We start from the raw sequence: 115343 nt of genomic DNA, 5'->3' as shown, positions 1-115343 counted from the left end.
CCTGACCGCGCAGCATCCGCTGTCCAAGGCCCATGACGAGATGCTGTTCATCATCCAGCACCAGACATCCGAGCTGTGGATGAAACTGGCGCTGCACGAGATGAACGCCGCGCGCGAGGCCATCGCGGCGGGCAACCTGCAACCCGCCTTCAAGATGCTGACCCGAGTGGCGCGGATCATGGAGCAGCTCAACTCGGCATGGGACGTACTGCGCACCATGACTCCGAGCGAATATACCGAGTTTCGCGAGAGCCTTGGCGAAAGCAGCGGCTTTCAGTCCTATCAATACCGGATGATCGAATTCATAGCCGGAAACCGCAACATGGCGATGTTGCGCCCACATGAACACCGCGAGGAACTGATTGCCCCCTTGCGAACCGAGATCGCGCGCCCCTCGCTTTATGACGAGGTGCTGACACGGCTGCGGGTGGCGGGTTTCGATATTCCCGAACGCGAACGGCTGGACCGGCCCCATCGACCCGACCCGGCTGCCCGCGCCGCATGGGCTGCCGTCTATCGCGATCCGGCGCAGTGGTGGGAACTGTATGAACTGGCCGAAAAACTGGTCGATTTCGAGGATTACTTCCGCCGCTGGCGCTTCAATCACGTCACGACGGTAGAGCGCATCATCGGCTTCAAGCGCGGCTCGGGCGGCACCTCGGGTGTGAACTACCTGCGCAAGATGCTCGACGTCGTTCTGTTCCCCGATCTGTGGGAGTTGCGGACCGAATTGTAGAGGTCTTTGGCGACGCGGAATATGCCTCGATGGCCGATTCCGCGCATTTGACAGTGGAGCTTGGCTGAAACAAATGGCGCTTTGCAGGTTCGGTTGACACAAGTCCCCCGCCGGTGATCCCTGGAATGGGTCCATGCCAATCGGATCTTCCGGCAGGATATGCTTGCAAAGCGAGCATTTCGAAAAAACCGGAAGATTTCGAAAGACATATCGGGACAAATCCGCAAGCATGTTGCTGCCCGTGATTGCCCGCATGGATGGTGCCGGGTTATGAAAAGAGAAATTGACCGGAGGGACAAATTTGACCGAGGCCGCAGTGTTCCGGGCAGAAGGGATCGGCAAAAGCTACCCCGGCGTGCGCGCCAATGACGACCTGTCCTTCGCGGTGGCGCGGGGCGAAATTCACGCGTTGCTGGGAGAGAACGGGGCAGGAAAATCCACGCTGGTCAAGATGATATATGGGCTTGTACGCCCCGATGACGGGCAAATGTTCCTGAATGACCGGCCCCATGCCCCCACCGATCCGCGTGCCGCCCGCAATGCGGGTGTTGCGATGGTGTTCCAGCATTTCTCGCTGTTTGATGCCCTGAGCGTGGCGGAAAATATCGCGCTCGGGATGGAAAACCCTCCTCCTCGGCGCGAACTGAAAGCCCGGATCACCCGTGTCAGCCAGGAATATGGTCTGCCGCTTGATCCATCGCGTCGCGTCACCACCCTCTCGGCCGGAGAACGGCAACGAGTCGAGATCATCCGCTGCCTGCTACAGGATCCCCACCTCCTGATCATGGACGAACCAACCAGCGTGTTGACCCCGCAAGAGGCAGAGCTTCTGTTCTCGACCCTGCGCAAACTGGCGGACAAGGGCACATCGATCCTCTATATCAGCCACAAGCTGGAGGAAATCCGCAGTCATTGCGACCGGGCCACCATCCTGCGCAATGGCAAGGTCGTGGCAAGCTGCGATCCCCGTACCCACTCTGCCCGGGAACTCGCCGCGATGATGGTTGGCGGCGAGATGCGGTTGATCGACCGAAGCGGGCGGCAGGTGGGCAAGGAATTGCTGCAGGTCTCAGGATTGTCTCTGCCCGCCGTGAGTGCCGAAGGCACGTCACTGAAGAATGTCTCGCTTTCCCTGAAGGCAGGGGAAATCCTGGGGATCGGCGGCGTAGCGGGCAATGGACAGGAAGAATTGCTGGCAGCCCTGTCCGGAGAGCATCCGAGCGCACCCGGCGCGATCATTTTCGAAGGTCGCAGCATGGGCGCGCTCGGCCCGCAGCAACGGCGGGCGGCGGGGCTTCTGGCGGCGCCGGAGGATCGGTTGGGGCATGCCGCTGTCCCCGATTTCAGCCTGACCGAGAACATCCTGCTGACCGCAGGCCCGCGCAAGGGACTGGTCCGGCGCGGATTGATAGACCACGCAGCCGCGCGCGTCTTTACCGAGACGGTGATCCGCGCTTTCGATGTGCGGACCCCCGGCACTGACACCGCTGCCCGGGCACTGTCCGGTGGCAATCTGCAGAAATTCGTGATCGGGCGAGAGGTCATGCAAGCTCCTCGCGTGCTGGTCGTGAACCAGCCGACATGGGGCGTCGATGCCGGGGCCGCCACTGCGGTCCGGCAATCGCTGCTGGACCTGGCGCGAGACGGCGCGGGAGTCATCGTCATCAGCCAGGACCTGGATGAGCTCATGGAACTTTCCGACCGCTTCTGCGCCCTGAACGAAGGGCGCCTGTCCGAACCGCGCATGACCGCTTCACTCAGCCTCGACGAGATCGGGCTGATGCTGGGTGGCGCGCATGGCATGGAGGATGCGCAGATATGATGCGGCTGGTCCCACGCGACGAAATCTCTGCGGGCTGGCAGATCGCAACTCCGCTGCTGGCCGTGCTGGCGACCATGATCGCGGGAGGGATCCTGTTCACGGTGATGGGCTATGACCCGGTCGCGGCGATCCGCACGATCTTTTGGGATCCGTTATTCGGATCGGCGGCCTCCTATTCGCGCCCGCAACTTCTGGTCAAAGCCGCGCCGCTGATCCTGATCGCCTCGGGACTGGCCATGGGGTTCCGCGCCGGTATCTGGAATATCGGTGCCGAGGGGCAATATATCATCGGCGGCATCACCGGCGCAGCGGTGGCGCTGGTCGCCTATCCCGCCGAGGGGATGTGGATCTTCCCGGCGATGGTGCTGGCCGGGGCCTTGGGCGGGTGGGCCTGGGGCATGGTTCCCGCAATGCTGCGCAACTGGTTCGGTGCATCCGAGATCCTGGTGTCGCTGATGCTGGTCTATGTCGCACAGAAGGTGGCCGCCTGGATGGCCTTTGGCCCGATGAAGAACCCCGAGGGTTTCGGCTTTCCCGGCTCTCGCAACCTGCAGCAATATCCGGCCGCCTCCAACCCCGAGCTGATCGCCGGAACCGGCGCGCATTGGGGCGTCGTCGCGGCTGCCGCAGCGGTGCTGGTCACATGGTTCCTTATCAGCCGCCACATTCGCGGCTTTCATATCCGCGCGGCCGGCCTTGCCCCCCGCGCGGCGCGTTTCGCGGGTGTCCGCCCCGAAACACTGGTCGCCTTCTGCCTTGGCTTGTCGGGCGCCTGTGCCGGGATGGCCGGGCTGTTCGAAGTATCCGGTCCCGCCGGTCAGATCACCGACAGTTTCGGTTCGGGCTACGGTTTCACCGCGATCATCGTGGCCTTTCTCGGCCGCTTGCATCCAGTCGGCATCCTGCTGGCGGGCCTGCTGCTGGCGCTGACCTATATCGGGGGCGAATTGGCGCAGCTTACCTTGCAACTGCCGGCGGCGACGGTGCAGGTGTTCCAGGGAATGCTGCTGTTCTTCCTGCTCGGCTTCGACTTGCTGACTCGTTTCCGTCTCCAGCGGGGTATCGCCGCATGATCGATCCGCTATCCATTTTCCTGCTGCTCCTGTCGGCCTCGACTCCGATCCTGTTCGCCGCCCTGGGCGAGCTGATCACCGAGCGCGCGGGCGTGCTGAATCTCGGGGTCGAAGGGATGATGATCGTCGGGGCCCTGGCCGGGTTCGCCGCGGCCCATGCAACCGGCAACCCGTTTATCGGATTCGCAGTGGCCGCGCTCGCCGGGGCCGCCGTCTCGATGAGTTTCGCGATGTTGACGCAATTCCTGCTGGCCAACCAGGTGGCTTCGGGCCTGGCGCTAACCCTGTTCGGATTAGGCTTGGCCGCGCTGTTCGGCAAGCCGCTGGAAGGGATCAAGGCCCCCGCGATGTCCCCCGGACCGCTGAACATCAACTGGATCGTCTGGTTGGGCGTCGCGATGGTCCCGGTGATCTGGTGGTTCCTGAACCGGTCCCGAGCCGGCCTGATCCTGCGCGGAGTGGGCGAGAACCACGACGCGGCCTATGCCCTCGGCTACCCGGTGCGCCTGGTGCGGATCACGGCAATCGGGTTCGGCGGCGCGATGGCGGGTGTCGGCGGGGCCTTTCTCTCGATCGCCATCGTGCTGCAATGGACCGAGGGCATGACCGCGGGCGCGGGCTGGATCGCGCTGGCCATCGTGGTGTTTTCCAACTGGACCGCATTCGGCGTTCTCGCCGGAGCCTGGCTGTTCGGCGGCGTTACCGTGCTGCAGCTGCGATTGCAGGCGGCGGGCGTATCCGTCCCGGTGCAGTTTCTGTCGATGGCGCCATATCTTGCCACGATCCTCGTGCTCGTGCTGATATCGGCCAAGCAAAAATACAGCAGACGGGCAGGCCGCGCCGCGCCTGGATCGCTCGGAAAGAATTTTCATGCGCTGCGTTAAGGCGTGGCGGAAAACCAGCAGGAGAGTAAACATGAACCGTAGAAAACTGATGGCAACCTTTGCCGTGATCCCGGCAATCGGACTCGCCACCCCGGTATTCGCGCAGGACGAGCCGCTGAAGGTCGGCTTCATCTATGTCGGTCCGGTGGGCGATGGCGGCTGGACCTATCAGCATGACCTGGGCCGCCAGGCAATCGAGGAGGAATTCGGCGACAAGGTCGAAACGACCTTCATCGAAAGCGTGCCCGAAGGTGCCGACGCCGAACGTGCGCTCAGCCAGTTGGCGCTGGCGGGCAACGAGTTGATCTTTGCGACCAGCTTCGGATTCATGGATCCGGTGATCAATGTCGCCGCCAAGTTCCCGGATGTGAAATTCGAACACGCCACCGGCTACAAGCGCGCCGAGAATGTCGCCACCTATGACGCCCGCTTCTACGAGGGCCGCGCCGTGATGGGGACTATCGCGGGCCGAATGACCGAGTCGAACAAGATCGGCTATATCGGCTCTTTCCCCATCCCCGAGGTGATCCAGGGGATCAACAGCAGCTACATCCATGCCCGCAAGGTGAACCCCGATGTCGAGATGAAGGTGGTCTGGGCCTATAGCTGGTTCGATCCCGCGAAAGAGGCCGATGCCGCGTCGGCCCTGATTTCCGAGGGCGTGGACGTGATCCTGCAGCATACGGACTCGACCGCGCCTCTGGCGAAGGCCCAGGAGGCCGGTGCAATCGGCTTTGGTCAGGCCAGCGACATGTCGAACTTCAAACCTTCGCCCCGCGTGTCATCGATCATCGACAACTGGGCACCGTATTATATCGAGCGTGTCGGCCAGGTTCTCGACGGCACCTGGGAATCCAAGGCCACATGGGCGGGGATCGCCGGTGGCGAAGTCGAGATCGGCGAAATCACCGAAGCCGTTCCCGCCGAGGTGAAGGAAGAGGCGCTGGCACTGAAAGACAAGATCGCGTCGGGAGAGTACCACCCTTTCACGGGCCCGCTGAACAAGCAGGACGGCAGCGAATGGCTGGCCGAGGGGCAGGTCGCGACGGATGAGGAATTGTCAGGCATGAACTTCTTCGTCGAAGGGATCACCGCCAAGATTCCGGAATAGGTGAACCGAACAAGAAAGCCAGACAGGCCGGGTGATCCCCCGGCCTGTCGGAAAGCATTCCTCATCCGTTTCCGACAGTCAGCCCTGCTGGATCGGCAGTTCAGCCGCGGCCATGTGGCGCGGTCCAGTCGATCACCGGGTTGACCGGAATGATCCGGTTCGGATTTATCGTGTCATGACTATAATGGTAGTGCCGCACGATATGATCGAAATTCACCGTCCCGGCAATTCCCGCCACCTGGTATAGTTCTCGCGTCCAGCCCCAGAGATTGGGATATTCCCGCAACCACGCCCGATTGCATTTGAAATGCGTGTGATAGACCGGATCGAAGCGGACCAGGGTGGTGAACAGACGCCAATCGGCCTCTGTCAGCCGGTCGCCGGTCAGGTAGCGGCGCGTGCTCAGGATATCCTCCAGCCAGTCGAGGCTGTCGAATAGCGGCACGACAGCCTCATCATAGGCTTTCTGACTAGTAGCGAAACCGGCCTTGTAAACGCCGTTATTCACCGTGTCATAAATACGCTCGTTCAATGCGTCGATCTCGGGGCGCAGATCGGCGGGGTAGTAATCATCCGTGTTTCCGGTCAACCCGTCGAATGCCGAGTTGAACATGCGGATGATCTCGGCGCTTTCATTGCTGACGATCGTGCCGCGCTGCTTGTCCCACAGCACCGGAACGGTCACGCGCCCCGAGGCCTTGGGATCGGCACGCAGATAGATGTCGCGCAGGAAACGCGTGTTGAACAGATCGTCGCCTGTCGCGCCCGGAAAGTCGGTGCGGAACTCCCATCCGTCTGACAGCATGTCCGGATGAACGACGGAAACGCCGATATGGGGCGCCAGCCCCTTGAGCTCGCGAAAGATTAACGTCCGGTGCGCCCAGGGACAGGCGAAGCTGACATAGAGGTGGTAGCGCCCGCTTTCCGCAGGAAATCCGCCCTCGCCCGAAGGTCCCTTTGCACCGTCAGCCGTAATCCAGTTGCGCCACGAGGTCGTGCTGCGTTCGAACCGCCCGCCCGTGCTTTTCGTATCGTACCAGACGTCATGCCAGACGCCGTCTACAAGCTGTCCCATCTGAAGCCTCTCCTGAATTTCGCCTTGGCCGGTGCCGGTTGCACGGGCCCTTCATGTCACGCATCGCAAGGACAATGCCCATTCGAGCCGTTCCGATCCAGACAAGGGGGCCGGAACTCCGCGTTCGCTTGTACCGAACACCAGAGGCGTTTGCTGCGGCAAGCAGGATAACGAGCCGAAACACGGCAGCCGGACTGACAACCCGGCAAGCTGCATGTCCCACCTAGATACAGCGCCCGCCATCGACCTCCATCGCGACCCCGGTAATCATCGATGCTTCGTCCGAGGCAAGGAAACAGGCGGCATTGCCCAGATCCTCGGGCGTCGAGAAACGGCCGATCGGGATCGTCGACAGGAATTTCGCCCGCATCTCGGGGGTGTCCTCGCCCATGAAGCTTTTCAGCAGGGGCGTTTCGCCCGCGACAGGGTTGAGCGCGTTCACGCGGATGCCGAAAGGCGCGAGTTCCACCGCCATGGCCTTGGTCGCGGTGATCAGCCAGCCCTTCGAGGCATTGTACCAGTTCAGGCGTGGGCGCGGAGAGACCCCCGCGGTCGAGGCGATATTGACGATTGCGCCCCGCCCTGCCTCTTTCATGATCGGCACGATTTCTCGCGACATCAGGTAGACCGATTTGCAATTGACCGACATCACCCGGTCGAAATCCTCTTCGCTGACATCCTCCATCAAGGTGGGCAGATGCGTCACCCCGGCATTGTTCACCACGATATCGATCCCACCCAGCCTTGCCCGCGTCTCTCGGGCCAACTCTGCCACGCTCCGGGAGTCGGCTACATCGGCGCGAACGGCCTGGCCACCGATCTCTTCGGCGATCCGCGCGGCAGCCTCGCCATTGATGTCGGCCACCATGACCCGCGCGCCCTCCGCCGCGAATTTGCGTGCGATACCCGCGCCAAAGCCCGAGCCGCCTCCGGTGACGATGGCCGTCTTGTCCTGCAATCTCATCTTTTCCTCCATCCTTTGCCGGCATGATCGCAGAGTGAGCCGCCGCCGCAAGCCACTTTACCCCACCAGATGCGCGGATTAACGTCCTGTCATGCTGCGTTATTCCTTCCGCCGGATATTGTCGTTGGGGCTGAGCCTGCTGGTCGCCTCGGCGGTGATCTTTTCGGTGGTCGAACTGGTGCCCGGAGACCCGGCAAGCTTCATGCTGGGAACCGGCGCGCAGCCCGAGACCATCGCCGCATTGCGCGAGCAGATGGGGTTGGACCAATCTCTGCCGCTTCGCTATGCGAACTGGCTGGGGGCGCTGCTGCAGGGCGATTTCGGGCAGAGCTTCACCTACAAGGCGCCCATTTCCGAACTGATCGGCGACCGGCTGCAAGTATCGCTGGCGCTGGCGGTTCTGGCCCTGCTCCTGGCGGCCTTCATCGCGCTGCCGGTGGGCATCTATGCCGCCGCACGCCGGGGCCGGGCCGGCGATGCGGCAGTGATGGGCGGCACGCAACTGGGGATCGCGCTACCGAATTTCTGGTTCGCGATGCTGCTGGTGCTGCTTTTCGCGGTCAAGCTGCAATGGCTGCCTGCTGGCGGCTTTCCCGGATGGTCCGATCCGCTGGCCGGGCTGAAGGCACTGATCCTGCCCGCCGTGGCGCTTGCCCTGCCGCAGGCCGCAATCCTTGCCCGGGTGCTGCGATCCGCGCTGATCGAGACACAGGGGCAGGATTATATCCGCACCGCCCGCGCCAAGGGGCTTACCGCCGGGCAAGTGCTGCGGCGGCATGCACTGCGCAACGCATTGATCCCCGTACTGACGATCATGGGCATGCAGTTTTCTTTTCTGCTGGCCGGAGCGATCATCATCGAGAATGTCTTCTACCTGCCGGGATTGGGGCGGCTGATCTTTCAGGCGATCAACCAGCGCGACCTGATCGTCGTGCAATCCGCCGTTCTCGTGCTGGTGGCGGCGGTCATCACCGTGACCTTCATCGTCGATCTCGCCTATGCCCTGGTCGATCCGCGATTGAGGCAACGATGAGGCCCGGCACGATCCTTGGCGCTCTGCTTGCCGGTCTGGCGGTGCTGGCGGCGGCGATCTCTTTCCTGTGGACGCCGTATGACGTGACGCAGATGGCCATCGCGGACAAGCTGATGCCGCCAAGTGCCGGGCATTGGCTGGGAACCGATCATTTCGGGCGGGACATCCTGTCGATGATCATGGTCGGTGCACGGGTGTCCATCGCCGTGGCGCTGGTCGCGGTCGGGATCGGCATGGGGTTGGGTGTGCCATTGGGACTAGTCGCGGCGGCGCGGCGCGGCAGTTGGCTGGAAGAGGCGATCATGCGGGGCAATGACCTGATCTTCGCCTTTCCCTCGCTGGTCATCGCGATCCTGATCACGGCGATTTTCGGGCCATCGGCGGTCAATGCAATCATCGCCATCGGCATCTTCAACATTCCCGTTTTCGCCCGCGTCACGAGGGGCGGAGCCCTGCCCTTGTGGACACTGGACTATATCCGCGCCGCCGAGGTTTCGGGCAAGGGGGCGGCGCTGATCAGCCTGCAGCATGTCCTGCCCAATATCGCCAACCTGCTGATCGTGCAGGGTACCATCCAGTTCAGTCTCGGCATCCTGGCCGAGGCCGGGTTGTCCTATGTCGGCCTTGGCGCGCAGCCGCCCACCCCAAGCTGGGGCCGGATGCTGGCCGAGGCGCAGACCATGGTGACACTGGCCCCGCATGTCGCGATCATTCCCGGATTGTGCATCCTGCTGACGGTGCTGGGGCTGAACCTGTTGGGCGATGGGCTGCGCGATGCCCTGGACCCGCGGCTGAAAGTGATGCGATGATCGAGGCGCGCAAGCTCTCCGTTTCGATCAAAGGCACCGCGATCCTGCAAAAGGTCGATCTGCGGCTCACCCCCGGCACGATCACCGGGTTGGTCGGGGAATCCGGCAGCGGCAAGTCCATTACATCGCTTGCAATCATGGGGCTGTTGCCGCGCGGGGCGAGGGCGTCGGGTCAGATCATGCTGGATGGGCAGGACCTGCTGTCCACGCCCGAGGCGCAGATGTGCAAGATCCGTGGAAACCGTATCGGAATGATTTTCCAGGAACCGATGACCGCCTTGAATCCGCTGATGAATATCGGCGATCAAGTGGCCGAGGTGCTGCGCATCCATCATCGTATGGACCGGGGGGCGGCGCTGGCCCGTGCGCGGGAAAAACTGGACCGGGTCGGCCTGCCAGAGCCGCGCTTTCCCTTGACCCTCTTTCCGCATGAACTGTCGGGCGGGCAACGCCAGCGGGTCGCCATCGCGCTGGCCATCGCCGAGCGTCCCGACCTGCTGATCGCGGATGAACCGACCACCGCGCTGGACGTGACCACGCAGGCGCAAATCCTTGATTTGCTGGCAGGTCTGGTACGTGACGAAGGCATGGCGATGCTGCTGATTACCCATGACCTTGCCGTCGTCGCGGGTATCGCCGACCGGGTGGCGGTGATGAAGGCGGGCGAGATTGTCGAGGAAGGCCCGACCGAGGCATTGTTCCGCAGGCAGGCGCATCCCTATACGCGCGAACTTTTCGCAGCCTCGCGCCATGTTCCGGCCGGCGGAGGCTCTACGGACGAGCAGGAGCCTCTGCTGCAGGTCGATAGCGCGGTTCGGGAATATCGCCTGCCGGGGAACGCGGGTATCTTGCGGGCGGTGGATGGGGTCAGCCTGACGATCGGGTGCGGTGAAAGCGTCGGGCTGGTGGGCGAATCCGGTTGCGGGAAATCCACTCTGACACGGGCAATTCTGGGGCTCGATCCGCTGCAGGGAGGAAAAATTCGCGTTTCCGGGCAAGAGGTTACGGCAGGCCGTTCGATGCCGCGAGAATTGCGCGCCAAGGCGCAGGTGGTCTTTCAGGACCCGTTCGGCAGCTTCAATCCGCGCTGGCGGGTCGAGCGGCTGGTGGCCGAGCCATTCCATCTGACAGGCCGCCCGAACGACTGGCGCAGCCGTGTCAGTGCGGCGCTGGAAGAGGTCGGCCTGTCAGCCACGGACAGCCGCAAATATATCCATGAGTTCTCGGGCGGGCAGCGTCAGCGGATCGCCATTGCCCGCGCGCTGATCATTCGACCCGAACTCATCGTCTTGGATGAGGCGGTCAGTGCGCTGGATGTCCGTGTCCGGTCGCAAGTGCTTGATTTGCTGGCTGATCTAAGGCGCAGCCACGGGCTTTCCTATCTCTTCATCAGCCATGACCTGTCGGTCGTGCGGGGCGTGGCCGACCGGGTTCTGGTGATGGAGAAGGGCCGGATCGTCGAGGACGGTCCCGCCAAACGGATCATCGAGGCGCCCAGCCATCCCTATACGCAAAGCCTGATCAAGGCGATGCCGCGCATCCCCGAGGATTGGGTCGCCGCCTGAGGGTTTTCACCCTGACCGGCGAGCGTTGCGGCAGGAGCGCGCGTTGCTTTGCGCAACAGCGCCGATCATGAGAGCCTCCGGCCCAGCAATTGCTGGGTTTTCGCCTGTGACATCCGTACACCGGACGTGCACAACCTGTACACAGGGTGTGCACAGCCTTTGCAAGAATGCGTCGCCGACCACCATTCTCGGCATCACGCAACCGTTTTACCGCAAAGTCCCGTGCAGATTGAACCATCGAAGCGCAACGAGAGCGGCCAGAGAGCGCCCTTCTCTCTTCATCCGTTCCGGCGGATGGCATCGCAGACAGAGCCAGGTTCGGTTGCGACGCCTCATCAACCGAAACACCCTTGCCAAAGCAGATGATAGAGCAGAGATTGCGCCGTGGAATCCCGGTCCGGAGATATCGGGCAGGTTTAATCGGGGCGTTTTTCGAATGACCTATTGCGTCGGTCTGAAACTCGATGCCGGGCTTGTGCTGTTGTCGGATACGCGCACGAATGCCGGCCTCGACAATATCGCCAGCTACCGCAAGATGTTCTTTTTCGAGCAACCGGAAGAGCGCGTGATCGCGATCATGACCGCCGGCTCGCTGTCGCTGACCCAGACCACGCTTGCGCGGCTGGAAGAAGCCACCGAGGACGAGGCGGCGGATGAGACGAGTTCGGTCCTGAAAGCGCCGTCGATGCTGCGTGTCGCCTCTATCATCGGGGATACGCTGGCGCGCACGCGGCGCGAGATCGTCGAACAGCACCGCGAACTCAGCCAGAGGGCCTCGGCAAGCATGATCGTCGCCGGCCAACGCAAGGGCGGGGACATGCGCATGTTCCTGATCTACCCGGAGGGCAATTTCATCGAGGCGACCGAGGACACGCCCTTCCTGCAGATCGGCGAGCATAAATACGGCAAACCGATCCTCGACCGGGTCGTCCGGCCCGAGACCAGCCTTGCCGATGCGCAAAAGGCGGTGCTCCTGTCCATGGACTCGACCCTGCGGTCGAACCTGTCGGTCGGCATGCCGCTGGATCTGGCGGTGATCGAAAAGGACGCTTGCACCATTTCGATGAAACGCCGAATCGAAGAGGGCGATCCCGATTTCATGCATATGAGCGCCGCATGGTCCGCCGCCCTGCGCGACAGCTTTGCGAAAGTCTCTCTCTGACGCCAGGACGAAGAACTGCCGCTTGCGGGCCATGACGCGCGGCGCTAGCCTCTGCCGATGCGCAGCCCCCTTGCCCGTTTCATCGCAGCCTCCGGCCTTACCAATCTGGGGGACGGGATCGCGCTGGTCGCATGGGCATGGCTGGCCACGCAACTGACCCGCGACCCGCTGCTGATCGCGTTGGTGCCTGTCGCGCTCAAGGCGCCGTGGTTCGTGTTCTCACTGCCTGCGGGACTGCTTATCGACCGGATTGACCGGCGCCGGGCAATCCTTGCCGCCGATATGATCCGTGTCGTCGCCTATGTCAGCGCCGCCATCGCCATCTGGATAGCGCTGCCCTTCGATCCGCCGCCCCTGCGCGGCACCGATCAGCCGGTCGTCTTCACCCTGATCGCGATCTGCGCCATCACCGTCGGCGCGGCCGAGGTCCTGCGCGACAATGCCGCCCAGACCATCCTGCCCTCGCTGATCCCCGAGGAAGGGCTGGAGCGCGCGAATGGCCGGTTATGGTCGGTCGAGATGGTGATGAACCTTTTCGTCGGCACGGCGCTGGCAGGGGTTCTGATCGGCGTTTCGCTGGCATTGCCCTTCGCCGTCAACGCCGCCGCGATGGCGCTTGCCGTGGGTCTCGTTTTTTGCCTGCATGGCGATTTCCGCGCCGATATCTCGGGAGAACCCATGCAAGACCGCAACTGGCGCGTTGAGCTGCGTGAAGGCCTCGCCTTTCTGCTGAGCCAGCCGATCCTGCGGGGGCTGGCCCTTTTGACCGGTTTCTTCAATTTCGCCTTCGAGGCGATGATGGTCACGCTGGTCCTGATCGTGCAGGAGAGGCTGCAGCTTGGTCCACTGGCCCTTTCTGCGATCATGGCGTCTGGCGCGGTCGGTGGGGTTGCGGCAGGGCTGGTCAATGACCGCATCGTGACCCGCTTTGGCCGGGGGCGCGTCCTGCAAGCGGCGATGATCTCGACCTTTGCCTTTCCGCTGACGGTGCTGCTGTCAAGCAGCGGTTACGGCGCTTTGGCCGTGATTTGCGCAGGGTTTCTTATCAGCGAGTTCGGTGGCATCTTGTGGAACACGGTTTCGGTCTCGTACCGGCAACGGCACATTCCACGCAGATTACTGGGCCGGGTGAATTCGGCCTACCGGCTGTTCGCCATCGGCATGGCCCCCTTCGGGATGTTGGTCGCGGGCCTTCTGACCCGCAGCTTTAGTGACCTGTTCGGGCGGGAATTCGCGTTGACGGTTCCCTTCTGGCTGGCCATAGCAACCTTCGCGACGATCACTCTGACCTATTGGCGTTTCCTAGGCCGGTCTTTTGAAAGCCGTTGAGGCCCCCGGTGCGGCGCGCTAAGCAGGTCGGACGTAGTCAGGGGGGAACCAGTATGGTCGATAAGAACCGCAGCAAGTCACGCATCACGCCCGAAGAGGCGCTGGCCTATCACATGGAGCCGCGTCCGGGGAAATTCGACATCATCGCCTCGACCCCGATGACAACGCAGCGTGACCTGTCGCTGGCTTATTCTCCTGGTGTCGCGGTGCCGGTGCAGGCCATCGCGGACCGGCCCGAGACGGCCTATGATTATACCAACAAGGGCAACATGGTCGCGGTCGTCTCGAACGGCACTGCCATCCTGGGGCTTGGCAATCTGGGCGCGCTGGCCTCGAAGCCGGTGATGGAGGGCAAGTCGGTGCTGTTCAAGCGCTTTGCCGATGTCAACGCCATCGATATCGAGCTGGACAGCGAGGACCCGGAAGAGATCATCAGTGCCGTCCGGCTGATGGGGCCGGCCTTCGGCGGGATCAACCTTGAGGATATCAAGGCGCCGGAATGTTTCATCATCGAGCAGCGCCTGAAAGAAGCGATGGATATCCCGGTCTTCCATGACGATCAGCACGGGACCGCCGTGATCTGTGCGGCCGGGCTGATCAACGCTCTGGAGCTGACCGGCAAGAAGATCGAGGATGTGAAGATCGTGCTCAATGGCGCGGGGGCGGCGGGGATCGCATGTCTGGAGCTGTTGAAGTCGATGGGTGCGGGGCATGACAACTGTATCATGTGCGACACCAAGGGCGTGATCTACCAGGGCCGGACCGAGGGCATGAACCAGTGGAAATCGGCCCATGCGGTGGTGACCGAGGCGCGTAGCCTGGAAGAGGTGATGAAGGGCGCCGACGTGTTCCTTGGCGTGTCCGTCAAGGGGGCGGTGACGCAGGAGATGGTGCAATCCATGGCCGACAATCCGGTCATCTTCGCCATGGCAAATCCCGATCCGGAGATCACCCCCGAGGATGCCCATGCCGTGCGCGCCGATGCGATCGTGGCCACGGGGCGCAGCGATTACCCCAACCAGGTCAACAATGTGCTGGGCTTCCCCTATCTGTTCAGGGGCGCGCTGGACATTCATGCCCGCGCCATCAATGACGAGATGAAGATCGCCTGCGCCCGCGCCCTGGCCGGGCTGGCGCGCGAGGATGTGCCCGACGAGGTGGCCGCCGCCTATGGCCGCAAGCTGCAATTCGGCCGCGACTATATCATTCCCACCCCATTCGATCCCCGGTTGATCCATGTCGTGCCTCCGGCAGTGGCCAGGGCCGGGATGGATACCGGGGTCGCCCGTCGCCCGATCATCGACATGGAGGGCTATATCCAGTCGCTGAAGGCGCGGATGGATCCGACCGCGGCGATCCTGCAGGGAATGCACGCCCGCGCGCGTAATTCTCAGGCCCGGATGATCTTTGCCGAGGGCGACGATCCGCGCGTGTTGCGCGCCGCCGTGGCATGGCAGCGTGGCGGCATGGGGCAGGCGCTGGTCGTGGGCCGCGAGAATGACGTCAAGGAAAAGCTGGAGGCGGCGGGGCTTGCCGATGCCGTCCGCGAGATCACGGTGGTCAATGCCGCCAATACCCGCCATCTCGAGGCTTATCACGATTTCCTCTATGCCCGGCTTCAGCGCAAGGGCATGGACCGGGAGGACACCAACCGGCTGGCCAATCGCGACCGGCATGTCTTTGCCGCCTTGATGCTCGCGCATGGGCATGGCGACGGGCTGGTAACGGGGGCGACACGCAAGAGCGCGCATGTGCTGGACCAGATGGGGCAGGTCTTCGATCTGCGTCCGCAAGACGGGGCTGTCGGGATCACCGCCATCTTGCACAAGGGGCGGATCGTATTGATTGGCGACACGCTGGTGCATGAATGGCCCGAGGCCGAGGACCTGGCCGATATCGCCACGCGCGGCGCGGTCGTGGCGCGGGGATTGGGGCTGGAGCCGCGTGTCGCCTTCCTGTCATTCTCGAATTTCGGCTATCCGGTCAGCGAGCGCGCCACCAAGATGGCGGAGGCACCGATGGTGCTGGATGCGCGCAAGGTGGATTTCGAATATGAGGGCGAGATGACGGTGGATGTCGCCCTGAACCCGGAATCGGCGGCGCGCTATCCCTTCAGCCGCCTGACCGGCCCCGCCAATGTCATGGTGATGCCCGCAAGGCATTCGGCCTCGATCTCGGTCAAGCTGATGCAGGAGATGGCCGGTGCAACGGTGATCGGACCGATCCTGACGGGGGTTCCGCAGCCTATCCAGATTTGCTCGACCACTTCGACGGTGAACGACATCCTGAACATGGCCGCGATATCGGCAGGTGGCTTGGGAACGGTGAAATAGGCCGCGTCAGACGGTCCAGCGCGGGCCTGACATGGGAAAGGCAGGGTCACCCCTGCCTTTCCCTGCTTCCAAATGGCTCAAAGCGTCTCGAGCTTCGGCGGCGGACCGACCTTCACGCGGCCGACATCCTCCTTGGAAAGTGCCTTCATCAACGAGAACATCATGATGAACACGAGGATGAAGACCGGCAAGCCGATCACGGTGATGACCTGCTGCAGCGCGTCCAGGCCCGCCTGCCCCGCCAGCACGATCAACATCATCGCCAACACGCCTTCAGACACACCCCAGAAGACCCGCTGACGAACCGGCCCCGGATCCTCCTCTCCGGTGCAGAGCATGTCCACCACCAGCGAGGCCGAGTCAGACGATGTCGCGAAGAAAATCGCTACGATCAGGATCGCGATGCCGTTGATCAGCTTGGTCGCCGGGAACTGCTCGAAGAAGACGAACATGGCCGTGGCGACATTTTCCTGCACCGCGGAAACGATCCCGCCGCCAGTACCGTCGCCACCGATCCCCGCGATCTGCATCGCCGACCAGCCGAAGATAGAGAACCAGACCAGCGTGAAGAGTGATGGTGCGAACATCACCCCCAGGACGAATTCACGGATCGTCCGCCCGCGCGAGATGCGGGCCACGAAGATGCCGACGAATGGTGACCAGGTCACTGTCCAGGCCCAGTAGAACACGGTCCAGCTTCCCTGCCAGCCCCACCCCCCGTCTTCGCGGGTATATTGCGCCAAGGTGTCATTCCAGAATGACATCGGGAATATGTTGCTGAGATAGATGCCCAGGGTCTCGACGATGCTGCGCAGCAGGAACACGGTCGATCCGGCGAAAAGCACGAAGAGCATCAGGCCGACCGCCATCAGGATATTGATATTGGACAGCAGCTTAACGCCCGCATCCAGACCGGCCACGATCGAACTGACGGCAACGGCGGTCAGCAGCACGATGATGATGACCTTCGTGCCGACATTATCGTCAAAGCCGAACAGCTCGCTGAGGCCGGCACTGATCTGGTTGGTGCCGAGACCAATCGAGACCGCCACACCGAACAGCGTGCCGACGATCGCGAAGATGTCGAGGGTCTTGCCGATCGGCCCGTAGATCCTGTCCTTGATCAGCGGATAGAAGGCCGAACTGAATCGCACGGGCAGTTTGTGCCGATAAATGAAATAGGCGAAGGCCAGCCCCGGCAAAGTAAAGATGGACCATGTATGCAGACCAAGGTGATAGAGGGCGAATCCCATGGCATCGGTGGATGCCTCGACCGAGAATGGTTGCACCTCTCCATGCGGTGGCTGAGAAAAGTGATAGATCGGCTCGGCCACGCCCCAGAACATCAGCACGGTGCCGACCCCCCCGGCAAACAACATGGCAAACCATGATGCATTGCCGTAGGTTGGTCGTTCATCCTCTCCGCCAAGACGGATCGAGCCGTAGCGGCCCAGAGCGACCCATAGCAAGAATACGACCCATGTGGTCACACCAAAGATGAAGAACCAACCCAGATTGGTCACGACCCAGGTCCGGGCGGCGCCGAAAAAGGCCCCGATCGGTTCCTTGGCGACGAGCAGGGCCAGAAGAAATGCAACCATGATCCCTGCAGACCAGAAAAATATGGTCACATCCGTCCTGAGCCCCAATCTTTTTGCTAAACTTTCCATAAAAATCCTCCCGAAATAATCTGGCTCCGCCGATCAAGTTGTGCAGATATTCCTGCCCGCCTCCCCAACGGCCTGATATGTGCGGCCTTAAAAATGCAGTTTCTTCAAAATGATCCCCGCATCCGACGAGCACCTCTGCCAGCATATGACCGACAACAGCCCTACTGACCGTATCGTCTAGGCTGCACGCTATGCCAGATCAAAACAAGATAATTTTTCTTTACTATATCAATAATTTACTAGTCAGCTCGCTCCTGTGTCCCGGCATTCCCGCCGGATGTCACATGGTATATGCCGTGCCGGTTCAAGATAGGCGCCGGGCAATGATAATGGTCATGACAAGTGGTTCACCCTGCTTGCCGCACCGCCCGCCATCTGCGATAGAAGACCCGATCCCATCCCGATCAGAGGCAGCCCATGACATTCCGCGCCCGTCATCTTCTGGGCATAGACCACCTCGCACCGTCCGAAATTTCCACCCTGCTGGACCTGGCCGAGGAATATGTCGCCCTGAACCAGCGCACGGTGAAACATTCCGACGCGTTGGCGGGGATGACCCAGATCAACATGTTCTTCGAGAATTCAACCCGCACGCAGGCCAGTTTCGAGCTCGCGGGAAAGCGGCTCGGAGCCGATGTGATGAACATGGCCATGGCGCATTCCAGCGTGAAGAAAGGCGAGACGCTGATCGACACGGCGCTGACGCTGAATGCCATGCATCCCGATCTGCTGGTCGTGCGCCATGGTCATTCCGGCGCGGTGAACCTTCTGGCAGAAAAGGTGAATTGCGCTGTCATCAATGCCGGCGACGGGCGGCACGAGCATCCCACACAGGCATTGCTGGACGCGCTGACCATCCGCCGCGCCAAGGGCAGACTGCAACGGCTGACCGTCGCCATCTGCGGCGACATCGCCCATAGCCGGGTGGCGCGCTCCAACCTGATCCTCCTGGGCAAGATGGAAAACCGCATCCGCCTGATCGGACCTTCGACGCTGATGCCCTCGGGCGTGGAAGAAATGGGGGTCGAGCTTTACGAGGACATGCGCGAGGGGTTGAAGGGTGCCGATGTCGTCATGATGCTACGCCTTCAGCGCGAGCGCATGGATGGCGGCTTCATCCCCTCCGAGCGGGAATATTACCATCGTTGGGGGCTGGATCCCGAAAAGCTGGCTCTGGCCGCCGATGATGCCATTGTCATGCATCCCGGTCCGATGAATCGCGGTGTCGAGATCGATGGCACCATCGCCGACGATATCAACCGCAGCGTCATCCAGGATCAGGTCGAGATGGGCGTGGCCGTGCGCATGGCGGCGCTTGATCTGCTAGCACGGAACTTGCGCGCCGAACGGGGACGCGCGGCGGCGGGAGTGACAGTATGAGCGCGGATATGACGACCCTCTTCACCAATGCCCGCCTGATCGACCCCGAGGCGCAGACCGACGCCCCGGGCAGCCTCTTGGTCAGGGATGGCCGGATCGAGGGGATCGGCGCCCCCGATGAGCCTGCCCCCGAAGGCGCAACCGTGATCGACTGCCGAGGCAGCGCGCTAGCCCCCGGACTGGTCGATTGGGGCGTCAAGATCGGCGAGCCGGGAGAGAGGCACAAGGAAAGCTTCCGCAGCGCCGGCCTCGCGGCGGCGGCAGGTGGCGTGACCACCCTGATTGCCCGACCCGACACATTGCCGCCCATCGACACACCGGAATCGTTGGAGTTCGTGACCCGGCGCGCCTTGGACGCGCCCGTGAACATCCTTCACATGGCCGCGCTGACCAAGGGCCGCGAAGGCCGCGAGATGGTCGAGCTTGGGTTTCTCACCGATCTTGGTGCCGTTGCTTTCAGCGACGGCGTCCGCGTCGTCACCGACACCAAGCTGCTGTCGCGCTGCATGACCTATGCAAGGGGCACGGGCGCACTGATCGTCGGACATCCGCAGGAGGCGGGACTGTCGAAAGGCGCGGCGGCGACCAGCGGAAAATTCTCCTCGCTCTACGGCATTCCATCGGTGTCACCCATGGCAGAGGTCATGGGACTGGACCGTGATCTTTCACTGGTCGCCATGACCCGATGCCGCTGGCATGCGGACCAGATCACCACCGCACGCGCCCTGCCCGCGCTGACCCGCGCACGCGATGCAGGGCTGGACGTGACGGCGGGGATCTCGATCCATCATCTGACATTGAACGAATATGACGTGGGGGATTACCGCACGTTCTTTCGCTTCACCCCTCCGCTACGCTCCGAGGATGATCGGCAGGCAATGGTGCAGGCGGTGGCGGATGGAAGCATTGATGTGATCGCCAGTTTTCACACCCCGCAGGACGAGGAATCCAAGCGCCTGCCCTTCGAAGCTGCCGCGCCGGGCGCAGTGGGGTTGCAGACCCTGCTGCCTGCGGCGATGCGGCTTTATCACCAGGGCGGGCTGTCATTGCCGCAGCTTTGGCGAGCCCTGACGCTGAACCCGGCCCGCAGGCTAGGGCTGGAAGCAGGGCGGCTCACCAACCGCGCCCCCGCCGACCTGGTCCTGTTCGATCCGGACGCCCCCTTTGTTCTCGACCGTTTCAAACTGCTTTCGAAATCCAAGAACACTCCATTCGACGGCGCCCGGATGGAGGGACGCGTGCTCGGCACATGGGTCGGCGGCAAGCGCGTATTCGGAGGCGAGACATGAGCCTGATCCTGTGGACGGTTCTTGGTTATCTGATTGGCTCCATCCCCTTCGGAATGGTCATTGCCCGCGTGATGGGATTGGGCGATCTGCGTCAGATCGGCTCGGGCAATATCGGGGCGACAAATGTCTTGCGCACGGGCAACAAGCCCGCCGCATTGGCGACTCTGCTGCTGGATTCCGGCAAGGGAGCCATCGCCGTTCTTCTGGCGCGCTACTTCGCCGGAGACGTCGCGGCCATGTTGGCGGGCGGGGCGGCCTTTCTGGGCCATTGCTTCCCGGTCTGGCTTGGCTTCAGGGGCGGCAAGGGCGTCGCCACCTTTCTTGGCACATTGATCGCATTGCACTGGCCCCTGGGGCTGGGTGCCTGCGCCATCTGGCTTCTGACCGCGATCATCAGCCGCATCAGCAGCCTTTCGGCATTGATGGCCGCCGCCTTTGCGCCGGTGTTGGCATGGGCCATGGGGCGGAGCGATCTGATCCTCGTCTGCCTGTTCATCGCAGCGCTGATCTTTATCCGTCATAAGACCAATATCACCCGGCTGCTGGACGGATCGGAACCCCGGATCGGCAAAAGGTAACGTTCAGCGCGTCGCGACCAGGCGCTTGCCCTCTGGGCGGGTGGGGCGTTGAGGTGCGGAAATTGTTTCGGGTTCCGGCTCCTCCGGCGCCTCGCGCATCGGGCTTGGCGTGAAGGGCCGCGCAGGTGTGGACCCGGCAACCGGGGCAGCCAGACCATCCCGACTTGCCATCTGCTGCAAGGCATTCGCCCCACGCCGCGCCGAGGCGGCGATGGACATCAGCGCAAGGCACGCCCCTGCCAGCAGTATCAACGCCACGGCCCCGACCAGCCCGGCATAGATCGGCAGCGGCGGCACGCCCTCGGCCTGACGGACAAGCGTGACCACCGCCGTAACCAGGGCCACCAGCCCGATCACGAATACCACGCCCACCAATCGTTGAACCCAGCCCATCAGATCCGCCCGCATCTCACCCTCGGTCACATATCCGCTTTCCTTCGGGTGCCACCAGAGACCGCTCTTTTCAAGCGGGCAAGGCGATGCGGGCGGTCACCTTGTCGTGCGTTGTCTGACAGGCCCAGCCCACAGAGATCAGGAGCGGGCGTTCAACTGCTCGATCGCCTCGGCGGTACGGCGGGTGTTATTGTAGATCCCCAGCCCCAGGTAGACCATGCCCCCCATCAGGACCAGGTAGATCGCACCAGCGACCCAGACCATCAGGCCCTGCAGGAAACCGCCCTGGGCGCTGAACATAGCGACGAGGCCCGATATCACCACCGCAACCGCCCCAATGACGATCACCACATTGATGATCCGCTCCATCCACAGAATGAAAAAGTCACGCATCCAATATTCTCCATAAATTCTCACGATAGCGTGAGGCTCTCATGGCAAATACCGGAGCGCAAGTTCAGTAGGAATATTCGGCATAGATTTTCGACAGATCGCCGTGCCAATCACCTTTGTATTTGTCCAGCAACTCATCGGCGGGCACCTTACCGGTATCGATGCTTTCCCTGAGGGCATTCAGGAAATGCGTCTCGTCCGGAACCAATCCGCCCGCACCCTCGCGGCGACGATTCTTCAACCCCTGCTCGGCGATGGCCAGCACTTCGCGTGCCAGGTCATGCATGCGGATGCCGCCCGCCTCTCCGGCCAGGGCATGTTTGCCCGCCGCACGCCGCAGCCCCTCGCGGGTCTCGTGATCCCAGCCCTTCACCAGGTCCCATGCCGCGTCCAGCGCCTCCTGATCATAAGTCAACCCGACCCATAGCGCGGGCAAGGCACACAGCCTGCGCCACGGGCCACCATCGGCACCGCGCATCTCGATGAATTTCTTGAGCCGCGCCTCGGGGAATACCGTGGTCAGGTGATCGGCCCAGTCCGACAGGGTCGGGATCTCGCCCGGCAATGCCGGAAGCTTGCCCTGCAGGAAGTCGCGGAAACTTTGGCCGAGCGCGTCGACATAGCGCCCGTCGCGATAGACGAAATACATCGGCACATCGAGGACGTAATCCACCCAGGCATCATATCCGAAACCATCTTCGAAGACGAAGGGCAGCATCCCGGTCCGCGCATCGTCCAGATTCTGCCAGATATGCGCGCGCCAGCTTTTCATGCCATTGGGCTTGCCGTCGAGGAAGGGCGAATTGGCGAAAAGAGCATTTGCCACCGGCTGCAGCGACAACGCCACGCGCAGTTTCTGCACCATGTCGGGTTCGGAGGCGAAATCCAGGTTCACCTGCACGGTGCAGGTGCGATACATCATCTGCTTGCCCAGGGTGCCGACGCGATCCATGTAATCGGTCATCAGCCGATAGCGTCCCTTGGGCATCATCGGCATCTGATCCTGCGTCCAGATCGGCGCGGCGCCCAGGCCAATGAAGCCCGCGCCGATCTCGTCGGCAACGGTCTTCACTTCGGCCAGATGCTGGTTCACCTCGTCGCAGGTCTGGTGGATGGTCTCCAGCGGCGCGCCGGAAAGTTCGAGTTGGCCGCCGGGTTCAAGGCTGACATTGGCCCCGTCGCGTTCCAGCCCGATGATGTTGCCCTGCTCCTCGACCGGGCTCCAGCCGAACCGCTCCTGCAGGCCGGTCAACATCGCCTTGATCGAACAATCGCCCTCATAGGGAAGCGGCAGCTGCTTGTCCTTGCAATAGCCGAATTTCTCGTGCTCGGTGCCGATCCGCCACGCATCGCGGGGCTTCTCTCCGTCGGCAAGATAAGCCGCCAGTTGATCGCGGCTTTCGATCGGGCCTCCGCCCTGTTGGGGAATAGACATGGGAACGGGGCCTTTCCAAGGTTACCGGTCGGTCACAGGTGGCAACAGGCGGAGCCCAAGTCAACCCGCCTTGAACCGGTTACGACCCCGATCAGAGCGGTTTCACGGCATCCCACGATAACCGGGGAGCGTCGCTTCGTCACCGGGACATTGGCATGAAGAAGAAGAGGTGAGTGGAGCACGGCTGATATTCCGGCAATGAGAGCCTTATCTATCCGATCTCCGCCAGACGGGACGAACTGCATCGTCTTGCTCCGCGACATGCGCCAATGCTGCAGAGAGCGCGCCCATATCCAACCCTGGCAGCGCCGTAAAGGCATGTGCGAGCCCATCGGCGCCCGCCGCATCGACCGGCACCAGCAGCGCCTCGCCACTGGCAGCCCGCAATCGCCAATGCCCGCGTCCACCAAGGCGCAGCAACCGGATCTCGGTCACATCGCGCAGGGCGATCTCGCCTCCCAAAGCCGTCGCACCGTAATACCGGATGATCCCTTCATCGATCTCGACCACGCCCGGCGCACTGATACGGCGGCGAAAGGGCATCCGCCGCCAAGCACCGATCAGCAATGCTGCACCGACCAGAACGGCCAGCGCACCGATCAGCGCAAAGAACCAGCCACCGCGCAGGATCAGCCAGAGACCGGCCAACGACACGCCCGCCGCGATCAACGTTTCGGCCCAACGCGACAGCCATCTGCGCAATTCAGAGCGGATCATGAGTGGCAGCCATGGACAGGTATTTGAACAAAGAAGAAGATCACCACCGCGTCAGGGCCTCTTCATCGCTGGTTTTGGCCTCGACCCATTTTCCGCTGCCATCGTGGGCAATCTCGCGCTTCCAGAAAGGCGCGCGGGATTTCAGCCAATCCATCAAGTAATCGGCGGCATCGAATGCCGCGCGACGGTGACGGGCGGCTGTGGCGACCATCATGATCTGCTCGCCTACGGCAAGGTGACCGTGACGATGGATGATCCGCCAGTCGGTGAGATCAAAGCGCCGGGCGGCCTCTTGCCCGTAATCGTTCAGGGCGCGCTCGGTCATGCCGGGGTAATGCTCTATCTCCAGCGCGGTCATCCGACCATTGTCGTCGCGTACAACGCCCGAGAAGGTAACGATGGCACCGGCGCCCTCGCCAAAGCCGCGCATCTCTGCGGCCAGATCGAATGGAGCGGTCTGGACGCGGGCGGTCATGGCTCATCCTCCGGTCATGGGCGGGAAGAAGGCCACCTCGCGGCTTCCCGCCAGCGGTGTGTCTAGCTCGGCCAGTTGCTGGTCGACGGCGCAACGCACCGCCGACATGTCGGCAAAGGCCGCGGCATGCCATTCGTCACATGCGGCAAGTTCGGCCACCAGATCGCGGATGGTGGCGGCGTCGGTCTCGACCCGCTCGCGGGGCTGGCCGATGCGTTCGCGCAACCAGGCGAAATACAGGATATCAAGCGTCATCTTTCGGCTCCCGCAGATAGGGTAGCGCCTTGACGAAATATTCCCAACCGGTCCAGCCCGTCAGCACCGCCGCCATCCAGATCAGCAGCAATCCAAGCTGAGAGGCCAGATCGGACCAGCTGTCGGACCATGGCAACTCCCCCTCGCCGACCAATGGCGGGCGGCCGGTTTCGACATAGGCAAGCCCCGTGCCGAGGAACAATACGGCAATCGCGACCATCTGGAATGTGGTTTTCCATTTCGCCAGCCTGGTAACCTGCAAAAGCTTGGCATTAGCCCCCAGGAATTCGCGCAGCCCCGAAACGAAGACCTCGCGGAACAAGATCACCGCCGCAGGCAGGATCAACCACGGGTTCATCCCTGAATAGCCGGTGATAACCACGATGGCGATCACCACCATTGCCTTGTCGGCGATCGGGTCCATCGCGGCACCGAACCGGCTTTCCTGCTGCCAGGCACGCGCCAGGTAGCCATCGAACCAGTCGGTGATGGCCGCCAGCAGGAACAGCGCCAGCGCCGCCCAATCCGCCCAGGGCCGATGGAAATACAGGAACATCAGCGGCACGGCGGGTGCCGCGATCAGCCGAAGCAGGGTCAGGATATTCGGGACGGTCCAATGCATGCCGGCAAGCTAGTCTTTGCCGGCGCGCTTGGAAAGAGGCACCTTCGTCGCGATGACAGCAAAATGACAACGGAACGCGCCACGGGAATCATGGTTGGCGCAGGGCCATGAGCGAAGCCTCCGGATCAGGAGGCACCGTTCGGTTCTTCGGGATAAAGCTGGTAATCGCGATCACCGATGGTCAGTTTGACCGCCTTGATACGGTTCTCGCCGAAATGATGCGTACGGCGACCGACGACAGAAACCGGATCGCCCGGGATCGCCGGTGCATCTTCCAAACCTGACTCACGGTTGCGGCTATGGCAGCCCAGTTCAATGGTCCAATTGACGCCATCGCTGGCGCGAACTTGCAGCGTCGGGTCGCTGCCCAAGATATTGATATCGGTGATCGTGGCATCCAGCCGGGTCAGGTCATCCTCGAAATCCGACCAGCGATCACTCGAGAGCGCGTCGTCGGGCGCAAACAGGCGCGTGGGGGTGGTACTGATGCCGAAGCATGGAATATGGGGCATGGCAGCCTCCTTCTGCGATACGGGTGAGCAGAGGGAAACCTTAGCGCGATTCTGGCCCATCAAAGCGGTAATATTCCACCTAGATTTCCGCCGCCCCGGACAATGCAAGACTTTACTTGCAAGAATGCCGGAAAGTTGAACGAAAGCAGGCCGCCAAAGCGGCTGGCAAGAACCCGCCTATCCCTCAGCCCTTGGCATGGAAATGATCATAGACTTTCTGCGCCAATGCCGCCGAGATCCCCTCGACAGCCTGCAAATCCGGCAATCCTGCCCGGCTGACCGCCTTGGCGCTACCGAAATGGGCCAGCAAAGCGCGCTTGCGGGCCGCGCCCACACCAGCGATCTCGTCCAGCGGGTTGGCCATCACCGATTTGGCCCGCCGCGCCCGATGCGTGCCGATCGCCCATCGATGCGCCTCGTCGCGCAGCCTTTGGATGAAATACAGCACCGGATCATTCATGCGCAGCGCAAAGGGACGCCTGCCGGGGCGGTGAAACTCCTCCTTGCCGTGATCGCGGTCAACGCCCTTGGCAACACCAATGATGGGAACGTCATCGACGCCCAATTCGATCAGGATGCTTTCAACCGCCGAGACCTGCCCCGCACCGCCATCGATCAGCAACAGATCGGGCCATGCCTCGGTCTGCCGGTCGGGATCTTCCTTCAGCAGGCGCTGGAACCGACGGGTCAGAACCTCTTTCATCATACCGAAATCATCGCCGGGCGTGATCTCGGTCCCCTTGATGTTGAACTTGCGATACTGGCTTTTGACATAACCTTCCGGTCCGGCGACGATCATGCCCCCCACGGCATTGCTGCCCTGGATATGGCTGTTGTCATAGACCTCGATCCGCTTCGGAGCAGCAGGCAGGTCGAACGCCTCGGCAGTCCCCTCGAGTAGTTTCTGCTGTGCCGCACTTTCCGACATGCGGCGAGCGAGGCTTTCGCGGGCGTTGCGCAGGGCATTTGTCACCAGCTCGAATTTCTCGCCCCGCTGCGGCACCAGAACCTCTACCTTGCGGTTCGCACGCCCGCCCAGAACCTCGGCGGTCAGCTCCGGGTCCTCTGGCGGGTGAGACAGCAGGATCATTCGGGGCGGCGGCTTGTCGTCATAGAACTGCATCAGGAAGGCCTGCATCACCTCGTCCGGCGATTCAGCCCCCCCGAGACGCGGATAGAAGTCGCGATTCCCCCAGCTTTGATTGCCGCGGATGAAAAACACCTGCACGCAGGCCTGCCCGCTTTCCATATGCAACGCAATGATATCGGCCTCGGCCACCCCGCGCGGGTTGATGGCCTGTACCGATTGCACTGCTGTCAGCGCCTTGATCCGATCACGCAGCGCGGCGGCGCGTTCATATTCCATCGCCTCGGCAGCCTCGGCCATCTCTCGGGCCAGCGTCGCCTGGATATCGGTGGATTTGCCCTGCAGGAACCGCTCGGCATCCGAGACCAGTCCGGCATACTCCCTTTCCGAGATCCGACCAACGCAAGGAGCGCTACAGCGCTTGATCTGATAGAGCAAACAGGGGCGGGTTCGGGACTCGAATACTGCATCCGTGCAGTTGCGCAGCAGGAAGACCCGCTGCAACTGGTTCAGGGTCCGGTTCACTGCCCCCGCGCTGGCAAAGGGGCCGTAATAATCGCCCTTCTCCGATTTGGCGCCGCGATGCTTCTTGATTTGCGGAAAGGCATGCGACTTGGCGACCAGGATATTCGGGAAAGACTTGTCGTCGCGCAGCAGCACGTTGTAGCGCGGCTTGAGCTGCTTGATCAGGTTCTGCTCCAGCAGCAGCGCCTCTGTCTCGGTCCGCGTGGTCAGGAACATCATCGAGCAGGTTTCGCGGATCATCCGCGCGATCCGTGCCGAATGCCCTGAGTTCCGCGCGTAATTCGACACCCGCGCCCGCAGATCGCGCGCCTTGCCGACATAGAGCACCGCCCCTTGCGCATCCAGCATCCGGTAAACCCCGGGGCTGCGCTCGAGCGTGCGAAGGTAATCATGGATCAGCGCGTGGCCGGTCTTTTGGTTCATGACATCAGATTGGTGATTCCCGCTTCGGGCTGCAAGTTCCCGCGAGCGAATGCAAGTATTAAGCTTTCCACGGAATCTGTGGATAACTCTGTGGAGGGGCTGTTAGGGAGCAAGGCTTTGTCCTGCAATTGTTACGGTTTTGTTACCGTGCCTAAAAGTTAAGCAATTATTAAGGTCACTGAAAACAAACGGTTTTTTACCTTAGCTCGCCAAGAGGCTGAAAAAGCGGCAAGAATCCGAAATCGATGTGAACGGGATTTTTCACGGTGGACAAGACGCAGCGTCAAGCACCCTCTGACGGTTAACCCCGGCCCTGGATATCCGGTGTCTGCCAGCCCAGATGCTGGCCCCCATCGACACAGATCAATTGCCCGGTAACCGCCTTGGCATCCAGGAAATATGTCAGCGCATCAGTCACATCTCCGGGATTCGCCCCGCGTTGCAGTATCGTCGCGGCGCGCTGTGCAGCGAAATGCTCTTCGCTCTGGCGTGCCCCGATCATGGTGGGGCCGGGCCCGATCGCATTCACCCTTATCTCCGGCGCGAGCGCCTGTGCAGCGGTGCGGGTCAGAGCCCACAGCCCCGCCTTTGCCAGCGAATAGGTCATGAATTCCGGCGTTGGCTTCAGCACCCGCTGATCGACCATATTGACCACCAGGCCGCGCGCGACGGGCTCGCCCCCTTCATCGGCCCCGACGGGGGCGGCCTGCGCAGCAAAAGCCTGTATCAACTGGAACGGCGCCCGCAGATTCGACCCGATATGACGGTCCCAACTCGCCATCGTGGCGCTGTGGATATTATCGTAGTCGAAGATCGAGGCATTGTTCACGAGCACCGCCAGACGGCCCATCCGCTCGACCACTTGGGGAATCAGCGCGGCGGTAGTACCCTCGTCCAGCAGATCGGCCTGAAAGGCCTGTGCCGACACCCCCAAGGCACGAACGTCGGCCGCAGTCTCTTCAGCCTCATCGGCAGAGCGATCGTAATGAATTGCAACATCATGACCACGCCCGGCCAAGCAGAGCGCCATCGCACGCCCCAAACGCCTCGCTCCTCCGGTCACCAGCGCAACGCTCATAGCAACACCCAGACATAAGCCGCGTAGGCGGCCAGAAACGCCGCTCCGACCGGCCGCGTCATCGGGATGCCGCGAAACAGGAACGGCGCGATCAGCAGCGAACTGCCCAGCATCACCCACAGGTCAAGCTGCAACATCTGCGGCGGAACCGGCAATGGCGCGACGACAGAGGTGATACCAAGAATGGCCAGAATATTGAAGATGTTCGAGCCGACCACATTGCCAAGCGCCAGATCCGCCCGACCACGCACCGCCGAAGCGACCGAAGCCGCCATCTCCGGCAGCGACGTGCCAATGGCGACCAGCGTCAGCCCGATCACCGCCTCGCTTATCCCCATCAGCCGGGCAATATCGCTTGCACCGACGACGAGCAGATGCGCGCCCACCGGAAGGGCGACCAGCCCACCGATCAGCCAGATCGCGATCTGTCGGCCCGTCGCGCCCGGCTCGGCCCCTTCGATCTGCTCCGGCCGTTCGATCTTGGCGCCCGAAATCTGCCGCCATAGCACCATCGCCAGCGCGGCCAGCAGCACGAAGCCCTCGATCCGCCCGATCTCGCCAGTGAAAGCCAGCGCGATCACCAGCGCAGAGGCCGCGATCATCATTATCCAGCTTTCGCGCAGGTCATGCCCCTTCGTGACAATTCCCGAAACCACGGCAGAGGCGCCCAGGATGATCAGCACATTCGCGATATTCGAACCAACGGCATTGCCGAGCGCAATATCTGTCGACCCCCTCAGCGCCGCCGAGAGCGAAACCAGCAGTTCGGGCGCAGAGGTGCCGAACGCCACCACCGTCAACCCGACAACGATCGGTGCCACACCCAATCTCAGTGACAGGTTCACCGCCCCTTTGACCAGTAGATCGCCACCCAAAACCAACAGCAGCAACCCGGCAAGCACCAGCAACAGATCAACGATCACGTCTGTTTATCCCCAACAATTTCAACAGGAATTTACGAAAGCCCGGGCCGCTGACCAAGGCCAGGATCACCATGACCAGCAGAAAGACGATAACCAAGCGAACACTCATCCCCTTGCACCGAAGCTGGCGAAGGCCGCACGTTCCTCTGCTGCATCCAGGACCGCGTCGGCGGACAACCCGAGACGGCGGAACAGGGGCCGACGCGGACTGTGGACCGAGAATTTGACCTTCTCTCCGTAAAGCGCCTTCATTCTCGGCACCAGATGGCCAATGCCGTCCGCCAACCCGATCTCGACAGCCTCACGCCCCGCCCAAAACTCGCCGGTGAACAGGTCGCGCCCCTCAGGCAGACGATTGCCGCGGCGGGCAGTGACATGCGCCTTGAACGCGGCATGGATAGGCTCCAGAACATTGCGCAACCGTTCCACATCCTCGGGGTTCTCGGGCCGGAACGGGTCCAGCGTCGATTTCGAGCGGCCGGCGGTATGCACGCGCCGCTCTACGCCCCACCGTCCGATCAATTCGTGAAAACCGAAACCCGACGAAATCACCCCGATCGAGCCCAGAATGGAACTGTCATCCGCCCAGATGTCATCCGCGGCGCAGGCCAGCCAATAGCCACCCGAGGCCGCTACATCCTCGACGAAAGCATGCACGGGAATCCCAGTCTCATCCGCCAACCGCCGAATCCGTGCGGCAATAAGCGAGGACTGCACCGGTGATCCCCCGGGTGAGTTGATCGCCAGGGCGACAGCGGCGGGTTTACCCCGACGGAAGGCCCGTTCTATCAGTGGCGCAAGTGACGCATCGTTCAGCCCGCCGCCACGCCCGGCCATGCCGATCGCACCTTGCATTCGAAGGACTGATACACGCGGCCCACGGTTCAGAAATCTGCTGAGAAATGGAATATACATGCCGCCTCACATAGGCGTGCCTCGCGCTTCCGGCAAGGCGCGATCACCGTCTTTCGTCAAAGCGATATCTGTTATTCGGATCGGCGCTCCAGTCCGAAGCTGGAATACCATGGCAGCCATGCTTTGAGGTGCATAGGTGGTATTCAAAAGCCAGTTTCATCCGACATAGACGCTGACCTCATCCCGTCCACCATGAAAATCGGAACGTAGTCGGCACCACTTGTTTCTCCGTCATCACACAGTTGTCACAGAACCAGATTACGCCATCATTGAAAAAGGGGCCATATGGCCCCTTTTCATTTTGTACCAATGCGTCAGGGACGATCAGCTTAGAAACTGCAGATACAGAACATAAAGGCTGATGATGCCCAGCCCGATTGTCCCAATCCACGCCCAGGCAAACAACAGTTTGGATGGCAAGAATTCCGCGTCGTCCTTGGTGAAGTTGTCCTTCACGGCCTTGATGTTCAACCAGTAGATCACCGGCGAGAACAGCAAGGCGAGGACCGAAGCGATCTGCACCACGAAAATTGGGCGCGGCAGCCCGTAAATGATCGCTGCACCCGCAACCACCCACAGGACCTGAAAGCCGCGATACAGCAGCTTGCGCACGCGAGGCTCGTCCCAGGTCGTCTTCAGGCGAACGCAGCATTCCTCGAAAACCCGTGCCTGACCATCAAAATAGGTAAACACGGTAGAGAACAATGCCGCGACACCACCACCGATGATGATCGGGAAGATCCATGCGCCGAAAGTTTCGGTGTACATGAACGCGATGGTCGTACCCATCTCGGCTTTCTCCGGCACGATTCCCTTGGGAAACAGCACGACGGCACCGACAATGAGGAACGCGATACCGGTCAGCATAGAGATCACATAGCTGATGTTCATGTCGCGCTTGAACAGCGTGAAGTAGTTGCGCATGTAATTCGGCGCGAGGTTGACCTTGTAACCTTGGCGCTCCAGCTCGCGCACCTTCACCATGCCCGATTTCTTGTCGACCGCCCAATTGGATTGCATGGCCGAAACCTCCACAGTGGTCGGGAAGTAGCCGAACATCGCACCGAAAAGGAGCGCAGCGCCAATCGGCGGCAATGTCGGCAGCAACCGGCCCATATACTCTGAAGGTGTTGGCATCTGCAGCAGAAATGCGATCAGCGACGCACCGGCAAAGACGATGATCGCAATCTTGACGGCTCCTTCAAGGGCCGCATATTTCCCTGCCCAGAGAATGCCAACGGAAATAACAAGGACAGCCAGAGCCCAGATTTCCAAGGGCATGAATGGAAATGCCGCCCAAAGAAGGGCTGCGCATCCAAGCGCACGACCGGCAATTCCAAAGGTATTCACGAGCGATTGAAAGCCCAGGTACCAGAACGGCCAATTGCCGACCCGGCCATAGGCCTCCATTATGCTTTCGCCGCGAACCAATGTGTAACGGTGTGCGAATTCGAAAGCGCAGTATTTCATGAGATATGCGAATGGAATGATCCATAGCAGGGCATATTCGTATTGTGCCCCTGCTGTCGGCCCATGCATGATGTGACTTGCGCCGATACCCGTCATCGCTGCCGCGATACCAGGACCCATTGCCCTCCAGGTATCCATTGCGCCGGTTCCCGGCGCTTCCAGCGTTATGACCTTGCCTTTTCCAGTCAGTTCGGTCTCCTCTTCCCGAACCAACGGATTCGTCAGTTTGTCTGTGTCCACGTCTGATGCTGTACTCACGGCATCCCTCCCCCGTTTGATGTTTCCTGCAACTGGCCATTGACCCGCTTGCAGGCCGACTCGTTCATCACCTCTTGTCTTCTAGTGAACCTACGTGGTATAACGTATTACCAATTTCTCATACATGCAACAACATTGAACAACTGCTGATATCGACGGCAAAATTCGTCTGATCTGAAATTGGACAAAGTCGGGAATGCGACATTTCTGACTGCATCAGCCCCAGACATCCAGCCCCCTTTTGGCTCTCTTCGAATCATCCATGACGGCCAGTCACGGACGACAAGGTTTGACTCGCCTGCTTTTCTGGCATTATATATTCCACAACTTCCAGCGCGATCATGCAAGCGCTCCATTTCCAGACCAGGGAGGAATAATGAAAATCTGCATCTATGGCGCAGGTGCCATCGGCGGTTATATGGCGGTGATGTTGAAGCGTGGCGGCGCTGATGTCTCGCTCATTGCCCGTGGGCCGCATCTCCAGGCAATTAAGGATCATGGCCTCACCGTGCGAATCGACGGCGAGGAAATCGTTGAACATATGACCGCCAGCGATGATCCGGCGGCAATTGGGCCCCAAGACTACGTGATCGTGGCGCTCAAGGCGCATCAGGCGTGGGAGACCGCAAGCGCACTCTCTCCGCTATTGCATGATAAAACAGCAGTGGTGACAGCGCAGAATGGTCTTCCGTGGTGGTATTTTCACGGCCTCGACCCGGCTTATGCCGATCTGCGCCTGCAAAGTGTCGATCCGGGTAATCGTCAATGGAACGCGATCGGACCGGAGCGGGTTATCGGCTGCACCGTGTATCCCGCGGCGGAGATCGTCGAGCCCGGGGTCATCCAGCACATCTATGGCAATCAGTTCGGTTTGGGCGAACCTGATCGCAGTAACAGCGAGCGTGTCACGAATCTGGCTTCAGCACTCGAAGCTGGTGGACTGAAAGCACGCCTCTATGACGACATTCGCGACGATATCTGGCTCAAGCTGTGGGGTAATCTCTGTTTTAATCCCATCTCCGCGCTGACCGGTGCAACGCTCGATGTCGTAGCGACGGAGCCGGGCACCCGCGCGCTTGCCCGCGGAATGATGCTGGAGGCGCAGGAAGTAGCCGAACATTTTGGCGCCAGCTTCCGCGTAGACGTGGATCGCCGCATCAACGGCGCAGCCAAAGTGGGCGCACATCGCACATCCATGCTTCAAGACGCCTCGCGCGGTAGGCCGATCGAACTGGATGCGCTGTTGACCTCGGTTCAGGAGATGGGGCGTCTCGCCAATTTCGAGACGCCGTTCATCGACAGCGTGCTGGCCCTGGCTCAACAGATGGGGCGCGTGAAAGGGATCTATCCCACGTTCCCGGACGGCGAAGCAGAACAGAGCCAGCTCGCATCCTGAAACTTCATCCGATCCGAAAACCGGATCGGATTCTCAACAAGCGGGCATCAATAGCCTGAGAAATGGCACGCTTTGTCGCGCGGCCATTGCGTTTCAACATGCGCAACCGGCCAAAACGCCAACATAAGAATATAAGGAGGAGACAATGGCAAAATGGGTATGCTTCGAGGATGATGGACATGAACGGATCGGCCTGCTGGAGGGGGAAACCATCATCGTCCATACCGGCGATCTGCTTGACAGCCCGGCACCAACAGATATCAGGTGCTCGCTGAACGAGGTTCGGCTTTTGCCGCCATGCCGCCCGTCGAAGGTCATCGCGCTGTGGAATAATTTCCGTCAGCTGGCCGCAAAGTTGGACGTGCCTGAACCGGATGAGCCCCTCTATCTGCTCAAGGCCGTCTCCAGTGTCACCTCACCGGGGGCCACGATCAGCCGTCCACCGGCTTATGGCGGCAAGGTTGTCTATGAAGGCGAGCTGGGCATTGTTATTGGCCGCCCTCTCAGCAACGCATCCGAGACAGAGGCTGCCGCCGGAATTTTCGGCTATACCTGCGTCAATGACATCACAGCCGCCGAGATCATCGGCCGTGACAAGACATTCGCACAATGGGCGCGTGCCAAAAGTTTCGACGGTTTCGGTCCATTCGGCCCGGTGATCGCCACCGACCTCGATCCCGCAGGGCTACATGTCCGCACAGAGCTAAACGGGGCGGAGCGTCAAAACTACCCGCTCGACGATATGATCTTTCCGCCCGCACGCCTGATCAGCGCCCTGTCACAGGACATGACCCTGCTTCCAGGCGACCTGATCTGCTGCGGCACATCACTTGGCGTCGGCTCCATCAAGGAGGCGAGCAATTCCGTTTCGGTCACGATAGACGGAATTGGAACGCTTTCGAACAAGTTCATCCAATAAACGCGCTGTTACCGAGTTCCGATCCGCAGATTGTGCGGGTCGGAATATCCCGCTCACATGAGGACAGTCGGCGTGATTCAGACCGCGCCGATTTCCAGCACGATCTTGCCGATATGCGCGTTGGATTCCATCAATTCATGCGCTCGGGACGCCTCGGCAAGCGGGAAGCGCGCATGGATCAATGGCAGGCATTCCGCCTTTTCCAGCAAAGGCCACACCCGATCCTCCAACTGAGACGCGATCCCGGCCTTAACTTCGACCGATTGGGCTCGCAGGGTTGATCCGGTATGCGTCAGCCGCTTCATCATAAGCCGCATGAAATCCACATCGCCGCGCGATCCCTGCAGAAACGCGATGCTGACAATCCGTCCGCCAACGGCAGCCGCCTGGTAATTCTTTTGCAAATAGGGACCACCCACGATGTCGAGGATGACATCCGCACCCCGTCCTGCTGTGGCCTCCTTGATGGCTGAGACCCAGTCTTCGTCACGATAGTTGATCGCGATATCCGCCCCCAGTTCCCTGCAGGCGGCGCATTTCTCATCCGATCCCGCAGTAACCGCGACCGTGGCCCCGAACGCCTTGGCGAGCATCGTCGCCGTCGTTCCGATCCCGGAAGCGCCTCCATGCAGCAGCAATGTCTCTCCTGGCTGCAACCCCGCACGATCGAAGACATTGTGCCAGACGGTAAAGAAGGTTTCCGGTATTGCGGCAGCCTGCACATCCGATACGCCTGCAGGTATCGGCAGAGTGTTGGTGCCATCGACCAGAACGTATTCCGCATAACCGCCGCCGGGCGTCAGTGCGCAAACCGCATCCCCTGGCTTCCACCGCGTGACCCCGGCACCGACAGCCGCCACCCTGCCCGCGACCTCGAGCCCTAGAATATCCGACGCGCCCTTTGGAGGCGGATAGGCTCCGGAACGTTGCAGGACATCTGGCCGGTTCACCCCGGCAGCCGAGACCCGGATCAGGATTTCACCATCGCCGGGACTTGGGACCGGTCGCTGTTCGGGCTTCAGGACTTCGGGACCGCCCGGAGCAGAAATACCGAGTGCGGTCATGCTTTCAGGAAAATCCATTCCGCAGGCTCTCCATAGGTTGATTGCAGACCTATTCGGCATGACACGCCCAGATTACCGAGCGGCTGCGTCAGTCGAACAGGCCTTCGCTGTGTTTCTCGACGTAATCGGCCAAGCCAAGCGTATGGTCGCGGCAAAGTTTCTCCGCCCGCTCGGTATCACGCTTCTCCAGTGCATCGATAATTGCCAGATGGTCATTGATGGACTGCTTCGCGCGATCATGACGGCCGATCGTCATCTTGCGGATACCACGCACATGCAGAACGATATCCTCGATCATTTCCCGGAGGGTCGGCGATCCGGTCATCTGGATCAGCGTCTGGTGAAACAGCAGGTTGGCCTCGGAATATTCGCTCAGATAATCCTCCGGCGCATGGCCGTCGTGGAATTTCTCAAAAATTTTCCGCAAGCGACCAATGTCGCGGTTATTCGCATTCTGGGTAATCAACCGTGCGGCCATACTTTCCAAGGCCGCCCAAATCTGGATCATCTCGATCACTTCACGCTTGGTCTTGCGCAAAACGATGATCCCGCGCCGCGGAACGGATTTCACGAAACCCTGCTGCTCCAGCATGGCCAGTGCCTCGCGGATCGGAGTGCGACTGACGCCCAAGCGTTCGGCCAGCTGACGTTCGTCAAGCCAGGTATCCTCGGACACGCCGTAGATATCCATTCCGGTGATCGCCTGCTTCAACATCGCGTAGATCCGCGTCTTGAAATTCGGCTCCGCCGCGAAGGGCTCCAAGACAAGGTCCGGCCCTGTCTTGTCGGATACCGGCCAACGTGTCTGCGATTTAGAACTCACAACTGTCTCCTCCAGCGAACGGGTGGAATGTATAATAACATATCTCAACTGGAACAGATCACTAGATAATGCAAGGGTTCCAGGCAGCCAGAAGCGGCTGCAGCGGGCAATCTGCCCATCACTGCAGCCACACGTCCCCCGGGCAGATTGAACCCGTCTCGAAGGACTTATTCCGCAGCGGCGACCTGCGCGTCCTCGGGCTGTCCGTTAAGCAGTTCCACCAAGGTCTCGCCGATACGCGCCGGGGTGGGTGAAACCCGGATTCCCGCCGCCCGCATCGCCGCGATCTTGTCCTCGGCCCCGCCCTTGCCGCCCGAGATGACGGCACCGGCATGACCCATCCGCCTCCCCGGAGGCGCGGTGCGTCCGGCAATGAACCCGACAGTGGGCTTGGAACGTCCACGCCTCGCCTCGTCGGCAAGGAACTGGGCGGCATCCTCTTCGGCCTGACCACCGATCTCGCCAATCATGACAATGGATTCCGTTGCAGGATCGGCCAGAAACATCTCGAGCACATCGATGAACTCGGTCCCTTTGATCGGGTCGCCCCCGATGCCGACCGCAGTTGTCTGCCCCAGTTCCTGCTGCGAGGTCTGGAATACCGCCTCATAGGTTAGCGTCCCGGAACGCGACACGATCCCGACCGAGCCCTTGCGGAAGATCGAGGCCGGCATGATGCCGATCTTGCATTCATCCGTAGTGATCAGCCCCGGGCAATTGGGCCCGACCAGGCGGGACTTGGAACCGGTCAGCGCGCGATTCACCCGCTGCATGTCGAGAACCGGAATGCCCTCGGTAATGCAGACGATCAACGGAATCTCGGCATGGATTGCTTCGCAAATGGCATCGGCGGCACCAAGCGGCGGCACATAGATGACCGTCGCGTCCGCATCCGTCGCCGAACGAGCCTCCATGACCGTGTCAAAAACCGGCAGGTCCAGATGCGTCGATCCGCCTTTTCCCGGAGCCACGCCCCCTACCATCTTGGTGCCGTATTCCAGAGCGGCCTTGGTGTGGAAAGTGGCAGTCTTGCCCGTCATGCCCTGACACAGGACACGCGTATCTTTATTGATGAGAATGGACATCAGTTGGACCCTCCGACCGCCTTGACGATCTTTTGTGCAGCGTCGTCGAGATCGTCCGCGGAAATGACGTTCAATCCCGATCCTTCGATGATCTTCTTGCCTTCAGCGACATTCGTACCCTCGAGGCGCACCACCAGAGGCACTTCAAGTCCGACCTCCTTGACTGCGGTTACAATCCCTTCAGCGATCACGTCGCAACGCATGATCCCACCGAAGATGTTGACAAGAATGCCTTTCACGTTCGGATCAGCGGTGATGATCTTGAACGCGGCAGCGACCTTCTCGGCGGTCGCACCGCCACCGACATCAAGGAAATTGGCCGGCGTTCCGCCATGATACTTGATGATATCCATGGTCCCCATGGCCAGACCAGCGCCGTTGACCATGCATCCAATATCACCGTCGAGCGCGATATAGGACAGATCATGACGGGAAGCCTCAATCTCCTTGGCATCCTCCTCGGTCTCGTCGCGCATCTCAGCAATGTCCGGATGCCGTGGCAGCGCATTGGAATCGAAGCCGATCTTGGCATCCAGGCAGCGCAGTTCCCCGTCGCCCGTCAGCACCAGCGGATTGATCTCCAGCATCTCCATGTCCCGGGCGGTAAAGGCGGCATAAAGCTTGCCGGCCAATTCCTGGGCCTGCTTGGCGAGATCACCGGTCAGACCCAATGCCTTCGCTACAGCACGTCCGTGATGCGGCATGAAGCCCGTCGCCGGATCAACCCCGAGTGTCAGGATCTTTTCTGGCGTTTCAGCTGCCACCGCCTCGATATCCATACCGCCTTCGGTCGACACCACGAAAGAGGTGAACCCGGTTGCTCGATCTACCAGCAGGGACAGGTAGAACTCCTTGTCGATCTCGGAACCCGCCTCGACATAGAGCCGGTTGACCTGCTTGCCATCCGGTCCAGTCTGTATCGTGACCAACGTATTGTTCAGCATCTGCGCAGCATGTTCGCCAACCTCGGCGGCAGACCTTGCAAGCCGCACGCCACCACCGGCATCCGCGCCAAGCTCCTTGAAGCTGCCTTTGCCGCGTCCACCGGCATGGATCTGCGCCTTGACGACAAAGACCGGACCAGGAAGTTTGTCAGCCGCATTCTTGGCAGCATCGGCATCCATCGCCGCAAACCCGTCGGGCACCGGCACGCCATAGGACCTCAGGACATCCTTGGCCTGATATTCATGAATGTTCATTGTGTAGTTATCCTCTTTAGGACTGCCAGATTCTCGAAACGGCCCGGCCCCGGCGCGAAGCCGGAACCGGATCAGTCAGAGAAATCAGAGCAAGCCCGCGCCGCGCGCCCATTTATACTTGGCGCCCAGCACCTCGACCGGGAGTTCCGTGGAATAGGCATAAGCGGGAATGCCATGCTGGTAGAGATATTCCGCGGCTTCCTCGACCTCCACATCGCCGGCAAGCGACGCGACCATCGGTTTTTCAATGCCCTTGGCGGCCATTTCCTCTTTCACTTCGACCATGAGCTTGGCAAAGACCATGGGCGGCGTGACGATGGTGTGCCAGTAGCCGAGGATCAGCGAATGGATGCGGTCATCCTCCATGCCCAGGCGGACGGTGTTCGCATAGGTCTCGGGCGGCTCGCCACCGGTGATATCAACCGGGTTCCCCGCAGCGCCGAAAGGCGGAATGAACTTGCGGAACGCCGCGTCCAGATCATCCGGCATCGACATCAGGTCCAAACCGTTATCGACGCAGGCATCTGACAGAAGCACGCCGGAACCACCGGCCCCCGTGATGATCACCACATTTTCGCCCTTCGGCGTCGGCATCACCGGAATGCCCCGGGCAAATTCCAGCAGCTGCTTCAGCGAGCGAGCACGGATCACGCCGGATTGCTTGAACACATCCTCGTAGATCTTGTCATTCCCGGCCAATGCACCGGTATGCGACGAGGCAGCCTTAGCTCCGGCCGAGGTACGCCCGGCTTTCAGCACGACCACCGGCTTGGTTTTCGAGACGCGCTTGGCCACCTCGGCGAAGGCGCGCCCGTCCTTAAGATCTTCGCAATGCTGAGCGATGATCTTGGTATTCTCGTCCTGTTCGAAGAAGGTCAGCAGATCGTCCTCGTCGATATCGGACTTGTTGCCCAAGCCGACAATCGCGGATACGCCCATCTTCGCCGAACGCGAGAAGCCGATGATCGCCATCCCGATTCCGCCGGACTGCGACGACAAGGCCGCCGAGCCCTTCACGTCGTAAGCGGTACAGAATGTCGCGCACAGATTGTCCGGGGTATAATAGAAGCCATAGATATTCGGCCCCATCATCCGGATATTGTACTTGCGCCCGATCTCGACGATCTCGTCCTGCAGCTCTGGGGCTCCCGCTTCGGCGAAACCGGAAGGGATCAGCACGGCACCGGGTATTCCCTTCTCGCCGCATTCCGTGAGGGCCCCTGCCACGAACTTGGCCGGGATCGCAAAGACAGCCGTGTCGATCTCGCCCGGCACGTCCTTGACACTTTTATAGGCCTTGTAGCCAAGGATATCGTCAGCCTTGGGATGGATCGGATAGATGTCGCCGTTATATCCTCCATCGATGAGGTTGCGCATCACCGAGTTGCCGATCTTGCCCTGCTCATTCGAGGCACCGATGACAGCAACTGCGCGCGGGCGCATCACCTTGTTCATCGCCGTGACAATTTCTTCCTGGCTTGGCCGGTGGCGTGGCGCAGGCTGATCATGATCCAGAACGATCCGTACATCGGCCGCAATGGCGCCATCCTTTGTCGCAAAGACCGGGTTCAGGTCCAGTTCCGATATTTCAGGGTGGTCGCTGATCAGTTGCGAGACCCGCACGAGCATGTCGGCAAGCGCCTCGCGATTGACGGGATCGCCGCCACGAACGCCCTTCAGCATTTCCGCCGCCTGGATGCCGTCAAGCATCGAAAGCGCTTCATCCTTGTCGACCGGCGCAAGACGGAAGGTGATATCCTTCAGGACCTCGACCAGAACACCGCCAAGGCCGAATGCGACCAGTTTGCCGAAGCTGCCATCTGTGACGGCACCGATGATGACTTCCTGTCCACCGGGCACCATCTGCTGCACCTGAACCCCGCTGATATCGGCATCGGCCTTATACTGCTTGGCGTTCGCCAAGATCGTGTCATAAGCCTTGCGGGCGTCCTCTGCCGATTCGACGCCGACGATCACCCCCCCGGCATCGGTCTTGTGCAGAATGTCCTGCGAAACAATCTTCATCACCACCGGGAAGCCCATACCAGAGGCTAGCTTGGCAGCCTCGTCTGCGCTTGTGGCCAGCCCCTCATCGGGGACAGCGATACCATAGGCATCGCACAACAGCTTGCCTTCGGGCGCAGTGAGCGCCGTACGGCCTTCGGATTTTACTGCTTCCAGCGTTTTCCGGACATTGGTCTTGTCGAGCATGATTCCCCTCTCTGACGGCCATTTCCTCTTCGAACCGCACGGGTCTGGTTGCCTGTGCTATTCGCCCTCTCTGGCATTATGAATGATGAATGCCAGTTAAGGGTGCTGTCAACCCCAAGTTTTCCCACTCGGAAACCAAAAGCATATCATCGATATATTTTATATATATTTATCAAAATATTATAGCGACAAAGCCCCGCCGAAGCGGTGTTCGATCAAGATGGTCAAATCCATGACTGATAGGCATCATGCCTCGATCCTGACTGTCAAAAAACAACAATACCGGAAAAGTTCGAGCCCCTAGCTCTACATGCCCGTCATCCAGACCAAGTGCGAAACCATAGGGAAAGCTATGCGTTTCATTCGCGTACAGGGCACGGTCACCGAAGGTAGCAGGTGCCAGAATTTTTATTCCTCGCCACTGCTCATATATGCGCCAAAAGCCATGCTGCAGGTGCAAAGGCGGTATGCAGGCTCTGGTATATCTAATTTCAGATAGACCACCTACATAGCCCTCACAAGCGAAAGATACATCGGCCAGATTACAAAGGAGAGATCAAATGACCTATATCACTTCCGGCACTTCCTCGACCCCGCAAAACTGGTTCAGCCAAGTCGGCAAGGCAGTCGCTGCCTTCATGCGCGACACTTCGGATCGCGGCCTGGCGGTGACCGAATCGCCGTGGCCCGCAAATGACCGCCACCAGGAAAAGTAATCTCGCGATCTGTTTCCAATGCCTCGAAAGGCCGCAGTATGGCGGCCTTTTTCCCGCCGGCACAGAAACGCGATGACGCCACTTCACATTGTCGGATAGTGGCGGCATCGCGATCTCACAATAGCGATACCGCCCGTATCAACCCCAACATCACACCGTCTCATCCGCACCATTCAACAAATTGACGGCAGCAAATAGCAAAGCATCCGTCCGGTTCTTCCCGACCAGCATAGTCATCGACCAGCTAGGCGTCAGACCGGCTGTCGGCATGACCACGGCGCAACCGTTCACCAGATTGACCAAGGACGTATTGCGCAGCATCGCTGCATTAAGCTGATCGAAATCCGCCTCGACCTCGGCAATATTTGGCGGAAGCTGCATCAATGCCGGTGTCAGTGCCGCGTCAAACCCATTCATCAGCTGTTCGAATACCGTCACGACCTCGGCGCGCTTTGCATAAGCCTCAGCAATCTGGTTCTCGGACAGCGTTTCAGCAAAGCGAATGCGCGCCAGAACACGCGGATCGCCGATCAGCTCCAGCTTTTCCAGATCCCCTAAATAAAGGCGCCGAGCCTCGACCGAGACAATGATCCGGTTCAAGCCGATCCCTTCACCGATCCCGCGCATATCAACACGCTCCAACCGATGACCTGCATTGCGAAGCCGAACTTCCTCGGCAGAGAAAAGTGCCTCCACTTCCGGCGATAAACCATCGGTAAACGCAGCTTCCGGTACCGCCAATCTCAGCGGGTGCGGAGCGGTTCCAGATAGATTGGTATCAGCCATTACCTCCAGCATCTGACGCAACAAGGCCGCATCGCATGCCATGGGCCCAGGAGTGTCATAACTTGGCGCAAGCGGATGTACCCCGGTCGAATCTACCAGATTCTGGCTAGGCTTGATCCCCCAAATCCCGTTCGCGGCCGCCGGTATACGAAGCGAGCCTCCGGTATCCGTGCCGATCGCCGCATCGGTCAGCCCCATCCCCACGGTCACACCTCCACCCGAACTGGAGCCTCCGGGGATGACACCACTCGCCAGAACGCTTGACGGCGTGCCGTGATGCGGGTTCAGCCCTACACCGGAATAGGCGAATTCCGACATCGAGGTTCGGCCGAACATCAGGGCTCCCGCCTTGCGCAGTCGGGCAACGGCAACCGCGTCGCGATCGGCGGCCCCGCGAGAGGCGAGCAGACGCGAGCCCGCCCCGGTGACCTGCCCTGCCTCATCGTAAAGATCCTTGACCGAGACCAGCTTTCCGAACAAGGGCATGTCTTCCCCCGCCTCTCGTCGTGCGATCAGCCCATCAGCCTCGGCCCGTATCCTCCCGGGCGTGAACTCGGTAAAGATCGCGCGGCGAGTGGCTTCGGGCAATGTCTCGACACGCGCAATGGCGGCCTCCACCTTGTTTCGGAAAATGGCAGTCATGCGACCTCCGGCAGGGTGATAGCCGTGTATTCATGAGCGATCTCGCGCCCAAGCAGGGTATCGATCATCCGCATCCGAAAGCGCGTGGCCGGGCGAACCCCACCCTTGGCCCCAAATGTTCCGCACATCATCGCCGCGCACCCATCCGTCGCCAGCGAATCAAGCCCAGCCCCCACGATCAGTTCTGCCAGCGGACGGATCGAGGCCAAAGTCCCCTGCTGATAGAGAACCCATTCGCCATCCTCTTCAATCCAGCTTTCGAGGCTGATCCGTTCCAGATCGTTGGCCACCTCGTCCCACGCCCACAGTTCCGCCGCACAGGGCTTGGCGCATACCTGCTTTGACAGCGCAACCGAATGCGCTTCAAGCGCCCGGTCCGTGTGGTCTGATCCAAGGCCGAGAAAACGTCGGTTCCCAAGCTGAACGATCATCGGCTCGACTTCGCCAGACGAATTGCCGCCCACGACTTCGACATGCGGGGCTGAGGTCAGCAGTGATGCGGAAACACGATAATAAAGGGGTGTATCGGACGGAGGCGCGACCCCCAGTGCCGCTAGTTCTTCGATATGATGGGTGATCGCGACCGCATCGCGACCGGTCCAGCCGGCAATGACCAGATGTGTCAGTTCGATATTCAGCGCAGCGCCGCCGACGTTAAAGTTCATTTGCATTCCTTTCACAGGATCGAAGGGAGCCAAAGGGCGAGGCCGGGTATTGCAATGAGGGCCGCGATCATCGCGATCATGACCAGAACATATGGAATGGCACCCATGATCACCTCGTTCATGGAGCCCGATTTGCGCGCACCTTGCACCACGAACAGGTTGAGCCCGACCGGCGGAGTAATGAGGGCCATCTCGATCAGCACGATCATCAGCACACCAAGCCAGATCTTGTCATAGCCCAAGCCGGCCATGATCGGCACAACGATGGGAATGGTCGCGACCATCAGCGAGAGCGTCTCGATGAAGAAGCCCAGTACCAGATACAAAACGATCACCAGCATCAACGTTCCGAAAGGTGACAGGCCCGAGCCTTCGATCATCTGGCTCAGTTGACGACCAAGACCGGCCGATGTCATGGCGAAATTCAGAAATGAAGCGCCCGCGACGACCAGCATGATCATTGCCGAGATGCGGACCGTGCCATGCATTGCCTCCGCGATGGCGCTACGCCCAAGGCCGTCACCCAGAAACACTGCAATCAGTGCCGCCATCATCACACCGATGGCTGCGGATTCCGTGGGCGTTGCCCAGCCCGCATAGATCGAGCCGATGACAACCGTGAAAAGGATGAGGATCGGCACGAGCTGAATCAGGCTGCGCAGCCTTTCGCCCCAACCGAAGCTGCGCGAGGCACCGCCAAGGGCGGGACGGATACTGCAGATCACCGCCGTCACCGCGACGAAAGCCAGCGCCATCAGCAAACCAGGCAACAGCCCGGCCGAAAACAATTTCGGGATCGAGGTTTCGGTCAGGAAACCATAGACGATCAGGTTGATCGAGGGCGGAATCAGGATGCCGAGCGTACCTCCTGCCGCGATCGCACCGGAAAACAGGCGCGGATCGTAACGCAGCTTTTCAGCTTGCGGCATGGCGACGGTGGCCACCGTGGCAGCGGTCGCCACCGACGAGCCCGACGTGGCGGAAAACATCGTCGCGGTGGCGATATTGGCATGGATCAGGCCACCGGGCAGCCACGACAGCCACTTGTCCAGCGCGGCATAGGTTCGCTCGGCCACGCCGCCTCGAACTAGGAGCTCACCCAAAAGGACGAATAGCGGGATGGCGATCAGTGTCGAAGACGCCGATGAAGACCAAACCACCTGACCCAGACCACGAAGCAGGGGAAAGGCCGAATAGAGTTCGCCAACACCGACCCCCAGAATGAACAGCACGATGCCGACCGGGATCGACAAGGCCATCAGGCCAAGAAGAGATGCCGCAATGGTCCAGATCATTTGTCCAACTCCGATCCGACACCCATTGAAGCGTCAAAGGCATCACGTTGACCACGAAGGAAATAAACCAGACCGATCACTGTCAGTGCGGTCGCGCTAAGGGCAAACCACAGCCACCCGCCAAACCAGATCCCCTGCGGTATCCACAATGGCGTTTCCAGCGCCGTATTCGCACGCGATCCCCGCTCGATCGTCTTTTGCAGCACCGGCCAGCAATACCAGGCGATCAGCAGCACGATCCCAGAGGTCACGATCATCGCGAAGATATCCATCAATGCCTGCCCCGGCCTCGGCAGTTTCTGCCGGATCACGTCGATGCGGACATGGGCGCGCTCGACCAGCCCGCAGGCAAGGCCCCAACTGGCGACCGCCGCCATGACATAGCCCGAGATCTCGTCCGAGCCTCCAAGTGATTCCCATCCGGACTTGCGCATCACAACGTCGGTAATGATGAACAGAACCGTAAGCACCAAGATGATACCGAGGATCAGGGCGATCAGGCGGTTGGCGCGCACAAGCGCGTCATGCAGCTTCACGATCATGGCGGCAGGCCTCTCTCTTGCGATCTATTGAGCGATCGATATTCCGACTGCCTGGCCGACAGAGTCGTTCCAACGAGCCGCCCATTCATCACCGGCGCGGCTAGCCCAATCAGGAAGAACTTCCTCGGCGAGGATCTTGCGAGCGGCCTCGACATCTTCCTCTGAAGGCTCGACCAAGGTCATCGTTGCGGGCTCACCGGACGGGCAGTCTCCATTGCCGGTCAGGCATGCGATATCATTCGCCAGCCCGCCCTGAGCGACTTCCCAAGCAGGAGCTTCCAGGCCCTCGACGACCGCTTTGCTCAGCATCTCCTGCTGTTCGGCAGACAAACTGTCGAAGCGATCCGCGTTCATCGCGATCACGACCGGGTCCCACCCCCCAAGCGGCAACGTCATCAGGTGATCCGAAACTTCCCACCAGCCAGCGGAATAGCCCGACCCTGCCCCGGTCACGGCGCAGTCGATCACGCTCCGCTCCAGTGAACCCGGAACCTCGGAGAAAGCGATATTGACGCCCTCGGCCCCCAAAGCCTCAAGGAATTTCGTGGTCATTCGGCCCGAGCCGCGCACCTTCTTGCCCTGCAGATCCGCCAGTGAGGACACTTCGCCCTTGCAGAAGACTACTTGCGGCGGATAGGGCGCGATGCCCAGGACCTGCGCGCCAAACCGGTCGCGCATGATGTCCTCGACCATCGGGCGGGCGGCGTCTACCATCGTTCTGGCCTCTTCCGCAGTGGTCGCGACCAACGGCACGTCCAACCCTTCCAGTTCCGGCGCATCTCCCACGGTATAATCCGCGACGGTGGCCCCGACATCGAAAACTCCGTCGCCCAGCATTCGGTAGACATCGGCTCCGGCGACACCCATCTGGTCAAAGCTGGTCAATTGCGCGGTGAACTCGCCCCCGGTCAACTCGGGCAATTTCTCGGTCCAGAACGGTGTTTCAAAGTCCTGATACAGCGGCAGATTGCTCCAGCTGCCAACGACTGCCAGTTCCTCGGCAAGGGCCGGGGTTGAAAGCGTCGTTCCCGCCATGAGGCAAATGAAAGTAAGTTTTTTCATGTTTCTCTCCTGTTGATTGCGTAGTGTTATTTCGCGAGATCGCCCGGCCCCATCAGAATACGATCCGCCCGCGCCGAGGGAATATCAGTGACCAGCATATGGCCGGGGGCGTGGGTAATCGCCAATGCTGGACGAGCAGCAGCGATGGCAGCCTGCGGAGTGACCCCGCAAGCCCAGAAAACCGGGATATCTCCAGGTGCGACAACCGGAACATCACCGTAGTCCGGACGCATGATGTCGGTAATCCCGATTTGCGCAGGATCACCCAGATGCACCGGTGCACCATGCGCCAACGCAAAGCGGTCGCAGATCCTGACCGCTTCGATCGCGGCGGCAGCAGACATCGGCCGCATGCTGACGACCAACGGCCCAGAGAAGCGCCCTGCAGGCCGGGTTGCGATACTGGTGCGATACATTGGCACATTTCGCCCGGCTTGCTGATGGCGCACCGGAATTCCGGCACTGCACAGGGCGTCCTCGAAACTGAACGAACAACCGAGCGCGAAGGAAACCATGTCGCTACGCCACAGCCCGGCAATGTCGGTTGGTTCCTCGTCGAGTTCACCGTCCCGCCAGACCCGATAGCGAGGTACATCATGTCGCAAATCGATCCCCCGGCCTAGCAACGGCAGCCCGGGATCTCCGGCCTCACCGACGGCCAACAAGGGGCATGGACGCGGATTCATCTGGCAAAAGCGCAGAAAATCGATGGCATCATCCGCTCCGAGAATCACCAGATTGGCTTGCAGCGCGTCGCCGCCCTGCCCCGCCGTCGGCCCATCGAACCGGCCGGCGCGAATTTCGGCGCGCAGGTGAACAGGATCGGACAGGACGATTTGCGGCGTGCTCATTGGCGGTTCCTTCAAATTGCATGTGCAAGAATCCGCAGTCGCGCCGATGAAATCAACAGTTCAATATTACCCAGTTATGATCTCTGAATTAGATCAGTATATGGCTGTTTCAACCGCAGCCCGAGCAACCTCACGCCCGATTTCGGCATTGCGCTCAGGCATGTAGCAAACCGCAAATTCCAGATCCGGCAACTGGGCATCAGGCAGGACCGCAATTTCCTCTAGCCCGGCATGCGGCCACGCCGCGACAATGTCATGGGGAATCGTCCCGATCCCGAAACCCTGCCCCACGAGATGCAGCACCGTAGCCAACGAGGCCGAACCATGTACGACCACGGCCTGCTTGCGCCCCGGGGATAACAGCTCGATCACCCGGCGGTGCGGGATGGTGCCCTTGGGAAAGGAAACGATGGGAAGCGCGGCCAGATCGTCGACACCGGCCGGGGAAGGCAGCGTGAAATGTGCCGGCGCCACATACCACCCCAGACCGACCGGAGGCAGCACCGTCAGGTTGATCCCGCATGGCGCCTGATCGCGCAGCATGATGACCACGTCCAGCCCGTCATTGGCAAGCTCCTGCCCCATCTGCCCCGAGGTATCGACCGAAATCTCGAAACGAAGCTGCGGATGCCGCGCGCGCAGGCTGGTCAGCATTCGCGGCAGGATGGTATGAGTCATCGTCTCGGCGACGCCGAGGCGGACGACGCCAGCCATCACACCCTGGGTCAATTCGTCGAGGATATGGTCGCGTTGGGCAACCAGAACCTCCGCCTCGTCACAGAGCCTCCGCCCTGCTGCGGTCAACCGGACTCCGCGCCCGTCACGCTCGAAAATCTTGATCTTCATCCGATCCTCGAGATGCCGCACCCGGCGGGAGATGGCCGATTGTGCGATCCCGGTTGCATCGGACGCCGCCCGAAATCCTCCCTGGCGCACGATGGCGCGGATCACCTCGATATCGCGAAAATCGAACATGTCACCCAATAGCAGGCAGGCCGCGCATCGCGTCAAGCGGATGATGTACCGATCAGGCCGCGGGCGGGACCTTGACTTCAGGCATCGCGCCAATCAACGCGCGGGCATATTCGGTTTCCGGCGCATCGAAGATCGCCGCACAATCCCCCTGCTCGACGAGTTCGCCGCGATAGATCAGCGCCAGCCGGTCGCAGAGATAGCGCACCACGCCAAGATCATGGCTGATGAAGAAATAGGTTAGTCCAAGCCTTTCCTGCAATTCACACAGCAAATTCAGCACCTGCGCCTGCACCGAGACATCCAGGGCCGAGGTCGGCTCGTCCAGCACCAGCAGGTCGGGTCCCGAGGCAAGCGCCCGCGCAATACAGATACGCTGGCGCTGTCCACCCGAGAACTCATGCGGATGGCGATAAAGATGCTGCGGACCCAGTCCAACCAGGGACAGAAGCTCGACGGCGCGCTCGGTCCGTTGGCGGCGGTCCAGGCCAAGCGTCTCGCGGTGGATCAGCATCGGTTCGGTGACGATGTCATGCACGGACATACGCGGATTCAGCGAGGCATAGGGGTCCTGGAACACGATCTGGATACGCGCGCGCAGCCGCCGCATCTCGGCCGTCGACAGCTGCCCCAGATCCCTGCCTTCGAACAGGATCCTGCCGGATGTCGGGCGCTCCAGTTGCAGGATCGAGCGGGTCAGCGTGGTCTTACCCGACCCGCTTTCACCGACCAGGCCAAAACTTTCCCCCCGCCTGACCGAAAGCGAAACATGTTTCAGGGCCCGGACCTCGTGCGAGCGGCCGAACATGCCGCGCTTGCCCGCATAGATTTTCGAAACATCGTCGATTTCCAGCATGATCTCAGACATGGGCGATCTCCAGCTCCTTGGCATGGATACAGGCGGCCGTGTGATCCCTGCCGACCCGCACCGGCGCGGGAACACCCTGCATGCAGGCTGTTGTGGCATGGCGGCAGCGTGGCGCGAAGCGACAACCGGGTGGAGGTGTGGTCAGGTTCGGAACCGACCCGGCAAGGCCTCGCAACATCCCGCGCTTGGTGTCCCGCGTCGGAATCGAGGCCATCAGAGCGCGGGTATAGGGATGCTCCGGCTGTTCGATCACCGCCGCGACCGGCCCGCTTTCGACGATATTGCCCGCATACATCACGGCAACATGGCTACAGGTTTCGGCCACCACGCCCAGGTTATGGGTGATCAGGATCACGCCCATGTCGTAATCGACGACGCATCCTTTCAGCAGTTTCAGGATCTGCGCCTGCACCGACACATCCAGCGCCGTGGTCGGCTCGTCCGCGATCAACAGGTCCGGGCGCCCGATCAGCGCCATGGCGATCAAGACGCGCTGCCTCATCCCGCCCGAGAACTGGTGCGGATAGCTGTCCAGGCGCATCCCGGCATCAGGAATGCCGACACGTTCCAACATGTCACCTGCCAACCTGCGGGCGGCGCGTTTCCGTTCCGATTTTCCCGCACCGGCCGGACAATCGAGGATGTCGGGCTTCCATCGTGCCGCCGCCAACGCGACATCGACGAGCTGATCCCCAATCCGAAAAGCGGGGTTCAGGTTGGTGGTCGGGTCCTGAAAGATCATGCCGATGCGATTGCCGCGCAGTTTCTGCACCTCGGGCCGGGGCAGTTTCAGCATATCGCGCCCCTCCAGCATGATCTCTCCGGCCATGTAGTCAGCGGGCGGCGATGGCAGAAGTTGCGAGATCGACAGCCCGGTCAGCGACTTGCCGCAGCCGCTTTCGCCGACCAGCCCCCAGATTTCGCCCCGGTTCACGGTCAGGTCGATGCCGTTCAGCACATGCGCCTTACCTTCATAGCTGGACATCGACAGATGCAGATCGCGGATCGACAGAAGTGGAGCAGTCATCTCAGCGCCTCGCTTTCGGATCGAGAATATCGCGCAGCCCGTCGCCGAGCAGATTGAAACCGAACACCGCAAAGAACATCGCCATGCCCGGTGCCATTGCCGTCCACCAGTAATCCGGCATGTAGGAACGCGAGACTGATAACAGCGTGCCCCATTCCGGCGTGGGCGGGCGGATGCCGATGCCGATAAAGCCCAGACCGGCGACCATCAGGATCGCGAAGCCCATATCCAGCGACATCTTGACGATGATCGGAGAAACGGTGTTAGGCAGGATATGCCGCAGCAGGATGCGCGACGGTTTGGCACCTATGGCACGGGCGGCGTTGACATAGGATTCCTCGCGCACGGCCAGGACCTCGCCCCGCACCAGTCTTGCATAACCTGGCCACCATGACAGCGATATGGCGATGATCATGTTGGTAAAGCCAGGACCGAGCGCCGCCGCCACCGCCATGGCAAGGATCAGTCCGGGAATGGTCAGCGTCAGGTCGGTCAGGCGCATCAGGACCTCATCGATCCAGCCCCCCGCGAAACCGGCGATGGCGCCGACCAGCGTACCGATGACTGTGCCGATCAGCACCACGCTCAGCCCGGCCAGCACTGATACCGTCGTACCCGCCATGACCAGCGACAGCACATCCTGCCCCAGCTCGTTGGTGCCGAAGGGATGCGCCCATGACGGCGGCTGGAAGCGGGCAGCGGTATCCACGCCACCGGCGATATGGTCAGGGAAAGGAGCAAGCAGCGTGCCGAAGGCGGTAAAGAATACGACCAGCGCCACCATCACCGCCCCCAGCATCGACAGCTTGCTTTGCCGGAACCGGAACAGCGCACGCTGCAGCTTGTCCTGCTTGGGCAGTTCCGGCTCGGTCGCGATATGTTCTGCGGTATCGGTCATGAGTAGCGGACCTTCGGATTGATGACGCCATAGAGCAGGTCGATGACGAGATTGGCAAAGACAAACAGCAGGCCGATCACCAGCGCCACACCGATCACCGGCATCATGTCCTGCGAGATGATCGCCTTGGTGGCGTAAAGGCCAAGACCGGGCCAGTCGAAGACCGTCTCGACAAGCACCGTGCCGCCAAGCAGCCAGCCGAAATAGAGCCCGATCACCGTCAACGTGGCGGAGACCGCGTTACGGGCGACATATTTGGTGATGATCTGGCGGCGGGGCAGGCCAAGCGCACGGGCCGTCATCACGTAATCCTGCTGCATTACCTCGATGGTCGAAGACCGCATCATCCGCATGATCGTGGCCAAGGGTGACAGCGACATGGCAATGGCGGGCATGGCCAGATGGCTCAGGGCGGTGGTGAAGGCCGTCCAGTCACCTGCGATCAGCGAGTCGATGGTCAGGAAACCGGTAACGCTGGGTGGCGGGATCACGATGATCGGCAGCCGCCCGCCCAGGGGCAGCCATGCCAGCCACATCGCGAAACACAGTTGCAGCAGCAGTCCGAGGAAGAAGCGGGGCATCGAGATCGCCCCGATGGCCGCCACCTGCGAAAGATAGTCGGGCCAGCGATTGCGCCAGACGGCAGTCACGAGGCCTAGCGGGATACCGATCAGCACCGCGATCGCCATGGCCGCAAAGACCAGTTCCAGCGTCGCGGGCAGATAGGCCGCAATATCTGCCGCGACTGGCCGCCGGGTCAGCAGCGAGGTGCCCAGGTCACCTTGCATCAACCCCGAAACATACTGACCATACTGAACCCAGATTGGCTGATCGAGGCCGAACTCGACGGCCAGCGCCTCGATCTCGGCCTGTGTCGCATTCGGGCCAGCCGCCAGCGACACGGGATCGCCCGGCAGGATACGTGCGATAGCGAACATGATGACCGTCAGCCCGATCAGGACCGGGATCAGCAGCAGGACGCGCCTGACGATAAATTGCAGCATGGTCCGTTTCCCTCCTTCGAAGACTGGCGGGCTGATCCTCGTGCCCGCCGGCCGATCGTATCAGCCGAGCGACAGTGGCCAGGCTTCGATGGCGTTCGAAGCGACCGGGGTGAACTGATAGTCCTGCACCGTTTCGCGCATGGCCAGCTTGCGCCGTTCCAGCACGCCAAAGATGTCGGGCGCATCCTCGACCAGCTTGCGCTGCAACTCTCCATAGATCTCCACCCGCTTCTCCGGATCGATCTCGGTCCGGGCGGTTTCGATCAGCGCGTCGGTATCCGGGTCGCTATAGACCGCGTTCTGCCAGTTTCCGTTGCGCGAGGAATGGTAGGCTGCATAGGCGATATTGTCGGTGTCACCGTAATTCGCCGTCTGGTAGACCGGGAACATGTCGGGGAAGGTCTCGGGCGAACGGCAGGCCGCGACCATGTCGGGCCAGTTCATCGGCACGATTTCAAGGTTGATATTCAGCTGCTTAAGGCTGTCCAGCATGATCAGCGCCCAACGCCGCTGTTGCTCGAGCCCCGAGACATGCATCATCTTCAGCGTGAAGCCACCTTCGGGCGTCTCGGTCTTAGCCATGTATTCCTTGGCCTTATCCAGATCCATCCGATAAACTTCAAGCTCGGGATCATGGCCAAGGATACCATGCGGCAGCGGCCCGATCATCAGATCGGCATAACCTGCCGCATCCAGGATGGCCTCGTAATTCGTGGCATAGGATATCGCCTTGCGCAGGTTCACATCAGCGCAGGGGCCGTTCTCGGTGTTCATCTTGATCGAGAAGGTCCGGTACTCCGGCTCGATCACCCGGACTAGGCCCGGTGCGCCTTCCAGCGAATCCATGTCCTCACTGGTCAGATCGACAGCGATATGCGCCTCGCCCCGCTCGATCATCAGGCGCTGAGTCGCGGTTTCACGCACGATCTGCCAGACCACACCATCGAGATTGCCACCGCCCGCCTGCCATGCCTCGGGCGCGCGGGCCAGGTGGTAAAGCGTGCCGATCTCGACCCGCGCCACGTTGAAGGGGCCCGATCCAGCGGTATTCGTCATCAGGTAGGTTTCGCCATCATTAGAGCCGAGATTTTCTTCGACCGCAGCCTTCTCGACGATGAAAATCCAGGGCAGAACCTGCAGGAACGGAGCATAGGGCGCGGTCAGCGAGAATTTCACCGTGGCCGGGTCGACGGCCGTCACGCCCTCTGGCGTCACGATATCGCGGATCATCCATGAATTGCCCTTGGCAAGCTTCAGCGACCGGCCAAAGGAATAGACCACGTCATCCGCCGTCACCGGATTTCCGCTGTGGAATTTTGCCGCCGGGTTCAGCTTGAAAGTAAACTCGGTGCCGTCCTCGTTGACCTCCCAGCTTTCGGCAAGACCGGGCTGCGGCTCGGGCGGATTGCCCGAGACCCGCACCAGCGGATCATAGACATTGCGCATGAAGAACGAGGCCGAATAGCCCGTCGCGGTATGCGGATCGAAATTCGGAATGTCCTGCCCGGAAGCGATAACAAGCACGCCACCACCCGCTTGGGCAAAGATCTTGCGTGGAAAGACCGTGCTGGCCAGACCGACGCCCGCCATGGTCAGAAGGCCGCGACGTGATAGGGAGAGAGAAGAGGAGCTGTTCATGGATCGTCTCCGTGCTGGATCATTTGTCATTCTGTTTCAACGGCGGCACAGCCTGCATGACCGTGCCACTTTTGGTCATGCGTCAAGCGGGCTGGCTTCGGCAGCCGCTGCTTCGGGGATGTGGCGGTAGTGGCGGCTGACATGCTCGGGCGTCACGAATCCCAAGGCCAAATCGCGCGAGATCAGCGCCGGGTCGCGTTCGACCGGATCGCCATAGCCCGAACCGCCCGCAAGCACGATCTCCACGATCTCGTCCGGTGACGACACCGACACCAGCTCACCCGCACCGCAATCACGCAGCAACCTGCCATCCGAGGACAACACCCGCCCGACCGCACCCATGCCGGGCAGACCACCGAACAAGCCGTCGATGGGGTTGTCCACGCCCTCGGGATAGACCGAGACGAGCGCCGACTGGCCATCGGCATCGCGCTTGCAGAAGCGGACGATCTGACCTAGTCCGCCGCGATGCCTGCCCGGACCGCCGCTGTCGGACAGCAACGATTTCTCCAGAACCAGCACCGGCACCCGGCTTTCCATCAGCTCGATCGAGGTATTTGCCGCCGAAGTCGGCCAGAGCAGGGCGGACTTGCCATCGCCCCGCTCGGACCCGCCCTGACCGCCGCCACAGAACAGCATGTCGGAATAGAACCGGCCATCCCTGTCCTGACCATAGATATTCGCTGCCACGCAAAGCCCGGTGAAGGATTGCACCTGATGGGGCGCGGCATCGGCAATGGCCCGGAAGATATTCGGCGCCAGATACCAGCCGGTGCGCGTGCGCAGGTTCACCGAGGCCGGATAGGTCGGGTTCAGGATCGAGCCTTCGGGCGCCGTCACGGTGAACGGCCGATAGCATCCCGCATTGCCGCGCACTGTCGGCGTCAACATGCATTTCAGCGGATAGGTGGCATGCGCCGCGGTATAGTTCAGCGTCGAGTTCAGCCCGCCTTGCGGCAATTGCGGAGGCACCCCGTCGAAATCGACGGTGATATCGTCGCCCTCGACCTTGACCAGAACCGGATAGCTGATCTTCTCGCCCAACGGATTGTTGGTGATCTCCGACCGGTAATCGCCATCGGGCAAGGCCCGGATCGCGTCGCGCATCGCCTTTTCCGACAGGCCCTGCACCACCTCGGCCAATGCGCCCAGGTCATGCATGCCGTAGTCGCGCATGAACGATTCCAGCCGCTCAGCCCCCAGCTTGTTGGCCGCGACGAAGGAAAAGACATCGCCCAGAACCTGCTCGCCGTTGCGGACATTCTGGCGGATCATCTCGACCAGCGTCTCGTTCGGGCGCCCGGCCTCGAACAGTTTCATCGGCGGAATTTGCAGGCCTTCCTCGTAGATCTCGCGCGCATGCAGCGAATCCTTGGTGCCACCGATATCCGAGACATGCCCGACCGTTCCCATCAGCCCGACCAGCCGCCCATCGCGGAAGGCGGGCGTGACGATGGCAATGTCGAACAGGTGGCCCGCACAAAGCCACGGATCATTGGTGATCAGCACGTCACCGGGCTTCAGCGTCTCGGCCGGATAGCGCTTGAGCAGCGCCTTGACCGCGCGCGGCAAGGTCAGGTTGAAGACCGGCATGGCGCGCGGGCTATGCGCCAGCGTCTCGCCATCGCGATCCAGCAATTCGCAGGCGAAATCCTGAGCCTCTGCGATCACCAGCGAAAAGGCCGTTCGGCAGACCGTCAGCCACATCTCCTCGACCACATTGACCAACCGCGACCACATGATCTCCAGCCCGATCGGATCGGCCTCGATCCGGGCCACGGCCTGTGCCCGCGACATCTCGGGCGTGACCAGCGCCTCACCAGCCTTCACGGCACCGATCTGCACGCAGAGGTTCAAGCCCGCGTCGATGGTCACGCTGTCCGCCGGCCCGACCACCGTGGTCGATTCACGTTCCTCGATGATCGCGGGGCCATTGATGACATCGCCCGCGCCGAGGGAATAACGGTCATAGACGGCGGTGCTGAACTCGCCCTCGTCGAACCAGCACTGACGATGCCCCTTGATCTTGGCGGCCATATCTCCGCCACCCGCAGCTCCTGTCAGAGCAAGCTGCGGCGTCGGCCCGGCCACCCGGACACGGAAATTCACCGTCTCGAAGCGTGCACCCTCGAAAGGTTCGGCATAGCGGGCGGAATAGGCGCGGGTGAAAGCCTCGCGGATGGCGGGTAGTTCAGCCTCGCCGATCTCGCCATCGGGCAGATCGACCGAGATGTCATGCATCTGCCCCACGAGCCGCATATCCGCACTGCGTTCGATCACCGCGTCTTCACGGGCGATCCCGGCGCGGGTCAGGTGGTGCAACCCTTCCTCTTCCAGATCTCGAAGCAACCCGTTCAGTGCCGCCGCGTCGAAACCCGGCGTCAGCTCGATCCGCATCGAGCGCACACCATCATGGGACAGTGGCGCCGCAAGGAATCCAAGCGCCGAGGCCGCGCCGGAGGCGGGCGGGATCAGCACCGAGGAAATTCCCATCGCCCGCGCCACATCCGTGGCATGGGCCGGGCCTGCTCCACCAAATCCGACCATGGAATAGTCTCGCGGATCCTTGCCACGCTCGACCAGGTGCACGCGCGCAGCAGCGGCCATGCTTTCCACGACCACCTTGTGAATGCCCAGGGCGGCCTCTTCGACACCCAGGCCAAGCGGCTCGGCCACGCGAGCGATTGCGGTACGTGCTGCCTCCAGGTCCAGCTTCATCCGTCCGCCAAGGAAAAATCCCGGATCGTAATAGCCCAGAACCAGGTTGGCATCGGTCACCGTTGGTTGCTCACCACCCATGCCGTAACAAGCGGGACCGGGATCCGAACCTGCCGAATGCGGCCCGACCTTCAGCAGCCCGACCTCGTCGATTGCCGCGATCGAACCGCCACCGGCGCCGATCTCGATCATCTCGATCACCGGCGCCTTGATCGGCAGACCCGAACCCTTGGTGAAACGGTGAACCCGCGCCGCTTCCATCATCGGCGAGATCTCGGCACGGCCATCCTCGATCATGCAGGCCTTGGCGGTCGTGCCGCCCATGTCGAAGGAAATGACATCCTTCTGTCCCGCAGCCTGTCCGAACAGTGCCGTCGCAAGCCCGCCACCGGCCGGCCCACTCTCCAGCAACCGGATCGGGAAATCGCGCGCCGTCTCTAACGACACCAAGCCACCCGCCGAATGCATCAGCCGCAGCGCCCCGTCAAAGCCCGATGCGCGCAGGGCGCCTTCCATCTTGGTCAGGTAGCGGTTCATGAGCGGCTGCACGAAGGCATTGGCGCAGGTCGTCACCGCACGCTGATACTCGCCCATCTCGGCCACCACGTCGGAGGACAGCGAAACCAAAAGCTCAGGGAAAGCCGCCCGAATAATTTCGGCTGCGCGTTTCTCATGCGCAGGATTGATATAGGAATGCAGGAACATCAGCGCGATGGCCTCGCAGCCCTCGGCCACCAGTTTCTTGGCAGCGGCCAGGACCGCGGCCTCATCCAGTGGCGTCACCACCTTGCCCTGCGCCGTCATCCGCTCGTCCACCTCAAGCCGCAGATCGCGGCTGACCATCGGATCGGGGAAACTCACAAACAGGTCGTAAATGTCGTAACGCTGCTCGGTCCCCATCTCCAGGATATCGCGAAAACCGCGCGTCGTGATCAGCCCGACCGGTGACCCCTTACGCTCGATCACGGCATTGGTGACCAGCGTGGTCCCATGGACGATCTCGCTAACATCCGCATGCCCGATCCCCTGCATGTTCAGCAGCTCTTGCAGACCCAAAAGTGCCGCCTCCGAGGGATCATGCGGAGTTGTCAGGCGTTTGTGCAATTTGACCGAGGCGTTCTCGCCGTCATACAGCACGAAATCGGTGAATGTGCCGCCGATATCGAAACCGACGCGCCAGCGATGTGATAAAGCATTCATCCGGGTCTTCCTCTTTCTCAGATTCTGGGCGAGACGAAGGCGGTATCACCCAATTCGCTCGCTATTCTTTTGGCGCCCTCGGACAGGGCGGCGATCATCTCGTCACGGCCATTGTCGTCGACGAGGGAATGGGGGTAGACGATGCACAGGCTGACCGCCTCTTCGGTGGCCGGATCGCCCACCGCGATGGCAATCGCATCAACGCCGGGCGTGGCCTCCTGACTCGACAGTGAAAACCCGTCACGACGAATTCTATCCAGCTTTTCGGAAAGTTCTGTCGGGATGTCCTGCCCGGTGAAAAGCGCCCGCACCTCCTCATCCGGCAACCGGGCGAGCAGCGAACGGCCTGTCGCGCTTTCATGCGCCGTCAGACGACGCCCGATCGCGCCGACCACGCGCAGCGCGTTGGTGCCGGGAAAATCGGCGACGCCGGTAACCTCCAGCCCGTCGCGCAACGAGATATAACCGGTATGGCCAAAGCGCTGCGACACCTCTGCCACGACCTCGCCAGCACGCGCGATCAGGTTCGACGAGCTGCGATAGGCGGTGCCCAGATCCAGCATCAGCCGCCCTGGACGATGCCGATAGCTGTCGCCGATGGTCTCAAGCAGTCCGGCCTCGCGCATGGCCTTCAGAAGCCGCGAGACATTCGCCTTGGGAAGGCCCAACCGGCGCACAACCTCGGTCACCGTCAGATCGGGGCATTCCTTGCTGAAGCATCTCAGCACATCCGCAGCGTTCTGAAGTATCGACATGGCCTCCCTGCACAATGTTCCATAAAATGGAACCCAAGTTCCGATATATGCAACTAATGTGACGGGTAGCCGATTCGGTCAACAAAAAATTTCGGCCACGCCGTCTTTGGCGTGACCGTCAACCGGGATGAGAAGGAATGCAGCGCGAAGAGATGAGTTTTGCCCGCAGATTAGGCAAAACGGGGCTGGGAATAAGGTAACCGACTGAAAACAGTCAGTTATACACACGCTGCGCCCAAGGCTGTCCGCTGCTTCCCTGTGCGATGGCGCGCCCATCGACACCCATGGTTCTCCATGAAGAAGAAAGTGGAGAGAGAATCAATCAGTGTGACACGGATTCCCAGCTACGGCCCCGTCACTTACTTTCCACTATCCGAAGAATCATCCAGCGCCGCAAAACTCGCCTTCTGACGCGCGGTCCAATTGAGGTGTAGCCGCAGGCCATCTTCGGTCGCCTCTTCACGTTCGACCACACCTGCCTCGTGCAACCACGCACGGCGACGGCCATCGCTGAACGGAAGGGTGACGATATCGGTGCTGCGGGCCTCGTCCAACGCCCGGGCCAGGTGCGCGTCGATGGCAGTGATCAGATCATCCAGCCCCTCGCCGCTGAGCGCGCTGACTGCCTGAACCCCTTCGGTCCGGGCATCGGTGCGGCGCAGGGCCATGCGGATGTCTTCCGACAATGCATCGATCTTGTTCCAGACCTCGATCAGCTCGACATCCTCGTCCACACCAAGGCTGCCGAGGATCTCGGCCACGTCCGCCGCCTGCTCTTCGGTTTCCGGATGGCTGATATCGCGCACATGCAAGATCAGATCGGCTTCCAGCACCTCTTCCAGCGTTGCGCGGAACGCCGCGACCAGCTCGGTCGGCAAATCCGAGATGAAACCCACCGTGTCCGACAGGATGATCTTGCGCCCGGAACTGCCGCCACCCGCATCCGGCAATCGTATCGCCCGCATGGTCGGATCCAGCGTGGCGAAAAGCATGTCCTTCGCCATCACCTCGGCCCCGGTCATCCGGTTGAACAGCGTCGATTTTCCCGCATTGGTATAACCGACCAAAGCCACGATCGGGTAAGGCACCTTGGCCCGTGCCGCGCGGTGAAGTGTCCGGGTCTTGACGACACGCTCAAGCTGGCGCCGCAGCCGGGTCATCTGTTCGTCAATGGCGCGGCGGTCGGCCTCGATCTGCGTCTCGCCGGGGCCGCCGACGAATCCGAGCCCGCCACGCTGCCGTTCAAGGTGGGTCCAGGCACGCACCAGCCGCGTCCGCTGATAGGACAGGGCCGCAAGCTCCACCTGCAGCACACCCTCGCGCGTCCGCGCCCGGTCTGCGAATATTTCCAGGATCAGCCCGGTCCGGTCCAGCAGCTTGACATCCCAGGCCTGCTCCAGATTGCGTTGTTGCACAGGGCTAACCGGTCCATCGACCAGAACCAACTCTGCCTCGGCTTCTTTCAGGCGCGCCCCGATCTCGGCCAGCTTGCCCTTGCCGAACAGCGTGCCCGGGTTTGGGTCACGCAGCCGGGCGACCTCTTCGCCTGTGATCTCGATCCCCGGCAGCGCCAGCGCCAGCGCCACGGCCTCGGCGAGCGCATGCTCGGGTTCACGCCGTTGCGTGCGGGCATTGCCCAGATCGGGATGAATCACATAGGCGCGGGTCGGCAAAGCCTCGGTCGAGGTCGGCTCGGCCAATCAATCCTCGCCTTCATAAAGAGAAATCGGCTGGCCCGGCATGATCGTGCTGATCGCATGCTTGTAAACCAGCTGGGATTGTCCGTCGCGGCGCAATAACACGCAGAAATTGTCGAACCAGGTGATCACGCCCTGAAGCTTGACGCCATTGATCAGGAACACCGTAACCGGCACCTTGGCCTTGCGGACGTGATTGAGAAAGGCGTCCTGCAGGTTTTGCTTATCGCTGGCCATTTGTTTTCTTGTCCGTTTTCTTGCTGTCGGGCGTTAGGCAACATGTATGCGAGTGCTGCCGACCTTGCAAGCACACCGCGTCTTCGACGGGTTCCGCGCGACCGAAGTGCAACTTTCACTGGCGCGACCCCGGCAGAACCAGATCAACGCCGCCAGAAATCCGGCGTGAACAACGCCAGAATCGCCAGGATCTCCAACCGTCCGACGACCATCGCTCCGGCCAGAACCGATTTCGTCATGACGGAAAGCCCTGACCACCCCTCCCACGGAGCAGATGCCACGCCTGCCGTTCCCTCGAATGCCGGTGTGAGAGGAATCGCCGAGGCCAGCGGTCCGGTATTGGTCAGCGCCGCGATCGACAGGATCGTCGCCGTCTCGAATTCGATCTGCTGGATCGAGACCAGAATGACCGTCACCGCGATCGAAATCGCGAACAACATGAAGAAAATGAAAGCCAGATAGGCGCCCTCGCGGCGCAGCCGACGTGCCATCCGGCCCCCACCGGCGACAGAGCTGGGATGGATGATTCGCTCCATTTCCCGCTCCCCATGCCGCGCCAGCGCATAAATGCGCAGCAGTTTGACACCTCCGGCGGTGGTCGCGACCCCTCCCCCCATGATCGCAAGTCCGGCAAAAATGAGCCCCGGACTGGACAACCCCGACCAGGCCCTTGCGCCCTGCCAGTCAACCGAACTCCATCCGGTGGTCGTCAGATAGCTCAATGCGCTGAACAAGCCTCCCCACAAGGCCGACAGTCCCATCTGGATATCGGCCAGCAGAAGCGGTGTTTCGGGATTGTCCGCACTGACATCGATGGACGCAAAGTAGTGACGGGCAAACAGGACCAGGGCAACCAGGATCACGACTCCCGCGGCAAACCTCAGCTCCGGATCGCGAATCATGCGTTCGGTGGCCCGCAGCTCACCGCCTCCGGGCCAGAACCTGCGGGACAGCGCCGGAATAAGGAACAGGAACACCGCCATCTCGCCCAATACCCCGGAATCCTCTCCGGCCGGGCCGAGTGTCGGGGTGATGCCGCTGGTCGACAGGGTTCCCAGGGCCCGGCACAGTGCCACAAGCGAGTCATCCCCCAGCAATAGAAGCAGCAACCACAATGCCAGGGTCAGCCCGGCATAGATCGGGAACACATCGCGACCTGCCCGAATCAGGCGATAGGCTGGATCGGTAAGCTCGGTTTGGAAAGCCGGCGAGGACAGGTGCGACACCGGCTGACGCGGATCGGCACTTTCGGGCAGACGCTCGAACTGCTCGTTGCGGCCATAGGGCGAAGACATGATCTCGAACCCGCCGACACGTAGGGGCGCGAGGATGGCGACCGCCGCAACCAGCATGAACAGCCCCCCCATCCAGCCGACCAGAGCCCTCCACAGATGCAGTGGCGCTGGCAGCAGATCGGCGGAATAAAGCGATGCGCCCGTGGTTGTCAGCGACGACACCATCTCCCACCAGGCATTGAAAAGCCCTGTATCGGGCAGGCTTTCGGCAAAGGGAAAGGCGAGTATCGCGGGCAGCAGCGCCACGGCAGCAACGCAGGTCAGCAACATGTTGCGCGCCTGCTGCCTTTTGGGATTGGCGGCGGTCGCCAGGCCGACCATGCCGGAGAATGTCAGGCACAGCAGCGCCGAGTAGAAAAAATTCCGCGCGATGGCGTCTTCGTCGATGGACGAGGCATAAACCGCCGGGATCAGCATCGCCAGCGCTGCAATCATCGTCAGCAGGATCAGGATATGCAGGCGCAGGAGGATCGACACCGCCGCGCCCTCAGAAAAAGTCGATCGAGACCTGCAACAGGCGCTCGACCTCGGGCACGTCATGGGTCAGGGCAAAGATCAGCACGATGTCGCCCTCTTCGATCCGCGTGTCCGACGAGGGTTTGACGATTCTGTCGCCCTTTTGCACCGCTCCGATCAGGACGCCTTCGGGGAATTCAATATCGCGGATCGCCCGGCCCGACATGGGCGAGGTGGACAGCACCTGCGCCTCCATCACTTCGGCCTCGGCATCGCCGATGGAATAGATGTCGCGGACCCGGCCGTGCCGGATATGGCGCAGGATCGTCGAGACCGTGGTACTGCGCGGGTTGATATAGGCGTCGATATCCAGCGCCCCCATCAGCGGCACCAGCGTAGGATCGTTGATCAGCGCGATGGCCATCTTGGTGCCCGCCTGCTTGGCACGGATCGAGGCGAGGATGTTGGTCTTGTCGTCATCCGTCACCGCCAGGACCGCATCGGTGATTGGCACGGAAGCCTCTTCGAGTAGCTCGGCCGACAGACCGTCGCCATGCAGGACAATGGTGCGTTCCAGCCGGTCGGCGGCATATTCGGCACGCGCGCGGTCAAGTTCGATGACCTTCGCGCGGATGCGGTCGGGCCGGGCCTCAAGGGCGCGGGCCACGGACAGACCGACATTCCCGGCACCGATGATCGCCACACGCTCCTGTTTTTGCGCAGGTTTTCCGAATATCTCCAAGGTGCGGGCCACGTCGTCGATATGTGAGAAGACATAGATCTGGTCACCGGCGAAAAGCTGGTCGCCGGCATCCGGCGCGAAGAGCTTTCGGTCGCGGCGCACGCCGGCGACGATTGCACGCAGGCTGGAGAAGATCTCGTTCAGCTGACGAAGCGGGGTATTCAGCGCTGGACAGTCATCTTCCAGAACGATTCCAAGGAGTTGCATCCTTCCGTCAAGAAAGGTCTCGACATCGAAGGTCGAGGGCGCGTCAAGGCGCTGCAGGGCAGCCTTGGCGACCTCGCGTTCGGGACTGATGACCACGTCGATGGGCAGATGGTCGGTGCGGTAGAGATCGGAATATATCGCGTCCAGATAGGCGCTGGAGCGCAGCCGGGCGATCTTGCGCGGGACCTGGAAGACCGAATGGGCGACCTGGCAGGTGACCATGTTCACCTCGTCGGAATAGGTCGCCGCGATGATCAGGTCGGCATCGCGCGCACCGGCCCGGTCAAGCACGTCCGGATGACTGGCGAACCCGGTAACTCCTTGAACATCCAGCGCATCTGTCGCACGGCGGATCAGCTCTGCCTTGTTGTCGATGATGGTAACATCGTTCCGTTCGCCCGACAGATGGCGGCCGATCTGCCAGCCGACCTGACCTGCGCCACAAATGATGATTTTCATGCCAGCCCTCATCCAGCCGCAGCAATCCGGTTCATTCATGCCTATGCCGCCCCGGCCGAGGACGCAACCGGAGACAGCGCCCCGACATGCCGCAACAGCAGCGCGCGTTGCATCGGCACAGCGGTGCAACACACCCGCCGCCGGGCCAGTAATTGCCGGGTTTGACGCTGCACGGCCCGTGCACAGCCCGTACACAGGGCGTGCACAGCGCGTACACCGGCAACGCACGCTGCATTTGCGCCATGTTAACGAATCGATAGCAAACTCCCCCGCAAGCGAGAAGGAGGCGAATCCGATGGCGATGACCAGGGCCGAGGCACAACGGAATACCAATTATCACTACATGGCCGATGCCATGCGGATGCTGGAATGGGATCTGCATCAGCGGCTGATGACGGAATTGCGTATCCCCGCGGAATGGCACCAGATCGCGCGCGAAAAGGGGCTGCCCGGCAAGACGCGGGTCACGCTGCGGCTGGACGAGGATATCGTCCGCTTCTTCCGGTCGATGGGCACCAACTGGCAGTCAAAGGTCAACCAGGTCCTGTCGGTCTGGATGCATGCCCGGCTGGCCGGGCTGATCAACGGCGGCGAGACCATGGATTACATGAAGCGTCGCGAGGTGAAGGGCCATGACGGGCCACGCCCGAAATGGGGCGATCTCCAGCAGCAGGCCGACGAGGTTTTCGGGCCGGGCGAGTTCAGGGACGGACCCGGCGTGCCGATGAACGAGGCGGATGCCCGGATGCCTGACGCGGAAAAGCGGGCGATGTTGCGGGGAATGATGGAGGCGCGGGGATTGAAATGGGATGATGAGTCGTGAGGGGGAAGTCGTTTGCTTGCATTGGGCAAGCTGGCGGTTCCAGGGCCCTTGCCGCCTAGAAAAAGTTTCCAGAATTGCCGGAAACGGACCCTGTTTCGCGATTTTACATTGGTTCTACAAGCTCGTGGTGGTTCTTGTTATGCCGTAGGGCAAGCTGCCGCCCCATGCGTCCCGAGATCAGGGCACGCGCAGATTGCCTGCCATCCACTGAATCCTGTTCCCGCAGTTCCGGGAACAGAGTAAAGATCTCGTCTCGCGCGGCTTGGCCGAACGATTTCAGAGCCTGAGGGCCAGTATAAAGGCTTTCGGTTTCCGCCCCGTTCGAAAAGACCACCTCGTGCCGGTCGAAGAGGATATGGAAATATTCCACCTGCGTGACGTCCTCCGCGATCTCGATACCATCGATTTCCAGAAGATGCTTGGCGGCCACCAGAACCTCATCGGCGCTGAACATCCGTTGCGCAATCTTCGAGCGCACAAGCACCCGATGCTGCGGGGATACCGTCAAATCTTGTTCCGGAAGGTTCTTGCCAAGCGCCGAGGCGTGGATGCGGATGGGACGCAGATTGGGAGATGTCTCCAGATCCTGCGCGGTCAGTTTTCGCGAACCTGTCCAGCGAACGGGCTGCGGACCGTTGTCGCAGGTCAGAACAAGATCGCCTTTCGAAAGATTTTCTACCGCAACGGGTCCGGTTGGCGTCTCGATCAGGGTGCCGGACGTGAAACAGGGGACAATGGCCAATCCCATTTCATAATCTGTCACATTGCTTGAATATCGAGTTGTCGAGACCGGATTTGATGCGGTTGCAAGATCAGCTAGCGATGAGAAAGCTGAAACCCCTCCGGGCACCGTAGTTCCACCACTGAATGCGCCGCACCAGAGATTATTCACGGAATCATATTCAATACCGTTGTCCCAGTCGGGTCCATTCATTTCCACATTTTGAAGCGGGTTGGTGAAGTTCGCCATATCCTCGAGAGTTGCGAACTCGACTATTTCTCCGACTCCGGAGGCGCTGTAAGCGGCGAAATATGTCCCGGTATCCGAGTTATAGGTGAAGCCATTGTTGTAATTCAGGCCAGCGTTCATGACCACTGTGTCAGCGACATTGTTCGCTTCTACATCAGCCAAGCTGTCATAGATATAAAATGCCTGACCACTGACAGCGAGAATCCACTGATCGGTATCCGAGTTGTAGGTCATCCCATTCGAATAATCAGCTTGGGTCGCTGTCGAGTCCGTGCTTGAATCCGACCCGACATCTGCCACGGCATCGAATTCGTTGATGGCACCACCACCGGGGTCTGTTTGGCCCAGCCCGCCTTGGCCCTGGTTGTCAAAGCCTAAGTAAAATTTGCTCATATCTGAAAGCTCTTTTGAAGATTGACTCGAGAAAGTACCCTACGTTAATCAGTTTATAATGATTCAGATAGAATATAAAAGACAGAAAATTTCATATGGTTAACATCTAGCCGTCATTCCCGTCACTTGGGCCAATCCCCCAGCAAGCCGAGACGTTTTTGTCCGGTGGCGAATATGCGTCCCCGATCTCCCGATCACTTCCCGCTGATCACCTCTTCCTCCGTGCGCATTCCGCCGACGACGCCGAGGGATTTCAGCTTGCGGTGCAGGGCGCTGCGCTCCATGCCCACGAATTGCGCGGTGCGGCTGATATTGCCGCCGAAACGGTTGATCTGGGCCAGCAGGTATTCGCGCTCGAACATCTCGCGGGCCTCACGCAGCGCCATGGCCGTCACCTGCGGGCCAAGGCTGAGGGCGTCGCTGTTATCGGGGGTCGCGCCCTGAGGCTCCAGTTCCGAGGGCTTGATCGGGCCGCTCTCCTCGGCGAGGATCAGGACCCGCTCGATCACGTTGCGCAACTGCCGGATATTGCCCGGCCAGCGCATGGCCTGCAGCGCCGCGATGGTGTCGTCGGGCAATTCGCGGGCAACAAGGCCCTGAGTCTTGTTGAATTGCTCGATGAAATGCTGCGCCAGCGGGCCGATATCCTCGCGCCGCTCGGAAAGCGGGGGGACCACGACCGGCACCACGTTCAGCCGGTCATAGAGTTCCTGGCGGAAACGGCCGGCGGCGATCTCGGCGGGCAGGTCGCGATTGGTCGAGGAGATCACCCGCAGATCGACCCGAACCTTGTCCGAGCCCCCTGCGCGGGTGAATTGCTGCTCGGTCAGCACCCGCAGGATCTTGGGCTGGGTGCCAAGTGGCATGTCGCCGACCTCGTCGAAATAGATCACCCCGCCATGCGCCTGTTCGAGAAGCCCCGGCTCGATCCCGCGTTCCGGGGATTCCCGGCCGAAGAGCACCTCTTCCATCCGTTCGGGCTCGACCCCGGCGCAGGAGACGGTCACGAAGGGCGCCGTCTCGCGGGGGCTGTGGGCGTGGACATATCGGGCGGCGAGTTCCTTGCCCGCGCCCGGTTCGCCCGCCAGCATGACCCGGCCATTCGACTTGGCCACCTTGTCGAGATTTTCGCGCAGCCGCTTGAAGGCCGCCGAGTGGCCGATCATCTCGGCCAGCCGGATCTCGCCGCGCTTCAGGCTGTTATTTTCGCGCCGTAGCTGGCTGGCTTCCATCGCGCGATTGATGACCACCATGAGCTGGTCGATATTGAAGGGCTTCTCGATGAAGTCATAGGCGCCCTGCTTGATCGCGGCGACGGCGATCTCGATATTGCCGTGGCCGGAGATGATGATCACCGGCACCTCGGGATTGTTGTGCTTGACCTGCTTGAGGATGTCGATCCCGTCCATCCGGCTGTCCTTGAGCCAGATATCCAGCACCATCAGCGCGGGTTCCTGTTCGTTCAGCGCCGCCATCGCCTGATCGGAATCGGCGGCCAGCCGGGTCTGGAAACCCTCGTCCTTCAGGATGTCCGCGATCAATTCGCGGATGTCGCGTTCGTCATCGACGATCAGAATATCAGTCATGTCGTTCCTGCCTCGTCTCTCTCTTGCCTGGTTCTTCGTTGTGTCCCGCGCACGGGGTTGCGTTCCCGCGGTAGACGGATCTCGGCCATTGCGCCGTCGCGGTCCGGCGCATCGGTCAGGGAAAGGCTGCCGCCATGCTCCTCGACGATCTTCTTGACGATGGGCAGGCCGAGCCCGGTGCCCTGCGTCTTGAGCGTCACATAGGGTTCGAACAGCCGCGAGCGGTCGGCGGGCAGGCCCGGGCCGTTATCGGTGATGCGGATCGTCACGCTGTCGTGGTCCGTCTCCATCGTGACCGAAACGCGCGGCGCCCAGCCTTCGGGCGCGTTCCCGGCGCGTTCCTCTACGGCTTCGCCCGCGTTCTTCAGAAGATTGGTGAAAGCCTGCCGCAACATGCCCTCGTCGCAATCGACGATCACCGGCTGGTCGGGGATATCGGCCTCGAGCGCGCCTTTCAGCGCGTCCTGCTGAAGGAAGACCGAGGCGCGCAGCAATTCGGCGAGGTCGATCTCGGCCCGGTCGGGCTCGGGCATCCGGGCGAAGCGGCTGAATTCATCGACGATCCGGCGCAGATCGCCGGTCTGGCGGATGATCACCTCGACATATTGATCCAGCGAGGCCTTGTCTTCCGGTCCTGCAAGGGGCGTGAACTTGCGCCGCAGCCGTTCGGCGGAAAGCTGGATCGGGGTGAGCGGGTTCTTGATCTCATGCGCGACCCGGCGGGCGACATCGCCCCATGCGGCCATGCGCTGCGCGCTGACCAGTTCGGTCACGTCGTCGAAGGCAACCACGTATCCCTCGAGCTCGCCATCGGTATTGCGCCGCACCGCCATCCGCACCAGCAGGCTTTCCATCTGGCCATCACGGGTCAGGCGGATTTCATCCTGCACGGTTTCCGCGACCGATGCGGACAGACGTTGGAAAAGTGCCGCGAATTCGGGCACGGCATCGGACAGGGGGGCATCGATATCCCGCCCCGGCTCCAGCCCCAAAAGGCGGATGGCCGAGCGGTTGAGGAAATCGATCCCGCCCTGCGCATCCAGACCGATCACGCCCGAGGTCACCGAGGTCAGCACGTTGTCGAAAAGCCGCCGCTGCTCGTCCGAGGCACGATAGCTTTCGACCAGTTCCTCGCGCTGCGTCTTGAGCTGGCGGGTCATGCGGTTGAAACTTTGCCCGAGCGTCTGGATCTCGTCGCCGGTATCGGGCTCGGGGATCTGCAGGTCGAGATTGCCGCGCCCGACCTGTTCGCTGGCCTCGGCCAGAAGACCGATCGGCCGCGACAGGCGACTGGCGAACCAGAGCCCCATCCACATCGCCGCCGCAACAAGCAGCAGGGCGAAGCCCAGATAGACCAGCGAGAATTCGAACAGCACCTGCCCGCGGGTCTGCTCCAGCTGGCGATAATCGCCGACGGTGGCCCTTGTATCGTCCAGCAGCCCCAGCAGGTTGCCGTCCACGTCGCGGGTGACATAGAGATAACGGTCAGCCAGCGGCGGCAGGGCGACCAGTGCCCGGAATTCGTTATTGTCCCAATCCTCGATCAGGACCAGCCCATCGGACTGCGCCTGGTCCAACTGTTCGCTACTAGGTTCCTCATACCAGAAGAGATAGCTGCGCTCACCGCGCGACCGGATCGTGCCGGTGCCGTCGATGACATAGGCTTCGCGCAGCCCCCGCTGGATCAGCGCCTGCCCCTGCACCAGAAGCTGGCGCATCTCGCCATCGCCGATCAGGGGATTGGCGCGGCCCGCCTGCGTCAACACGCCGGCCAGGGCGCGAGCATCTTCGGTCAGGTCATGGCGGTGTTCTTCCTGATAGGCCTCGGCGGCGGCCTGCGAGTTGGTGACGACCTGCTGCACCCGGTCGGAGAACCAGCCCTCGAGACCGATATTGACCAGAACCCCCGCGAACAGGGCGACCAGCACGGTCGGCACCAGCGCCAGCCCCGCAAAGATCATCACCAGCCGACGATGCAGCCGCGATCCGGCATCCGAGTGCCGCCGCGCCGAGATCAGCCGGGCCATCCGGGCAAGCACCAGCGCGATCAGCACGATCAGGTAAAACAGATCGAGCAACAGGACCATGCGCAGCGCCTGACTCTGCACGCCCAGGCTCAACGGGCCCAGAACGCTGAGCGTGGCCACCATCAGCAGCGCGCCCGCGATCAGCAGCCCCCAAGTCAGCACGCCACGCCATTGCCGTCCCAACCGGATGTTCGCCAGCCTGTCCCAACTCAGCCCAGATACGGACCCTGCCATAACCCCCACTCGCCGTCTTTCGCGGCCTCACTGTTGCAGCGCCGTGACTCTGGCGCGCTTACCTGTGGCGGTTTTACATCAGTTTGCGGCGCCGTGTCACCTCGATATTCAGCTCTGTCAGTTTTTTGCGCAGCGTATTGCGGTTGATTCCCAATAGATCGGCACATTTCAGCTGATTTCCGCCGGTCGCATCCAGCGCAACCTCCAGAAGCGGGCGTTCGATCTCGTGCAGGATGCGGTCATAAAGGCCGGGTGGCGGCAATTCATCGCCATGCAGGTCGAAATAGCGTTGCAAATGCGCCTCGACGGTGTCCGACAGCCGCGCATTGGCGATGGGGGCGGTTCCATTGCTTCCACTCTCCGTGGTTGTCGTGCCTCCTCCACCGGCTGCGCGCGTGCCGCCCTGCTGGCTCAATGCCTCGCGCATTTCGGTGGCGGAAACCTCTGGGCCGCTGGCGGTCAACGCCAGCCGCCGCATCAGGTTTTCCAACTCTCGCACATTGCCGGGGAAAGCATAGGCGCGCAGCAATCCCGCCGCATCCTCGGTCAGGCCGCGTTCGGGCAGCCCCTGCGTGGCGGCGCGGGCCAGCAAATGCTCTGCCAGGGGCAGGATATCGTCCACGCGGGCGCGCAGGGGCGGCACCGAGACCGTCACCCCCGCCAGCCGATAATAGAGATCCGAGCGCAACCGGCCCGCCGCCATGTCGGCCTGCGGATCGGGACCGGTGGTGCTGACGATCCGGGGCAGTTGGGTGCGTTCGGATTCGGCTTCCAGCGCTTCGATGAGCCCGATCAGGCGGGCCTGGGCAGCCTGGTCGAACCCCGCGGGGTTCTCGATGATGATCGTGCCGCCCCGGGTCTTGTCGGCAACGCGGGCGAACACCTCCTCGCCCGCATCGGCAGAGGTCAGCACGACGACGCCCCGCTCGCTTCGGTCGGACAGATCGTGAAAGCTGCGCGCGATGATCGATTTCCCGGTGCCGGGCTCGCCCGCGATCAGCACTGGCAGATCGGCGTTGAGCACCCGCGCCACCATCCTGAACAACGCCTGCATGGCGGGCGCGTGACCGATCAGCGGCATGGCCGGATCGGTGCTGTGGCGCAGGGGCGACGGTTCGGGCGCGAGATCGGATTTGCGGGGTCGCCGGGACAGCGCCTGCCCCGCCTTGGCCATCAGGTCAGGCAGGTCGAAAGGCTTGGGCAGATATTCGAAGGCCGCCGCCTCGGTCGCGCGGATCGCGGTGACGATGGTATTCTGCGCCGAGATCACGATGACCGGCAGATCGGGACGCGCCTGCCGGATCGCAGGGATCTGGTCGATGCCGTTACCGTCGGGCATCATCACATCGGTGATGACGAGATCGCCGCGCCCCTCCTCGACCCATTTCGACAGTTGCGAAAGGCTGCCGGTGGCATGCACCCGACACCCCGCGCGGGTCAGTGCCTGCGTCAGCACGGTGCGGATAGTGCGGTCGTCATCGGCGATCAGAACGGTTCCGTCCATGGGAGTAGGTCCTTATGCCTTGGGCAGTGAAATTCGAAAAAGGGTGCGGCCGGGGCGACTGTCCACGCGGATCAGCGCGCCGTGATCGGTCACGATCTTGCTGACCAGCGCCAGCCCCAACCCGGTGCCATTCTCGCGCCCCGACACGAAGGGCTCGAACACCTGCTCGGCGATCGCGGAGGGCAGGCCCGGTCCGTTGTCCTCGATCTCGATCTGCAGGGGGAGCGCACGGCCCTTGGGCCATGTGTCGTCGGGCGGCAGGCGCAGGCTGTGGTCATAGCTGCTGCGCAGCCGGATCGTGCCGTCGGGCCGATCCGTCAACGCCTCGGCGGCGTTCTTCACGAGGTTCAGGCAGACCTGCACGAGTTGATCCGCATCGGCCAGCGCATGGGGCAGCGAAGGGTCGTAATCGGTGATGATGCTGACTTCCTTGGCAAAACCGACAGTAGCAGAGCGCCGAACCTGCTCGAGTACGTCATGCACGTTTACCGGTGCAAGCCTGGGCGCGGAAGTGTCGCCGAAACGCTCCACCTGTTCCAGCAGCGAAACGATCCGGCGGGATTCGCTGACGATCATCTCGGCCATCTCGCGGTCCTCGGGCGGGGCGTTCATCGCCATCAGCTGCGCCGCGCCGCGAATGCCCGCCAGCGGGTTCTTTATCTCATGCGCGAGCATTTCCGACATGCCAATGGCGCTGCGCGCTGCCGAGCGGACGGCGCGGCTTTGATACAGCATTCCGCCATCATCCTCGGGCACGATCAGGATCGAGGCGGCGCCGTCGATCCCCTCGGCCGGTCCTGCATGAACCGAGGCGCGGCGGGTCTGGTGCCCGCCTGCCCGGTCGCCGATCTCGAACTGCACGCCGGGCTGGTAGAGCGCCTCATCGTCGCGGGTAACACGGTTGAAAAGCGGCCCGAGCGAGGGAAGTATCCGCAGCCGCTTTACCATGTCATCGCTGTCCAGCGGCCTTCCGACCGTTGAATTGCGCGAGAGGTTCAGCCAGATCTCTGCGGCGTCATTCATCGCCCCCACCCGGCCCTTCTCGTCAAGGATCAGCGCCGGCAGAGGCAATTGCAGCCAGCCCGGGCCGGGTTTCGCTTCGCGGAAATCGGCCGGAGGCGGACAGGTCATGCGGCGGCCTTTTCCGTGTCTGAACCCTGCGCCTCGGCAAAGGCGTGGCGGATCAGGGCGATGGTCGCGGCAGGGCTGTCGGCGCGCAGCATCTCGGCCCGCATCGGTGCGCCATTCGCTTCGGCATACCAGCCCAGATGCTTGCGGGCCACGCGCAGCCCCAGCTCGGCACCGTAGAAATCCAGAATATCCTCGTAATGCTCTTCCACCGCCTCGGCCAGCGCGGCTCCTTGCGGAATGGCCGGTGCGGGCGTGCCCCAGAGCCGGTGGGCGATCTCGGCCAACCGCCACGGCGCACCCTGCGCGCCGCGTCCGACCATCACCGCATCTGCCCCCGAGGCATCCAGAGCGGCCTGCGCCGATGCCGCGCATACCACGTCGCCATTGGCGACCAGCGGCGGACGGCCCGGCAGGTTCGCAACCTCGGCAATCTTCGTCCAGTCGGCTTGACCCTTGTAGAACTGCGCCCGCGTGCGGCCATGCACGGTCAGCATCCGCACCCCGGCATCGCTGGCCCGTCGCGCCAGTTCAGCGGCGTTGAGGGAATGCTCGTCCCAACCAAGCCGCATCTTCAGCGTGACCGGCACCCGGACCGCGCCGACCACCGCCTCGATCAACCCAAGTGCGTGATCGAGATCGCGCATCAGTGCCGCACCCGACAGCCCGCCCGTCACCTTCTTGGCCGGGCAGCCCATGTTGATGTCGATGATCCGTGCGCCCATGCCCTCGACGATTCGGGCGGTCTCGGCCATCGCCCCGGCCTCGCGTCCGGCAATCTGGACCGAGACGGGCAGCCGCCCCTCGGTCAGTGCCTTGGCGCGCACCGCCGCCCGCGTCGAGGGACGGGGCGTGACCATCTCGGTCGAGGCGACCATCTCGCTGACCAGCAGCCCGGCTCCGTGACGTGCAACCGCCCGCCGGAAGGGCAGATCGGTGATCCCCGCCATCGGCGCCAGGAAGACCGGCGGCCCAAGTCGCGTATCGCCAATCATGATCGGTTCGGGCAGTTGCATGTCTCGTTCCTTCGGCTTGCCACGGTTCACCTGCAAGAGCGGGACCGCCAGCCCCGACCGGCCTGATGCGAGGACGGCGGGAGCTGCTTAAATTTCACGCTTAATGCCTATAATATAGGCAGATGAATTGCGATACCATGTCGCAATTTGCAGGCCTGACCGTCGCATCCGTCATGGTAGTTCCGACGCAGTCCTGATTACATAGGACATAGTCAGAAAGAGGGCATCATGTTCCTGTCGGTATTCGATCTTTTCAAGGTGGGCGTCGGCCCGTCCTCGTCGCATACGATGGGGCCGATGGTCGCCGGGGCGCGGTTCCTTGCGGCCCTGCGCGAACAGCCTTTCCACGCGCATGGGCTGAAAGCGAGCTTGCATGGCAGCCTCGCCTTCACCGGGAAAGGCCACGCGACCGACCGCGCCACGATCCTTGGGCTGGCGGGATTCGTGCCCGATACCATCGACGCAGAGGCCGCCGAAGCGGCGCTGGCCGCGAATCGCGAAAGCCGGGCCCTGATGCCCGAGGGCCTGGGCGAGCTGCAGTTCGACCCGGACAGCGACCTGCGCTTCGATTTCGAGAATGCCCTGCCCGGCCATGCCAATGGCATGACGCTATCGGCCACGGATGCGCAGGGCGACGTGATCTTTCGCCAGGTCTATTACTCGGTCGGCGGCGGCTTCGTGTTGACCGAAGAGGAATTGGCCCGAAAGGGTCAAGAGGATCGCAGTGATGCGGGTCCGAAAGTACCCTACCCGTTCACCAGCGCCGCCGAGATGCTGGCGATGGCGGAAGAATCGGGCAAATCCATCGCACAGATGAAACGCGCCAACGAACTGGTTTTCCGCAGCGAGGCCGAATTGCGCGACGGGCTGAACCGGATCTGGCAGGTGATGCGCGATTGCATGGACCGGGGGCTGTCCTCGGAGGGCATCCTGCCCGGCGGGCTGAGCGTGCGCCGCCGCGCCCGTGCGATCCACGAGAAGCTCTTGGCCGAGCGCGGCATGAACCTGACCGCGCCGCATATCATCAATGACTGGATGTCCACCTATGCGATGGCGGTGAACGAGGAAAACGCCGCCGGGGGCCAGGTCGTCACCGCGCCGACCAATGGCGCGGCAGGGGTGGTTCCCGCCGTGATCCGCTATTGGCTGGATCATGTGCCCGGCGCGAGCGAACGGGAACTGCCCGAGTTCCTGCTGACCGCCGCTGCCATCGGCGGACTGGTAAAGCATAATGCCTCGATCTCGGGCGCCGAATGCGGATGCCAGGCCGAGGTGGGCTCAGCCGCAGCCATGGCGGCGGCGGGACTGGCTGCAGTGCTGGGCGGCACCCCGAAGCAGATAGAGAATGCCGCCGAAATCGCGCTGGAGCATCATCTCGGCATGACCTGCGACCCGGTGAAGGGGTTGGTGCAGGTGCCCTGCATCGAACGCAACGGGCTGGGCGCAATCAAAGCGGTCAGCGCCGCCAGCCTTTCCATGCGCGGCGATGGCAGCCACCTTGTCCCGCTGGACTCGGCGATCGAGACAATGCGGCAGACCGGCCAGGACATGAGCGAGAAATACAAGGAAACCTCGCTTGGCGGGCTGGCCGTCAATGTTCCGAACTGCTGAGTCAATCCGGCAACGATTCGCGAATTGACGGGCCTAGCGCTTGCCCTGAGGGCCAGCGATTGTTAACGCTTGCAAGGACAGTGATCCACTCGAACAGAGGCCAAAGCCCATGAATCCGCGTTTCGCCCTCCTTGCCTTGATGAGTTTGCCGCTCGCCGCCTGTGACGAGGCCGCAATGGCCGATCTGCGGCAGGGTATCGGCATGGAATCCGAGGAACCCCAATCCGAAGAGCCCGCAAAACCTCGCCCGCCCGCGGTTTCCCCTCTGGAAGTCCCGATCGAAACGGGCACGGCCGAGGCAAAGCCGGCAGTCAACGCCAATGCCGAGACGTTGAACACCACGGCCTTCGTCGCCCGTGGAAACGAGCCCTTCTGGAGCGTGGAAGTCAGCGGCAATACCGCCCTCTACAAGACCCCCGGAAACCAGAGCGGCCGCAAGATCAATGTCAGCCGTCTGACCTTCGCCCAAGGTGTCGAATATGTCGGCACGATGGACGGGCTAGTCTTCAAGGTCAGCTTCCGCGGCGCCAATTGCACCGACAGCATGTCGGGCGAGGAATTCCCGATGTCCGCCTCGCTGACAGCCCGGGGTAAAACCCATAACGGATGCGCGGTGCCCGCCAGCAGCGCATCCGCCGAACCGCAGGGCTGATGAAGTTCCCGGCCCCCCAAGGCAGTTATTGTGGCGCGGAAACCTCCCTCGCCGCAAAATCAACCTGCGGTGGGGTGTCCGATGCGTTCAATGCCGCTAGTATCACCTGAACCGCTTTTACCAAGGATGCCGCCGATGCGACGTTCCCGCCTGACGAGCCGCCTGATGGCAACCACCCTTCCAGTCGCCTTCCTGGTCGGGTCGGTCACCGGCACCGCCATTGCCGAGCCGATGCAGGCGCGCAACATGTCCACATTCGGTATGCCCGGCGGGATCGAGACGCCCACGGCCGAGGCACTGCCTGACGGCACCCTGGGCGGCACGCTGTCCTATTCGGAATATGCGCGACGCACCAATGTGGTGTTCCAGGCCATGCCGCGCCTGACCGCGGTGCTGCGCTATTCCCGCGTCGAGGGGATCGAGGACAGGCGCAACAGACAGGACCATCTCTGGGACCGTTCCTTCGATCTTCGCGTTCAGGTTCTGGACGAGGCCGGATGGCGCCCGGCCGTCGCGGTCGGCTTGCAGGATTTCGTGGGCACCGGTGTCTATTCGGGCGAATATATCGTCGCGACCAAGAACATCACGCCAACCGTCCGCGCCTCTGCCGGGATTGGCTGGGGACGCATTGCCGGTGAAACCCGCTGGCCGCTGGAGGATGGCGATCAGGGCGGCAAGCCGAATGTCGATGATTGGTTTTCCGGCAGCGCCAAGCCTTTCGGCTCGATCACATGGCAGGTCAACGATCAGTTGAGCCTCGCCGCAGAATATTCGAGCGACAGCTACAACCATGAGGTCGACGGTCTCGGCGGTGACGAGCCGGGCAATCTGAATCTCGCCGCATATTACCGCTTTGGGCAGGGCTACGAGGTCGGCCTCTATACGCTTGGCGGAGAAACCTTCGGTGCGCAGTTCTCGTTCTCGCTGAACCCGCGCAAGGCGCCCTACCCGTCAGGGTTGGAAAAGGCCCCTGCCCCGGTTCGCCCGCGCCCCGCCCCCGCAGCCGATCCCGAAGGCTGGTCGGGCCAATGGGCGCAGGACCCCACGGCGCAACCGGCAATCCAGCAGGCATTGTCCGACGCGCTCGCCAAGGAGGGGCAGCTGCTCGAAGCCATGGCATTGTCGGGGAACCGTGCCGAAGTGCGGATTCGCAACCAGCGCTATATACAGCAGGCAGAGGCAGTCGGCCGAACGGCGCGCCTGATGACGCGGGCACTGCCGCCTTCGGTGGAAACGCTGGTCATTACCTCTTCCGCGGACGGTGTCCCGACTTCGTCGGTAACGCTGCGCCGCTCGGATGTCGAAAGGTTGGAGAACACCGAGGCCGGCAAGATCGCAAGTGCCGCGGCCCTGACCGATGCCCGTCCCTATCCCGGCGACCTGGTCGCAACCGAGGGGATGTATCCGCGCTTCCGCTGGCATATCGGGCCATATCTCGACCTGGGGCTGTTCGATCCCGGCGAGCCGCTGCGCTATGAAGTCGGTGCAGAGGCACGGGCGACCTACGAGGTCATGCCGGGCCTGATCCTCGCCGGAACGCTGCGCCAGCGCGCCTTCGGCAGCATGGATCAGCGTGGGCCGAGCAAGGGCAGGAATCCCGGCCAGCCTGCGGAGCACTACACGCCTGAGGAATACAAGGCCGATCCCAGCCTGGAAACCACGCCCGAAGGCGTGCCGCGCGTTCGTTCGGATACGCGGATGTATCGCAGCGACGGGCCAACGATCCCGGAACTGACGGCAGCATGGTATGCGCGCCCCACCGACACGGTCTATACACGCGTGACCGCCGGTCTGCTGGAGCAAGCCTATGGCGGGGTTTCAGCCGAAGCGCTGTGGAAACCCGTCAATTCGCCGCTGGCCTTCGGGGCCGAGATCAACCGGGTCCGCAAGCGCGACTTCGACGATGTCTTCGGCTTCCGCGATTACGAGGTCACGACCGGGCATGTCTCGGCCTATTATGAATTCGCCCAGGGCTACACGGCGCAACTCGATGTCGGGCAATACCTGGCGGGGGACCGTGGCGCCACGATCACCCTGACGCGCGAATTCGCGAATGGTTGGCGGATCGGCGCCTTCGCCACGAAGACCGACCTGAGCGAGGACGAATTCGGCGAAGGCTCGTTCGACAAGGGGATCAACATCTCGATCCCGATTTCCTGGGCGACCGGCCAACCCTCTCGTCAACGCGCGGGCAGCACCCTTCGCGCGCTGTCCCGCGATGGCGGTTCGCGGGTGAACGTCAACGGACGACTGTACGACAAGGTTCGCGACAGCCATTCGGTCAAGCTCTATGAAGGCTGGGGGAGGTTCTGGAGATGAGCAAGGGTTCGATCCACAAGGCCGCCCTGGCCTGCGCGGCACTCGCCGTTCTGGCCTCCTGCGGCAACGAAACCACCGATCAGGCCGGAAGTCCCTTCGTCATCGCCGCCAAGACCGTCGGCGAGGCCGTCGCGGCCCGGCGCACGGAGGACAAGGCACCGGCAAAACCGCCGAAGTCACCGGCCGAGAAGGCCGCCGAAGCGCTGCGGGTCAATCCTAACCCGTTGATCATGGCGGGTTTCGAATCTCTCGGGCGCAGCCAGGTCATGGCGATGACCGACCAGAATGGCGGCATGCGGACCTATATGACTCCTTCGGAAGAAGCGCTGATCATGCGGAACGGCATGCTGGTCGGAACACGCGGGCTGGGCGATGACCTGTCGGTTGCAGAGCCCGGAACCGCAGGGCTGATCCGGGCCGGGCGCTCGGGCAGTGCGACGCGGGTGATGCGCTATTTCAGCGGCGACGGGCTGGAGCGTCCGCTTAGTTTCGATTGCGATGTCGGCCCCGGTCCGAAGGCCGGAGTCATCGTCGAAAGCTGCCAGGGACATGGCGTCAGCTTCCAGAACAGCTTCATGCTGCAAGGCGGGCAAATCCCGGTCTCGCGGCAATGGATCGGGCCGGCATTGGGCTATGTAACCATTCAGACCCTGCGTCCCTGACGGGCTTGGCCCATCCTGTATCCGGAAAGCGAAGTCGGCCTCGAAAGGGGCCGGCTTTCTTCTGTCTTGCCATCGGCCATGCGACGCAACGGGACCGTACGTTGCACATGGAGTCCGCACGCAACACAGATGCGGCTTGACGCAGCAAATGCTGGGTTTCGGGCTGTGATTTACGTACACCGCACGTGCACAGCCCGTACACAGGGCATACACATGCAACGCACGCTGCGGGGATACCGCCACGTCATACGTCAAGCTTCGGGTAATCTTCCTTGCGTTAAACCGATTTCACCTACTTCAAGATCATCGGCTGGGGCTGGGTGTATCTGTCGACCGTGCTCGACGATTACTCGCACTACATCGTCGCCTGAAAACTGTGCACCACCATGCGTGCCGAGGATGTGACCGATACGCTGGAGCTGGCCCTGGAAGCCTCGGGCTGTGACAGCGCTCCGTGCTGCACAAGCCAAAGCTGCTCAGCGACAATGGCCCGAGCTATATCGCGGGCGAACTGGCCGAATGGATCGAGGCGCAGGGCATGAGCCATGTGCGTGGCGCGCCACTACATCCCCAGACCCAAGGCAAGATCGAACGGTGGCACCAGACCCTCAAAAACCGCATCCTGCTCGAAAACTATTTCCTCCCGGGCGATCTCGAAGCCCAGATCGAGGCCTTCGTCGAACATTACAATCACCGGCGATACCATGAAAGCTTGAACAACGTGACGCCCGCTGATGCCTACTTCGGCAGGGCCGAGACCATCATCAAACAGCGCGAAAGGATCAAGCGAAAGACCATCGAACAACGGCGCTTGCAACACCGCAAGCTCGCCGCATAGGATCAAACCAATGACGAGCCCAACTCTCCGCTAATTTACGCCCCGAGATGTGCCAATTGTTCTGATGACGGACAAGCTGAACAGCGATCCGCTCGTCTCGTCCGTTCCTCGCATCTTCACCCCCGCCGTTACCGTGCCGAGGGTGAATCATGTTCTCAAATCATTGTCGAGACAGGACTATTTCAGCAGTCTGCTAGGTCCTGACCTATGGTAGCCGACAGATTACAGCGGAGACGGTTCAGTTTAAAGATGAAGGAAGGGCCCCAACTCGACTGTCGCTCAAGCCAGCTCTATATCGATCTCTCTCGCCCCTCTTTCGGCATTAACCTTGCCACATCTCGTTGGGGCGGCTGGTCTTGCGTTTGAACTCGTCATCTGCCTTGATCACCACGAAGGCCTCGTCGTGAACAGGAAGCCAATAGCCAAAAAGCCGGATTCGAGACATCACACGCCCACCATCGAGTTACAAAAACAGTTGGATCGTCTTACGACGAACACCAAGATGCTGGCACCCTCTGACCTTACGCTCAGGGCTGATGCTGTTGAAAAACTCTGGGCTTGATCGGGATCGAGGCTTCTGATTCCCATTGGTTACAGGGTTCTGGAGGGATTGCGATGCTTGGAAGGCAGAAGGTCCATACCCGGCTTTTCTACGAGTTCGATCTCGAGACGCACATCCCCCCGACCATCTCCTTCGGGGTATTGACCGCTTCCTGGATCTGACCGGTCTGCACGAGGAGATGCGCGGTTTCTACAGCCATACCGGTCGACCCTCTATCGATCCTGAACTCACGATCCGGATGCTGGTGATCGGCTATGTCATGGGGCTGCGGTCCGAGCGGCGTGTCTGCCAGGAAGTTCACCTCAACCTCGCTTATCGCTGGTTCTGCCGGCTCGGACTCGAGGACACGGTGCCGGATCACTCGAGTTTCTCGAAGCTTCGACATGGCAAGTTCCGCGACAGCGATATCTTCCGTCACGTCTTCGAGCGCGTGGTTGCCCAGTGCATTGCCCATGGCCTGATCGGCGGTCAGGGCTTTGCCGTCGATGCCAGCCTGATCAGCGCCGATGTCCACAAGCAGAGCTCCAGCCGCCAGAGCGAATGGGACGCCTCAACCATCGATCCGGCGGAGGCCCCGAGGGCGGTGGCGAGTATCTCGACACGCTCGATGAGGAAGCCTTCGGTGCAGCCACGCCCGTCAAACCCAAGTTCGCGGCCCATGCCGATCCCGCCAGTCAGTGGACGACAGCGCGCAAAGGGCCGGCCTTCTTCGCTTGTTCGGACAACTACCTGATCGACACGGATCACGGGATCATCATGGATGTTGAAGCGAGCCGTTCGGTTCGGCAGGCCGAGGTCGGCTCCACGCTTACGATGCTGGACCGCACGACAGAGCGCTTCGATATCCGCCCGGATTGGCTGGTGGCCGATACGGCCTTTGGCTCCGAAGAAAGCCTGGTCGAGATCGTCCTGAAGCGGCAGAACCTGCCCTTCATCCCGGTGATCGACAAGGGTGAGCGTACTGACGGCACGTTTTCACGTTCCGACTTCACCTGGGATGAAGAGAATGACATGGTGTGATCGCGGCGGTCGCTCTCCCCGGGCGAACGAGGTCTGATAGGATCAGCCTCACCAATTAAAGCCGTGAGGAGAACGACCATGAGCAACTATGTTGGTCTCGACGTTTCGTTGAAAGAGGTCTCGGTCTGCGTTGTGGATGCGCAGGGATCGGTTGTGAAACGCGCGACCCTGCCGACGGACCCGGATGTCATCGCCGACCATCTTTCCCGGGAAGTTCCTGATGCGGAACGTGTCGTGCATGAAAGCGGGATACTCGCCACTTGGCTGACGCGTGAGCTTGAGAAGCGCGGTGTCCCGATCATCTGCATCGACGCTCGCATGGCGCACAAGGCTCTGTCTGCGCGCCTCAACAAGTCGGACAAGGCGGACGCGGAGGGTCTGGCGCAGCTGTCTCGGACCGGCTGGTTCACGAAAGTCCATGTTCGCAGCGAAGCCTCCGACCGAGTGCGGGCGCTGGTGGGGGCGCGAGAACGACTGATCCGCATGCGCAAGGATCTCGAAGCCCATATCCGCGGTGTCCTCAAAACCTTCGGCATCCGCATGGGAGCTGTTCCCAGTGCCCATCATCGCCAAGGATTCCGAGACCAGCTTGCCGAGGCTGGAGCCTGCGATCCGATGCTGGGGCTTGTGGCACAGACCATGATACCCATCCACAAGACACTTTGCGCCTCGGCGGAAGCCCTGGCCGATGAACTGATGCATGTTGCCAAGCAGAATACGTTGGCACGTCGCCTCATGACAGTGCCGGGCGTCGGCCCCCTCGTGGCGCTCAACTTCATCGCGACATTGGACGATGCGAGCAGGTTCCGTCGATCGAGCGATGTCGGCGCGTTTCTGGGATTGACGCCACGACGATACCAATCGGGCGAGATCGACAGATCAGGCCGTATCTCCAAATGCGGAGATGCCGAGATGCGACGTCTGCTTGTATCCGCTGCCGCGTCCTTGATGACACAGGTCAGACGGTTCTCACCTCTCAAGTCCTGGGCGATCCGGCTCAGCGCGCGCAAAGGCTTCAAGAAGGCCGCCGTCGCAACGGCACGCAAGATCGCCGTGATCCTCCATGCCATCTGGCGTGATGGAACCGAGTTCAACTGGAAAGGGGAGCCCGCAACCTGACAAACAGAATACCCGCCTGAGGACAGGGCGGGTTCGGCGTCCTCCGGGACGGTGGCAGATCGATCTCGCGTGAAGCGGTCGAGGTGACGCCAACCGCATCAACCTCGTGAATGACATTCCAGACGATCAGCCCCGGACGCCATCATGAAGCGGCACTGCCTGACTTCGGAGAGAACCAAGACCCCGGCGGACAACAGAACCATGCCCTTGACATCACCGCGATCAGAGAACCGCTACATCTGCCCAGAAGGTAACGAACTGTGCCACGCGCGGCGAAATTATTCCGACCCGGCGCGCTTCTCGAACGAGATGAAACCACGAAGGTATCGCGCTGCGAAAGCCGACTGCCAGGCTTGTCCATTGAAGGCGCAATGCTGCCCGAACAGCGAAACGCTCAGCCTGCAACGAGACGGCCTCGAGACGGCGCAAGAAGATCGAGATGCTCTTCGCGCATCTGAAACGTATCCTGGGGCTCAGCCGACTGCGGTTGAGGGGGGCCATTGGGAGTGAAGGACGAGTTCACACTCGCCGCCACCGCCCAAAACCTCCGGAAACTGGCAAAGCTCCGCCCGGCAAACGCCCCCTCGATGCAGATTGGCTGAAGAAGCCGATCAAGCGCACGCCAGGCATGGAAGGAATTCCCTGAAGAGGACGTGCGGCACCATTCCAGGCCGAAGATCGTCGGCGAGTTTTTCAACAGCATCAGCCCAATTCGGGCTCTAGACCGGATCTCCGCCTCAGCGAAGCTTGCCTTTTGCTACCGCTACTGCAACGCACAGCATGACCAACTCTACGGATGGTGGCGTCCTCATTGTCAGAGACGTAAGCTGCAGCTAGATTTGTCCATATGCATTCCCCCTGCGAGGCCAATCCGGATCCGATACCTCTTTCCTCTGCTCCCGGAGGGGGCGGTTCATTTTGCCCCCGGTCGCAGCGGCGTCTTGTCCTGATCGCGGCCATACTTGCTTCCGCGCTCGGATTCATCGATGGATCGGTGGTTTCGATTGCGATCCCGGCAATTCGCAGCGATATCGGCGCGTCTCTCGCCGATGCGCAGTGGATTTCCAACGCCTATGCCCTGACGCTATCGGCTCTGATTCTCGTTGGTGGAAGCGCGGGTGACAAGTTCGGCCTGCGGCGCATCTTCATCGCCGGGATCATCCTGTTCATCGTGGCGTCACTTATTTGTGCGGTGGCGCCAGATGTGCGCTTTCTGATCTTGGCCCGAGCCGCGCAGGGCGCGGGCGCGGCATTCATGGTTCCCGCAAGCCTTGCAATCATTGCCAAGGCTTATCCGAAAGACGAGCGAGGCCGGGCAATCGGGATCTGGGCAGCCTCTTCGGCCCTGACGACCGCGCTTGGTCCGGTGCTGGGGGGCTTTCTGTTATCCGCCTTCGACGACAGTATCTGGCGCGCGATATTTGCAATCAACCTGCCGCTTGGCGGTGCCGCCATCCTGCTCTTGCTGAAAGTTCCACCGGACGAGGCGACGGGGCAGCGCAAGCTCGACCTGGTCGGGGCCGTTCTCGCGATCGTCGCATTCGGTTCCCTGGCTTACGCTCTTACCGCGCCGGCTGCCGAGGCCGATCAGACTGCATCCGGCTCGACGGCTATCTTCATGACCGGGGGATTGGTCGCACTTCTCGGGTTCATCATCTGGGAGGCTTTTCAGAAAGCACCCATGATCGACCTGTCATTGTTCAGGATTGGGGCTTTCTCGGGCGCCAACGCAGCGACCTTCTTTCTCTATTTTGCCTTGTCGGGCATCCTCTTTTATCTGCCCATGTTGCTTATCGCCGGTTGGGGCCTGGCTGAGGCGACGGTCGGCGTCCTCTTCCTACCCCTGTCGCTGGCCATTGCGGTCTTGTCCGGCCCCGTCGGGCATTTGTCGGATCGTCTTGGACCACGCTTGCCGATGACTGTCGGCAGTATGATCGTGGCCGCGGCCTTTGCGGGGCTGGCCGCTGCGGTCGGCTCGGGCACGCACAGTTTCTGGTTCGCGGTATTTCCATCGATGATCGTGATGGGGTTGGGCATGGCCCTGGTGGTGTCACCGCTTTCGACAGCGGTGATGACCTCGGTTGAAGACGAGGACACTGGGGCGGCGTCGGGAATCAACAATGCGATTTCCCGCGTGGCAGGCTTGATCGCGGTCGCAGCCATGGGGAGTCTCGCCGCCTATCGCTATGCCTCCATGCTGGGCGACGAGACCGCCTCCGTCCCCGGCTTTGGCGAACCCCCGGGCGAACTTTCCCCAATGCTGGAAGCCGCACGCCTTGCTGCAAGTGACGCCGCATTCTCGGCGATTGCCTGGGCGATGGCGGCCCTGTGTGTGCTGTCAGCAGGTCTTTCCTGGATCACGCAACCGGCATCAGACAAGGGTGCCAAGGTAACGACGGCTCGGGAGTAAACTGCTCCCCGGGGGGTTAATCGGTAACGGCCCTTTGTCGACAGTGACCAAGTCGTCCAACGCTGCGGCACAGCTTCACCAGACCGGCCATTCGCTGCGAATACGAAAACGTGGCGCGGTCGAATGACGGACGTAGCGGGCGTCGCTCCGAAGCTGGCTTCGTTACTCGACTAATCTGGAAGTTGCCGCCTTATCCATTGCCGGAATGTTCTGAAAGCCGGACGGTTCTTGTTGTCAGCCCAGCACAAGTAATAGTGGCGTGTATTCTGTACCGGCCACCGGTCGTCGCGGAACAATTGCACCAGGCGCCCGCTGGCCAAATAGGGCACAGCATAAACATGGGGCAGCCATGCCACGCCATGCCCGTCGAGTGCCGCGACAAGCGTCAGCGCGCTGGGCAGGCGGGTGATTCGTGTATGAGCTTGATGGGCCACGCCGTGATCGTCGAACCAATTGGACATTTCGACGTCCCGATCCTCATCCAGAATCCATGGTAGCTTGGTCAGATCCAGGGGTGTTTGAATGGAAACGGATTCCAGAACCGACGGCGCCGCCACGACAGCATCCCAACCTTCAAGAAGCCTTTCGCAGTTTACCCCCGGCCAGTTCCCGTCGCCATGCCGGACAGCGGCGTCGAAATCATCCCTTGCAAGATCATGCACTGTCGCATCGGTGTTGATGCGCAGGTCGATTTCCGGATGGAGTTGCAGAAATTCACCAAGGCGTGGCAGCAGCCAATGCTGGGCGAAATGCGGCGTCACTGTAATGTTGAGGATGTTTTCGTCACGCCGCAATTGGTCGACATCACCGGCAATCGCCCTGAAATTCCGAAGGAGATTATCGGCCAAGTCTGCGGTGTCCGGTAACATGGCCAGGCGATTGCCGGAACGGGTGAACAATTTGCGCTGCAAGCGGTCTTCCAAGCCTCGTAGATGCTGACTGACCGCGCCATGCGTCACCTTGAGCATATCCGCAGCGGCACCGACAGAGCCGGTTTCATGGACCGCTGCCAGAGCACGCAGGGAATTCAGCGGCAGCCAGGCGATATCGTTTCGCTTTATCATGATAGAAAAACTAACAGTAATACAATTTTACTGACAAGCATTAAGCGCCATAAATTGCTAATCTTTATGAGTTATGCATATGGAGATATATCAATATGGGATACAGTTTTTCTAATTGTACTGCTGAAAGTGATCCCGTCCGCAGGGTTCCGGCCTCCGGCATTGATCAGGAGGCGGTTCACCAAATCCGCCAACAGGGGCGCATTGAACGGGCGAAAATTGTTCGTCAGTGCTTTGCCGCACTCAGGCGCCTCGCCACGACGGGTCATTCCGGGGCTATCCCATGAACCATCAAACCTGCGACGTGCAAGCATTTGAAGCCCACGCAACTGACGCTGACCTCGATGATCTTCGCGCACGGCTGGCCGCCGCGCGTCTGCCGGAGGCCGAGACGGTCCATCGCGCCGCGCCCGGCCCTCGCCGATGGGAACAGGGCGTTCCTCTCGCCGACCTCGTCGACATCCTGAACTACTGGCGCACAGAGTATGATTGGCGGTCGTTCGAAGCGCGCCTCAACCGGATCGGCCAGTTCCGCACGACCATTGAAGATCTGAGAATCCACTTCCTGCACCGCCGATCCACCCGCACAGATGCCACGCCCCTGATCCTGACACACGGCTGGCCAGGCAGCATTGCCGAGTTCACCCATGTCATAGACGAACTGACAGATCCGAAAGATCCAGATGCGCCAGCGTTCCACGTCGTGGCAGCGTCGCTGCCAGGCTTTGGTTACAGCGACAAGCCGGCCACCACCGGATGGGGAGCAGGAAAGATCGCGGCCGCATGGGTGGAGCTGATGGGAAGGCTCGGCTACCACAAATTCGCTGCCCATGGCGGCGACTGGGGAGGTGTGATCACCACGATCCTCGGTGGCAGGTTCCCGGCACAGGTTCTTGGCATCCACACTACGCTCGCGCAGGCACCGCCAGGGTTGACAACGGACGGGCTGACGGCGGTCGAACGCAAATGGACCGAGGACACCCGCGATTTCTGGCTCCACCGCGCAGCATATGCGAAGCAGCAGGCGACCCGACCGCAGACTATCGGTTACTCGCTTGTCGACTCACCGGTCGGGCTTCTTGCCTGGATCCTCGATAAATTCGCTGAGTGGACAGATACCGAAGACAGCCCTTTCGAGACGATTTCCAGGGATCGCCTTCTTGACGACGTCACCCTGTACTGGCTGACGCGGACCGGCGCATCGGCGGCCCGCATCTACTACGAAAGCCATGGCGGAGTTAATGTGCTCGACCCCGAACTTCGTGTCGATGTCCCGTCGGCGATCAGCATATATCCCCGCGACATCGAGAAGTGTCCGCGCGCCTGGGCACAGGAGCGGTACCGACAAATCGTCCGATGGGAGACGCCTGAAACCGGGGGACATTTCCCGTCGCTGGAGGTTCCGGAATCATTCGTCAAGGACCTGCAAGAAGGCCTTGGGGCGGTACTGGCCGCTAGCGGTAGTTAATCGTAACGTTGTCGAGGCGGGCGCACCAATGAAGTAGCCTATACAGGCAAAGATGAAGCGGATGCCCGCTCCACGAAAGGCTGGGGGCGGCTCCGAGTGATCGAAATGTGGTGCGACGCCACCGTTCGCAAGGCGTTGAGGGAGCGAATGGACCGGGCTCGGACCCGACTTGTGGCGACGCCGCGGGCCGGTAATCTGACGCTTTGCGCGGCGACTTGAACGGCCCTGACCAGCCGTCCATCAGATATCGTGATGCCACATCACGGCTTTCGCTTTCCTGCCGTTCGTACATCGCGCAGCATATTCGGCGCTCGAATTTCGGCAATGTGGGCTTTCGCGAATTGCCCCAAGGACACGTCCTGTCCCGAGCCGATCATAACCGGCTGCCTGCGGCAAGGACCACGTTCTCACGCGCAGACGACAGATGTAAGGAAAGCATAAGAGTGCAAATTTCCAGATTAGCCTAAACGAATCACCTACACCACATTGATTAATAAAGAAATATTTATGCGCTCAGGTCCTCATGCCAATTCCTTGCAGATTTAGGGCATTTGCGTGCATTCCGAGCATGTCGGAACTTGACGGGTCTGCAAACGAAATCAGCTCGCGCTATGCGCGAGCCGATACATTGCGTCGTATGCCTCACTTGGTCAAGTTCGCATAACGTTCCGTTTTTTCTCCCAGATTTCAAATATGTTCTGTGCTTCAAAAAGCCTATCGTATTCGTCGATTGCAAATGGGGAATATCCCGGACGAAGGCCGGTTCGCTGAGTGAAAGCTTTGCAGAAATGCCCTGAGGTTGCCTCGCTTTCTTCCGCGTCGATCACGATCAAGAACGCGTCGATCAGCAACTCGATAACGAGCCCCCATCGATTAGCACAGGCGCAAGCCAGCCGTTGATAAAAATCCAGCGACGCCAACCGGGAAAAGTCTATCTCAGCTTTGCCAGCATAGGCATGACAAAGATTGTGAAGTTCCTGGACATCGGCCTCACGATGCATTGCGATCTCGGAAAACGAGACTGGCCACATGAGATAGGCCAACTGCTCCTCACTGTCCGTCGTCAGAACATTATGCGCAGATGGTTGCGTAAATTAGCGGAGTATAGGCCTCGTCATTGGGTTAATGTTACGCGGCGAGCTTGCGGTGTTGCAAGCGCCGGTGTTGGATGGTCTTTCGCTTGATCCTTTCGCGTTGTTTGATGATGGTGTCGGCCTTGTCAAAGTAGGCGTCGGCGGGTGTCACGTTGTTCAGGCTCTCATGGTATCGCCGGTGATTGTAGTGTTCGACGAAGGCCTCGATTTGGGCTTCGAGATCGCCCGGCAGGAAGTAGTTTTCCAGCAAGATGCGATTTTTGAGTGTCTGGTGCCAGCGCTCGATCTTGCCTTGGGTCTGGGGATGCAATGGAGCGCCACGCACATGGCTCATGCCTTGCGCCTCGATCCATTCAGCCAGTTCGCCGGCGATATAGCTCGGACCATTATCGCTGAGTAGCCGAGGCTTGTGGCGCACATGGGCCTGATCACAGCCTGAAGCACAGAGCGCCAGTTCCAGCGTATCGGTCACATCCTCGGCACGCATGGTGGTGCAGAGTTTCCAGGCGATGATGTAGCGCGAGTAATCGTCGAGCACGGTCGACAGATACACCCAGCCCCAACCGATGATCTTGAAATAGGTGAAATCGGTTTGCCACATCTCGTTGGGGCGGCTGGTCTTGCGTTTGAACTCATCAGCCGCCTTGATCACCACGAAGGCTGGGCTGGTGATGAGGTCATGTGCCTTGAGCAGGCGATAGACCGTGGCTTCCGATACAAAGTAGCGCTTTTCGTCGGTGAACCGCACTGCCAACTCTCGGGGGGACAGCTCGGACTGCTCCAGCGCCATCTCGATGATCTGGTCATGGATCGCAGTGGGGATTCGGTTCCAGACCCGGCCTGGCGCGGATGGACGGTCCTCCAGCGCTTCAGGGCCGCCTGCCAGATATAGATCATACCAGCGGTAAAAGGTTCGGCGTGCGATGCCCAACTGCTCCAGCGTGCGCTTTGTCGGCAGGTGGGATTGCTCGACGATCCGGATAATCTCGAGCTTCTCAGCTGCGGGATACCTCATTCGTCGACCTCCCCATCCGCGATCATGCTTTTTTTAAGCAGCCGGTTTTCCAGCGTCAGATCGGCGACGCATTCCTTCAGGTCATGTGCCTCACGGCGCAAGCCCTTCACCTCGTCGGTGGTTGCTGCCCGGACCGTGTCACCAGCCAGCCGACGCTTGCCGTTCGGCGTGGCCTCGAACCGGTGGCGGCTCACGCCTCACTCCATGAACTCCTTGGACCATGTGTAATACAGGCTTTGGGCGATCCCTTCGCGGCGGCATAGCTCCGCAATGCTGTCATCGCCACGTAAGCCTTCCAGCACGATCCGGATCTTGTCCTCCGCCGAGAAGTGGCGCCGCGTCTTGCGGCGGATATCTTTCACCACCTGTTCGGCGGGGGCTTTGGAGGGTGATTTCGATTTTGAGGATTTGGGTCTCATCTGCGTTCCTTCGTCACTCCGACGAGACCCAAATCCTCCTTAAATCACAACCTCAAATCTGTGCCATGGGTGCTGACGGCCAACACTCACGCACACAGCGCCAATCATCGATCGGAGCTTGCAGCTAGCCAGCACTGCGGCTGCTTCTACTGCTGTTCGGTGTTTCTTCCCACGGAGATTGAAGACTGGTGTGATGAAGGGAGAACAGCACTCTGTCCGCACTGTGGCATCGACTCAGTCATTGGCGATGCTTCGAACTTTCAAGTGACAAAGCCTGAGTTCTTGAAGGAGATGAATAGATACTGGTTCTAGACCGAGCGGCAGATATGCGGGACTTTCGGTCATTCGCTGCAAGCGCTCGGTCCCCGCCGCATCTGCGAGGGGTTCTGAAGGTCGGGCGGGAACCAGACTTTCGCTGCAAGAGCGAAGTACAGAAAGCCCTCACGGGAAAGCGGTTCTCTGATCGCGGTGATGTCAAGGGCATGGTTCTGTTGTCCGCCGGGGTCTTGGTTCTCTCCGAAGTCAGGCAGTGCCGCTTCATGATGGCGTCCGGGGCTGATCGTCTGGAATGTCATTCACGAGGTTGATGCGGTTGGCGTCACCTCGACCGCTTCACGCGAGATCGATCTGCCACCGTCCCGGAGGACGCCGAACCCGCCCTGTCCTCAGGCGGGTATTCTGTTTGTCAGGTTGCGGGCTCCCCTTTCCAGTTGAACTCGGTTCCATCACGCCAGATGGCATGGAGGATCACGGCGATCTTGCGTGCCGTTGCGACGGCGGCCTTCTTGAAGCCTTTGCGCGCGCTGAGCCGGATCGCCCAGGACTTGAGAGGTGAGAACCGTCTGACCTGTGTCATCAAGGACGCGGCAGCGGATACAAGCAGACGTCGCATCTCGGCATCTCCGCATTTGGAGATACGGCCTGATCTGTCGATCTCGCCCGATTGGTATCGTCGTGGCGTCAATCCCAGAAACGCGCCGACATCGCTCGATCGACGGAACCTGCTCGCATCGTCCAATGTCGCGATGAAGTTGAGCGCCACGAGGGGGCCGACGCCCGGCACTGTCATGAGGCGACGTGCCAACGTATTCTGCTTGGCAACATGCATCAGTTCATCGGCCAGGGCTTCCGCCGAGGCGCAAAGTGTCTTGTGGATGGGTATCATGGTCTGTGCCACAAGCCCCAGCATCGGATCGCAGGCTCCAGCCTCGGCAAGCTGGTCTCGGAATCCTTGGCGATGATGGGCACTGGGAACAGCTCCCATGCGGATGCCGAAGGTTTTGAGGACACCGCGGATATGGGCTTCGAGATCCTTGCGCATGCGGATCAGTCGTTCTCGCGCCCCCACCAGCGCCCGCACTCGGTCGGAGGCTTCGCTGCGAACATGGACTTTCGTGAACCAGCCGGTCCGAGACAGCTGCGCCAGACCCTCCGCGTCCGCCTTGTCCGACTTGTTGATCCCATCCCTTGGCGGAAAAGCTTCATGAGTTTTTACCCGTTGTCCCTGCTCTACATCAACACGGGCTGTTCCTTGGCCGAACCCCTCGTCTTCTTCCTTTTTCATCGCCGTCTGTCGATCGAGGTCAGCGAACCAAATCAGGAACAGCTTCTGGCCTTCTTCCAAGTGGTGCGGCGTTGGACCAGCATTCAACACCGAGAAGACAAGCTGGCCTTTGTAGCCGGGGTCTACATGAAACCCGGAGATATTGATGAGACCGCGAAACTTTGGGCGGGCACGGATCGAGATAAACGCGATCGCCGTATCGGGAACCGTGATTTCTTCCTGGGTAGTCAGAAAAGCGAATTGACCAGGCGGGATTGCGAAACCTTCACCCGGCCGCAGCTTCTGCTTTGTGTGCTGCGATAAAATCTCAACCTTATGATCTGGGCTGATGTAGATTTCGTTGCCGATCCGCAGCGTGTAGGCCGCGCAGTCGATAGCGTTCTCATCATAGCCCGTGATGAGCGGAGCCAATTCCTCTTTCAGCTTTTCGCCAGACCAGAACGCCACTATTCACTCCCGTTCGCGATAAATCCTTGTAGTTTAGTAGATCGTTGCATCGTCCGAATAAAGCTTGGAACTGAGAGAGGCTTTATGATTGATACCCTAGCGACAAAATTCAGTAAGAGGTTCGATGCAGACACATCAAGGCGTATTACTTTGCGAAACGTGAGTGTCAAAGTGCTCATCTTGTGAGGAGCACGCGAACGACAGCGAATGACATGGTGTGATCGCGGCGGTCGCTCTCCCCGGGCGAACGAGGTCTGATAGGATCAGCCTCACCAATTAAAGCCGTGAGGAGAACGACCATGAGCAACTATGTTGGTCTCGACGTTTCGTTGAAAGAGGTCTCGGTCTGCGTTGTGGATGCGCAGGGATCGGTTGTGAAACGCGCGACCCTGCCGACGGACCCGGATGTCATCGCCGACCATCTTTCCCGGGAAGTTCCTGATGCGGAACGTGTCGTGCATGAAAGCGGGATACTCGCCACTTGGCTGACGCGTGAGCTTGAGAAGCGCGGTGTCCCGATCATCTGCATCGACGCTCGCATGGCGCACAAGGCTCTGTCTGCGCGCCTCGTCGAACACTACAATCACCGGCGATACCATGAGAGCCTGAACAACGTAACACCCGCCGACGCCTACTTTGACAAGGCCGACACCATCATCAAACAACGCGAAAGGATCAAGCGAAAGACCATCCAACACCGGCGCTTGCAACACCGCAAGCTCGCCGCGTAACATTAACCCAATGACGAGGCCTATACTCCGCTAATTTACGCAACCATCTGCGCATAATGTTCTGACGACGGACATTCTTTAAGAGCAACCCAAGGGCGCTTATTTCCACTTCATGGCATATTTTTATTTGGATGACAGTAAACATCATCGCTTTGGTTTTTCGTTGGCAGCGTTTGTAATCTGCGACACTGATCCGACAGAGCATATCGATTCCGTTTTCCGGAAACATGGATATGATCCAGAAGAGTTTGAATACAAATCTTCGGCCAAAATGGCGGGAGATCGGCAGCTTCAAGCCCTGCGAGATGCCTTGAAGTCCTTCATTGGAAGGCAGTGCAAAATTGCTGTCTGCGTCGTGGATGGCGACAAAAGGCTGGGCCCCGCGGCCCTCAGGCTTCTGAGCTCCGCTCTATCTCATCCCAGTCTTGAAGGGCAGACACACAAGGTTTTCTTTGACGAGGGTCTTTTCCAGTCAAGAAAAGTCGCGGCTGGTGTGGCTGATAGGAATGTTGCCTTTGGATGTTGCGAATTCCATTTTGAGCAAGATTCGAGAACGCACTTAGGAATTCAGTTGGCTGATATCGTTGCACATACTTGTAGCACAATGCTGCTCGAAACACTCGGCCACGTGACCAAAAAAGTGATCCTAGATGCGCCTGGAGATAGCGGCTACGACGGCCTAGAGGTCGAACTCGGATTCGAGATGTGGGCTGGTATCCGTTACGCCTTCTTGGCCAAGAACAAACAAAACCCAAAGGATGACTTCGATCTAGCAAACGTTGACGTTTACCCTTGGGGTTTGTTCATCGACGACAGCGTAAGCGAAGACATTTCTAACGCGACTATGGAGCGATTTGGCGAGAATTATCTTGGCTGTATCCACTAGCGACCCAAAAGCTGCCGTTGATCGAGACCTTCGTCGCTGCGTTGCCGCTTTCCTAAGGTAGTCACTTGCGGAAGAGGCAGATTTTGGGTTAGCAATCCTCGCCATTTATGATTAGTTATTCAGCAGTGTAAAACCACAGATTTACAGGATAAAAGTGTGAGCTCGTCTTCACCTACACACCCTCTCGACGAGGCTGCATTCGAAGATGTGTTTCTTCAAGAACTTGATTCCTGGTTCTCGGCAGACATTGCATGCTGCGAACGATGCAACGAGAAATTCTTAAAGATATGGCCTGCGGCATACACTGCCGATTCCGAAGAGTTCCAGCGCAATCAAATTCAACTTGATACATTTTATGACGGATCTCGGATCAGCGCATTTTATTCAAAGGAACAATTCGAGCGCCTCGCTCAAGAGATGGATTGTCCAAGGTGCGGTGAAAAGTTGGGATATACTCTCTACCCGTACGAATTGCCATTCGATGTTACTTTAGAGTTCGAGGACAACATTGCATCTATTCACGCTATTGCGAACGAGACGCCATTTCTTCTACTGAAGAACGAGTTCGCCCAAGAAATCCTTCAGGCCTTGGAGGCTCTATCACAATCGACCAACACCACTACGATGCCGTCGAGCTTGTACAGGGCGCGTGGGTTGGAAGGATTGAGAGAAGTGTCTGTGGATCAATTTGACTTTGCTGACCCCAAGTATGTCGGCGAAGGTAGGTACAACCATGCAGGGCAGCCGGTTCTGTACCTAGGTGACAGCAAAGAAACTTGCTTTCATGAACTAAGAGGGGTCAACTGCGCCGTTGCTGAAATTGCCTTCGATAGTGACTTGAAGGTCTTGGATCTAGCGACCCCATATGACAGCCATCAAAACCAATCGGATTTGTTGAACGCGCTCGCGTTTTCAGCACTCCTCAGTACACCTCAGGAAGAAATGGGGTATAAGAAACCTGCTTATGTGTTTTCAAGGTTTGTAGCGGACTGCGCCCGTTCAGCTGGGTTTGAGGCTATTCGATACCCTTCAACACGAGCCTCAGCGCAGGCGTACAATCTTGTTATCTTGAATACGGACTTTTCGATTGGAAACCGTTCGCGCTTGGTTGGCCTGTGTCTTTTCGATGGCCAAATAACCAGGACGGTAGAGGTCTAGTTGCGCAGAACTGTCCTGGAAACACGCGAAGCTTACCTCGGCCCTTATCGGACAATCGCAAGACAGTCATCGCTGCGATGCAGCGTTTTCCGAGCCAGCCATTCGTCGCGCTTATGAAGAGGGCTTTTCGAAGCTTCGTGCGGCCGAAACGATCTACTAAGGTAGTGCAATGACAAAGACGATTCAGAGCCAGACAACTGATAGCGGCAACGATCTTTACGATCTTTTGTGGGAAATTACCTACGTCATACCAGTTGAGGATGGTGACCCATATGAGGCCAGCTTTCTGCAGGGATTTGCACGCAGCCTGATGGAAAATGTGGGCATCATCCGGCTCATCAATACTTTGCCAAGCGATATTTGGGAATTGACACCGGAAGGGCAAGAGATCCGGCTTCCAAGGAGGATGTCTGGCCAAGCTCCGGTGATTTGGCGAGGCCAGTCACCGCGAGCCCTAAAGGGAATGGTTACACCTCCATTCCTTCCATTCATGGTTCTTTTCTTGGGGCGCGAGCATAAGATCGAGACGTATCGCGACTGGATAGATGCGCACTCATTCCCTCTTACGGTCGTCGCGGAAAAAGGAGGCACAATAACATACAAAGAGTTCAGCTTGGAAAAGTTGAAGGAAGCATTCCTGAATATCTGCGATACCCTTGTAGGACAGATTAAGCCGGATGCTCTGGAGACGGCTCGAGAACATCTTAGAAATTGGCGCGAACCTGAAGAGCGCGACCTTGGATACAAAGTCGGTGGCCATAACGTCGTAGCCCCCAATCTGTTTTCGCTATACGTGGCGGGGTTTCGCGAGACGACCAGCGGTAGCTTTACTGAAATAAACGAAGGGATCACTCCCTACGTAGAAATAATTGTTCAAACCACACGCTCAGTTCTGGCGGAAAGGGAGCGGATTAGCGAGCGTGCAGCCAACCAGTATTTCCGGCGACCACCAAGTCTTAGCTTGTTTGCCCCTTCTATCTATCCGCACTTTTACGAGACCAGCTTGGCCAGAAACCCATTCACGCCAGAAGAAAAGAAAGGCTTACTTGCTGTCAGGCGAATGCTTCAACGCCAAGATGGCTACGGATTCACAACCAGCAATCAGACACAGATAAAGGCGTTCTTAGGTGGAGCAGAAGGCGACAAACCCAAGCCGCATCCCATCATACTTGAACGGGGTGCCGAGCTGAGACTCGCGTCACAATGCGTGGGCACGCTTTCTGCTTCGGAAGTATCAGCAGTGATAAGGTTGCCCAATGCAGCCAACCGAACATCCGGGCAGGTCCGGCAGTTTGCTCAACACTACCATGCTAAGCGCACCACAGACAGGAAAAGGCGGGAAGCTTTCAGAAAGGTTCAGAGCGCGATCACAGCATCTGTCCCAGTAGAATTTTTTGAATTTATTGAAGGTGCGAAAGATGGAATTCGCCTGATTACTGATGCCAACCTCGAATGGATGAATGTTCGAGGGCTTCCGATCTGCGTCCAGAAAGATATCACGAAAGTCCCGGTGACACCTGGAAATCTGTTCATTGAGCAAGTCTTGCCGAAAAAATATCTGCATCTAACGACATCGGATTTTGAGGAAATCTTGATTTTGAGCGCGCTTGATAAGGGTGACCCCATAAGCAGGTTTTTCGATATAGCGCTTTCTGAATTTGAGCCTCATTTCAGAAATAAGATTCGCGTCAGGACAGAACGCATCCGGAATGAAGAAGACTTGGTAGCTGCGCTAAATTCATACAATGGCCCAATGGTCATCTTTGACGGGCACGGCGGTCATGCGAAGGACAAGCCTGCTGAGCTTCAGCTCTTGGAAGAGAGTATTGATATTTGGCAGCTGCAGCGCAAGCGGCCTCGGGTTCCACCGGTTGTCGTTCTTAGTGCATGCGACACGCATGCAGCCGACCGAAACCATGCCACGACGGCGAATGGGTTCCTCGCGATAGGTGCGCGCACGGTTCTGGGGTCCGTTTTTCCCATCGACGCGCGTGATGCGGCGTCCTTTGTTGCGAGGCTACTCTATCGCGTCGCCGAATTTGTGCCGGCATCCCACAAGATGTTCAATCAGTCTTTGAACTGGTTGGAGATCATGGGCGGTATGATCCGGATGCAATTGCTGACAGATTTTTGCAGACGTATGGAAAGCAAAGGTCTGATCGACCACGAAACCTATAAAGCTATTCATCTTGCAGGTAACATGGCCATCAATGGTGGCGACGATTGGCCCTACGAAACGGTCGTCACGGAACTGGCTAAGCACGGCGTTGATGAAAAGCGGGCATGGCATGAGTTGCGCTCGGCGGCTGCAAACTCGACTGCGATTAGTTATCTCCAGATGGGTTGTCCCGAAACCATCATCATTCATCCCGACGAAGGCTTCAGAGACGAAGCTCAGGCTGAGACGGAAGCAAATCGATAGAACAGTCGCGGCCTACGAGTCCGCTTAGTTATAGGGTTCCGCGCCAGAATAAGCATCGGAGGTTCGCTCTCGGCCCTCCTATGCAGGTCGCGCGGGGGCCGGCGGCGTGATCCAAGCTGAATGTCCGCTTCCACGCTATGGCATGGTTGCATTCGCACTTGACGCGAATTTCCGCTACCCGCCCTTCGTGCCATGTGCTTCGTGCCTAGGTGCCCCAGGCATGAATGTCGTGAAAGGGGCTGTCTGCCGACATCGAGCAACCCTAAATGTTGTCGTCGAGGGCACATACATGTGCCGTATTAGCCATATTGACACGCACTACGCAAGCTTATGCTCTAAATCGGCACTCTTATGCTCCAATGACAACAATTGTCATTGGTGGAGCCGAGGTCCACCTAAGATAGGTCCATAGAATTCCGAAGGTGTCTAATATATCGCTGTTTACTAAGCTAATCCTTGAAACCATAGTCCATAGAGGTCTATTGTGACCCCATGAAATCCCGCCATAAGTGTGGGGTAAGACGTGGGGGCAAGGTTGAGCAGCTCGAAAAGCAGACTGTCCGCTGTGTTCGTGAAGTCCGTGAAGGAGCCCGGGAAATATGGCGACGGTAACGGCCTCTGTCTGATTGTCAGCGCGACAGGCGCGAAGCGCTGGGAGCAGCGTCTTACCATCCAAGGGAAGCGCTGTGATTGCGGACACGGGTCGCTTGCCCTTGTCAGCTTGGCCGAGGCTCGAGAGAAGGCTGTAGAGTATCGCCGGATTGCCAGTGCCGGCGGTGACCCTCGCAAGGAAAAAGACCGGAACGCGGAAATTCCTACCTTCGAGGCTGCTGCCCGCGAAGTGCACCAAGGCCTTCTGGGCAGTTGGAGCAACGATAAGCACGGCAATGACTTCATCAATTCCCTGTCGATGTATGCCTTTCCGAAGATCGGTTCCGTGCTGGTCTCGGAGGTTGGTTCATCTGAGCTGCTGAAAGTGCTGACGCCGATCTGGACGACTAAGAACGAAACCGCCAGACGGGTTTTCCAAAGAATGGAGACGGTGCTGAAGTGGGCTGCCGCCAAGGAATGGCGCGACGGCACGCCGGGCGATGTTACCTTGCAAGGCCTTCCAAAGGTGCGCCGGAAGAAAGCGAACCGGAAGGCACTGCCATACACTCAGGTGCACAAGCTCGTGTCTGACCTGCGCGGCTCGAACGCCATGACGCAGACGAAGCTATGCCTTGAGTTCATTATCATGACCGCCACCCGATCGGCTGAAGCCAGATACGCCGTGTGGAGCGAGATTGATTTGGAGAAAGGCACCTGGACCATTCCCGCCTCCAGGATCAAGATGCGGCGCGACCACACAATCCCACTTTCCCCTCGTGCGGTTCAAATCCTGAAGGATGCCCATTTCCTCTATGGCGACGAGGGGTATGTATTTCCCGGCGCCAGAAAAAATCGACCTCTCTCCGATGTGGCCCTGTCCGGCCGGGTGAAGGAACTTGGATATGACGCGACCGTTCATGGCTTTCGCACCTCGTTTCGAACCTGGACGCAGGAGCGCACCGCATTCCCTCGCGAAATCTGCGAGTCCGCCTTGGCGCATCTCGTAGGCGATGAAGTTGAACGTGCCTATGCACGATCCGACCTGTTGGAGAAGCGCCGGGAGTTAATGGAAGCGTGGGCCGACTATCTCGCGCAAGAGCAAGGGAAGGTCGTTCGAATTGGCTGATAAAACGAGACAAGAGAGATCGGAAGTTGTATCCGCATTGATCGGGGCTCCTGATCGTGAACAATATATCCCTGCCCCTAGATATACCTCCGGCGAACTGAGCAAATTATCGCAGCGGCTACTGGATCAGAACAACTCAGAAAATGCCGCGCGCGAGGTAATTTATGCTTCGGTCGCAAATTGGTCGGGCCATGATATCAACCGGGGCGACAAACTACCAATTGTCCGAGAAGATAAGATTGTCCACTGGATTGGCAGTCCATATGCTTCGCTTGATCCTATCGAGGATATTATTGGTGCTGCTCGCTTGAAGCCTCGCTCGGCATTAATGGCCGAACAGAAGCAGCTGTCGCGCCTCATAAAGGTCCTGGAAGAAGCGCAGCGTATCTTTTACGCCGTGGAAGTCGAGAATAGCTGGCACCTTGATCGGACTTGGACGGCTGGTGCCCGCACGCTCGGCACGAATGTCGATATTGTTCACGCACTCGGCTTAGCAAGCGCTCTAAGCATCTCTGTTCATGGAATAATTCATAATATCCGTCAAAGACTTCGAGAAGTCGATCGCGAACTTGAATCCCATTCACACGGGCCAGGTCGCCCAGAAAACAAGCCCGCCCACGAAGTGACTAAGAAGTTCGTATTGTTATACGTCGCAGTAACCGGCCGTCGTCCGTCCTGTAGCACAAGTGATGGAATGTTCTTTGGCGACTTTTCACCGATGCTCCGTGACCTGTTCGATGCATTAGGATGGGTTAAAACTAAGGTTGAAGGCCCAGCCGAAAAGGCAATCGCCGCAATTCCAGATGACTACGCGAATAGGTTTGAGCCCGAAAAAACTGGTCATCTGGGAGGTTTTTTCGGGTTGAAGCAATGATTGCGAGATCCAGAAATGTCCGGCAAAGCTGATACCAGTCCATGTTCGTCTATCTGCCGTTTGTCGGGAGGTTATCCACATAAACCCGCAAGCTGGATCAAGATAACAATTGAAAACGCATAGGGAGATGACGAATCATAGACGTGTAAGGACGGCACAGCGTCTAGTGGGGTCCGCAACCCCTGCCTACCACGAAAGGGACTGCGGACCAGGTTGGAAGAAATTTTCGGAGTCCCTTCCAACTCCTTCCTAACACCGCCGTGGATGATCCGTCCACGGAAAAGCGAAGTCCTGCATGGCCCGTGGCTGTGCAGTCTCTCAACTTGCCCGGCTATTGCCGGGTGGAATGGAAGGGTCAGAAATGACTAAGCATCTCCGCCTACCCGCCGTCATGGAAGTGACCGGTCTCGCGCGCTCCACGATTTACGCACAGATCGCTGAAGGGAAATTTCCTGCCCCCGTGAAATTGGGTTCACGTGCTGTTGCATGGCCCGAGACAGCCATCATCGAGTGGCTGAACAGCCGTCCGAGCGCGGCCGCCGCATAACGAAACCGCCACCCCGGGCAGAGGGCGGCGGCGCATTCGTTCGACGGTAACAGGATACCGCAAACATAGCGCATCGTGCCCTTGCCTGCAAGTGATAAGGCAAGAATATGAACGAGCAAAGGCAATGGCCTGCACAGGCCTTCACGGTTCAGAACAGGCCCAAACCACCCGCCATCATTGTTGTTCAAGGCCGCGTCCGCTGGGCGCTGGAGTCCCTTTTGCGCGCCGGATCGAAAGGCTGCACGCCGATCGATACCCCTGGACCGCGTTGGTCCGCTTACGTTTTTAAGCTGCGCAAGCAAGGTGTCTGCATCGAAACGATCCACGAGAACCATAAGGGTCCGTTTCCCGGCAATCATGCACGTTACGTTCTCCGGTCATATGTGACGCCGGGTCGGAGGGCCGCAGCATGACCGCCCTTCGCATTTCCCGACTATGTGCGCGCTACGGCATAAGCCAAGCCCGCGCCGCGATGCTTGCTGCCTTGATCTGGGGAGGTGGCAATGACTGACGCCAAGACGCTAACGGCTGCCCTGAAAGGCAAGTGGTATCGGACTTACGGCCTGGCACTCTGCCCGGCGCATGGTGACCGTAAACCTTCATTGTCACTGGCGGATGCCCCAGATGGGCGTCTCCTGCTGAACTGCAAGACCGGGTGCCAGTTCATGGACATCTTGAAAGCTTTGCGGGACCGTGGGCTGCTCAAGGGCCGTTCTTCCACCTACGCGCCGGACCCAGTCGAGATTGCCAGACGTGAGTCAAAAGCCGAACAGATCGCGGCCCAAACCGAGCGCAAGGCAAAGGCGACGTGGCACGAAGCGCAATCGATCGCTGGCACCGTAGCCGAGACATATCTGCGCGACCGGGGCATCACTTGCGATTTACCCCAATCGCTCCGCTTCCATCCTGAGTGTTGGCACCCGACCGCCAAACGATACCCAGCTATGATTGCGCGGATTGACGGGCTGCCCCGTCTTGCGATCCATCGCACCTATCTGCGTCCAGATGGATCGGCGAAGGCCTGCGTTGATCCTCCGAAAGCAATGCAAGGTGCGGCGAAGGGGGGCGCTGTGCGTCTCGCAGAGGCTGATGGCCCGCTCGTGGTGGCCGAGGGCATCGAAACCGCCCTGAGCCTTGCCTGCGGCTTGCTGACAGGCCCAGCCACGATTTGGGCGGCGCTATCCTGCTCAGGCATCGCTGGGCTCCGTCTGCCGGATCAAAGTCATTCCGAACTGGTCGTCGCCAGTGATGGAGACGACGCCGGACGAGATGCCGCTCAAAAGCTCGCACAGCGGGCTTGCGATCTGGGCTGGAAAGTCAGCCTTCTTCCCGCGCCGCAGGGGCGTGACTGGAACGACATATTGACCATGAAAGGGGCTGAAGCATGAGAGCGCCAGCACTCCATCCCGGCGCAGCGCAGCCAATCCCGTTTGACGGGGCAAATAATTGGCCCGCGCCTGACATGGCCCTTGCCGGGGCAACTCGCCCACCCGCGCCTGTCATGAGCGAAGATGAATTCTCGGTCGTCTATGGGCCGTGGGCCGAATGGCTGAGAACCGCGGCGAATGTAAAGGGAACGCCTGTTGATTACGTGGCCCTCGCGCTGCTCAGCACTGCCAGCGCGGTCATTGGCAATGCACGATGGGCATCGCCATGGGAAGGTTGGAAAGAGCCTCCTGTGCTCTGGGCCATGTTGGTGGGTGATCCATCGGCCGGCAAATCGCCCGCCCTTGATGCTGTCATGGATCCGGTCAAAGAGATCGAACGCCAGCTGAGCGAAGACTACAAGCTTCGGCGCCAACAATGGGAAGGTGAGGACGAAATCGCAGCCATTGCTTTGGCCCAATGGAAAGCCGACGCGAAACGCGCAATAGCAGATGGCGATGAAGCGCCCCGCAAGCCGACGGCGGCAGATGCCGGCGAACCTCCTGTTCGTGAACGCATCAGCATTTCGGACGCGACCACCGAGAAGGTGGCGTCACTTCTTGCCGCCACCTGGCGCGGCCTGCTTCTTTCGCGGGACGAATTGGCCGGATGGCTCAGCAGCATGGACCGCTATAGCGGCGGTGGCGATCGGCCATTCTGGCTGGAAGCATATGGTGGCCGATCCTACACCGTTGACCGGAAAAGCAGTCCGGAGCCGATCATTGTTGATCACATGACGGTTGCGGTTCTGGGCGGGACGCAACCCGACAAGCTTGCAAGCCTATTGGTGAAAACAGATGATGACGGACTGCTGGCTCGTTTTCTCACGGTATTCCCTGACCCGGTGCCACTGGCGCGACCAGCCGCGCAGATCGATGACGCGACTCTACGTCTGGCAATCGAGCGCCTGCGAGGGCTTCCATCAGCATTCGATGAGATGGGCAATAAGCGCCCATTCTTCGTGCCCATGACATCCGAGGCTGCAGACGCGCTCCAGGAGTTTCGGAAACAGTGTCGTGAATGGGAAGCGGAGGCGAATGGCATATTCAAGGGCCATATCGGGAAGCTGCCGGGACTGGCTGTCCGTGTTTCCTGCGTTCTCGCCCATCTGGATTGGGCTGCCCAAGCAAATTCACCGTTCCCGGATCACATCGAAGCAGAGCATGTTGGACGTGCCTGCCATCTGGTTGGCGAACATCTGCGCCAGCACGCTTACCGGGCATATGGAGCGGTTGAACCCCCGGAGGAAGTCAAGAACGCGCGCAAGCTTGCAACCATCATCCAGCGGGAGAGGCCGCGAACCGTCAGTATTCGCGAAATCCAGCGGCGAGGCCTTTCCGGGCTGCAGACATCACGCAATGTCGAAGCCGCGCTTGGAACACTCGAGCGGTTCGACTGGCTACGCCGGAGTGCAGAAGAAACCGGTGGCAGACCTCGCATCTTCTACGTCGTCAATCCGAGACTGTGGGAGGAAGCATGAGTCGCTGGTTATCTTTCGCGAGGCGTTCCGAAGAAATCAGGAAACCTCTACCCGACACACCGACAAAACCCGACAGAAGGGAAGCCGCGTTGGTTACACACAGGTCGAGCGGGAGGCGCGCGGCTATGTCCGGGCGGCCCTGCGTCATACCAACCGGCTGATGGAGGGCGTGGCATGAAGCGTCGTGACATACTGACCCGCGCACCGCTTGCTCTTGCTGCGATTGGTGCCCCTGCCGCTGCTGGTGAACTTCGGCAAAATTTTGCACATGTTCCCGAAAATCCGAGGCTGATCGAACTCGGGCGGCAAGCGCAGGCGCATGAGAAGGCCTATCAGGACGCCTTGGCGACATGGAGGGCCTCATGGATCGATTGGAGCCCCAAGTGGCCACTGGCACCTGATTGCTGCGTCGATGATTATAGAGGTGTTTTCAGTGGTGAGATTGAACGCAATCTAAAGGGCGCAGGGCTGGTCCGTGAAGGCAAGGTGCATCCCATGCGAGTGTATACTGTCGAGCAGCTAGAGCGCCGACGCGAGCATATGATCGAAGTGCTCGCCAAAGACGATCGGCGCAAACGGAAGGCCAGCAAAAAAACCCGCGCATATTGGCAATCTGAAGTCGAGCGCTGCGACCTCGGTCTGGAACTCCTGCCGGCCTATCTGGCCGAGACTCAGCGGATCAAGGATGAGTCCAGGTTTCCCGAGATCGACAACGCCCGGCATCGCACCGCACGTGACCTCTTTGCGGTTGTCCGGCAGGTTCTTTCGGAGCCGTCGCATACGATACAAGGCGTCAAGATCAAGGCAGAAGCAGCCGCAGCCATAGGCCGACTTAACTCATATGATCGCCTGTGGTCCGGTATGGACGATAACACAAGGAACGAACAACACCTAGCGGCCCTGCTGGCTGAGTCTTTGATCGCAGTGGCATGACCCTGATCGCCCCGGCTCCGGTCGGGGCGTTCTCCCGCAATCGCAGTATCGCGAAGGTCGCAGCAATATGAACATGACCTATTCCATTAACCGGCACTGGTCCGATCGGTTCATAACCGAGATACGTCGGATTGTCGGGGCACACTTGCTGAGCGTTGCGCCTGACCACATCGACATGCGGCAGGCTACCGATTTGCTGATGCTGGACGGCCGAGACGTCCGGATAGCCGCACGGGTTCGGCGCCACGGATATGCCGGCCGCTATCCGTATGATTTCACGATCCGCTCTCTGCTGCCTTCGGGAAGCCCAACGGAACTCGCCAAGATTGTGAACGGGGAAGGAGATTGGCTTTTCTATGGTCATGCCAATGCAGCGGAAACCGGCTTTGACCTATGGTGGCTTCTTGACCTGCGGGCCTTTCGTGCCGGCCTGATCCGCCAAGCATCGAACGGTTTTCCTATTTCTTCAGGTGACCGCCGTAACCCGGATGGCACCTGCTTCAAATGGTTCGATATCCGCTCATTCCCGAACGAACCGCCGCTCGTCCTGGCGACATCCGGCCTCCGCCCATCGCAAGCATCCATGCAGCACGCGTGACATGCTGAACGTCGGCTCAACCTGAAAGGGGGTGAAACAGTTACACGCTGACCGACCGGAGCCCCTGCAAAGCGCGGGGGTTTCCTGTTTTTACAGGCGGCAACTGGCTTAGGTCACCATTTTATATTGGTATTAAATGGTCAGGGGGGGGCGTTTTCTAACGGTATTTAACGGGCAAACCTGTGTCCTTATTCGTGCGAGTTGCCCCTTTGGTCGCGATAAGCGCCAACATCCCTTGATCATAAGTTGCGCATCCTGCAAGATTCATGAGGTCAAATTGACCACCTCCCTGTTGGACTTGGCCTCGCGTCAACTGGCGCGAGGTCTTTTTATTGACTCACCACCCAATCAAAGAGCAGATTGCGCGTCAGAGGCCCGGCCAGGGTCCAGCAGGGAGACTGAGCCCGCGCTTAACGGCGCGGGCTTCCCCAACTTCTCTACGCCTTGGAATTAGAGGGGCCTAGTAGTTGCCAGGATCAACGTCGGGGGCAACCGTAATTACCGCAGTTGATCCGCTGAACCGAAAGCTGAATTGGTGATGCGGCTCCGGCACCATCTTTTCTATGCGCTCATTGCGCACCGAAACATTCAGCGCAAATAGGAGATGAATGAACTCATCCTCGAATTCAGGATGATGGCCGACAAATCGAACAGTAGCCTCCGTTATCCCGCGCAATTGTTGCGCGACATGCAGTGCTGACGCTTCGTCAATGTGGTGAAGCCCTAAATGTCGATAATCGTCGTTCATATCCTCACCCGTCCCTGACTTTCTCAGATCATCTCCATCCGTGAGCATTCTGGCAATAGCTGTGCCGGCGGCCGGAGTGGAAGGGTCGGCAAGAGGCCCAAAGTCTCTGAGACTGGCCGCTTCTTAGCGGGAAATAGCGGTGCCGTAGAACATTCGTTCGCACTGCTGCTGCCAAAATCGGCAGAGGCAAGATGCCCGGCAGGTGCGAGAAAAGGCTTGTCCTCCACCGGTGACAGTTCTGGCATAATCCCTGTCCTGCGATAGCAAGCGTGGAATATAGAGCTGCCATTTACAATGTTGCGCTCTTCATGGAAGCCTAACGACTTCATTCAGTTGAAGGGGCGCTCATGGGCATCGGATTCATGCATATCGTGCCGGTTCACAGGCACGACTATCCGGATGGCGAGGCTACTGTGAAAACGGCACTTCGCTGGTTTCAGGAGCGCGAATTGGTTGAAAATGAACTATCTGACTGTGCCTTGGGTGAGGCTGGCTATCGGCTGCTTCCGGAAATCAGCCGAATCTTTGAAGATGGCGAACCGCTTCAAAGGCTTAAGATTCAAGGCCTCGCGCTTCACTACGGAGCGCGTAAAGTGTTCCACCCAATGGAAGGAGCAGAGATGCATTTTGCTTGCCCGGCCTGCGGATACGAGCAAGGCTGGGACGCTTCCGACAGTATAGGGCTCTGGTATTCAGGTGAGGATGACTTTCCTGAATGTCCCGAATGCAAACAGCATCACCACGTCACGGAATACGAAACACGAGGGTCGCGTGGCCTCGAACCGGCGTGGGCATTCAGCAATATTGGCATGACCATTTGGAACGGGCCGGGAAGCGAACTAGCCACATGGTTTCTAGACGAAATGCGTGCCCTTTATGGGACTGAGCTGCGCATAATCTTGAGCCACATATAATATGGTGCGCACTGTAGGAACCACACTCAAGCTTACGGACGCCGCAGGACGATGGTGATGGTCACCCTTCCTATGATTGCTGCCGCGGTTGCTTTGCTTGCCGCATCGTGCGCTGCCGCCCAGACCATCACAGGTCACGCCAAAATCACGGACGGCGATACCTTCACCATGGGCCCCGTCGTTATCCGCCTTCATGGAATTGATGCGCCGGAGGCCGGGCAGCGCTGTAGCAGCCATGCAGGGGGCACGTGGGATTGCGGCACGGACGCGACCAATGCTTTGGCCGAACTGGTGGCCGATCGCGAGCTATCCTGCCAGGCGCTGGACCGCGATGGCTATGGCCGGATCATTGCTCGGTGCTTCGCGAATGGTCAGGATATCGGCGCGGCTCTTGTGGATGCTGGTCTGGCATGGGCCTTCCGAAGATACTCGGACGACTACGTCGCGAAGGAGGCCGGCGCGAAGACCGCGGGCATCGGGATATGGGAAGCCGACAACCAGACACCGTGGGATTATCGCGACGACCGATGGAACCGGGCCGCAGCTGCGTCTCCACTCCCTGGGTGCCCGATTAAGGGCAACATCGCCAGCGATGGCGAACGCATTTACCATACTCCGTGGTCGCCGGCCTATTCCCGAACGAAGATTACCGAAGGCAAAGGCGAGCGCTGGTTCTGTGACGAAGCTGAAGCTGTCAGCGCAGGATGGCGAGCCGCGCGTTGGCGCTGAGGGCAAGATGATAATCCAGGAGAACAATGACAAATATCTTCGCGCCAATAACGCTGGTGGCCTTCTTGGCTCTTGGCGCTTGCCACGGCCCCACCGGCGGCGCACCATCAGTTGAATGTGCCCCCATCGAAGATGGGCGGCAGGTATGCGGATAGTGATGAGAGAGCCGGGAAGATGGCCAAAACACTTTCGATTCTGGCAGTCTATTTGCTCTCGCCCCTCATCGCCACTGTGCAATCGTCCGAAGAACGCAGCGATTGGGATCGGGCGATGGAAAAGTGCGCGGCAATAAAGCTACTTCCGGGATGTAACTGCGTTCCAAGGTTTGATGATGGATGGGGGCCAATGACCGAGATTGTTTGTGAAGACGACGAGGAAATGCAAGACGATGATTGAGCTACTTCGCAACGAGGTAAACACTGGAAATACGGGTTATCTCTTGCAGAATCGCGGGCGGCGGAGAAGGGTAGAAAAAGACAATCAAGGCGATTTAAGGAAACTGCTTGAGACCTGCCCTTACAGTTGATTTGTTGGCTGGCCTCTTGGCTCAACCGAAGGAGGCCGTCTCACTGAGCAGATGGGCTCCCAAAAACAGACCATCCACCCTGGAGATCAAATCTTCCGTCACCACGAACGATGTCACCATTGCAGGTCTGGAACTTTATATGCGCTGTGTCATCTCCCAGCCCGATGAGCAGGTCACAATCGGGCTGAACGTAGAAACGCTCATTGGTCCGAAATGCTTCGCCAGGGTTGATTGGCGACACTCCTCGACACACATCAACACAAAGGTCATATGTGGCGAACAGCTCAGGCATACCGACGCAGGCCGGACACACTTCCACGACCCGCGGCTCTATGAAAGCATTGAAGAACCAATGGATTTTATAAAGGCCAACCTGCCCATTGCCGTTGCTCTCGTCCCTGTGCCAGATAGTTACCGAGACTTGTTGGAAAATTGTGCTACACTCTTGAACGTCAGAAACCTTCCTGAAGCCCCGATCCCACCATGGCAGCCGAACACCAGTTTCTTATAAAAGACACGTCGTCCGAGGCGGTGTTGAATGACGCCGTGCGAAGCATGTGCAGCATGGACGCAATCAATGGACGATACCTGGTCCAGATGCCTGTCATGACCTGTGACGGCTCATTGGTCAGCGTATCAGTATGGCCGGAAGGTAATGGAGTGTTTGTCGTTTCAGACGCTGGAGCGGCATACTTTCACGTCGCCAATGCTTGTGCCAGTGATGCGATATTCAGTCGCGTTGCCAAAGAAAAGTGCGCTGAGGCTGGGGCGCAATTCGATGGAGCTTCCCTACTGTTCATTCGTATCCAGCAGGACCGGTTAAAGGGTGCTATTATTTCCATGGCTTCATTAATTCGCGAGGTTATCGATGTGACGCTCGAACGGTCGTTCAAGCACAAGCACGGACACATGCAAGAAGAACTTATCCGCCGTGCCTGCGACGCATTCCCCAAGGCGCACCGCAAAGAGCATGCTACCGTAATCGGCAATTCAACGACTGAATATGAGGTTGATCTACTGGTTGATATTGGGGGGCGGCAGCTTGCGTTCGAGTTGTTCAGCAAGTCAGGCAACGCTGTTAATTCCGCATATACCATGCTGTCTGATATTAGCAGGCTCGAGGATGGGCCTGCACCTATCGGCGTTACGCCTGACCGAAAGGCTATCGGTCCAAAGTTGACGCTTATAACAAGTGTCGCTTCCGTGATTGAGCTGAGCGCCTCGAGTGAGATATACGCCAGCTTGGCCGCTTAACCTCACGTGCATTTCAGCAACTCGCTACCGCCCCGCCCTCGAGCGGGGCTTTTCACGCGCTGGCCTTATTTTTCATTTTCCTCAGTTCCGTCGTCGTCAGTGCCTGGGCGCTTTTCGTCTTCATCATCGAGTGACTTAACCGCGTCTTTCAGTTCATCCTGCTCCTTCTTCTTCATTTCCTCTTCTTTCTCCTTGGCATGCTCTTTATCAGGTTGATCCGCCATAGCCGCCTCCTTTGGTTGCGTCATGATATAACGCTGGGCCAGCGGATGGGTTGCCAGTTGTCCTCGATGAACCCGACCCAGTAGCCTACCGTCAACATACAGCGGTGCATCGGCTACTTCTGTCGGGTTTTGTCGGTGTGTCGGGTAAAGAAATCCTGAAAAGCGGCACAAGCCAGATCGAAGTTCGAAACGCTCACGCCCACCGCGAATCCAGTTCCTCGATTTTGAGGCGAAAGAGGGGCGGATTGTCCAGAATCATCCGATGCAATCCCGCCTCATCTTTTTTCCAGTGTGGGGGCAAATGTGGGGTGAGACTTGTGAGATAAGGGCTTACTACGATGAAATTATTAGATAATATCGGATAATCTTGGTGGAGCCGAGGGGAATCGAACCCCTGACCTCATCATTGCGAACGATGCGCTCTACCGACTGAGCTACGGCCCCATTGGGCGGTTATTTGAACCGGAGAAAACACGATGTCAAGCAAAGCTGCATGGTCGCAGGATCTGCATAAACCCTATCCTTGCGGCAAACCGATTATCGCGCCGATACTATGTTCGACGATCACAATTCAGCATCGGAGTCGGCACGAAGTTCTTGCGGGACAAGGTGGCGGCACTTCCGGTTCGGCTCCTTCAGACAGCCTGCTCCGGATCGAGAGTGACAGACCACAATTCGTTATCGGCGCGGTCCATCAGCCGGACCGTCATCTGCCCGCTATCGCCCGCGATATCGACAAGACCAAAGAATTGCAGCCCGGCAGAGGGCGGCAGGTTCACCTGACCGGCTGGCGGGGCTTTCACGAATTTCACCTCGGGACCGAAGGTCATGTCGAGATCGTTGGGGCCGAAACTGCCGGAATGCAGCGGACCAGAAACGAATTCCCAGAAGGGATCGAATTCCTGGAATGACGCACGGTCGGGATGATATTCATGCGCGGCGGTATAATGCACGTCTGCCGTCAGCCAGACGGTATTCTTGATACTCTCGTCGCGGATGAAGCGCAGAAGTGTGGCGAATTCCAGTTCGCGTCCCTTGGGTGCTCCGGGATCGCCATTGGCGATGGCTTCGACGAATTGCTGATCCTCGGCCACCTTGTCCCAGACACAAAGACCGATGGGCATGTCGCAGGCGATCACCTTCCATGTCGCCTTCGATGCCTTCAACTCGGATTTCAGCCAGTCAAGCTGTGCCTTTCCCAGAATCTGCGACTGTGCCGTGACCTCGTCTTCCATTCCCTCGCTATTGGCGCCGCGATAGCTGCGAAGATCGAGGAAGAAGATATCCAGCAACGGACCGTAGGCGATCTTGCGATAGACGCGGCCCGGCTCTGTCGGGGTATAGCTGATCGGCGTCATCTCGTGGAAAGCGCGGGCGGAGCGGGCATGCAGCAGGGCGATGGACTTCTCGGTATAGCGGTCATCGCCGGTCAGGTCCTTGCCGGGGGACCAGTTATTGACCACCTCGTGATCGTCCCACTGGAACAGGGTCGGACAGACGGCGGACAATGCCTGAACATGCTGGTCCATCTGGTTGTATTTCCAGCGGCCACGGAATTCATCGAGTGTTTCTGCGACTTTGCGGACCTCGTCGATCAACACGGTGTTTTTCCAAAGCCCGCCCTCGATTTCGACTTCATCTTCCATCGGGCCATCGGCATAGATCGTGTCGCCGGAATGGATGAAGAAATCCGGTTCGTGTTGGGCCATGGTGGCGTAGGTTCGCATCCCCTCGTCATCGATGCCCCAGCCCTGCCCGGCGGTATCGCCCGACCAGACAAAGCGGATATCCCGCCGCTCGGTCGGGGCGGTCCGGAAGCGGCCCGTGACGGGCTCGCTGACAGCATTCGAATCCGACAGGTCCGTGGCAGTCATGCGATAGAAAACCGTCTGATCCGGTGCCATTCCATCGAGCAGCGCCTTGACCGCGAAATCGCTGTCTGGCAGCGCGCTCATTTGCGCAACTTGCCGAGCGTCCTCGAAATTTTCGGACGCGGCGACTTCCAGCGCGATGCGGGAGGGTCGATCTGCGCGTGTCCAGACCATGCCGCCCTGCGCATTGATGTCACCGGACTGCACCCCGTGCGCGAATACTGGGCGAGAAGAAGCGCGGATGATTGCGGGCATGGCGAGAATCGCCGTGGTGGCGAGACCCGACATCAAGAGGCTGCGGCGTGTCATGCGTGGGCGGATGAGGGACATGCGTCTGGCTCCTGTCGCTGGCTGGATGCGACATAGGGTTAGCGATGAATTGCGACGTTAATATGTCGCGCACGCTTCGGTCAGGTGACGCAGGAAACTGCAACTCCGCGTGAACTCGGGAACCCTCACCGATACGAGAGCGTTCGCCGCTGACATCTTCCATCAGACGTGATGTGCAGTCTGAAACGAAAAGGATATTATCGGCGCCATGAACATACGCTCTATCGCACTTGCGCCCGCCCTCATACTTGGCCTCGCCCTTCCGGCTCTGGCCGAAAAAATTCCATTGAACGAGATTTCCAACTATCTCAACGGCCTCAAGACGGTCACATCCGAGTTCACGCAGGTGAACAACGACGGTTCGATCTCGACCGGCACGGTCTTCATCAGCCGTCCGGGCCGTGTGCGCTTCGAATATAACAATGATTCGACGCTGGTTCTGGCATCGGCAGGCAATGTCGCCGTATTCGACCCCAAATCCAACGGTGGCCCGCAGCAATATCCACTTTCGAAGACCCCTCTTTCGATCATCCTTGACGCAAATGTCGATCTGGGACGCGCGAACATGGTCACCGGCTATACCGAGGCCAAGAACTCGACGGTTGTGACGGCTCAGGATCCCGCGCACCCGGAATACGGGAATATCCAGATGGTGTTCACCGGCGGGCCGACCGAACTTCGTCAGTGGGTCGTCACCGACGACAGCGGCGAGAAAACCACGGTCATCCTTGGCGAAATGCGCAAGGGCGGTGCAATCGCAGATTCGAAATTCTCGATCAGAAGCGAGCTCGCACGCCGCAACTGATCTTTGAGAATCTTGCAGTCGGGCTGAATCATCAGCCCGGCTGATACATCGCATCACAAATCCGGGCTTGATATTACTCGCAGGAGCGTTCAACGCTGGTCGCGGATTTTTGCCGCTCAGGTTCCCTGCATGTCGACCCAAGCCCGGATTTTCACCCCCGTCCTGATCGGGGGCTCTCTTATCCTGCTGATCAATTTCGCGATGCGCGCCAGTTTTGGCGTGTTCCAGATTCCCATTGGCGAGGAATTTGGCTGGCCGCGCGCGGAGTTCTCGCTGGCCATCGCCATCCAGAACCTCGCTTGGGGGATCGGCCAGCCGGTCTTTGGAGCCTTGGCGGAACGTTGGGGGGACCGCCTGGCGATCATTCTGGGCGCAATCCTCTATTCGGCAGGGCTGGTACTCAGCGCATATGCAACCACCCCGGCGACCATGCAGTTGCTGGAGGTCATGGTCGGTTTCGGCATCGCGGGCACCGGGTTCGGGGTCATCCTCGCGGTGGTCGGGCGCGCCGCGAGCGACGAGAACCGAAGCCTCGCCCTTGGCATTGCCACCGCCGCCGGCTCGGCCGGGCAAGTCTTTGGCGCCCCACTGGCCGAGATCCTGCTGGCTTTCTACACGTGGCAATCCGTGTTCATCATCTTTGGCGTGATCGTGCTGGCCTGCATGTTCTTTCTGCCGATGCTTGGGGATGGCAAGCCCGCCACCCGCTCCGAGCTGGAGGAAAGCTTGGGCAGCGTGTTGCGGCGCGCCTTTCGCGATCCGTCCTATCTGATGATCTTCGCGGGCTTTTTCTCTTGCGGCTACCAGCTCGCCTTCATCACGGCGCATTTCCCCGCCATGGTGACCGAGATGTGCGGACCGATCAGCCCGATGGGTACGCTCGCCTCGATCGGGATCACGACGACCTCGGCACTTGGGGCGGCGGCGATTTCGCTGATCGGGCTGGCCAATATCGCGGGGGCGATCTTTGCCGGATGGCTGGGCAAGCGCTATAGCAAGAAATACCTGCTGGCGGGCATATATACGCTGCGCACCATTGCTGCAGCAGCCTTTATCCTGATGCCGATCACGCCAACCAGCGTCATCGTGTTTTCGCTGGTGATGGGCGGGCTGTGGCTGGCCACGGTGCCACTGACCTCGGGTTTGGTCGCCTATATCTACGGCCTGCGCTATATGGGTACGCTCTACGGTTTCGTGTTCCTGTCGCACCAGCTCGGTTCGTTCCTGGGCGTATGGCTCGGGGGCAAGCTATATGACATCTATGGTGATTACACACTGGTCTGGTGGGTCGGCGTCGGCGTCGGTGCCTTCAGTGCCCTGATCCATCTGCCGGTGCGCGAGGAGCCATCGCGGCTGCCGCCTGCAACTCCGGCAGCCGCCTGAACAAGTTTGTTTGACTGGTCAATCAATACTCCTTAGCCTTATCGCAAGCCTCTTCGAAGGGGCTGCATGAAGCAACTGGGAGTATTCAACATGACCATCCGTTCCATCAGAACCCCGGCGCTCACCTGCCTGGGCCTGTTCCTTCTTGCCCCGGCGGCGTTGGCGCAGGAAGGCGAAGCCAATGATTGCCCGGTCGCCGAATTCACCATGGGATTGCGCTTCCAGCAGCAATCCGCAGAGATCCGGGCGTTGCAGCGGCAAGCCTATAACATCGCGACCGAGAAACTGGACGCGGCGGTCGCGGATGCCGAGGATCCTTCGAAACTGGCCGTCGTCACCGACCTGGACGAAACCGTGATCGACAATACCCCGCTTCTGGCCCGCGACCTGGAAAATTGCCATACCTATGACGCTTGGGACACCTGGCTACCATGGGAGCGCGACGGCAATCCGACCCTGATCCCCGGCGCAAAGGCATTTCTCGACCATGCCGATAGTCTGGGCGTGGCGATCCGCTATATCTCGGACCGTGCGGACGAGCAGAAAGAGCACACGATCGTGTCGCTGACTGAACTGGAGCTGCCACAGGTCAGCCCGGAAACCGTGCTGCTTCTGGGACCACCCAAGGTCGAACGCCGCGAGATCGTCTCCGAGGATCATCAGATCGTTCTGCTGCTTGGCGACACGTTGCATGATTTCGACAACGGTTTCCGCAAGACCCCGCTGGAGGATCAGAAAGCGCTGGTCGACGAAAACGCGGGCAAATGGGGCAGTGAATGGATCGCCTTCCCGAATGCCGCCTATGGCAGCTGGTCCGAGGCGCCGCTGACCGGATGGGACGCCGAGACGGTTATCGAAGAGTGGTGATCAGACCAATGCCCAATCCCCGGATCGGGAAAGGCGCGGCCGATGATTGCCGCGCCTGCGCCGGTTCGTCTGACCGCCGGTGGCCGCGTTACGCCTCGTCCGCCCTGTCTTCTCCCTCGGCCAAGGAATCCTCGGCATTTTGCGCCGCACCTTCCGTCCCTGTCAGCCTGCGCATCACCGGACGCAGGGTCTCGGCCTGCACGCACGCGAGCGTCACGGCGTTTTCATCGGGGTTCCGGGACAGATGTTCGGCAATCAGCCGATGCCCCAATCCATAACCGGTCCATTTCCGAAGGTCTCCCCCACCGAAAAACCAGCGGGCATGGTCGTAATCACGCCGGGACCATTCATTCATCGCAGCTCGGGCACTGCCCTGGGCCGGGGTGGTCGCATCCCACCTGTCCGGTTGCCCGCCCAGAACCTGCAAGACGAAATGCCCCGCCAGCCCCTCGCTGACCAGTGCCTCACCCAATGACCGGCCATATCCCGGCCCATCCCAACGGATCAGGTGATGCATCTCGTGAATGAGCGTCCGGATCAGCGTGGAGGTGACAAAGCGCTCGGGATCGAGCTTGATCTCGATCAGACCGGGAGCAGGAGCATATCCACCCATGCCCAAAGCGGGAATGCAGCCCTCGGGATCGGCTTTCACCACAAGGTCGAAATCGGGCAGATCGGCATGAACAGATGCCTGCGCCACCGCATCGCGGGCGGCCTGCCGTATTTCCGGAAGAATGCGCGTCAGGCCATGACGCGCATTCAGCATATGAATGTGCCAGATCGTCAATGAAGTTCCACCCTCAAACCTCGGGCACCAGCACTTCCCGCTTGCCGACATGGTTGGCGGCCGAGACCACCCCTTGCTCTTCCATCTGCTCTACCAAACGGGCAGCCTTGTTGTAGCCGATTGCCAGCTTGCGCTGGATATAAGAGGTCGAGCATTTGCGGTCCTTGGCCACGATCATCACGGCCTGATCATAGAGTTGATCCTCGCTGTTGTCACTGCCACCCAGCCCCAGAACCGCGTCGATATCTCCGGCTTTCTCATCAGCAGGTCCCTCAACGACACCGGACTTGTATGACGGGGGGCCAAAGCTTTTCAGATGGGTCACGACCTCTTCGACCTCTTCGTCACTGACGAAGGGGCCGTGAATACGGGTGATCCGCGCGCCGTTGCCCATATAGAGCATGTCGCCCTGGCCCAGCAATTGCTCGGCCCCCTGCTCGCCCAGGATCGTGCGAGAATCGATCTT

General features: G+C 60.2%; 97 protein-coding genes, 1 tRNA gene and 7 pseudogenes (2 of these 105 only partly in view). 48 read left to right on the top strand and 57 right to left on the bottom strand.

The window, feature by feature from the left end; translation table 11 throughout:
* The 5 genes from kynA to JHX88_RS03425 form a co-directional block, all read left to right on the top strand.
* Positions 1-736 carry the 3' portion of a tryptophan 2,3-dioxygenase gene (gene kynA, locus JHX88_RS03445; protein ID WP_076527444.1) on the top strand. It extends 86 nt beyond the left edge of the window, so the window shows 736 of its 822 coding nt (coding positions 87-822); its start codon lies beyond the left edge, outside the window; the stop codon is at positions 734-736.
* A 301-nt stretch (positions 737-1037) separates the two neighbouring features.
* Positions 1038-2558, top strand: a complete 1521-nt coding sequence (locus JHX88_RS03440) for an ABC transporter ATP-binding protein (protein ID WP_076527480.1) — start codon at positions 1038-1040, stop codon at positions 2556-2558.
* The gene (locus tag JHX88_RS03435) at positions 2555-3631 is read left to right on the top strand and encodes an ABC transporter permease (RefSeq protein ID WP_076527443.1); all 1077 of its coding nucleotides are present in this window, start codon (positions 2555-2557) and stop codon (positions 3629-3631) included. Before JHX88_RS03440 ends, JHX88_RS03435 begins: the two co-directional genes overlap by 4 nt.
* On the top strand, positions 3628-4515 hold the full coding sequence (locus JHX88_RS03430) for an ABC transporter permease (RefSeq protein WP_076527442.1): 888 nt from the start codon (positions 3628-3630) through the stop codon (positions 4513-4515). The genes JHX88_RS03435 and JHX88_RS03430 overlap by 4 nt, the downstream gene beginning before the upstream one ends.
* A 31-nt stretch (positions 4516-4546) precedes the next feature.
* The gene (locus JHX88_RS03425) at positions 4547-5626 is read left to right on the top strand and encodes a BMP family ABC transporter substrate-binding protein (RefSeq protein ID WP_076527441.1); all 1080 of its coding nucleotides are present in this window, start codon (positions 4547-4549) and stop codon (positions 5624-5626) included.
* A gap of 100 nt (positions 5627-5726) precedes the next feature.
* On the opposite strand, the gene JHX88_RS03420 is transcribed toward JHX88_RS03425, so the two are convergent.
* Both JHX88_RS03420 and JHX88_RS03415 read right to left on the bottom strand, forming a co-directional pair.
* Positions 5727-6701, bottom strand: a complete 975-nt coding sequence (locus tag JHX88_RS03420) for a glutathione S-transferase family protein (protein WP_076527440.1) — start codon at positions 6699-6701, stop codon at positions 5727-5729.
* Between the two features lie 223 nt (positions 6702-6924).
* On the bottom strand, positions 6925-7665 hold the full coding sequence (locus tag JHX88_RS03415) for a glucose 1-dehydrogenase (RefSeq protein ID WP_076527479.1): 741 nt from the start codon (positions 7663-7665) through the stop codon (positions 6925-6927).
* Positions 7666-7756: 91 nt separating this feature from the next.
* Between JHX88_RS03415 and JHX88_RS03410 the strand changes: the two genes are divergently transcribed.
* The 6 genes from JHX88_RS03410 (at position 7757) to JHX88_RS03385 (ending at position 15896) form a co-directional block, all read left to right on the top strand.
* Positions 7757-8698: an ABC transporter permease gene (locus tag JHX88_RS03410; protein WP_076527439.1), complete on the top strand. Its 942-nt coding sequence runs from the start codon at positions 7757-7759 to the stop codon at positions 8696-8698.
* Entirely contained in the window at positions 8695-9507 is an 813-nt protein-coding gene (locus JHX88_RS03405; RefSeq protein ID WP_076527438.1) for an ABC transporter permease, read from the top strand. Before JHX88_RS03410 ends, JHX88_RS03405 begins: the two co-directional genes overlap by 4 nt.
* On the top strand, positions 9504-11072 hold the full coding sequence (locus JHX88_RS03400) for an ABC transporter ATP-binding protein (protein ID WP_076527437.1): 1569 nt from the start codon (positions 9504-9506) through the stop codon (positions 11070-11072). The genes JHX88_RS03405 and JHX88_RS03400 overlap by 4 nt, the downstream gene beginning before the upstream one ends.
* 436 nt (positions 11073-11508) lie before the next feature.
* Entirely contained in the window at positions 11509-12234 is a 726-nt protein-coding gene (locus JHX88_RS03395) for a proteasome-type protease (protein ID WP_076527436.1), read from the top strand.
* Positions 12235-12291: 57 nt separating this feature from the next.
* On the top strand, positions 12292-13563 hold the full coding sequence (locus JHX88_RS03390; RefSeq protein ID WP_076527435.1) for an MFS transporter: 1272 nt from the start codon (positions 12292-12294) through the stop codon (positions 13561-13563).
* A gap of 53 nt (positions 13564-13616) precedes the next feature.
* The gene (locus JHX88_RS03385) at positions 13617-15896 is read left to right on the top strand and encodes an NADP-dependent malic enzyme (protein WP_076527434.1); all 2280 of its coding nucleotides are present in this window, start codon (positions 13617-13619) and stop codon (positions 15894-15896) included.
* A gap of 77 nt (positions 15897-15973) precedes the next feature.
* Here JHX88_RS03385 and JHX88_RS03380 read toward each other — a convergent pair whose 3' ends face one another.
* Entirely contained in the window at positions 15974-17566 is a 1593-nt protein-coding gene (locus JHX88_RS03380; RefSeq protein WP_076527433.1) for a BCCT family transporter, read from the bottom strand.
* 417 nt (positions 17567-17983) lie between these two features.
* On the opposite strand from JHX88_RS03380, the gene JHX88_RS03375 reads away from it, so the two are divergent.
* Genes JHX88_RS03375 through plsY form a run of 3 tightly spaced genes read left to right on the top strand, consistent with a single transcriptional unit; the run spans position 17984 to position 20813 of the window.
* Complete coding sequence (locus tag JHX88_RS03375) at positions 17984-18946, top strand: aspartate carbamoyltransferase catalytic subunit (protein WP_076527432.1); 963 nt, start codon at positions 17984-17986, stop codon at positions 18944-18946.
* Between the two features lie 8 nt (positions 18947-18954).
* Positions 18955-20235 (top strand): dihydroorotase, encoded by a 1281-nt coding sequence (pyrC, locus tag JHX88_RS03370; protein WP_076527478.1) that lies wholly within the window; start codon positions 18955-18957, stop codon positions 20233-20235.
* Positions 20232-20813, top strand: coding sequence for a glycerol-3-phosphate 1-O-acyltransferase PlsY (gene plsY / locus JHX88_RS03365; protein WP_076527431.1), 582 nt, complete (start codon positions 20232-20234; stop codon positions 20811-20813). Before pyrC ends, plsY begins: the two co-directional genes overlap by 4 nt.
* Positions 20814-20816: 3 nt before the next feature.
* Here plsY and JHX88_RS03360 read toward each other — a convergent pair whose 3' ends face one another.
* The 13 genes from JHX88_RS03360 to JHX88_RS03300 all read right to left on the bottom strand — a co-directional run bounded on the left by JHX88_RS03360 (position 20817) and on the right by JHX88_RS03300 (position 32294).
* Positions 20817-21236, bottom strand: coding sequence for a hypothetical protein (locus tag JHX88_RS03360; protein ID WP_076527430.1), 420 nt, complete (start codon positions 21234-21236; stop codon positions 20817-20819).
* 108 nt (positions 21237-21344) lie between these two features.
* Complete coding sequence (locus JHX88_RS03355; protein WP_076527429.1) at positions 21345-21599, bottom strand: hypothetical protein; 255 nt, start codon at positions 21597-21599, stop codon at positions 21345-21347.
* Positions 21600-21663: 64 nt separating this feature from the next.
* The gene (locus tag JHX88_RS03350) at positions 21664-23034 is read right to left on the bottom strand and encodes a glutamate--cysteine ligase (protein ID WP_076527428.1); all 1371 of its coding nucleotides are present in this window, start codon (positions 23032-23034) and stop codon (positions 21664-21666) included.
* Positions 23035-23241: 207 nt separating this feature from the next.
* The gene (locus JHX88_RS03345) at positions 23242-23751 is read right to left on the bottom strand and encodes a hypothetical protein (protein WP_076527427.1); all 510 of its coding nucleotides are present in this window, start codon (positions 23749-23751) and stop codon (positions 23242-23244) included.
* A gap of 40 nt (positions 23752-23791) precedes the next feature.
* Entirely contained in the window at positions 23792-24226 is a 435-nt protein-coding gene (locus JHX88_RS03340) for a molybdenum cofactor biosynthesis protein MoaE (protein ID WP_076527426.1), read from the bottom strand.
* Positions 24227-24229: 3 nt separating this feature from the next.
* Positions 24230-24481, bottom strand: coding sequence for a molybdopterin converting factor subunit 1 (moaD, locus tag JHX88_RS03335; protein ID WP_076527425.1), 252 nt, complete (start codon positions 24479-24481; stop codon positions 24230-24232).
* Positions 24471-25103, bottom strand: coding sequence for a CDP-diacylglycerol--glycerol-3-phosphate 3-phosphatidyltransferase (gene pgsA, locus JHX88_RS03330; RefSeq protein WP_076527424.1), 633 nt, complete (start codon positions 25101-25103; stop codon positions 24471-24473). The genes moaD and pgsA overlap by 11 nt, the downstream gene beginning before the upstream one ends.
* Positions 25104-25228: 125 nt before the next feature.
* The gene (locus JHX88_RS03325) at positions 25229-25615 is read right to left on the bottom strand and encodes a hypothetical protein (RefSeq protein WP_076527423.1); all 387 of its coding nucleotides are present in this window, start codon (positions 25613-25615) and stop codon (positions 25229-25231) included.
* A 184-nt stretch (positions 25616-25799) separates the two neighbouring features.
* Positions 25800-27650, bottom strand: coding sequence for an excinuclease ABC subunit UvrC (gene uvrC / locus JHX88_RS03320; protein ID WP_076527422.1), 1851 nt, complete (start codon positions 27648-27650; stop codon positions 25800-25802).
* A gap of 301 nt (positions 27651-27951) precedes the next feature.
* Complete coding sequence (locus JHX88_RS03315; protein WP_076527421.1) at positions 27952-28728, bottom strand: SDR family oxidoreductase; 777 nt, start codon at positions 28726-28728, stop codon at positions 27952-27954.
* Positions 28725-29651, bottom strand: a complete 927-nt coding sequence (locus JHX88_RS03310) for a calcium/sodium antiporter (RefSeq protein WP_076527420.1) — start codon at positions 29649-29651, stop codon at positions 28725-28727. The genes JHX88_RS03315 and JHX88_RS03310 overlap by 4 nt, the downstream gene beginning before the upstream one ends.
* Positions 29652-29756: 105 nt before the next feature.
* Positions 29757-30506 carry a S49 family peptidase gene (locus JHX88_RS03305; RefSeq protein ID WP_419182353.1) on the bottom strand — a complete coding sequence of 250 codons (750 nt, stop codon included), beginning with the start codon at positions 30504-30506 and terminating at the stop codon, positions 29757-29759.
* A gap of 384 nt (positions 30507-30890) precedes the next feature.
* A complete protein-coding gene (locus JHX88_RS03300) occupies positions 30891-32294 on the bottom strand; it encodes an Nramp family divalent metal transporter (RefSeq protein WP_272848174.1) in 1404 nt (467 codons plus the stop codon).
* 376 nt (positions 32295-32670) lie between these two features.
* Here JHX88_RS03300 and JHX88_RS03295 point away from each other — a divergent pair, with 376 nt between their 5' ends.
* Positions 32671-33690, top strand: coding sequence for a 2-dehydropantoate 2-reductase (locus tag JHX88_RS03295; RefSeq protein WP_076527418.1), 1020 nt, complete (start codon positions 32671-32673; stop codon positions 33688-33690).
* 145 nt (positions 33691-33835) lie between these two features.
* On the top strand, positions 33836-34609 hold the full coding sequence (locus tag JHX88_RS03290) for a fumarylacetoacetate hydrolase family protein (protein WP_076527417.1): 774 nt from the start codon (positions 33836-33838) through the stop codon (positions 34607-34609).
* 77 nt (positions 34610-34686) lie between these two features.
* Here JHX88_RS03290 and JHX88_RS03285 read toward each other — a convergent pair whose 3' ends face one another.
* The 5 genes from JHX88_RS03285 to JHX88_RS03265 form a co-directional block, all read right to left on the bottom strand.
* Positions 34687-35691, bottom strand: coding sequence for an NAD(P)H-quinone oxidoreductase (locus JHX88_RS03285; RefSeq protein WP_272848173.1), 1005 nt, complete (start codon positions 35689-35691; stop codon positions 34687-34689).
* Positions 35692-35761: 70 nt separating this feature from the next.
* Entirely contained in the window at positions 35762-36496 is a 735-nt protein-coding gene (locus JHX88_RS03280; protein WP_076527416.1) for a GntR family transcriptional regulator, read from the bottom strand.
* 167 nt (positions 36497-36663) lie between these two features.
* The gene (sucD, locus tag JHX88_RS03275; protein WP_076527415.1) at positions 36664-37581 is read right to left on the bottom strand and encodes a succinate--CoA ligase subunit alpha; all 918 of its coding nucleotides are present in this window, start codon (positions 37579-37581) and stop codon (positions 36664-36666) included.
* Positions 37581-38780 carry an ADP-forming succinate--CoA ligase subunit beta gene (sucC, locus tag JHX88_RS03270; RefSeq protein WP_076527414.1) on the bottom strand — a complete coding sequence of 400 codons (1200 nt, stop codon included), beginning with the start codon at positions 38778-38780 and terminating at the stop codon, positions 37581-37583. Before sucC ends, sucD begins: the two co-directional genes overlap by 1 nt.
* Before the next feature lie 84 nt (positions 38781-38864).
* Entirely contained in the window at positions 38865-40991 is a 2127-nt protein-coding gene (locus JHX88_RS03265) for an acetate--CoA ligase family protein (RefSeq protein ID WP_076527413.1), read from the bottom strand.
* Positions 40992-41551: 560 nt separating this feature from the next.
* Here JHX88_RS03265 and JHX88_RS03260 point away from each other — a divergent pair.
* Positions 41552-41707, top strand: coding sequence for a hypothetical protein (locus JHX88_RS03260; protein WP_176011481.1), 156 nt, complete (start codon positions 41552-41554; stop codon positions 41705-41707).
* A gap of 150 nt (positions 41708-41857) precedes the next feature.
* On the opposite strand, the gene JHX88_RS03255 is transcribed toward JHX88_RS03260, so the two are convergent.
* From JHX88_RS03255 to trkA, 18 genes are all read right to left on the bottom strand, one after another.
* Entirely contained in the window at positions 41858-43135 is a 1278-nt protein-coding gene (locus JHX88_RS03255; RefSeq protein ID WP_076527412.1) for an amidase, read from the bottom strand.
* Complete coding sequence (locus JHX88_RS03250) at positions 43132-43800, bottom strand: DUF2848 domain-containing protein (protein ID WP_336389923.1); 669 nt, start codon at positions 43798-43800, stop codon at positions 43132-43134. The genes JHX88_RS03255 and JHX88_RS03250 overlap by 4 nt, the downstream gene beginning before the upstream one ends.
* A gap of 11 nt (positions 43801-43811) precedes the next feature.
* Positions 43812-45095 (bottom strand): TRAP transporter large permease, encoded by a 1284-nt coding sequence (locus tag JHX88_RS03245; protein WP_076527410.1) that lies wholly within the window; start codon positions 45093-45095, stop codon positions 43812-43814.
* Positions 45092-45637, bottom strand: coding sequence for a TRAP transporter small permease subunit (locus JHX88_RS03240; protein WP_076527409.1), 546 nt, complete (start codon positions 45635-45637; stop codon positions 45092-45094). The genes JHX88_RS03245 and JHX88_RS03240 overlap by 4 nt, the downstream gene beginning before the upstream one ends.
* A 24-nt stretch (positions 45638-45661) precedes the next feature.
* A complete protein-coding gene (locus tag JHX88_RS03235; RefSeq protein ID WP_076527408.1) occupies positions 45662-46699 on the bottom strand; it encodes a TRAP transporter substrate-binding protein in 1038 nt (345 codons plus the stop codon).
* Between the two features lie 26 nt (positions 46700-46725).
* A complete protein-coding gene (locus JHX88_RS03230; protein WP_076527407.1) occupies positions 46726-47550 on the bottom strand; it encodes a putative hydro-lyase in 825 nt (274 codons plus the stop codon).
* 93 nt (positions 47551-47643) lie between these two features.
* Positions 47644-48525, bottom strand: coding sequence for a LysR family transcriptional regulator (locus JHX88_RS03225; protein WP_076527406.1), 882 nt, complete (start codon positions 48523-48525; stop codon positions 47644-47646).
* 52 nt (positions 48526-48577) lie between these two features.
* A complete protein-coding gene (locus JHX88_RS03220) occupies positions 48578-49390 on the bottom strand; it encodes an ATP-binding cassette domain-containing protein (RefSeq protein WP_076527405.1) in 813 nt (270 codons plus the stop codon).
* Positions 49383-50417: an ABC transporter ATP-binding protein gene (locus JHX88_RS03215; RefSeq protein ID WP_076527404.1), complete on the bottom strand. Its 1035-nt coding sequence runs from the start codon at positions 50415-50417 to the stop codon at positions 49383-49385. Before JHX88_RS03215 ends, JHX88_RS03220 begins: the two co-directional genes overlap by 8 nt.
* Position 50418: 1 nt before the next feature.
* Entirely contained in the window at positions 50419-51315 is an 897-nt protein-coding gene (locus JHX88_RS03210) for an ABC transporter permease (RefSeq protein ID WP_076527403.1), read from the bottom strand.
* Complete coding sequence (locus JHX88_RS03205) at positions 51312-52319, bottom strand: ABC transporter permease (RefSeq protein WP_076527402.1); 1008 nt, start codon at positions 52317-52319, stop codon at positions 51312-51314. Before JHX88_RS03205 ends, JHX88_RS03210 begins: the two co-directional genes overlap by 4 nt.
* 60 nt (positions 52320-52379) lie before the next feature.
* Positions 52380-53957 (bottom strand): ABC transporter substrate-binding protein, encoded by a 1578-nt coding sequence (locus tag JHX88_RS03200; protein WP_076527401.1) that lies wholly within the window; start codon positions 53955-53957, stop codon positions 52380-52382.
* A gap of 75 nt (positions 53958-54032) precedes the next feature.
* Positions 54033-57875 (bottom strand): hydantoinase B/oxoprolinase family protein, encoded by a 3843-nt coding sequence (locus JHX88_RS03195; RefSeq protein ID WP_076527400.1) that lies wholly within the window; start codon positions 57873-57875, stop codon positions 54033-54035.
* Positions 57876-57892: 17 nt separating this feature from the next.
* A complete protein-coding gene (locus JHX88_RS03190) occupies positions 57893-58630 on the bottom strand; it encodes an IclR family transcriptional regulator (RefSeq protein WP_076527399.1) in 738 nt (245 codons plus the stop codon).
* 359 nt (positions 58631-58989) lie between these two features.
* The gene (hflX, locus tag JHX88_RS03185; protein ID WP_076527398.1) at positions 58990-60330 is read right to left on the bottom strand and encodes a GTPase HflX; all 1341 of its coding nucleotides are present in this window, start codon (positions 60328-60330) and stop codon (positions 58990-58992) included.
* Complete coding sequence (hfq, locus tag JHX88_RS03180) at positions 60331-60564, bottom strand: RNA chaperone Hfq (protein WP_076527397.1); 234 nt, start codon at positions 60562-60564, stop codon at positions 60331-60333.
* 143 nt (positions 60565-60707) lie between these two features.
* Positions 60708-62294: a potassium transporter TrkG gene (locus JHX88_RS03175; protein ID WP_076527475.1), complete on the bottom strand. Its 1587-nt coding sequence runs from the start codon at positions 62292-62294 to the stop codon at positions 60708-60710.
* A gap of 52 nt (positions 62295-62346) precedes the next feature.
* The gene (gene trkA / locus JHX88_RS03170) at positions 62347-63723 is read right to left on the bottom strand and encodes a Trk system potassium transporter TrkA (protein WP_076527396.1); all 1377 of its coding nucleotides are present in this window, start codon (positions 63721-63723) and stop codon (positions 62347-62349) included.
* Positions 63724-64018: 295 nt separating this feature from the next.
* Here trkA and JHX88_RS03165 point away from each other — a divergent pair, with 295 nt between their 5' ends.
* Positions 64019-64546: a BrnA antitoxin family protein gene (locus JHX88_RS03165; protein WP_076527395.1), complete on the top strand. Its 528-nt coding sequence runs from the start codon at positions 64019-64021 to the stop codon at positions 64544-64546.
* 103 nt (positions 64547-64649) lie between these two features.
* Here JHX88_RS03165 and JHX88_RS03160 read toward each other — a convergent pair whose 3' ends face one another.
* From JHX88_RS03160 to dusB, 6 genes are all read right to left on the bottom strand, one after another.
* The gene (locus JHX88_RS03160; protein WP_272848172.1) at positions 64650-65909 is read right to left on the bottom strand and encodes a Hint domain-containing protein; all 1260 of its coding nucleotides are present in this window, start codon (positions 65907-65909) and stop codon (positions 64650-64652) included.
* A 194-nt stretch (positions 65910-66103) separates the two neighbouring features.
* Positions 66104-67495 carry a nitrogen assimilation response regulator NtrX gene (gene ntrX, locus JHX88_RS03155; protein WP_076527394.1) on the bottom strand — a complete coding sequence of 464 codons (1392 nt, stop codon included), beginning with the start codon at positions 67493-67495 and terminating at the stop codon, positions 66104-66106.
* Positions 67492-69756 (bottom strand): sensor histidine kinase NtrY-like, encoded by a 2265-nt coding sequence (locus JHX88_RS03150; protein WP_076527393.1) that lies wholly within the window; start codon positions 69754-69756, stop codon positions 67492-67494. Before JHX88_RS03150 ends, ntrX begins: the two co-directional genes overlap by 4 nt.
* Before the next feature lie 73 nt (positions 69757-69829).
* Entirely contained in the window at positions 69830-71260 is a 1431-nt protein-coding gene (locus JHX88_RS03145) for a response regulator (protein WP_076527392.1), read from the bottom strand.
* 12 nt (positions 71261-71272) lie between these two features.
* The gene (locus JHX88_RS03140) at positions 71273-72391 is read right to left on the bottom strand and encodes a two-component system sensor histidine kinase NtrB (protein WP_076527391.1); all 1119 of its coding nucleotides are present in this window, start codon (positions 72389-72391) and stop codon (positions 71273-71275) included.
* The gene (gene dusB, locus JHX88_RS03135; protein ID WP_076527390.1) at positions 72388-73404 is read right to left on the bottom strand and encodes a tRNA dihydrouridine synthase DusB; all 1017 of its coding nucleotides are present in this window, start codon (positions 73402-73404) and stop codon (positions 72388-72390) included. The genes JHX88_RS03140 and dusB overlap by 4 nt, the downstream gene beginning before the upstream one ends.
* Before the next feature lie 228 nt (positions 73405-73632).
* Here dusB and JHX88_RS03130 point away from each other — a divergent pair, with 228 nt between their 5' ends.
* The 5 genes and pseudogenes from JHX88_RS03130 to JHX88_RS03110 all read left to right on the top strand — a co-directional run.
* Positions 73633-75015, top strand: coding sequence for an L-serine ammonia-lyase (locus tag JHX88_RS03130; RefSeq protein WP_076527389.1), 1383 nt, complete (start codon positions 73633-73635; stop codon positions 75013-75015).
* A 109-nt stretch (positions 75016-75124) separates the two neighbouring features.
* Complete coding sequence (locus JHX88_RS03125; RefSeq protein ID WP_076527388.1) at positions 75125-75667, top strand: COG3650 family protein; 543 nt, start codon at positions 75125-75127, stop codon at positions 75665-75667.
* 135 nt (positions 75668-75802) lie between these two features.
* Entirely contained in the window at positions 75803-77986 is a 2184-nt protein-coding gene (locus JHX88_RS03120; RefSeq protein ID WP_076527387.1) for a YjbH domain-containing protein, read from the top strand.
* Complete coding sequence (locus JHX88_RS03115; RefSeq protein WP_076527386.1) at positions 77983-78648, top strand: YjbF family lipoprotein; 666 nt, start codon at positions 77983-77985, stop codon at positions 78646-78648. The genes JHX88_RS03120 and JHX88_RS03115 overlap by 4 nt, the downstream gene beginning before the upstream one ends.
* A gap of 281 nt (positions 78649-78929) precedes the next feature.
* Positions 78930-79486: pseudogene (locus JHX88_RS03110) on the top strand (transposase); the annotation flags it as partial.
* A 322-nt stretch (positions 79487-79808) separates the two neighbouring features.
* Here JHX88_RS03110 and JHX88_RS03105 read toward each other — a convergent pair.
* Entirely contained in the window at positions 79809-79931 is a 123-nt protein-coding gene (locus JHX88_RS03105; protein ID WP_272848171.1) for a hypothetical protein, read from the bottom strand.
* 170 nt (positions 79932-80101) lie between these two features.
* Between JHX88_RS03105 and JHX88_RS03100 the strand changes: the two are divergent.
* From JHX88_RS03100 to JHX88_RS03085, 4 genes and pseudogenes are all read left to right on the top strand, one after another.
* A pseudogene (locus JHX88_RS03100) lies at positions 80102-81059 on the top strand (transposase); the annotation flags it as partial.
* An 87-nt stretch (positions 81060-81146) separates the two neighbouring features.
* Positions 81147-82187, top strand: coding sequence for an IS110 family RNA-guided transposase (locus JHX88_RS03095; protein WP_146364680.1), 1041 nt, complete (start codon positions 81147-81149; stop codon positions 82185-82187).
* A 228-nt stretch (positions 82188-82415) separates the two neighbouring features.
* Positions 82416-82789 (top strand): annotated as a pseudogene (locus JHX88_RS03090) (transposase); the annotation flags it as partial.
* Between the two features lie 392 nt (positions 82790-83181).
* Positions 83182-84597 (top strand): MFS transporter, encoded by a 1416-nt coding sequence (locus JHX88_RS03085; protein WP_272848170.1) that lies wholly within the window; start codon positions 83182-83184, stop codon positions 84595-84597.
* A gap of 170 nt (positions 84598-84767) precedes the next feature.
* Here the strand turns inward: JHX88_RS03085 and JHX88_RS03080 are convergent, their stop codons facing one another.
* Complete coding sequence (locus JHX88_RS03080) at positions 84768-85661, bottom strand: LysR substrate-binding domain-containing protein (RefSeq protein ID WP_076529174.1); 894 nt, start codon at positions 85659-85661, stop codon at positions 84768-84770.
* A 283-nt stretch (positions 85662-85944) separates the two neighbouring features.
* Here JHX88_RS03080 and JHX88_RS03075 point away from each other — a divergent pair, with 283 nt between their 5' ends.
* Positions 85945-87129: an epoxide hydrolase family protein gene (locus JHX88_RS03075; RefSeq protein ID WP_076529176.1), complete on the top strand. Its 1185-nt coding sequence runs from the start codon at positions 85945-85947 to the stop codon at positions 87127-87129.
* Between the two features lie 650 nt (positions 87130-87779).
* Here the strand turns inward: JHX88_RS03075 and JHX88_RS03070 are convergent.
* From JHX88_RS03070 to JHX88_RS22290, 4 genes and pseudogenes are all read right to left on the bottom strand, one after another.
* Positions 87780-88172, bottom strand: coding sequence for a hypothetical protein (locus tag JHX88_RS03070; protein ID WP_141225966.1), 393 nt, complete (start codon positions 88170-88172; stop codon positions 87780-87782).
* An 85-nt stretch (positions 88173-88257) separates the two neighbouring features.
* Positions 88258-89657 (bottom strand): annotated as a pseudogene (locus tag JHX88_RS03065) (IS3 family transposase).
* A gap of 685 nt (positions 89658-90342) precedes the next feature.
* Positions 90343-91143, bottom strand: a pseudogene (locus tag JHX88_RS22295) (IS110 family RNA-guided transposase); the annotation flags it as partial.
* 156 nt (positions 91144-91299) lie between these two features.
* A pseudogene (locus tag JHX88_RS22290) lies at positions 91300-91668 on the bottom strand (dCTP deaminase domain-containing protein); the annotation flags it as partial.
* Between the two features lie 569 nt (positions 91669-92237).
* Between JHX88_RS22290 and JHX88_RS03055 the strand changes: the two are divergent.
* The 12 genes and pseudogenes from JHX88_RS03055 to JHX88_RS03005 all read left to right on the top strand — a co-directional run.
* A pseudogene (locus JHX88_RS03055) lies at positions 92238-92399 on the top strand (IS3 family transposase); the annotation flags it as partial.
* A 112-nt stretch (positions 92400-92511) separates the two neighbouring features.
* Positions 92512-93285: a DUF3800 domain-containing protein gene (locus JHX88_RS03050; RefSeq protein WP_076522793.1), complete on the top strand. Its 774-nt coding sequence runs from the start codon at positions 92512-92514 to the stop codon at positions 93283-93285.
* Between the two features lie 156 nt (positions 93286-93441).
* Positions 93442-94443 (top strand): RES family NAD+ phosphorylase, encoded by a 1002-nt coding sequence (locus JHX88_RS03045; protein WP_076522791.1) that lies wholly within the window; start codon positions 93442-93444, stop codon positions 94441-94443.
* A 169-nt stretch (positions 94444-94612) separates the two neighbouring features.
* Positions 94613-96865 (top strand): CHAT domain-containing protein, encoded by a 2253-nt coding sequence (locus JHX88_RS03040; protein WP_076522789.1) that lies wholly within the window; start codon positions 94613-94615, stop codon positions 96863-96865.
* A 535-nt stretch (positions 96866-97400) separates the two neighbouring features.
* Positions 97401-98582: a tyrosine-type recombinase/integrase gene (locus JHX88_RS03035; protein WP_076522985.1), complete on the top strand. Its 1182-nt coding sequence runs from the start codon at positions 97401-97403 to the stop codon at positions 98580-98582.
* On the top strand, positions 98575-99456 hold the full coding sequence (locus JHX88_RS03030; protein ID WP_141225731.1) for a hypothetical protein: 882 nt from the start codon (positions 98575-98577) through the stop codon (positions 99454-99456). Before JHX88_RS03035 ends, JHX88_RS03030 begins: the two co-directional genes overlap by 8 nt.
* A 295-nt stretch (positions 99457-99751) precedes the next feature.
* Positions 99752-100003: a helix-turn-helix transcriptional regulator gene (locus tag JHX88_RS03025; protein ID WP_336389922.1), complete on the top strand. Its 252-nt coding sequence runs from the start codon at positions 99752-99754 to the stop codon at positions 100001-100003.
* Between the two features lie 107 nt (positions 100004-100110).
* On the top strand, positions 100111-100416 hold the full coding sequence (locus tag JHX88_RS22285) for a winged helix domain-containing protein (protein ID WP_076522783.1): 306 nt from the start codon (positions 100111-100113) through the stop codon (positions 100414-100416).
* A 90-nt stretch (positions 100417-100506) separates the two neighbouring features.
* A complete protein-coding gene (locus JHX88_RS03020; protein WP_076522781.1) occupies positions 100507-101391 on the top strand; it encodes a DUF7146 domain-containing protein in 885 nt (294 codons plus the stop codon).
* 113 nt (positions 101392-101504) lie between these two features.
* Positions 101505-102908 (top strand): YfjI family protein, encoded by a 1404-nt coding sequence (locus tag JHX88_RS03015; RefSeq protein WP_076522779.1) that lies wholly within the window; start codon positions 101505-101507, stop codon positions 102906-102908.
* Positions 102909-103082: 174 nt separating this feature from the next.
* Complete coding sequence (locus tag JHX88_RS03010) at positions 103083-103841, top strand: hypothetical protein (RefSeq protein WP_076522777.1); 759 nt, start codon at positions 103083-103085, stop codon at positions 103839-103841.
* A gap of 67 nt (positions 103842-103908) precedes the next feature.
* On the top strand, positions 103909-104439 hold the full coding sequence (locus tag JHX88_RS03005) for a hypothetical protein (protein ID WP_076522775.1): 531 nt from the start codon (positions 103909-103911) through the stop codon (positions 104437-104439).
* A gap of 460 nt (positions 104440-104899) precedes the next feature.
* Here the strand turns inward: JHX88_RS03005 and JHX88_RS03000 are convergent, their stop codons facing one another.
* Positions 104900-105187, bottom strand: a complete 288-nt coding sequence (locus JHX88_RS03000) for a hypothetical protein (RefSeq protein WP_141225730.1) — start codon at positions 105185-105187, stop codon at positions 104900-104902.
* A 347-nt stretch (positions 105188-105534) separates the two neighbouring features.
* On the opposite strand from JHX88_RS03000, the gene JHX88_RS02995 reads away from it, so the two are divergent.
* The 5 genes from JHX88_RS02995 (at position 105535) to JHX88_RS02975 (ending at position 108610) form a co-directional block, all read left to right on the top strand.
* A complete protein-coding gene (locus JHX88_RS02995; protein ID WP_076522773.1) occupies positions 105535-106101 on the top strand; it encodes a hypothetical protein in 567 nt (188 codons plus the stop codon).
* 57 nt (positions 106102-106158) lie between these two features.
* Positions 106159-106830 (top strand): thermonuclease family protein, encoded by a 672-nt coding sequence (locus JHX88_RS02990; protein ID WP_076522983.1) that lies wholly within the window; start codon positions 106159-106161, stop codon positions 106828-106830.
* Between the two features lie 174 nt (positions 106831-107004).
* The gene (locus JHX88_RS02985; RefSeq protein ID WP_141225729.1) at positions 107005-107226 is read left to right on the top strand and encodes a hypothetical protein; all 222 of its coding nucleotides are present in this window, start codon (positions 107005-107007) and stop codon (positions 107224-107226) included.
* Positions 107227-107333: 107 nt separating this feature from the next.
* Complete coding sequence (locus tag JHX88_RS02980; RefSeq protein WP_176011384.1) at positions 107334-107867, top strand: hypothetical protein; 534 nt, start codon at positions 107334-107336, stop codon at positions 107865-107867.
* Positions 107840-108610 (top strand): hypothetical protein, encoded by a 771-nt coding sequence (locus JHX88_RS02975; protein ID WP_076522769.1) that lies wholly within the window; start codon positions 107840-107842, stop codon positions 108608-108610. The genes JHX88_RS02980 and JHX88_RS02975 overlap by 28 nt, the downstream gene beginning before the upstream one ends.
* 65 nt (positions 108611-108675) lie before the next feature.
* Here the strand turns inward: JHX88_RS02975 and JHX88_RS02970 are convergent, their stop codons facing one another.
* From JHX88_RS02970 to JHX88_RS02960, 3 genes are all read right to left on the bottom strand, one after another.
* Positions 108676-108834, bottom strand: a complete 159-nt coding sequence (locus JHX88_RS02970) for a hypothetical protein (RefSeq protein WP_176011383.1) — start codon at positions 108832-108834, stop codon at positions 108676-108678.
* 368 nt (positions 108835-109202) lie between these two features.
* A tRNA-Ala gene (locus JHX88_RS02965) sits at positions 109203-109278 on the bottom strand.
* Positions 109279-109469: 191 nt separating this feature from the next.
* A complete protein-coding gene (locus tag JHX88_RS02960; protein WP_076522767.1) occupies positions 109470-111035 on the bottom strand; it encodes an alkaline phosphatase D family protein in 1566 nt (521 codons plus the stop codon).
* A gap of 208 nt (positions 111036-111243) precedes the next feature.
* Here JHX88_RS02960 and JHX88_RS02955 point away from each other — a divergent pair, with 208 nt between their 5' ends.
* From JHX88_RS02955 to JHX88_RS02945, 3 genes are all read left to right on the top strand, one after another.
* Entirely contained in the window at positions 111244-111840 is a 597-nt protein-coding gene (locus tag JHX88_RS02955) for a LolA family protein (protein WP_076522759.1), read from the top strand.
* 129 nt (positions 111841-111969) lie between these two features.
* The gene (locus JHX88_RS02950) at positions 111970-113223 is read left to right on the top strand and encodes an MFS transporter (protein WP_076522757.1); all 1254 of its coding nucleotides are present in this window, start codon (positions 111970-111972) and stop codon (positions 113221-113223) included.
* A gap of 90 nt (positions 113224-113313) precedes the next feature.
* Positions 113314-114090, top strand: coding sequence for a 5'-nucleotidase, lipoprotein e(P4) family (locus JHX88_RS02945; protein WP_084202769.1), 777 nt, complete (start codon positions 113314-113316; stop codon positions 114088-114090).
* Positions 114091-114178: 88 nt separating this feature from the next.
* Here the strand turns inward: JHX88_RS02945 and JHX88_RS02940 are convergent, their stop codons facing one another.
* Entirely contained in the window at positions 114179-114877 is a 699-nt protein-coding gene (locus JHX88_RS02940; RefSeq protein ID WP_076522755.1) for a DUF2268 domain-containing putative Zn-dependent protease, read from the bottom strand.
* Positions 114878-114890: 13 nt separating this feature from the next.
* Positions 114891-115343: the 3' end of a DNA translocase FtsK gene (locus tag JHX88_RS02935; protein ID WP_076522753.1), read on the bottom strand. Its footprint extends 2199 nt past the window's final position; only the last 453 of its 2652 coding nucleotides appear in the window; its start codon lies off the right edge, out of view; the stop codon is at positions 114891-114893.

The organism is Paracoccus saliphilus, from assembly GCF_028553805.1.
Classification (GTDB): Bacteria; Pseudomonadota; Alphaproteobacteria; order Rhodobacterales; family Rhodobacteraceae; genus Paracoccus; species Paracoccus saliphilus.
Note: the sequence above shows the minus strand (reverse complement) of the source record. Positions and strands in the feature narration are given on the sequence as shown.

Bases quoted from the DNA above. Each gene is read 5' to 3' on its own strand.
- JHX88_RS03435 (WP_076527443.1), top strand. From the start codon at position 2,555: ATGATGCGGCTGGTCCCACGCGACGAAATCTCTGCGGGCTGGCAGATC.
- JHX88_RS03430 (WP_076527442.1), top strand. From the start codon at position 3,628: ATGATCGATCCGCTATCCATTTTCCTGCTGCTCCTGTCGGCCTCGACT.
- JHX88_RS03425 (WP_076527441.1), top strand. From the start codon at position 4,547: ATGAACCGTAGAAAACTGATGGCAACCTTTGCCGTGATCCCGGCAATC.
- JHX88_RS03420 (WP_076527440.1), bottom strand. From the start codon at position 6,701: ATGGGACAGCTTGTAGACGGCGTCTGGCATGACGTCTGGTACGATACG.
- JHX88_RS03415 (WP_076527479.1), bottom strand. From the start codon at position 7,665: ATGAGATTGCAGGACAAGACGGCCATCGTCACCGGAGGCGGCTCGGGC.
- JHX88_RS03410 (WP_076527439.1), top strand. From the start codon at position 7,757: ATGCTGCGTTATTCCTTCCGCCGGATATTGTCGTTGGGGCTGAGCCTG.
- JHX88_RS03405 (WP_076527438.1), top strand. From the start codon at position 8,695: ATGAGGCCCGGCACGATCCTTGGCGCTCTGCTTGCCGGTCTGGCGGTG.
- JHX88_RS03400 (WP_076527437.1), top strand. From the start codon at position 9,504: ATGATCGAGGCGCGCAAGCTCTCCGTTTCGATCAAAGGCACCGCGATC.
- JHX88_RS03395 (WP_076527436.1), top strand. From the start codon at position 11,509: ATGACCTATTGCGTCGGTCTGAAACTCGATGCCGGGCTTGTGCTGTTG.
- JHX88_RS03390 (WP_076527435.1), top strand. From the start codon at position 12,292: ATGCGCAGCCCCCTTGCCCGTTTCATCGCAGCCTCCGGCCTTACCAAT.
- JHX88_RS03385 (WP_076527434.1), top strand. From the start codon at position 13,617: ATGGTCGATAAGAACCGCAGCAAGTCACGCATCACGCCCGAAGAGGCG.
- JHX88_RS03380 (WP_076527433.1), bottom strand. From the start codon at position 17,566: ATGGAAAGTTTAGCAAAAAGATTGGGGCTCAGGACGGATGTGACCATA.
- JHX88_RS03375 (WP_076527432.1), top strand. From the start codon at position 17,984: ATGACATTCCGCGCCCGTCATCTTCTGGGCATAGACCACCTCGCACCG.
- pyrC (WP_076527478.1), top strand. From the start codon at position 18,955: ATGACGACCCTCTTCACCAATGCCCGCCTGATCGACCCCGAGGCGCAG.
- plsY (WP_076527431.1), top strand. From the start codon at position 20,232: ATGAGCCTGATCCTGTGGACGGTTCTTGGTTATCTGATTGGCTCCATC.
- JHX88_RS03355 (WP_076527429.1), bottom strand. From the start codon at position 21,599: ATGCGTGACTTTTTCATTCTGTGGATGGAGCGGATCATCAATGTGGTG.
- JHX88_RS03350 (WP_076527428.1), bottom strand. From the start codon at position 23,034: ATGTCTATTCCCCAACAGGGCGGAGGCCCGATCGAAAGCCGCGATCAA.
- JHX88_RS03345 (WP_076527427.1), bottom strand. From the start codon at position 23,751: ATGATCCGCTCTGAATTGCGCAGATGGCTGTCGCGTTGGGCCGAAACG.
- JHX88_RS03340 (WP_076527426.1), bottom strand. From the start codon at position 24,226: ATGACCGCCCGCGTCCAGACCGCTCCATTCGATCTGGCCGCAGAGATG.
- moaD (WP_076527425.1), bottom strand. From the start codon at position 24,481: ATGACGCTTGATATCCTGTATTTCGCCTGGTTGCGCGAACGCATCGGC.
- pgsA (WP_076527424.1), bottom strand. From the start codon at position 25,103: ATGCATTGGACCGTCCCGAATATCCTGACCCTGCTTCGGCTGATCGCG.
- JHX88_RS03325 (WP_076527423.1), bottom strand. From the start codon at position 25,615: ATGCCCCATATTCCATGCTTCGGCATCAGTACCACCCCCACGCGCCTG.
- uvrC (WP_076527422.1), bottom strand. From the start codon at position 27,650: ATGAACCAAAAGACCGGCCACGCGCTGATCCATGATTACCTTCGCACG.
- JHX88_RS03315 (WP_076527421.1), bottom strand. From the start codon at position 28,728: ATGAGCGTTGCGCTGGTGACCGGAGGAGCGAGGCGTTTGGGGCGTGCG.
- JHX88_RS03305 (WP_419182353.1), bottom strand. From the start codon at position 30,506: ATGCAAGGTGCGATCGGCATGGCCGGGCGTGGCGGCGGGCTGAACGAT.
- JHX88_RS03295 (WP_076527418.1), top strand. From the start codon at position 32,671: ATGAAAATCTGCATCTATGGCGCAGGTGCCATCGGCGGTTATATGGCG.
- JHX88_RS03290 (WP_076527417.1), top strand. From the start codon at position 33,836: ATGGCAAAATGGGTATGCTTCGAGGATGATGGACATGAACGGATCGGC.
- JHX88_RS03285 (WP_272848173.1), bottom strand. From the start codon at position 35,691: ATGGATTTTCCTGAAAGCATGACCGCACTCGGTATTTCTGCTCCGGGC.
- sucD (WP_076527415.1), bottom strand. From the start codon at position 37,581: ATGTCCATTCTCATCAATAAAGATACGCGTGTCCTGTGTCAGGGCATG.
- sucC (WP_076527414.1), bottom strand. From the start codon at position 38,780: ATGAACATTCATGAATATCAGGCCAAGGATGTCCTGAGGTCCTATGGC.
- JHX88_RS03265 (WP_076527413.1), bottom strand. From the start codon at position 40,991: ATGCTCGACAAGACCAATGTCCGGAAAACGCTGGAAGCAGTAAAATCC.
- JHX88_RS03260 (WP_176011481.1), top strand. From the start codon at position 41,552: ATGACCTATATCACTTCCGGCACTTCCTCGACCCCGCAAAACTGGTTC.
- JHX88_RS03255 (WP_076527412.1), bottom strand. From the start codon at position 43,135: ATGACTGCCATTTTCCGAAACAAGGTGGAGGCCGCCATTGCGCGTGTC.
- JHX88_RS03250 (WP_336389923.1), bottom strand. From the start codon at position 43,800: ATGAACTTTAACGTCGGCGGCGCTGCGCTGAATATCGAACTGACACAT.
- JHX88_RS03245 (WP_076527410.1), bottom strand. From the start codon at position 45,095: ATGATCTGGACCATTGCGGCATCTCTTCTTGGCCTGATGGCCTTGTCG.
- JHX88_RS03240 (WP_076527409.1), bottom strand. From the start codon at position 45,637: ATGATCGTGAAGCTGCATGACGCGCTTGTGCGCGCCAACCGCCTGATC.
- JHX88_RS03235 (WP_076527408.1), bottom strand. From the start codon at position 46,699: ATGAAAAAACTTACTTTCATTTGCCTCATGGCGGGAACGACGCTTTCA.
- JHX88_RS03230 (WP_076527407.1), bottom strand. From the start codon at position 47,550: ATGAGCACGCCGCAAATCGTCCTGTCCGATCCTGTTCACCTGCGCGCC.
- JHX88_RS03225 (WP_076527406.1), bottom strand. From the start codon at position 48,525: ATGTTCGATTTTCGCGATATCGAGGTGATCCGCGCCATCGTGCGCCAG.
- JHX88_RS03220 (WP_076527405.1), bottom strand. From the start codon at position 49,390: ATGTCTGAGATCATGCTGGAAATCGACGATGTTTCGAAAATCTATGCG.
- JHX88_RS03215 (WP_076527404.1), bottom strand. From the start codon at position 50,417: ATGACTGCTCCACTTCTGTCGATCCGCGATCTGCATCTGTCGATGTCC.
- JHX88_RS03210 (WP_076527403.1), bottom strand. From the start codon at position 51,315: ATGACCGATACCGCAGAACATATCGCGACCGAGCCGGAACTGCCCAAG.
- JHX88_RS03205 (WP_076527402.1), bottom strand. From the start codon at position 52,319: ATGCTGCAATTTATCGTCAGGCGCGTCCTGCTGCTGATCCCGGTCCTG.
- JHX88_RS03200 (WP_076527401.1), bottom strand. From the start codon at position 53,957: ATGAACAGCTCCTCTTCTCTCTCCCTATCACGTCGCGGCCTTCTGACC.
- JHX88_RS03195 (WP_076527400.1), bottom strand. From the start codon at position 57,875: ATGAATGCTTTATCACATCGCTGGCGCGTCGGTTTCGATATCGGCGGC.
- JHX88_RS03190 (WP_076527399.1), bottom strand. From the start codon at position 58,630: ATGTCGATACTTCAGAACGCTGCGGATGTGCTGAGATGCTTCAGCAAG.
- hfq (WP_076527397.1), bottom strand. From the start codon at position 60,564: ATGGCCAGCGATAAGCAAAACCTGCAGGACGCCTTTCTCAATCACGTC.
- JHX88_RS03175 (WP_076527475.1), bottom strand. From the start codon at position 62,294: ATGATTGCAGCGCTGGCGATGCTGATCCCGGCGGTTTATGCCTCGTCC.
- trkA (WP_076527396.1), bottom strand. From the start codon at position 63,723: ATGAAAATCATCATTTGTGGCGCAGGTCAGGTCGGCTGGCAGATCGGC.
- JHX88_RS03165 (WP_076527395.1), top strand. From the start codon at position 64,019: ATGGCGATGACCAGGGCCGAGGCACAACGGAATACCAATTATCACTAC.
- JHX88_RS03160 (WP_272848172.1), bottom strand. From the start codon at position 65,909: ATGAGCAAATTTTACTTAGGCTTTGACAACCAGGGCCAAGGCGGGCTG.
- ntrX (WP_076527394.1), bottom strand. From the start codon at position 67,495: ATGACTGATATTCTGATCGTCGATGACGAACGCGACATCCGCGAATTG.
- JHX88_RS03150 (WP_076527393.1), bottom strand. From the start codon at position 69,756: ATGGCAGGGTCCGTATCTGGGCTGAGTTGGGACAGGCTGGCGAACATC.
- JHX88_RS03145 (WP_076527392.1), bottom strand. From the start codon at position 71,260: ATGGACGGAACCGTTCTGATCGCCGATGACGACCGCACTATCCGCACC.
- JHX88_RS03140 (WP_076527391.1), bottom strand. From the start codon at position 72,391: ATGACCTGTCCGCCTCCGGCCGATTTCCGCGAAGCGAAACCCGGCCCG.
- dusB (WP_076527390.1), bottom strand. From the start codon at position 73,404: ATGCAACTGCCCGAACCGATCATGATTGGCGATACGCGACTTGGGCCG.
- JHX88_RS03130 (WP_076527389.1), top strand. From the start codon at position 73,633: ATGTTCCTGTCGGTATTCGATCTTTTCAAGGTGGGCGTCGGCCCGTCC.
- JHX88_RS03125 (WP_076527388.1), top strand. From the start codon at position 75,125: ATGAATCCGCGTTTCGCCCTCCTTGCCTTGATGAGTTTGCCGCTCGCC.
- JHX88_RS03120 (WP_076527387.1), top strand. From the start codon at position 75,803: ATGCGACGTTCCCGCCTGACGAGCCGCCTGATGGCAACCACCCTTCCA.
- JHX88_RS03115 (WP_076527386.1), top strand. From the start codon at position 77,983: ATGAGCAAGGGTTCGATCCACAAGGCCGCCCTGGCCTGCGCGGCACTC.
- JHX88_RS03105 (WP_272848171.1), bottom strand. From the start codon at position 79,931: ATGTCTCGAATCCGGCTTTTTGGCTATTGGCTTCCTGTTCACGACGAG.
- JHX88_RS03095 (WP_146364680.1), top strand. From the start codon at position 81,147: ATGAGCAACTATGTTGGTCTCGACGTTTCGTTGAAAGAGGTCTCGGTC.
- JHX88_RS03080 (WP_076529174.1), bottom strand. From the start codon at position 85,661: ATGATAAAGCGAAACGATATCGCCTGGCTGCCGCTGAATTCCCTGCGT.
- JHX88_RS03075 (WP_076529176.1), top strand. From the start codon at position 85,945: ATGAACCATCAAACCTGCGACGTGCAAGCATTTGAAGCCCACGCAACT.
- JHX88_RS03050 (WP_076522793.1), top strand. From the start codon at position 92,512: ATGGCATATTTTTATTTGGATGACAGTAAACATCATCGCTTTGGTTTT.
- JHX88_RS03040 (WP_076522789.1), top strand. From the start codon at position 94,613: ATGACAAAGACGATTCAGAGCCAGACAACTGATAGCGGCAACGATCTT.
- JHX88_RS03025 (WP_336389922.1), top strand. From the start codon at position 99,752: ATGGCCCGTGGCTGTGCAGTCTCTCAACTTGCCCGGCTATTGCCGGGT.
- JHX88_RS22285 (WP_076522783.1), top strand. From the start codon at position 100,111: ATGAACGAGCAAAGGCAATGGCCTGCACAGGCCTTCACGGTTCAGAAC.
- JHX88_RS03020 (WP_076522781.1), top strand. From the start codon at position 100,507: ATGACTGACGCCAAGACGCTAACGGCTGCCCTGAAAGGCAAGTGGTAT.
- JHX88_RS03015 (WP_076522779.1), top strand. From the start codon at position 101,505: ATGAGCGAAGATGAATTCTCGGTCGTCTATGGGCCGTGGGCCGAATGG.
- JHX88_RS03010 (WP_076522777.1), top strand. From the start codon at position 103,083: ATGAAGCGTCGTGACATACTGACCCGCGCACCGCTTGCTCTTGCTGCG.
- JHX88_RS03005 (WP_076522775.1), top strand. From the start codon at position 103,909: ATGAACATGACCTATTCCATTAACCGGCACTGGTCCGATCGGTTCATA.
- JHX88_RS03000 (WP_141225730.1), bottom strand. From the start codon at position 105,187: ATGAACGACGATTATCGACATTTAGGGCTTCACCACATTGACGAAGCG.
- JHX88_RS02995 (WP_076522773.1), top strand. From the start codon at position 105,535: ATGGGCATCGGATTCATGCATATCGTGCCGGTTCACAGGCACGACTAT.
- JHX88_RS02990 (WP_076522983.1), top strand. From the start codon at position 106,159: ATGGTCACCCTTCCTATGATTGCTGCCGCGGTTGCTTTGCTTGCCGCA.
- JHX88_RS02985 (WP_141225729.1), top strand. From the start codon at position 107,005: ATGGCCAAAACACTTTCGATTCTGGCAGTCTATTTGCTCTCGCCCCTC.
- JHX88_RS02975 (WP_076522769.1), top strand. From the start codon at position 107,840: ATGGCAGCCGAACACCAGTTTCTTATAAAAGACACGTCGTCCGAGGCG.
- JHX88_RS02970 (WP_176011383.1), bottom strand. From the start codon at position 108,834: ATGGCGGATCAACCTGATAAAGAGCATGCCAAGGAGAAAGAAGAGGAA.
- JHX88_RS02960 (WP_076522767.1), bottom strand. From the start codon at position 111,035: ATGTCCCTCATCCGCCCACGCATGACACGCCGCAGCCTCTTGATGTCG.
- JHX88_RS02955 (WP_076522759.1), top strand. From the start codon at position 111,244: ATGAACATACGCTCTATCGCACTTGCGCCCGCCCTCATACTTGGCCTC.
- JHX88_RS02950 (WP_076522757.1), top strand. From the start codon at position 111,970: ATGTCGACCCAAGCCCGGATTTTCACCCCCGTCCTGATCGGGGGCTCT.
- JHX88_RS02945 (WP_084202769.1), top strand. From the start codon at position 113,314: ATGACCATCCGTTCCATCAGAACCCCGGCGCTCACCTGCCTGGGCCTG.